Annotated in this window: 104 protein-coding genes and 1 tRNA gene (2 of these 105 cut by a window edge); 50 read left to right on the top strand and 55 right to left on the bottom strand. The window is 54.9% G+C overall.

Annotated features, from left to right (window positions below; translation table 11 throughout):
* Positions 1-116 carry the 5' portion of a hypothetical protein gene (locus ACQY4Z_RS18455; protein ID WP_428523709.1) on the bottom strand. Its footprint begins 454 nt before the window's first position, so the window shows 116 of its 570 coding nt (coding positions 1-116); the start codon lies at positions 114-116; the stop codon falls past the left edge of the window.
* Between the two features lie 365 nt (positions 117-481).
* Between ACQY4Z_RS18455 and ACQY4Z_RS18450 the strand changes: the two genes are divergently transcribed.
* From ACQY4Z_RS18450 to ACQY4Z_RS18430, 5 genes are all read left to right on the top strand, one after another.
* Complete coding sequence (locus ACQY4Z_RS18450; protein ID WP_428523707.1) at positions 482-1,105, top strand: 50S ribosomal protein L25/general stress protein Ctc; 624 nt, start codon at positions 482-484, stop codon at positions 1,103-1,105.
* A 117-nt stretch (positions 1,106-1,222) separates the two neighbouring features.
* Positions 1,223-1,969, top strand: a complete 747-nt coding sequence (gene pth, locus ACQY4Z_RS18445; RefSeq protein ID WP_428523705.1) for an aminoacyl-tRNA hydrolase — start codon at positions 1,223-1,225, stop codon at positions 1,967-1,969.
* Positions 1,970-2,063: 94 nt separating this feature from the next.
* Complete coding sequence (locus ACQY4Z_RS18440) at positions 2,064-3,080, top strand: ribonuclease T2 family protein (RefSeq protein WP_428523703.1); 1,017 nt, start codon at positions 2,064-2,066, stop codon at positions 3,078-3,080.
* 198 nt (positions 3,081-3,278) lie between these two features.
* Positions 3,279-4,379: a redox-regulated ATPase YchF gene (gene ychF, locus ACQY4Z_RS18435; protein ID WP_395172637.1), complete on the top strand. Its 1,101-nt coding sequence runs from the start codon at positions 3,279-3,281 to the stop codon at positions 4,377-4,379.
* Between the two features lie 106 nt (positions 4,380-4,485).
* The gene (locus ACQY4Z_RS18430) at positions 4,486-5,172 is read left to right on the top strand and encodes a fumarylacetoacetate hydrolase family protein (RefSeq protein WP_428523701.1); all 687 of its coding nucleotides are present in this window, start codon (positions 4,486-4,488) and stop codon (positions 5,170-5,172) included.
* A gap of 67 nt (positions 5,173-5,239) precedes the next feature.
* On the opposite strand, the gene ACQY4Z_RS18425 is transcribed toward ACQY4Z_RS18430, so the two are convergent.
* Positions 5,240-5,401, bottom strand: coding sequence for a hypothetical protein (locus ACQY4Z_RS18425; protein ID WP_428523699.1), 162 nt, complete (start codon positions 5,399-5,401; stop codon positions 5,240-5,242).
* Between the two features lie 223 nt (positions 5,402-5,624).
* Here ACQY4Z_RS18425 and ACQY4Z_RS18420 point away from each other — a divergent pair, with 223 nt between their 5' ends.
* The gene (locus tag ACQY4Z_RS18420; protein WP_428523697.1) at positions 5,625-7,400 is read left to right on the top strand and encodes an SLC13 family permease; all 1,776 of its coding nucleotides are present in this window, start codon (positions 5,625-5,627) and stop codon (positions 7,398-7,400) included.
* Between the two features lie 12 nt (positions 7,401-7,412).
* On the opposite strand, the gene ACQY4Z_RS18415 is transcribed toward ACQY4Z_RS18420, so the two are convergent.
* Positions 7,413-8,696 (bottom strand): MFS transporter, encoded by a 1,284-nt coding sequence (locus tag ACQY4Z_RS18415; protein WP_428523695.1) that lies wholly within the window; start codon positions 8,694-8,696, stop codon positions 7,413-7,415.
* Positions 8,697-8,953: 257 nt separating this feature from the next.
* On the opposite strand from ACQY4Z_RS18415, the gene ACQY4Z_RS18410 reads away from it, so the two are divergent.
* The 3 genes from ACQY4Z_RS18410 (at position 8,954) to ACQY4Z_RS18400 (ending at position 10,322) form a co-directional block, all read left to right on the top strand.
* Positions 8,954-9,316, top strand: a complete 363-nt coding sequence (locus tag ACQY4Z_RS18410) for a hypothetical protein (protein ID WP_428523693.1) — start codon at positions 8,954-8,956, stop codon at positions 9,314-9,316.
* A 71-nt stretch (positions 9,317-9,387) separates the two neighbouring features.
* Complete coding sequence (locus ACQY4Z_RS18405) at positions 9,388-9,843, top strand: MaoC family dehydratase (RefSeq protein WP_428523691.1); 456 nt, start codon at positions 9,388-9,390, stop codon at positions 9,841-9,843.
* Entirely contained in the window at positions 9,843-10,322 is a 480-nt protein-coding gene (locus ACQY4Z_RS18400) for a MaoC family dehydratase (RefSeq protein WP_428523689.1), read from the top strand. Before ACQY4Z_RS18405 ends, ACQY4Z_RS18400 begins: the two co-directional genes overlap by 1 nt.
* A 34-nt stretch (positions 10,323-10,356) precedes the next feature.
* Here ACQY4Z_RS18400 and ACQY4Z_RS18395 read toward each other — a convergent pair whose 3' ends face one another.
* The 12 genes from ACQY4Z_RS18395 to ACQY4Z_RS18340 form a co-directional block, all read right to left on the bottom strand.
* On the bottom strand, positions 10,357-10,836 hold the full coding sequence (locus ACQY4Z_RS18395; RefSeq protein ID WP_209174395.1) for a GNAT family N-acetyltransferase: 480 nt from the start codon (positions 10,834-10,836) through the stop codon (positions 10,357-10,359).
* A 60-nt stretch (positions 10,837-10,896) separates the two neighbouring features.
* On the bottom strand, positions 10,897-11,559 hold the full coding sequence (gene bluB, locus ACQY4Z_RS18390) for a 5,6-dimethylbenzimidazole synthase (protein WP_428523686.1): 663 nt from the start codon (positions 11,557-11,559) through the stop codon (positions 10,897-10,899).
* A 6-nt stretch (positions 11,560-11,565) separates the two neighbouring features.
* Positions 11,566-12,114, bottom strand: coding sequence for an adenine phosphoribosyltransferase (locus tag ACQY4Z_RS18385; RefSeq protein WP_133945963.1), 549 nt, complete (start codon positions 12,112-12,114; stop codon positions 11,566-11,568).
* A gap of 122 nt (positions 12,115-12,236) precedes the next feature.
* Complete coding sequence (locus ACQY4Z_RS18380) at positions 12,237-13,115, bottom strand: S-methyl-5'-thioadenosine phosphorylase (RefSeq protein WP_428523684.1); 879 nt, start codon at positions 13,113-13,115, stop codon at positions 12,237-12,239.
* Positions 13,116-13,246: 131 nt separating this feature from the next.
* Complete coding sequence (locus ACQY4Z_RS18375; protein WP_428523682.1) at positions 13,247-14,086, bottom strand: cytochrome c1; 840 nt, start codon at positions 14,084-14,086, stop codon at positions 13,247-13,249.
* 30 nt (positions 14,087-14,116) lie between these two features.
* Entirely contained in the window at positions 14,117-15,382 is a 1,266-nt protein-coding gene (locus ACQY4Z_RS18370; protein WP_420340146.1) for a cytochrome b, read from the bottom strand.
* Positions 15,383-15,408: 26 nt separating this feature from the next.
* Positions 15,409-15,969: a ubiquinol-cytochrome c reductase iron-sulfur subunit gene (gene petA / locus ACQY4Z_RS18365; protein WP_133945955.1), complete on the bottom strand. Its 561-nt coding sequence runs from the start codon at positions 15,967-15,969 to the stop codon at positions 15,409-15,411.
* A gap of 305 nt (positions 15,970-16,274) precedes the next feature.
* Complete coding sequence (locus ACQY4Z_RS18360) at positions 16,275-18,113, bottom strand: ABC transporter ATP-binding protein (protein ID WP_428523679.1); 1,839 nt, start codon at positions 18,111-18,113, stop codon at positions 16,275-16,277.
* Positions 18,106-18,576 carry a hypothetical protein gene (locus ACQY4Z_RS18355; RefSeq protein WP_428523677.1) on the bottom strand — a complete coding sequence of 157 codons (471 nt, stop codon included), beginning with the start codon at positions 18,574-18,576 and terminating at the stop codon, positions 18,106-18,108. The genes ACQY4Z_RS18360 and ACQY4Z_RS18355 overlap by 8 nt, the downstream gene beginning before the upstream one ends.
* 452 nt (positions 18,577-19,028) lie before the next feature.
* Positions 19,029-20,348: a methyl-accepting chemotaxis protein gene (locus ACQY4Z_RS18350; RefSeq protein ID WP_428523675.1), complete on the bottom strand. Its 1,320-nt coding sequence runs from the start codon at positions 20,346-20,348 to the stop codon at positions 19,029-19,031.
* A 180-nt stretch (positions 20,349-20,528) separates the two neighbouring features.
* On the bottom strand, positions 20,529-20,933 hold the full coding sequence (locus tag ACQY4Z_RS18345; protein WP_133945950.1) for a DUF2177 family protein: 405 nt from the start codon (positions 20,931-20,933) through the stop codon (positions 20,529-20,531).
* A 51-nt stretch (positions 20,934-20,984) separates the two neighbouring features.
* Positions 20,985-22,862, bottom strand: coding sequence for an ABC transporter ATP-binding protein (locus tag ACQY4Z_RS18340; RefSeq protein ID WP_428523672.1), 1,878 nt, complete (start codon positions 22,860-22,862; stop codon positions 20,985-20,987).
* Between the two features lie 132 nt (positions 22,863-22,994).
* Between ACQY4Z_RS18340 and ACQY4Z_RS18335 the strand changes: the two genes are divergently transcribed.
* Both ACQY4Z_RS18335 and hemF read left to right on the top strand, forming a co-directional pair.
* On the top strand, positions 22,995-23,465 hold the full coding sequence (locus ACQY4Z_RS18335; protein WP_428523670.1) for a tRNA (cytidine(34)-2'-O)-methyltransferase: 471 nt from the start codon (positions 22,995-22,997) through the stop codon (positions 23,463-23,465).
* Between the two features lie 51 nt (positions 23,466-23,516).
* Positions 23,517-24,443: an oxygen-dependent coproporphyrinogen oxidase gene (hemF, locus tag ACQY4Z_RS18330; RefSeq protein WP_428523668.1), complete on the top strand. Its 927-nt coding sequence runs from the start codon at positions 23,517-23,519 to the stop codon at positions 24,441-24,443.
* Positions 24,444-24,479: 36 nt separating this feature from the next.
* On the opposite strand, the gene ACQY4Z_RS18325 is transcribed toward hemF, so the two are convergent.
* The 5 genes from ACQY4Z_RS18325 to ACQY4Z_RS18305 all read right to left on the bottom strand — a co-directional run bounded on the left by ACQY4Z_RS18325 (position 24,480) and on the right by ACQY4Z_RS18305 (position 28,524).
* Complete coding sequence (locus tag ACQY4Z_RS18325) at positions 24,480-25,601, bottom strand: HD-GYP domain-containing protein (protein ID WP_428523666.1); 1,122 nt, start codon at positions 25,599-25,601, stop codon at positions 24,480-24,482.
* An 87-nt stretch (positions 25,602-25,688) separates the two neighbouring features.
* The gene (locus ACQY4Z_RS18320; protein WP_428523664.1) at positions 25,689-26,936 is read right to left on the bottom strand and encodes a CCA tRNA nucleotidyltransferase; all 1,248 of its coding nucleotides are present in this window, start codon (positions 26,934-26,936) and stop codon (positions 25,689-25,691) included.
* A 4-nt stretch (positions 26,937-26,940) separates the two neighbouring features.
* Positions 26,941-27,201: a DUF6111 family protein gene (locus ACQY4Z_RS18315; protein WP_133945935.1), complete on the bottom strand. Its 261-nt coding sequence runs from the start codon at positions 27,199-27,201 to the stop codon at positions 26,941-26,943.
* Positions 27,201-27,851, bottom strand: coding sequence for a CoA pyrophosphatase (locus ACQY4Z_RS18310; protein WP_428523662.1), 651 nt, complete (start codon positions 27,849-27,851; stop codon positions 27,201-27,203). Before ACQY4Z_RS18310 ends, ACQY4Z_RS18315 begins: the two co-directional genes overlap by 1 nt.
* Positions 27,852-27,906: 55 nt before the next feature.
* Positions 27,907-28,524 carry a DUF1285 domain-containing protein gene (locus tag ACQY4Z_RS18305; protein WP_428523660.1) on the bottom strand — a complete coding sequence of 206 codons (618 nt, stop codon included), beginning with the start codon at positions 28,522-28,524 and terminating at the stop codon, positions 27,907-27,909.
* A 253-nt stretch (positions 28,525-28,777) separates the two neighbouring features.
* On the opposite strand from ACQY4Z_RS18305, the gene ACQY4Z_RS18300 reads away from it, so the two are divergent.
* The 4 genes from ACQY4Z_RS18300 to ACQY4Z_RS18285 are packed head-to-tail and all read left to right on the top strand — an operon-like array spanning position 28,778 to position 35,663.
* Positions 28,778-29,797 (top strand): AAA family ATPase, encoded by a 1,020-nt coding sequence (locus ACQY4Z_RS18300; protein WP_428523658.1) that lies wholly within the window; start codon positions 28,778-28,780, stop codon positions 29,795-29,797.
* Between the two features lie 35 nt (positions 29,798-29,832).
* Positions 29,833-30,756 carry a DUF58 domain-containing protein gene (locus ACQY4Z_RS18295; RefSeq protein WP_428523656.1) on the top strand — a complete coding sequence of 308 codons (924 nt, stop codon included), beginning with the start codon at positions 29,833-29,835 and terminating at the stop codon, positions 30,754-30,756.
* 3 nt (positions 30,757-30,759) lie between these two features.
* Entirely contained in the window at positions 30,760-33,579 is a 2,820-nt protein-coding gene (locus ACQY4Z_RS18290; protein ID WP_428523654.1) for a DUF4159 domain-containing protein, read from the top strand.
* 8 nt (positions 33,580-33,587) lie between these two features.
* Positions 33,588-35,663: a hypothetical protein gene (locus tag ACQY4Z_RS18285; RefSeq protein WP_428523652.1), complete on the top strand. Its 2,076-nt coding sequence runs from the start codon at positions 33,588-33,590 to the stop codon at positions 35,661-35,663.
* Between the two features lie 99 nt (positions 35,664-35,762).
* On the opposite strand, the gene ACQY4Z_RS18280 is transcribed toward ACQY4Z_RS18285, so the two are convergent.
* Complete coding sequence (locus ACQY4Z_RS18280) at positions 35,763-36,260, bottom strand: GNAT family N-acetyltransferase (protein ID WP_428523650.1); 498 nt, start codon at positions 36,258-36,260, stop codon at positions 35,763-35,765.
* A 378-nt stretch (positions 36,261-36,638) separates the two neighbouring features.
* On the opposite strand from ACQY4Z_RS18280, the gene ACQY4Z_RS18275 reads away from it, so the two are divergent.
* The gene (locus ACQY4Z_RS18275; RefSeq protein ID WP_428523648.1) at positions 36,639-37,613 is read left to right on the top strand and encodes a glutathione S-transferase family protein; all 975 of its coding nucleotides are present in this window, start codon (positions 36,639-36,641) and stop codon (positions 37,611-37,613) included.
* A gap of 592 nt (positions 37,614-38,205) precedes the next feature.
* Positions 38,206-39,126, top strand: a complete 921-nt coding sequence (locus ACQY4Z_RS18270) for a metallophosphoesterase family protein (RefSeq protein WP_428523646.1) — start codon at positions 38,206-38,208, stop codon at positions 39,124-39,126.
* Positions 39,127-39,157: 31 nt separating this feature from the next.
* Here ACQY4Z_RS18270 and ACQY4Z_RS18265 read toward each other — a convergent pair whose 3' ends face one another.
* Positions 39,158-39,739, bottom strand: coding sequence for a hypothetical protein (locus tag ACQY4Z_RS18265; protein WP_428523644.1), 582 nt, complete (start codon positions 39,737-39,739; stop codon positions 39,158-39,160).
* A 227-nt stretch (positions 39,740-39,966) separates the two neighbouring features.
* Here ACQY4Z_RS18265 and mtnA point away from each other — a divergent pair, with 227 nt between their 5' ends.
* Positions 39,967-41,073, top strand: a complete 1,107-nt coding sequence (gene mtnA, locus ACQY4Z_RS18260; protein ID WP_428523642.1) for an S-methyl-5-thioribose-1-phosphate isomerase — start codon at positions 39,967-39,969, stop codon at positions 41,071-41,073.
* A 21-nt stretch (positions 41,074-41,094) separates the two neighbouring features.
* On the opposite strand, the gene ACQY4Z_RS18255 is transcribed toward mtnA, so the two are convergent.
* Positions 41,095-41,709 carry a GNAT family N-acetyltransferase gene (locus ACQY4Z_RS18255; protein ID WP_428523640.1) on the bottom strand — a complete coding sequence of 205 codons (615 nt, stop codon included), beginning with the start codon at positions 41,707-41,709 and terminating at the stop codon, positions 41,095-41,097.
* 243 nt (positions 41,710-41,952) lie between these two features.
* On the opposite strand from ACQY4Z_RS18255, the gene ACQY4Z_RS18250 reads away from it, so the two are divergent.
* Complete coding sequence (locus tag ACQY4Z_RS18250) at positions 41,953-42,234, top strand: flagellar biosynthesis protein (protein WP_428523638.1); 282 nt, start codon at positions 41,953-41,955, stop codon at positions 42,232-42,234.
* Between the two features lie 5 nt (positions 42,235-42,239).
* Here the strand turns inward: ACQY4Z_RS18250 and flhA are convergent, their stop codons facing one another.
* The 9 genes from flhA to ACQY4Z_RS18205 all read right to left on the bottom strand — a co-directional run bounded on the left by flhA (position 42,240) and on the right by ACQY4Z_RS18205 (position 53,338).
* A complete protein-coding gene (gene flhA / locus ACQY4Z_RS18245; RefSeq protein ID WP_428523636.1) occupies positions 42,240-44,417 on the bottom strand; it encodes a flagellar biosynthesis protein FlhA in 2,178 nt (725 codons plus the stop codon).
* A gap of 67 nt (positions 44,418-44,484) precedes the next feature.
* Positions 44,485-45,837, bottom strand: a complete 1,353-nt coding sequence (locus ACQY4Z_RS18240) for a sigma-54-dependent transcriptional regulator (RefSeq protein WP_428523634.1) — start codon at positions 45,835-45,837, stop codon at positions 44,485-44,487.
* Positions 45,838-45,849: 12 nt separating this feature from the next.
* Positions 45,850-46,185 carry a flagellar motor switch protein FliN gene (gene fliN, locus ACQY4Z_RS18235; RefSeq protein ID WP_428523632.1) on the bottom strand — a complete coding sequence of 112 codons (336 nt, stop codon included), beginning with the start codon at positions 46,183-46,185 and terminating at the stop codon, positions 45,850-45,852.
* Positions 46,182-46,874, bottom strand: coding sequence for a FliH/SctL family protein (locus tag ACQY4Z_RS18230; RefSeq protein WP_428523630.1), 693 nt, complete (start codon positions 46,872-46,874; stop codon positions 46,182-46,184). The genes fliN and ACQY4Z_RS18230 overlap by 4 nt, the downstream gene beginning before the upstream one ends.
* 38 nt (positions 46,875-46,912) lie before the next feature.
* Positions 46,913-47,962 (bottom strand): flagellar motor switch protein FliG, encoded by a 1,050-nt coding sequence (fliG, locus tag ACQY4Z_RS18225; RefSeq protein WP_428523628.1) that lies wholly within the window; start codon positions 47,960-47,962, stop codon positions 46,913-46,915.
* Positions 47,962-49,578, bottom strand: coding sequence for a flagellar basal-body MS-ring/collar protein FliF (fliF, locus tag ACQY4Z_RS18220; protein ID WP_428523626.1), 1,617 nt, complete (start codon positions 49,576-49,578; stop codon positions 47,962-47,964). The genes fliG and fliF overlap by 1 nt, the downstream gene beginning before the upstream one ends.
* A gap of 312 nt (positions 49,579-49,890) precedes the next feature.
* Positions 49,891-50,166, bottom strand: a complete 276-nt coding sequence (locus ACQY4Z_RS18215) for a DUF1153 domain-containing protein (protein ID WP_008194991.1) — start codon at positions 50,164-50,166, stop codon at positions 49,891-49,893.
* Positions 50,167-50,479: 313 nt separating this feature from the next.
* On the bottom strand, positions 50,480-51,157 hold the full coding sequence (locus ACQY4Z_RS18210) for a flagellar hook assembly protein FlgD (protein ID WP_428523624.1): 678 nt from the start codon (positions 51,155-51,157) through the stop codon (positions 50,480-50,482).
* Between the two features lie 30 nt (positions 51,158-51,187).
* The gene (locus tag ACQY4Z_RS18205; RefSeq protein ID WP_428523622.1) at positions 51,188-53,338 is read right to left on the bottom strand and encodes a flagellar hook-length control protein FliK; all 2,151 of its coding nucleotides are present in this window, start codon (positions 53,336-53,338) and stop codon (positions 51,188-51,190) included.
* 360 nt (positions 53,339-53,698) lie between these two features.
* On the opposite strand from ACQY4Z_RS18205, the gene mnmA reads away from it, so the two are divergent.
* Both mnmA and ACQY4Z_RS18195 read left to right on the top strand, forming a co-directional pair.
* Positions 53,699-54,877 carry a tRNA 2-thiouridine(34) synthase MnmA gene (mnmA, locus tag ACQY4Z_RS18200; protein WP_428523620.1) on the top strand — a complete coding sequence of 393 codons (1,179 nt, stop codon included), beginning with the start codon at positions 53,699-53,701 and terminating at the stop codon, positions 54,875-54,877.
* A gap of 115 nt (positions 54,878-54,992) precedes the next feature.
* A tRNA-Met gene (locus ACQY4Z_RS18195) sits at positions 54,993-55,069 on the top strand.
* A 302-nt stretch (positions 55,070-55,371) separates the two neighbouring features.
* Here the strand turns inward: ACQY4Z_RS18195 and ACQY4Z_RS18190 are convergent.
* From ACQY4Z_RS18190 to ACQY4Z_RS18180, 3 genes are all read right to left on the bottom strand, one after another.
* Positions 55,372-56,259: a bacteriophage abortive infection AbiH family protein gene (locus ACQY4Z_RS18190; protein WP_428523618.1), complete on the bottom strand. Its 888-nt coding sequence runs from the start codon at positions 56,257-56,259 to the stop codon at positions 55,372-55,374.
* 316 nt (positions 56,260-56,575) lie between these two features.
* Positions 56,576-57,373 carry a Mu transposase C-terminal domain-containing protein gene (locus tag ACQY4Z_RS18185; RefSeq protein ID WP_428523616.1) on the bottom strand — a complete coding sequence of 266 codons (798 nt, stop codon included), beginning with the start codon at positions 57,371-57,373 and terminating at the stop codon, positions 56,576-56,578.
* Between the two features lie 272 nt (positions 57,374-57,645).
* Positions 57,646-58,650 carry a hypothetical protein gene (locus ACQY4Z_RS18180; protein ID WP_428523614.1) on the bottom strand — a complete coding sequence of 335 codons (1,005 nt, stop codon included), beginning with the start codon at positions 58,648-58,650 and terminating at the stop codon, positions 57,646-57,648.
* Positions 58,651-59,096: 446 nt separating this feature from the next.
* Between ACQY4Z_RS18180 and ACQY4Z_RS18175 the strand changes: the two genes are divergently transcribed.
* The 3 genes from ACQY4Z_RS18175 to ACQY4Z_RS18165 all read left to right on the top strand — a co-directional run bounded on the left by ACQY4Z_RS18175 (position 59,097) and on the right by ACQY4Z_RS18165 (position 62,483).
* Positions 59,097-60,494 carry a trypsin-like serine protease gene (locus tag ACQY4Z_RS18175; protein WP_428523612.1) on the top strand — a complete coding sequence of 466 codons (1,398 nt, stop codon included), beginning with the start codon at positions 59,097-59,099 and terminating at the stop codon, positions 60,492-60,494.
* A 70-nt stretch (positions 60,495-60,564) separates the two neighbouring features.
* Positions 60,565-61,500: a serine protease gene (locus tag ACQY4Z_RS18170; RefSeq protein ID WP_428523610.1), complete on the top strand. Its 936-nt coding sequence runs from the start codon at positions 60,565-60,567 to the stop codon at positions 61,498-61,500.
* Positions 61,501-61,793: 293 nt separating this feature from the next.
* Positions 61,794-62,483, top strand: a complete 690-nt coding sequence (locus tag ACQY4Z_RS18165) for an N-acetylmuramoyl-L-alanine amidase (protein ID WP_428523608.1) — start codon at positions 61,794-61,796, stop codon at positions 62,481-62,483.
* Positions 62,484-62,712: 229 nt separating this feature from the next.
* Here the strand turns inward: ACQY4Z_RS18165 and ACQY4Z_RS18160 are convergent, their stop codons facing one another.
* Positions 62,713-63,351, bottom strand: coding sequence for a CHAP domain-containing protein (locus ACQY4Z_RS18160; protein WP_428523606.1), 639 nt, complete (start codon positions 63,349-63,351; stop codon positions 62,713-62,715).
* Positions 63,352-63,622: 271 nt separating this feature from the next.
* Here ACQY4Z_RS18160 and ACQY4Z_RS18155 point away from each other — a divergent pair, with 271 nt between their 5' ends.
* Complete coding sequence (locus tag ACQY4Z_RS18155; RefSeq protein WP_428523604.1) at positions 63,623-64,966, top strand: YcaO-like family protein; 1,344 nt, start codon at positions 63,623-63,625, stop codon at positions 64,964-64,966.
* A 66-nt stretch (positions 64,967-65,032) separates the two neighbouring features.
* On the top strand, positions 65,033-67,081 hold the full coding sequence (locus tag ACQY4Z_RS18150) for a BTAD domain-containing putative transcriptional regulator (protein ID WP_428523602.1): 2,049 nt from the start codon (positions 65,033-65,035) through the stop codon (positions 67,079-67,081).
* Between the two features lie 9 nt (positions 67,082-67,090).
* Here ACQY4Z_RS18150 and ACQY4Z_RS18145 read toward each other — a convergent pair whose 3' ends face one another.
* The 4 genes from ACQY4Z_RS18145 to ACQY4Z_RS18130 all read right to left on the bottom strand — a co-directional run bounded on the left by ACQY4Z_RS18145 (position 67,091) and on the right by ACQY4Z_RS18130 (position 72,344).
* On the bottom strand, positions 67,091-67,492 hold the full coding sequence (locus tag ACQY4Z_RS18145) for a hypothetical protein (RefSeq protein WP_428523600.1): 402 nt from the start codon (positions 67,490-67,492) through the stop codon (positions 67,091-67,093).
* A gap of 114 nt (positions 67,493-67,606) precedes the next feature.
* Entirely contained in the window at positions 67,607-69,439 is a 1,833-nt protein-coding gene (locus ACQY4Z_RS18140; RefSeq protein WP_428523598.1) for a hypothetical protein, read from the bottom strand.
* A gap of 902 nt (positions 69,440-70,341) precedes the next feature.
* A complete protein-coding gene (locus tag ACQY4Z_RS18135) occupies positions 70,342-71,622 on the bottom strand; it encodes an RES family NAD+ phosphorylase (protein ID WP_428523596.1) in 1,281 nt (426 codons plus the stop codon).
* 362 nt (positions 71,623-71,984) lie between these two features.
* Complete coding sequence (locus ACQY4Z_RS18130) at positions 71,985-72,344, bottom strand: hypothetical protein (RefSeq protein WP_428523594.1); 360 nt, start codon at positions 72,342-72,344, stop codon at positions 71,985-71,987.
* A 193-nt stretch (positions 72,345-72,537) separates the two neighbouring features.
* Between ACQY4Z_RS18130 and ACQY4Z_RS18125 the strand changes: the two genes are divergently transcribed.
* The 8 genes from ACQY4Z_RS18125 (at position 72,538) to ACQY4Z_RS18090 (ending at position 83,033) form a co-directional block, all read left to right on the top strand.
* Entirely contained in the window at positions 72,538-73,536 is a 999-nt protein-coding gene (locus tag ACQY4Z_RS18125; protein WP_428523593.1) for a hypothetical protein, read from the top strand.
* A 125-nt stretch (positions 73,537-73,661) separates the two neighbouring features.
* Positions 73,662-74,213 (top strand): hypothetical protein, encoded by a 552-nt coding sequence (locus ACQY4Z_RS18120; protein WP_428523591.1) that lies wholly within the window; start codon positions 73,662-73,664, stop codon positions 74,211-74,213.
* Between the two features lie 70 nt (positions 74,214-74,283).
* Positions 74,284-74,556: a hypothetical protein gene (locus ACQY4Z_RS18115; protein WP_428523589.1), complete on the top strand. Its 273-nt coding sequence runs from the start codon at positions 74,284-74,286 to the stop codon at positions 74,554-74,556.
* An 18-nt stretch (positions 74,557-74,574) separates the two neighbouring features.
* Positions 74,575-74,772 carry a hypothetical protein gene (locus ACQY4Z_RS18110; RefSeq protein WP_428523587.1) on the top strand — a complete coding sequence of 66 codons (198 nt, stop codon included), beginning with the start codon at positions 74,575-74,577 and terminating at the stop codon, positions 74,770-74,772.
* A complete protein-coding gene (locus ACQY4Z_RS18105) occupies positions 74,769-75,521 on the top strand; it encodes a hypothetical protein (RefSeq protein ID WP_428523585.1) in 753 nt (250 codons plus the stop codon). The genes ACQY4Z_RS18110 and ACQY4Z_RS18105 overlap by 4 nt, the downstream gene beginning before the upstream one ends.
* A 1,476-nt stretch (positions 75,522-76,997) precedes the next feature.
* The gene (locus ACQY4Z_RS18100; RefSeq protein WP_428523583.1) at positions 76,998-78,353 is read left to right on the top strand and encodes a CHASE2 domain-containing protein; all 1,356 of its coding nucleotides are present in this window, start codon (positions 76,998-77,000) and stop codon (positions 78,351-78,353) included.
* A complete protein-coding gene (locus ACQY4Z_RS18095) occupies positions 78,346-79,224 on the top strand; it encodes a hypothetical protein (protein ID WP_428523581.1) in 879 nt (292 codons plus the stop codon). The genes ACQY4Z_RS18100 and ACQY4Z_RS18095 overlap by 8 nt, the downstream gene beginning before the upstream one ends.
* Positions 79,221-83,033: a CHAT domain-containing protein gene (locus ACQY4Z_RS18090; protein ID WP_428523579.1), complete on the top strand. Its 3,813-nt coding sequence runs from the start codon at positions 79,221-79,223 to the stop codon at positions 83,031-83,033. The genes ACQY4Z_RS18095 and ACQY4Z_RS18090 overlap by 4 nt, the downstream gene beginning before the upstream one ends.
* Before the next feature lie 167 nt (positions 83,034-83,200).
* Here the strand turns inward: ACQY4Z_RS18090 and ACQY4Z_RS18085 are convergent, their stop codons facing one another.
* Positions 83,201-83,425, bottom strand: coding sequence for a hypothetical protein (locus ACQY4Z_RS18085; RefSeq protein WP_428529751.1), 225 nt, complete (start codon positions 83,423-83,425; stop codon positions 83,201-83,203).
* On the opposite strand from ACQY4Z_RS18085, the gene ACQY4Z_RS18080 reads away from it, so the two are divergent.
* The gene (locus ACQY4Z_RS18080) at positions 83,318-83,776 is read left to right on the top strand and encodes a thiol-disulfide oxidoreductase DCC family protein (protein WP_428523577.1); all 459 of its coding nucleotides are present in this window, start codon (positions 83,318-83,320) and stop codon (positions 83,774-83,776) included. The genes ACQY4Z_RS18085 and ACQY4Z_RS18080 overlap by 108 nt on opposite strands.
* On the opposite strand, the gene ACQY4Z_RS18075 is transcribed toward ACQY4Z_RS18080, so the two are convergent.
* The 5 genes from ACQY4Z_RS18075 to ACQY4Z_RS18055 form a co-directional block, all read right to left on the bottom strand.
* On the bottom strand, positions 83,768-84,985 hold the full coding sequence (locus ACQY4Z_RS18075; protein WP_428523575.1) for a cytochrome P450: 1,218 nt from the start codon (positions 84,983-84,985) through the stop codon (positions 83,768-83,770). The genes ACQY4Z_RS18080 and ACQY4Z_RS18075 overlap by 9 nt on opposite strands.
* A gap of 122 nt (positions 84,986-85,107) precedes the next feature.
* Positions 85,108-86,319, bottom strand: coding sequence for a methyltransferase family protein (locus ACQY4Z_RS18070; RefSeq protein ID WP_428523573.1), 1,212 nt, complete (start codon positions 86,317-86,319; stop codon positions 85,108-85,110).
* Between the two features lie 23 nt (positions 86,320-86,342).
* Positions 86,343-86,534, bottom strand: coding sequence for a hypothetical protein (locus ACQY4Z_RS18065; protein WP_428523571.1), 192 nt, complete (start codon positions 86,532-86,534; stop codon positions 86,343-86,345).
* Positions 86,535-87,271: 737 nt separating this feature from the next.
* On the bottom strand, positions 87,272-90,862 hold the full coding sequence (locus ACQY4Z_RS18060) for a DUF4132 domain-containing protein (RefSeq protein ID WP_428523569.1): 3,591 nt from the start codon (positions 90,860-90,862) through the stop codon (positions 87,272-87,274).
* 1 nt (position 90,863) lies between these two features.
* The gene (locus tag ACQY4Z_RS18055; protein ID WP_428523567.1) at positions 90,864-91,256 is read right to left on the bottom strand and encodes a hypothetical protein; all 393 of its coding nucleotides are present in this window, start codon (positions 91,254-91,256) and stop codon (positions 90,864-90,866) included.
* Between the two features lie 337 nt (positions 91,257-91,593).
* Here ACQY4Z_RS18055 and ACQY4Z_RS18050 point away from each other — a divergent pair, with 337 nt between their 5' ends.
* A complete protein-coding gene (locus tag ACQY4Z_RS18050; protein ID WP_428523565.1) occupies positions 91,594-92,532 on the top strand; it encodes a tyrosine-type recombinase/integrase in 939 nt (312 codons plus the stop codon).
* On the opposite strand, the gene ACQY4Z_RS18045 is transcribed toward ACQY4Z_RS18050, so the two are convergent.
* The 3 genes from ACQY4Z_RS18045 to ACQY4Z_RS18035 form a co-directional block, all read right to left on the bottom strand.
* Positions 92,529-93,302, bottom strand: coding sequence for a recombinase family protein (locus ACQY4Z_RS18045; RefSeq protein ID WP_428523563.1), 774 nt, complete (start codon positions 93,300-93,302; stop codon positions 92,529-92,531). The genes ACQY4Z_RS18050 and ACQY4Z_RS18045 overlap by 4 nt on opposite strands.
* Positions 93,303-93,594: 292 nt before the next feature.
* Positions 93,595-94,269 (bottom strand): GntR family transcriptional regulator, encoded by a 675-nt coding sequence (locus ACQY4Z_RS18040; protein WP_428523561.1) that lies wholly within the window; start codon positions 94,267-94,269, stop codon positions 93,595-93,597.
* Entirely contained in the window at positions 94,262-95,308 is a 1,047-nt protein-coding gene (locus tag ACQY4Z_RS18035) for a Gfo/Idh/MocA family protein (protein WP_428523559.1), read from the bottom strand. The genes ACQY4Z_RS18040 and ACQY4Z_RS18035 overlap by 8 nt, the downstream gene beginning before the upstream one ends.
* Positions 95,309-95,482: 174 nt before the next feature.
* Here ACQY4Z_RS18035 and ACQY4Z_RS18030 point away from each other — a divergent pair, with 174 nt between their 5' ends.
* The 8 genes from ACQY4Z_RS18030 to ACQY4Z_RS17995 all read left to right on the top strand — a co-directional run bounded on the left by ACQY4Z_RS18030 (position 95,483) and on the right by ACQY4Z_RS17995 (position 102,491).
* The gene (locus ACQY4Z_RS18030) at positions 95,483-96,496 is read left to right on the top strand and encodes a TRAP transporter substrate-binding protein (protein ID WP_422021751.1); all 1,014 of its coding nucleotides are present in this window, start codon (positions 95,483-95,485) and stop codon (positions 96,494-96,496) included.
* 64 nt (positions 96,497-96,560) lie between these two features.
* Positions 96,561-97,106 (top strand): TRAP transporter small permease, encoded by a 546-nt coding sequence (locus ACQY4Z_RS18025; protein WP_428523557.1) that lies wholly within the window; start codon positions 96,561-96,563, stop codon positions 97,104-97,106.
* Complete coding sequence (locus ACQY4Z_RS18020) at positions 97,103-98,386, top strand: TRAP transporter large permease (protein WP_133953245.1); 1,284 nt, start codon at positions 97,103-97,105, stop codon at positions 98,384-98,386. The genes ACQY4Z_RS18025 and ACQY4Z_RS18020 overlap by 4 nt, the downstream gene beginning before the upstream one ends.
* 16 nt (positions 98,387-98,402) lie before the next feature.
* Positions 98,403-98,693, top strand: coding sequence for a putative quinol monooxygenase (locus ACQY4Z_RS18015; RefSeq protein ID WP_428523555.1), 291 nt, complete (start codon positions 98,403-98,405; stop codon positions 98,691-98,693).
* Complete coding sequence (locus tag ACQY4Z_RS18010) at positions 98,690-99,487, top strand: N-acyl homoserine lactonase family protein (protein WP_428523553.1); 798 nt, start codon at positions 98,690-98,692, stop codon at positions 99,485-99,487. The genes ACQY4Z_RS18015 and ACQY4Z_RS18010 overlap by 4 nt, the downstream gene beginning before the upstream one ends.
* The gene (gene otnK, locus ACQY4Z_RS18005) at positions 99,484-100,728 is read left to right on the top strand and encodes a 3-oxo-tetronate kinase (RefSeq protein ID WP_428523551.1); all 1,245 of its coding nucleotides are present in this window, start codon (positions 99,484-99,486) and stop codon (positions 100,726-100,728) included. The genes ACQY4Z_RS18010 and otnK overlap by 4 nt, the downstream gene beginning before the upstream one ends.
* A complete protein-coding gene (gene otnC / locus ACQY4Z_RS18000) occupies positions 100,725-101,372 on the top strand; it encodes a 3-oxo-tetronate 4-phosphate decarboxylase (RefSeq protein ID WP_428523549.1) in 648 nt (215 codons plus the stop codon). The genes otnK and otnC overlap by 4 nt, the downstream gene beginning before the upstream one ends.
* Positions 101,373-101,384: 12 nt before the next feature.
* Positions 101,385-102,491, top strand: a complete 1,107-nt coding sequence (locus tag ACQY4Z_RS17995) for an isocitrate/isopropylmalate dehydrogenase family protein (RefSeq protein ID WP_428523547.1) — start codon at positions 101,385-101,387, stop codon at positions 102,489-102,491.
* A 262-nt stretch (positions 102,492-102,753) separates the two neighbouring features.
* Here the strand turns inward: ACQY4Z_RS17995 and ACQY4Z_RS17990 are convergent, their stop codons facing one another.
* Positions 102,754-103,008, bottom strand: a complete 255-nt coding sequence (locus ACQY4Z_RS17990) for a hypothetical protein (RefSeq protein WP_428523545.1) — start codon at positions 103,006-103,008, stop codon at positions 102,754-102,756.
* A gap of 201 nt (positions 103,009-103,209) precedes the next feature.
* Here ACQY4Z_RS17990 and ACQY4Z_RS17985 point away from each other — a divergent pair, with 201 nt between their 5' ends.
* The gene (locus tag ACQY4Z_RS17985; protein ID WP_428523543.1) at positions 103,210-103,332 is read left to right on the top strand and encodes a hypothetical protein; all 123 of its coding nucleotides are present in this window, start codon (positions 103,210-103,212) and stop codon (positions 103,330-103,332) included.
* Positions 103,333-103,425: 93 nt separating this feature from the next.
* Here ACQY4Z_RS17985 and ACQY4Z_RS17980 read toward each other — a convergent pair whose 3' ends face one another.
* The 4 genes from ACQY4Z_RS17980 to ACQY4Z_RS17965 all read right to left on the bottom strand — a co-directional run bounded on the left by ACQY4Z_RS17980 (position 103,426) and on the right by ACQY4Z_RS17965 (position 108,909).
* Positions 103,426-105,078 carry an ABC transporter ATP-binding protein gene (locus ACQY4Z_RS17980; protein ID WP_428523541.1) on the bottom strand — a complete coding sequence of 551 codons (1,653 nt, stop codon included), beginning with the start codon at positions 105,076-105,078 and terminating at the stop codon, positions 103,426-103,428.
* Between the two features lie 2 nt (positions 105,079-105,080).
* Complete coding sequence (locus ACQY4Z_RS17975) at positions 105,081-106,145, bottom strand: ABC transporter permease (RefSeq protein ID WP_428523539.1); 1,065 nt, start codon at positions 106,143-106,145, stop codon at positions 105,081-105,083.
* Positions 106,146-106,155: 10 nt separating this feature from the next.
* Positions 106,156-107,112 (bottom strand): ABC transporter permease, encoded by a 957-nt coding sequence (locus ACQY4Z_RS17970; RefSeq protein WP_306147334.1) that lies wholly within the window; start codon positions 107,110-107,112, stop codon positions 106,156-106,158.
* A 186-nt stretch (positions 107,113-107,298) separates the two neighbouring features.
* The gene (locus ACQY4Z_RS17965; protein ID WP_428523537.1) at positions 107,299-108,909 is read right to left on the bottom strand and encodes an ABC transporter substrate-binding protein; all 1,611 of its coding nucleotides are present in this window, start codon (positions 108,907-108,909) and stop codon (positions 107,299-107,301) included.
* A gap of 419 nt (positions 108,910-109,328) precedes the next feature.
* Here ACQY4Z_RS17965 and ACQY4Z_RS17960 point away from each other — a divergent pair, with 419 nt between their 5' ends.
* The 4 genes from ACQY4Z_RS17960 to ACQY4Z_RS17945 all read left to right on the top strand — a co-directional run bounded on the left by ACQY4Z_RS17960 (position 109,329) and on the right by ACQY4Z_RS17945 (position 113,569).
* Positions 109,329-110,876 carry a trimethylamine methyltransferase family protein gene (locus ACQY4Z_RS17960; RefSeq protein WP_428523535.1) on the top strand — a complete coding sequence of 516 codons (1,548 nt, stop codon included), beginning with the start codon at positions 109,329-109,331 and terminating at the stop codon, positions 110,874-110,876.
* A 111-nt stretch (positions 110,877-110,987) separates the two neighbouring features.
* Positions 110,988-112,091, top strand: a complete 1,104-nt coding sequence (locus ACQY4Z_RS17955) for a mandelate racemase/muconate lactonizing enzyme family protein (protein ID WP_428523533.1) — start codon at positions 110,988-110,990, stop codon at positions 112,089-112,091.
* Between the two features lie 15 nt (positions 112,092-112,106).
* Complete coding sequence (locus ACQY4Z_RS17950; protein ID WP_428523531.1) at positions 112,107-112,838, top strand: SDR family NAD(P)-dependent oxidoreductase; 732 nt, start codon at positions 112,107-112,109, stop codon at positions 112,836-112,838.
* Positions 112,835-113,569: an SDR family NAD(P)-dependent oxidoreductase gene (locus ACQY4Z_RS17945; RefSeq protein WP_428523529.1), complete on the top strand. Its 735-nt coding sequence runs from the start codon at positions 112,835-112,837 to the stop codon at positions 113,567-113,569. The genes ACQY4Z_RS17950 and ACQY4Z_RS17945 overlap by 4 nt, the downstream gene beginning before the upstream one ends.
* Before the next feature lie 19 nt (positions 113,570-113,588).
* Here ACQY4Z_RS17945 and ACQY4Z_RS17940 read toward each other — a convergent pair whose 3' ends face one another.
* Positions 113,589-114,440, bottom strand: coding sequence for a LysR substrate-binding domain-containing protein (locus ACQY4Z_RS17940; protein WP_428523527.1), 852 nt, complete (start codon positions 114,438-114,440; stop codon positions 113,589-113,591).
* Positions 114,441-114,531: 91 nt separating this feature from the next.
* Between ACQY4Z_RS17940 and ACQY4Z_RS17935 the strand changes: the two genes are divergently transcribed.
* On the top strand, positions 114,532-115,343 hold the 5' portion of the coding sequence (locus ACQY4Z_RS17935) for a permease (RefSeq protein WP_428523525.1). 211 nt of this gene lie beyond the right edge of the window; 812 of the gene's 1,023 nt are visible here — the first part of the coding sequence; it begins with the start codon at positions 114,532-114,534; its stop codon lies beyond the right edge, outside the window.

The raw sequence follows: 115,343 nt of genomic DNA, 5'->3' as shown, positions 1-115,343 counted from the left end.
GCGATTTCGGCAATTTGGCCGTTCGCCAGCTCTTCCAGCTCAGCCTTAAACTCATTCGCGTTGGCGGCACCGGTTGCAAGGAGTACAAATACCGCGGACTTCAAAAACGTTTTCATGGATCGCTCTCCGTTGAGTTCCGTTACGACATTCAACGCGGCAGACCTTAATCACATATGTATAGTCGCTTATATTTACTAATTGAATTATGATTACATTCAACCTTTGAATTGCATTGCAAAACTAAAAATCTAAACAACTCAAATGACACTCGATGGTTGATTATTTTTACTTTTGAGAACTAGCAGAATTGACGATAATCGCGTACCTATCGTGGCCGCTTGCTTTTCCAAAGGGTTTCAGCTATATCGCGCACGCGCCTGCACCCCTGGAGGAGGCGCTCGTAGGACCGATCCCGGACAACTGATCGAACACTCGGTGACCCTGTTCGCCGGTCCGTCACATATACCTATAGGAGTTTGCCATGGCTTCCAGCTATGAGCTGAAGGCGTCGGCACGGGACCGTGTGGGCAAGGGGGCCGCACGAGCACTGCGTCGCGAAGGCCTTCTACCTGCCGTGATCTACGGCGACAAGAAACCGGCTCTGCCGATCACCATTCCGGTGAAAGAAACCACCCTCACCCTGCACAAGGGCGGTTTCCTGATCAACATCGGAACCATCGATATCGACGGTGAAAAGCACCAGGTCATCGCCAAGGACTTCCAGCTGCACCCAGTGCGCGACGATGTTCTTCACGTTGATTTCCTGCGCGTATCCGGCAACACGACCCTGACGGTCGATATTCCGGTGACCTTCATCAACGAAGAGACCTGCCCGGGCCTGAAAAAAGGCGGCATGCTGAACGTGGTTCGTCACACTGTCGAGCTGATCGTTCCGGCGAATGCCATCCCGGAAACCCTGGTCTTCGACCTTGCGAAAGTCGAAATCGGCGACACGCTGCACATCTCGGCAACCACCCTGCCGGAAGGCGCGCAGCCGACCATTACCGACCGTGACTTCACCGTCGCAACGCTTGCTGCTCCTGGCGGCGGCGTACAGGACGACGAAGGAGAAGCCGAAGGTGGTGAAGAAGAGACAAGCGAATAAGCTTGATCCTTCGATAATTTTGCAGGAGGCGGCATCGCCTTCTGCATTCAGGGCAGCCGTTATGGCTGCCTTTTCGTTTCAGCACCCTGATTTTCAAAGAACTCATAGAGACAGGTCATGAAACTGATTGTCGGCCTCGGAAATCCCGGCGGCAAATACGCCCACAACCGCCACAACATCGGCTTCATGGCGCTTGATGAGATCCACCGCCGCAATTCCGGTTTCCAACCCTGGCGCGCGCGTTTTCAGGGTCAGGTCTCCGAAGGCCGGTTGGGCAGCGAAAAGGTGCTGTTGCTCAAGCCCTCCACTTACATGAATGAATCCGGACGCGCAGTCGGCGAAGCCATGCGCTTTTTCAAGATCGAGCCGGAAGACATGGTCGTCATCTACGATGAACTGGATCTCCCACCTGCCAAGTTCCGCATGAAAAAGGGCGGTGGCCATGGCGGTCACAACGGTCTGCGATCAATATCGGCGCATATTGGCCAGGAGTACCGGCGTTTGCGGCTTGGAATCGGTCATCCGGGCGACAAAAAACTCGTCTCCAACTATGTCCTGGGCGACTTCTCCAAGGCGGACCAAGACTGGCTGGACCCGCTGCTTGCAGAAATTGCTGATCAGGCTGGCCTTTTGGCAGAAGCAAAAGACAGCCAGTTTGCCAACAAGATGACTCTGGCGCTCGAACCGGAAAAAGCTCAGCGCGGCAGCAAGTCGGCCTCCCAGAAGCCGGACAAGCCCTCCAAGCCAAAACAGCAGAGCCACATTCGTCAGGCCCGCCAGAATAAACCCGCCGCGAACTTGCCCAAGTCAGGCCCGATGGCGGACATGCTGAAAAAGCTTCTGGGTGGTGGCGACAAGACATAGAATACAATTAGAAATTTCAGATCACGCGACCGCACGTCACATTGTGGTAACGTGAAACAGGATAATGACCCCGAGCTTGATAAAGGGGGAAATCATGCGCCGCGTTGTTCTTGCATGCGTTGTTTTGGGGCTCACACTAACGCCAGCGGCTGCCTTCAAGAAACTTGAAGGCTACTTTATCGCCGAACGAGCCTGCGAAGCCTACCAAAGCAAGAACAAACAGACCAATCCAGGCAACATCCTTACGTCGACGCGGATTGCCTACGAAATCAAGGGCATCAACAAACAAGGCGGCGATTATTTCCAGATCCTGGTTGATGACGCTCCGGTGACGCAGCTCCGTTGGGTCAGCACATCTTGCGGGGTGCATGTGGTGGACGCCGACACGGTAACCGTCGATCCAGTCATCGACCCTGGCCTCACGCCTGTTACAAGCGGACAGGAATCCACAGACAATCTGCTGACGCTCAGCTGGCAGCCTGCCTTTTGTGAGATCCGACCCGGCAAGCAAGAGTGCCAGGATCTGAATTCCGGAAATCTGCCGCACACAACACGTCAACTGTCCATTCATGGGCTCTGGCCGCAACCGAAAGGCAATGACTATTGCGGTGTACCGGCCTCTGTTCGAAACCTTGACAGACCGGGCAACTGGCACCTCCTCCCCGCCCCTGAGATTGACACCGAAACGGCCGACGCACTCGCCGCGGCCATGCCCGGTTTCGCAAGCTTCCTGCATTATCACGAGTGGATCAAACACGGCACCTGCTACCTCGGTGACGGCGGAGCGGATGAGTATTACGACGACACTCTCTATCTGACTGGGCTTGTAAACGATTCAGCCGTCGGCGACGTGTTCTTCAACAATGTCGGCCGCGAGGTTTCCGGTGCTCAAATTCGGGCGGCCTTTGATGATGCCTTCGGCGTTGGCACAGGCGCACGGGTCCTGATCAAGTGCACCAACGATGGCGGCCGAACTTTGATCAACGAGATTTGGCTCAGCCTGAAAGGCCAGATCACCCCAACTTCCGATCTGGGCGAACTTATGCTCGCCGCAAATGAAACTGGGATGGGCTGCACTGGCGGACTGATCGATCCAACCGGGCTGCAATAAGCAGACAAGGTTTCCGTCCGGCGGATTGAAAGCGCATCCGAGAGAACAAATTCAATCGGTGGCTCTCCAAGCTGGTCCTGTTTGGGCGCTTCCAAGATGTTCGTAAGCAGCTTGGAACCGCCAAACCCTTGACCTTGCCGGTCCCCTCGGGCATGAAGCGCGGCAACAGTTTCAGACACAAACCGAAAGCGAACTCCTATGGGTTTCCAGTGCGGCATTGTCGGACTGCCGAATGTCGGCAAGTCCACGCTTTTTAATGCGCTGACCAAGACAGCTGCGGCCCAGGCCGCAAACTATCCGTTCTGCACCATCGAGCCGAACACCGGCGAAGTTGCCGTGCCGGATCCGCGCCTTTACGCAATTCGCGATATCGCGCAATCCAAGGAAGTGATCCCGACGCGGATCACCTTCGTGGACATTGCAGGCCTTGTGCGCGGTGCCTCCAAAGGTGAGGGTCTCGGCAACCAGTTTCTGGCGAACATCCGCGAAGTCGATGCCATCGCGCACGTTTTGCGGTGTTTTGAAGATGATGACATCACCCATGTGGATGGTGCCATCGACCCGATCGCCGATGCCGATACGGTCGAGACCGAGCTCATGGTCTCCGACATGGAAAGCCTGGAAAAACGCATCGCACCGCTGAAGAAAAAGGCAACCGGTGGCGACAAGGAAGCCAAGGCAGTCCTGCCGATCATGGAAGGCGCTCTGGCACTGCTTCAGGACGGCAAGCCTGCCCGCATGCTGGAAACCGCTGATGCGGAAGAAGCCAAGATCCTAAAAGGTCTCAACCTTCTGACGTCCAAGCCGGTTCTTTATGTCTGCAACGTTGATGAGGCGTCGGCTGGCGAAGGCAACGAGCTATCGCGGAAAGTCGCAGAAAAGGCGGCGGCGGAAGGTGCAGTTGCCGTTGTGATTTCCGCTGCGATCGAAGCTGAGATTTCTCAACTGGACAAAGAGGAACAGGAAGAGTTCCTGGAGACCATCGGACTGGAAGAGCCCGGCCTCGACCGGATGATCCGGGCCGGCTACGAGCTCCTCGGCCTGATCACGTATTTCACGGCTGGGCCAAAGGAAACCCGCGCCTGGACCATCACCGACGGTACCAAGGCACCGGGTGCCGCCGGCGTCATTCATACGGACTTTGAACGCGGTTTCATTCGCGCGCAGACCATTGCCTATGATGATTACACATCGCTTGGCGGCGAGAGCGCCGCGAAGGAAGCCGGCAAGGCCCGCGACGAAGGCAAGGAGTACATCGTCAAGGACGGTGACGTTCTCCTCTTCAAGTTCAACACTTGATATGAAGTCACAGCCCGGGCCCCTGCCCGGGCATTTTTCTGGGCGGCTGTAAAACTTCCCCAAGCGCAATCACCCAAACTCGACACTCCAGGTAGAGCCTTCGACCATGCATACTTTTGTTTTTGCTCCTCCTGCCGTGACCGCAGTGCCCGTTGACGGCACGAGCGACTTCTTCCCGGTCCGCCGGGTCTATTGCATAGGCCGGAACTACGCCGCCCACGCCGTGGAGATGGGCCACGACCCGGATAAGGAACCACCGTTCTTTTTTCAGAAGAACCCGGACAATCTCAACACCTCAGGAACCTTTCCTTACCCGCCGAAATCCCAAGACGTTCACCACGAAGTCGAGCTGGCCGTTGCCTTGAAATCAGGCGGCTGCAACATTCCGGTGGGCGAAGCCCTGGATCATGTGTTCGGGTATGCCGTTTCGCTCGACATGACACGGCGCGATCTTCAGGGAGACGCAAAGAAAATGGGCCGTCCCTGGGAGATCGGAAAGGCGTTTGAGCAGTCCGCCCCAATCACGCCTATTGTCCCGGCGGCCGACTGCGGCGATCTCTCCGAAGGCAGGGTCCAGCTCACGGTAAACGGTGATCTGCGCCAAGAGGGGGATCTCAATCAAATGATCTGGAAGGTGCCGGAAATGATTTCCTATCTTTCTGAGTATTTTGAACTGGCGCCGGGAGATGTCATCCAAACCGGCACGCCTGCAGGCGTCGGGCCCGTTGTGCGCGGCGACAAGCTGGTTGGTTCAGTGAAGGGATTGCCTCCCCTGGAAGTCACTGTGATTTAAAGCAGATAGCGCTGGCTTAAGTCCTGACAAAAAGATCCCCCGGAACATCCTGAGCCCGGGGGATCTCTCAACTTACATTCAAGCCCTGCATTACCAAGGGGTTCGGACCGGCTTCATCGCGCCACTTCCGGGGCACCAAACGATGGTGCCGGGATTTTGCGTAATATTCAACGCGGTCGTAGTGGTCGTTGGCTTCGCAGCGGATGGTCGTTTTTGACAGTTTGCTCATTTCTGTTTTCCTTTCCAGTTGGTCTGTTCCTGCCTGGAAAAGCATGTGGTGTTTGAATGTGTCCGGTGGATGTTCAGAACATTACAGGTTCCTAAATTCCGCACCCAGCATATGGGTTTGCGTGCCATATGGAGCTTTCCTAGAAATCGCTCGACGCTGAACGCCAATCCGGCCTAAGTTTCAGCATCTTCCAGGCGACGCGAACGGATCGGAGAATTCCAAGGTGACGCTCGATCAGATACTGCTGTTTTCACTCTTCGCAGTCGTCTTCGCCCTGCTGATTTGGGGCAAAATCCGCTTCGACCTGGTCGCCTTTGCCGCTCTGATCCTTGCGGCCTTCCTGGACCTTGTCCCCTCGGATCAGATCTTTTCCGGCTTCGGCCACCCGGCGGTCATCATCATCGCCCTTGTGCTGATCGTATCCCGCGGACTGATGAATTCCGGGGCGGTCGAACTGGTTGCCAAATATCTGTTTTCCGTATCCCGTAGCTTGTCGGGCCATATCGGCATCATGGCCATCGTCGGCGCCGGACTGTCCGGCATCATCAACAACGTGGCAGCTCTCGCGCTTCTGATGCCGCTGGATCTGGAAGCCGCCAAGAAGGCAGCCCGGTCTCCCGGCCTGTCGTTGATGCCTCTTTCCTTCGCAACGATCCTCGGCGGCATGATCACCTTGATCGGAACACCGCCCAACATCGTGATTGCCGAGTACCGGTCAGACGCGCTCGGCTCGCCGTTTTCCATGTTCGATTTCGCTCCGGTCGGCCTTGTTGTCGCGATCAGCGGCATTGCCTTCGTGACATTGATCGGCTGGCGGCTGTTGCCGGCGCGGTTTAGGCAAGCGCCCGAAACCGACAGCATGGCCGAGGAGCTCTACAGCGGGGAATTGAAAGTCGGCAAACTGCCTGAAGACAAAGACCTCACGCTTGGCGATCTTTATCCGGTCGCGGACGAAAAAGATGTCGCGATCATCGGACTGGTACGCCATGGCAGCCGCATCAGAGGGTTTGCCCGCCGGGAACTGATCAAGGAGAACGACTTCATTCTCGTCGAAGGCGATCCGAAAGCCATCGAGGCGTTCATGGGAGCGGCAAAACTGGAGTTTGCCGGATCCGAACGCCACAAGGGTGGTTTGACGGGCGGCGCCTTGAGCCTCACCGAAGCTATTGTTCCTGATACAGCGCGCATAAACGGCACGTCCGCCTTTCAGCTGCGGCTTCTCTACGGTCACGGCGTAACGCTGCTGGGCATTTCCCGTGCCGGGCGCAGGATCCAGAACCGCGTCCGGCATGAAACCATCCGGCCGGGTGATGTCCTCCTCCTGCTTGGTTCATCCGATCGATTGGAGATGGCAGTTCAATGGCTCGGCGTGTTTCCGCTGAAAGGCAGAACCACCGGAATGATCCAGCGCAACAAGGCGCGGCTGGCCATCTTGGGCTTCGTTCTTGCAATTGCGGCAGCAGTCGCAGGGTTCGCATACCTTCCGGTCGCTCTTGCTGCCTGCGTTGTTCTTTATGCGGCAACCGGCCTCGTCAGCGGTTCGGATGTTTATACAGCCGTGGAATGGAAAGTGATCGTGCTACTCGGCTCGCTGATCCCACTTGGACAAGCTTTTGAGGCGGCTGGCAATGCTCAGATCATCGCTGATGGCATTCTGGCTCTGACAGCGGGAGCACCGGCCTGGGTGACGTTGGCGGTCTTGATGGCGGTCACAATGACCTTGTCCGATTTCCTGAACAACGTCGCGACGTGCCTGATCGCAGCCCCGATCTCGGTTCAGATCGCAAACAGTCTCGGTGTTAATCCCGACCCGTTCCTGATGGCGGTTGCCGTCGCCGGTTCCTGTGCCTTTCTGACCCCAATCGGGCACAAGAACAACACGATCATCATGGGCCCCGGCGGATACCGCTTCGGCGATTACTGGCGCATCGGCCTTCCACTGGAAGTGCTGGTTTTGGCTGTCGGAATTCCGGCGATCCTGGTGTTCTGGCCGCTCTAGAGCGGGGAGCCCTTACTCGGGTTCAACAGACATGGGCCCTGCCCGCGCAATAAGTTTCGGGATCCGCCAGATCACGATTGCAGACAGGATCGAAACAAGCACGATGTAATAGGCTGGTGCGAACGTATCGCCGGTTTCCTGCACAAGGTAGGTTGCCACAAAAGGCGTTGTGCCCCCGAAAACCGCCAGGCAGATATTGTAGCCGATGGCGACCGTACTGCATCGCAGGTGCTGCGGTGCCATTTGCGTTAATGCTGTTATCGACAGGGCCCAACCGGCCGTGCTGGCAAGCGTCAATCCCAGCTGACCGACAAAGACCAGTTCCAGCTTGTTTGACAGCATCAGCCACCAGCAGGGCAGTGCCAGCACGATCGCGCTGATGGCTGCGCCCATCAAAGCGGCTCTCAGGCCAACTTTGTCAGCGATGTACCCGCAGACCGGCACAAACAAGGCCATGATGACGAGATTTGCGGTGGTGATGTCCAGCGCTTCGGCGGATGTGAAGCCAGCTTCACTGCCGATGTAAGTCACAGCATAGACAAAGATCACAAAATAGATCACGGACACCGGGATCACGAGCACCATCATCTCGAAAATGAGACCTGGAAACCGCTTCAAGGTGTGCAGCACCGGTGAGCCCAATTCCCACTCTTGGACTTTGGGAGCGGTCTCGGTCAGATGCCGCCGGAGGACGGTGCTCAAGAAAGCAATCAAACCTCCAATAACGAACGGGATCCGCCAGCCCCAGCTGTGCATCTGTTCATCGGTCAATAGGTTGCTCATCAGGGTTGGCACTGCAGACCCCAGAACACAGCCCCACATCATCGCAAACGCAATCCAGGAACCGGTCAAAGCCCGTTTATTTGCAGGGGCTTGTTCAACGATGAGCACGCCAGATGTCGTGTATTCACCCGCAACGGATATTCCCTGGGCGATCCGGATCAGGACGAGGAGAACAGCAGCTGTAATGCCAATCTGGTCATAAGTCGGAAGAGCCGCAATAGCGACGGATCCCAAACCCATCGTCATCACCGAGGCAATCAGCACTGGTTTACGGCCGAAGCGGTCACCAATATGCCCAAACAGCAAACTGCCTACCGGCCTCGCTGCATATCCGACTGCCAACACCGCAAATGCTGACAAGAGCGAAGCGACTTTGTCCTCGGAAGGAAAGAAGAGAACAGCGATTGTGGAGGCCATGAAGCCGTAAACAGTGAAGTCGTACCACTCCAGAACATTTCCGCTGGCCGCGGCCAATATGGACCGGCCACGGCTTTGCTTTTTCTGTGTGGTCATATCGGTCTGAATAAACCTCTTGGCATGGGGACATGGGCCTGTGATCAGAATAGGGAAGCCCGATTATGTCCCACAGTGTGCAGGGCGATCCCTTTCGTCAAGCTGATGACTGCAAGGTAGCAATAGCCCGGTCATTGACGGCTCGGGAGGGGTGTCCTGTCTCTCAGCAAAAATCCCATTTTCTCTTGAGCCCCCGCCGAAAGTAACGTGTTATGCATCCGTCAGGCTAAAAAAGTCCGGCATATCAGGGGGACACCATGAATTATTTCTTATCTGCTGCGGCAGGGTTGAGCTTTTCATTGGCCGCGAGTTTTGCCGGTGCGCAAGGCACTGGTTCGGAAGGCTACTTCCAAGTCTACAACAACACAGAAGGCAACATTGCCGTCGGTTTCTACACCAACGGGGGCGATGGCTGGAGTGACAACTGGTTGGGCGACGCCTTGATGCCCGGTCAAAACGCCCAAGCAGCGTTCAATGCTGACACCGGCAATTGCGACCAGGTTTTCCAAATCGGATGGCTGGGCGCTGACGACAGCGAAGTGCTCGACGAGCCGATTGCAATCGACATTTGCGCAGCCAGCAATGTCTATCTCGACGACAATGAGATTTACTACGACTGAACAATCGGTAAGATTGAGCATCCTCATAGCGCGGCCCACCGCGCTATGCCTCTCACATCACATAGCTATTGATGCCAGACATATATCATTTTGAAGACTTCGAGCCCGGACAGGTTTTTGAACTGGGCACCGTGACCGCAAGCAAAGACGAGATTATCGAGTTCGCCGAAGAGTTCGACCCGCAACCGTTTCATCTCGATGAAGAAGCCGGTAAAGCCTCCATGCTCGGCGGGCTAGCAGCATCCGGCTGGCACACCGGGTCGATGGTGATGCGTTTGCTCGCCACCAACCTCTTGAACAACTCCACCGGGCAAGGCTCGCCCGGCATAGATGAACTGAAGTGGCAAAGCCCAGTCTATCCGGGAGACACACTCACGGCAAAAGCTGAGGTTCTGGCGAGCAAGGAACTACGATCCAAGCCCGACCTGGGGATCGTGACATTTCGCATCACGGCGACCAATCAAGATCAGAAACAGGTGATGTTTTGGGAAAATCCCATTCTGTTCCTGAAGCGGGGGGCCGCCTAATGACCAAGTATTTCGAGGAGATTGAAGTCGGCGAAAAGATCGAGTTGGGCACGCACACATTTAAAGCCGACGACATCATCCGCTTCGCTGAAAAATACGACCCCCAGCCGTTTCACCTCAGCGAGGAAGGGGCTGCTAAAACCTATTTCGGCCGATTGTGCGCCTCCGGCTGGCATACGGCGTCCGTCTTCATGAAGCTGCTGGTGGCAACCAACAAACGTTTGATCGAAGCGGCTCAAAGTGAAGGGCGAGTGCCTGCCCGCGTGGGTCCGTCTCCCGGTTTTGAAAACCTGAAGTGGATCAAACCGGTATTTGCAGGTGATACACTGACCTATCAGCGCGTCGTCACAGGCAAGACTGAAAGCCGTAGCCGGCCGGAGTGGGGCATTGTCCATTCCGACATGGTCGCACGCAATCAGAATGACGAACCGGTATTCTCTTTCAAAGCAAACGTCTTCGTGGAGCGGCGTAAGGACTGATCCGGCAACGCTACCAGTTGCCTAAGTCTGTATCTCATAGGCTTCGGGCAAAAAACACTTCATCGTGGATTTCGATGCCGTAATCCCCCGTGAGTGGAATACCGGGATTCTTTTCACGCTCGGCATCGATCACGCCGAACCCGATGCGCTCCAAACGGAACCCGCGGCGCTGGTAGAACCGAAACGCATCCAGATTGTCGTTCGACGTTCGAACCGTCAAACGGTGGATGTGGCTGGCTTTCGCCTCTTCCACCACGGCCTGAAGCAAACGGCTACCAACACCGTCCCAACGATTCAAAGAGTCGAGCGTCAAAATTTCCCACTCTTCCGGGCGCTTGATCAAGGTCACCAGGCCGACAAGCTCGCCGTCAGCGCGGGCTGTGTAACCGGGCAGCCGGGACGCATCGATCGTTTCATTTTCGATGATCATATCCGGCGATGTCCAACGGTCGTTCAACAGCTGCAGGACATCTGCATGATCTTCGGCTGTCGTTGCATGAATGGTCACAGACATGATGGTTCCTAACTACAAACAACACGCGTTCAGCGGCAGTCCCTCAAAGCGGCAGGTATGCTACCGGCGAAACAAGCGCTCGTCCAATGGACTTCGCGATTGCCAACGGGCCCGCTCAAGTTCTGGGTCGATATGTTCTTCTTCCGGGTATCCGACACAAAGATACGCAACAAACTGCCAATTCGGGTCAACGTCGAGGATTTCGCCGATCTTCATCGGATCCAGAATTGACACCCAACCAACTCCGATACCCTCGGTACGAGCTGCAAGCCAAAAGGTATGGATCATGCTGACGGTGGAATAGGCTAGTGTTTCGGGCATCGTCGCCCGCCCAAGCCCATGTCCCTGGTCCGGATTGGGCTCGCTGAAGATCGCCAGATGGATGGGCGCTTCTTTCAATCCAGCCAATTTAAGCTGGCGGTAAAGAGCAGCCTTCTCATCCTGATAGGCCTCGGCGGCTACAGCATTTTCCGCCTCGAAACTCGAAACGACACTCGCCCGCTTCGCCGCACTCTCCACAGTCACGGTACGCCAAGGTTGGCTGTTCCCAACTGAGGGTGCCAGATCTGCCAGCTCAAGAAGATGTTTCAGCGTTTTCGGATTGACTGAATCCGTCCGGAAACGGCGCACATCCCTCCGCCATCTGAGAAGGCTCTCGAACTCCGTTCGAAACTCGTCGGAAAATGCCGGTTTTTCTGTCTCTCCAGATCCGCGCGCCGCCATTCGCGATCAGTGCCCTGGGAACTCAACCAGTGTCCGGACGGGAACACTCAAATCTTCCAACTTTTTCCGGCCGCCAAGATCGGGAAGATCAACAATGAAACACGCAGCTTCGATGTTTGCCCCCATGGATCTCAAGAGTTTGCAGGCAGCTTCCGCAGTGCCACCGGTCGCAATCAGATCGTCGACCAGGATCACCCGGTCGCCTGGCTGGATCGCATCCTTGTGCATCTCCATTTCATCCAGGCCATATTCCAGCGAGTAGGCAATGCGCACGGTTTCGTGCGGCAGCTTTCCTTTCTTGCGGATCGGAACAAAGCCTGCAGACAGCTGGTGGGCAACCGCGCCACCGAGGATGAAACCCCGGGCTTCTATCCCGGCAATCTGATCGACCTTGGACCCGGCCCAAGGCTGGACCAGCGCATCGACCGCACGCCGGAACGCCCGGGCGTTGCCGAGCAGAGTGGTTATGTCGCGAAAAAGGATACCCTCTTTAGGATAATCCTTGATTGTTCTAATGGCACTGATCAGTTCGTCACGAATTGTCTGATCGGTCATTTTGCTCTCTTTCCTGCAAAAACAATGTCGCGCAACACAAGCCGCTGCACAGCCCCGACCGACGCTTATATCAAGATTACCGTGCCGGTCGAAGTCTTTTGATGGTTATGGAGTTGTTGGTATCAGCTGCGGTTCAAGACACGTCCTGCAACAGCCTCAAGTTTGGCAACCAATTCCGGATCGCGTTTCTCCGGCGCTGTCATCAGAGCAAATTCCAGAGCAGTGTCTGAACCGGCGGGACAGGATTGATGTTCCCTGGGAAGGTCCTTCGCGACACGCGCGACAAGTCTTTGAGCATTTTCCGCATTCTCATGCAGGACCTTCAATATCGCTTGAATGTCCACTTCACCATGGTCCGGATGCCAGCTGTCATAGTCGGTCACCATCGCAACCGTCGCATAGGAGATTTCAGCTTCCCGCGCGAGCTTGGCCTCCGGCATGTTCGTCATGCCGATAACATCGCAATTCCAGGTCCGGTAAAGTTCACTTTCCGCAAGCGACGAAAACTGCGGTCCTTCCATGGCGAGATACGTCCCACCTTTGCTGTATTTCAGGCCTTCCGCTTCCGCGGCCGCTGCAATGGCGTCGACCAGTTTTGGGCTGACTGGGTTTGCCATGGAGACATGGGCAACACAGCCGGTCCCGAAGAAGCTCTTTTCCCGTGCAATCGTACGATCGATAAACTGATCCACGAGCACAAACATCCCTGGCTCATGTTCTTCCTTCAATGAGCCGCAAGCAGAAACGGACAAGAGGTCCGTCACACCGCACCGCTTCATGACGTCGATATTGGCGCGATAGTTGATCGTCGTCGGCGAATAAACATGCCCCCGGCCATGGCGCGGCAGGAAGACGATCTTGAGCCCGTCAATGGTGCCGATCCGCACCTGATCCGACGGCGTGCCCCATGGGCTTTCGACGCTGATCCATTGCGCATCCTCAAGACCTGGAAGGTCATAGATCCCGGATCCGCCAATGATCCCCAGAACTGCGTCGCTCATTTTTCCCTCGTTGAATGAGTTCACGAATTACCGGTTTGCTTACCAAGCGCAGCCAACATTGAACAGCGCGCAAATGAAAAAAGGCGGGCTCGATGCCCGCCTTTTTCCGAGTGCTTCTCTACGCTTGGAGCTTAGTGCTCGACATCACGCCAGATCTTCTTCTTGGTGAAGTAGAGCATGCCAGCGAAGACGATGAGGAAGATCATCACGCGGAAACCGATCTTCTTGCGCTCTTCCAGATGAGGCTCGGCAGCCCACATCATGAACGCTGCGACATCGCGTGCGTAATTTTCAATCGTCATCGGTGTGCCGTCGGTGTACTCGACCGCTTCCTCGAAAAGAGGCGGCGCCATCGAGATGAACTCACCAGCCATGAAGGAGTGGTTGTAGTATTGACCAACCGGAACTTCCACACCCTCTGGCGGATCTACGTAACCGGTCAGCAGCGAGTAGATGTAGTCAGGGCCGTTTTCCTGGTACTGGGTGAAGATGTCAAAAACAAACCCAGGGAAACCGCGCTGAGGCGCACGGGCTTTCGCGAGAAGCGAGAAGTCCGGCGGGTAAGCGCCGTTGTTGGCCGCACGTGCCGCATTTTCGTTCGGGAACGGCGACGGGAAGCGATCGGCAAGGATGGCCGGACGGTCGTACATGTCGCCGAAATCATCCGGGCCATCCACGACAGTGTAGTCGGCAGCAATCGCTTTGGCCTGGTCTTCGGTGAAGCTCGGACCACCATCCTCAGCCAGGTTACGGAATGCAACGCGGCTCAAGGCGTGACAGGCTGCACAGTTTTCAACGTAGACTTTGAAGCCACGTTGCAACTGCGCACGGTCGTAGTAACCGAACGGTCCGGCAAAGGACCAATTCTGATAATCGATTTCAACCTTCGCTCCGGCAGCAAAAGCCGGAGTTGCGATGGCGAGAGCCGCCACCGCTGCGAGGGAACGAACCATTGTGATCATGGTTTTCATTGTCTCAAATAACTCCCGATCCGGTTCGCGTTATTTCGTTTCCGGTGCGGCTGCTGCGCCGACCGGTGTGCCGGATCCGCCCTTGAGCACCGACTCGGAGATTGATGCCGGAAGTGGCTTCGGTTTCTCCAGGAAGCCCAACAGCGGCAGGGCGATAAGGAAGTAGGCAAAGTAGATGGTAGTGCAGATCTGGGACAGGATCACGTAGATCCCTTCCGCCGGCATGGCGCCAAGGTAGCCCAGAACCACTGCGTTCGCTGCGAAGATCCAGAAGAACTGCTTGAACAGCGGACGGTACGCACCGGAGCGGACCTTGGAAGTGTCCAGCCACGGCAGGATGAACAGCACCGCAATCGCACCAAACATCAGAACCACACCGCCGAGCTTGTCCGGTACAGCGCGCAGGATCGCGTAGAACGGCAGGAAGTACCATTCAGGAACGATGTGCGCCGGCGTGACGAGCGGGTTCGCCTCGATGTAGTTGTCGGCGTGACCCAGGTAATTCGGCAGGTAGAACACGAAGTACGCGAAGAAGATCATGAACACGACAATCGCGAACAGGTCCTTGATCGTGTAGTACGGGTGGAACGGGATCGTGTCCTGTTTGGTCTTCGGCTGGACGCCTGTCGGGTTGTTGTTGCCGGTGGTGTGGAATGCCCACACGTGCAGCAGAACAACACCGAAGATCATGAACGGCAGCAGGTAGTGCAGCGAGAAGAAGCGTGTCAGCGTCGGGTTATCGACTGCAAAGCCGCCCCACAGCCAGATCACGACACTCTCACCAACAACCGGGATTGCCGAGAACAGGTTGGTGATAACCGTCGCGCCCCAGAAGGACATCTGACCCCATGGCAGAACGTAACCCATGAACGCTGTTGCCATCATCAGAAGGAAGATGATCACACCCAGGATCCAGGAGATCTCGCGGGGAGCCTTGTATGACCCGTAGTAGAGACCACGGAAAATGTGGATGTAGACGGCGATGAAGAACATCGATGCGCCGTTGGCGTGCAGGTAGCGCAGCATCCAGCCGAAGTTCACATCGCGCATGATGTGTTCAACGCTGTCGAACGCAGCAGTCGTGCTTGCCGTGTAGTGCATCACGAGCACGATCCCTGTCAGGATCTGCGCGATGAGAACAAAGAAAAGGATCCCGCCGAAGGTCCAGAAGTAGTTCAGGTTCTTCGGTGTCGGAAAGTCGACGAAAGATCCGCGAACGAGCGAAATGACCGGCAAACGGCTCTCAAGCCACTTTGCCGCAGCGCTCTGCGGTACATATTCAGAATGTCCAGCCATGGCTGCCTCCAGATTAACTCGTGCCGTTAGCCGATCTTGATGGTGGTCTCGCTGACCATCTCAAGCGGCGGAATGAGCAGGTTCTCAGGCGCCGGGCCCTTACGGATCCGGCCGGCGGTGTCGTAGTGCGAGCCGTGGCACGGGCAGAACCAACCGCCGTACTCACCGGCATCACCCACAGGGACGCAGCCAAGGTGTGTGCAGATACCAACCTGGACCAGCAGCTTCTCATTGCCTTCGATGCCGCGGTTCACATCCGTCGCTTCGGCGTCGGCAGGCAGGTTGGCGTTGCGTGCAAGCGGGTCCGGCAGATCAGATACTGCAACAGCGTTCGCCTCTTCCACTTCCGCATCCGTACGGTTGCGGATGAAGACGGGCTTACCACGCCATTTCACGCTGATAGACTGCCCCTCTTCCACGGCAGAGACGTCGACTTCAATAGAAGCCAGAGCCAAAGCGGAGGCATCCGGGTTCATCTGATCGATGAATGGCCATGCCAGCGCGCCAGCGCCGACGACACCCATGGCGCCGGTCGCAATGTAGAGGAAATCTCGGCGGGTCGGTTCCGCCTGATCCGTATTTGCCAAGGTCGCGTCCTCTCGAAACCAGTTTATTCTGTACCGAAAGCCCGTCGCACGTCCGGGCCCGTCCCTGAGAGCAAGGATAGGCGGACTCGTGCCGGGCTCAACGGTTGCCGGGTGCGGCAGATTTCCGCACCGGGCAAGGCGTGTGTCTTTTTGCACCGTTCAAAGCGCTTGTCCAGTTCAACAAACGCCTTAGAACGCATATGTCGCAGCCGAAACTGCGCTCGCGCCGTTTTTCTGCCGTTTTTCGGAAAATCGCAAGACCGGAAAATGCATTTCCCCGGCCTTGCTTGACGATGTGGCTGGAATCAAGCCGCCTGAACAGGCGCCAGGAACCCGCCAGACTGGTGCTGCCAGAGCTGAGCGTAAAGACCGTTCAGGTCCAACAACTCCTGATGCGTTCCTTCTTCGATGATTCGACCATGATCCATGACAATGAGCCGGTCCATCGCCGCAATCGTGGACAGCCTGTGAGCAATCGCGATAACGGTTTTACCTTCCATCAGATCGAACAGGCTTTCCTGAATGGCTATCTCGACTTCTGAATCCAGCGCCGATGTCGCCTCATCCAGGGCCAGGATCGGAGCATCTTTCAGAAGCACCCGCGCAATCGCGATCCTCTGGCGCTGACCACCGGAGAGTTTCACTCCGCGCTCGCCGACATGCGCATCTAAGCCGACACGCCCGTTTTGATCTTCAAGACTGCGGACGAACTCGATTGCATGCGCCTTTTCCAGAGCTGCCTCGACTTCCTCGCGGCTGACGTCCGGCTTGCCATAAGCAACGTTCTCGAAGATCGACCGGTGCAACAAGGACGTATCCTGCGTAACAACACCCACGTTGGCCCGGATGTCGTCCTGCATGACCTTGGCAACGTCCTGACCATCGATCAGCACCCTGCCGCCTTCCAGATCATAGAAGCGCAGAAGCAGGTTGACCAAGGTGGACTTGCCTGCCCCGGACCTGCCGATCAGGCCAATTTTTTCGCCAGCCTTGATCTTCAAGGACAGATCCTCGATAACACCGGTTTCCTTGCCATAGTGGAACCGGATCCGCTCGAACTCGATCTCGCCTTTGTCGACGACCAGCTGCTTGGCGTTTGGAACATCCACCACATCCCGCTCCCGGGAGATTGTGTTGATGCCGTCCTGAACCGTCCCGATGTTTTCAAACAGGCCGGACACTTCCCAAAGGATCCACTGCGACATGCCTTGAAACCGCAGGACAAGGGCGACCGCAACGGCAATCTCGCCAGTGCTCACCAACCCTTTCTGCCAAAGCGTGATGGACATCGCCGAGACTGCAAAGAGCAACGCCATGTTCAGCGTTGTCAGGGTGATGTTCATACCCGTGACGAGCCGCATCTGAAGAAAAACCGTCTTCAGGAAGTCAAGCATCGACCTCTTTGCATAGTCTTCTTCGCGCGCTGCGTGGGAGAAGAGTTTTACCGTCGAGATGTTGGTGTATGCATCGACGACGTGTCCCGTCATCACGGATCGCGCATCGGCTTGATCCCGGGACACGTTCTTCAAACGCGGGATGAAGACTCGCATCGTCAACAGATACCCGCCAAGCCAGGCCAGGAACGGAATGGCGAAATAGATGCTTGCCTCCGCAACGATGAACAGTGCGGCAACAAAGTAGACGATCACATAGACCAGAATGTCTGCGATCCGGGTCACCACTTCGCGAACCGCGAGCGCTGTTTGCATCAGCTTGTTCGCAATCCGCCCGGCAAAGTCGTTTTGATAAAACGCCACGCTCTGCCGGAGAAGATACCGATGAACTCGCCAACGCACAGACATTGGATATGTGCCCATCAAACCCTGATGGAACACCATCTCCCAAATGCCTGACACCACCGGCAGGAGGATCATGATGACAAAACCCATCCACAGAAGCTGCGGCCAGTTGTCTGTGAAAAATGTCTGCGCGTTCTCCGTTCCGAGCCAGTTCACCAGATCGCCGAGGAAGGTGAAGATGAACACTTCAAGAATGGCGATGGCTGCACCCAGAACCGATGCGACCGCAAGGATCGGCCACACCGGTTTCGTGTAGTACCAACAGAACGCCCAGAAGCCTTTCGGCGGGACATCGAGATCCGTGTTCTCGAACGGATCAATCAGGTTTTCAAACCACTTAAACATGACGAACCTTTGCATGAGTGGACTGGACAGTCTCATGACCATCCACGCACTCGAATTTGTAGGGTTCCCTTTCATGATCACGCACGCCGAGGCGCGGAGATGCAATCGCTGCCGAAGCAAAGAAACTTACCAGCGATAGGGCTACGATAAAGGAACCAATTAGAAGATTTTCAAGCCGGTCAGCGAACTGCGGCGCGCTTAGGACTTTTCCATGCACGCCGACAGTTTCGATCGCTGCGAATTCGGAAACGAAGACCGGCACTGCGAACAGCACTGTCAGAACGCCAGTCGCCGCGCCAAACATACCGAATATCTTCAAAAGGTTGCGTATACCCAGTCGAGCGGACGGGCGCGGTTTCAAATACGGCTCAATGAAAACGTCCGGTCGCCGGACAGATGGCTCCTGGACGATATCCGGGCCTATGCCGGGTCGGAATGGCCCAAAGGGATCACCGAAAGACATGATGTGTCTCCGAAACGAAGGAAATTGAGAGAAACGCCCGCAGACACGCGCAAGGACACGCATGCAGCCAGAACTTAAAGACGGCTTAAGCCGGACGTCGGAAAAGTGTTAGGAACTCAGTCGCGCTTATTTAGGCGAAACGCGCAGATGATCCCGTGCGAACCCGATGGAAGGCTGTCGCTGTGTGCGTAGAATCATTCAGCATGTAAGCCCTCCTGGTTGCTTGGCCGGGCGGCCAAAGGGATTGAAATAACAACCCGTCAAGGTTGAGGACTTCTTGTTACTTTGGAATCGCGGCTAAGGGAAGAGCCATTTCCGCCGAACTGCACCTAAACCTCAAGCTGTGACAAATCAGCCACACGTGTGACATTCGGGCAGGTTCGCTCAAGATCTTCCAAAACAAATCAGATGTGAGGCTGTCGACATAAGACACCACGCACCAATGCTGGAGATCAGGCAGCCCGGATGCTTTGCAGGAACTGTGCAACTTGCGCTTGAAGCGTATTCGACAAAGTTCCAAGTTCAGATGAGGCCTGGTGCATCCCATCTGTCGCAGTCCGGCTGGCTTCCATCGCATCGTTCAAAGTCCCGACGTTGCCGGTTACCCGCTCAGAGCTTTGCAGCGCGGTCTGCGCACTGCCGTTGATCTCGCCAGTTGCAGAAGTCTGGTCTTCCACAGCATCCCGGATCTTGGCTGAAATCGCACTCACGCGTTCAATCGTATCGGCAATCGAAGCGATGGCGACACCGGATTGCTGCGCGACGTCCTGCACTGCGGAAACCTGCGCAGAAATATCCTCAGTTGCCTTGGTTGTCTGCTCGGCCAGCGCCTTTACCTCGCTTGCAACAACGGCAAACCCGCGCCCGGCTTCTCCAGCCCTTGCTGCCTCGATCGTTGCGTTCAAAGCAAGGAGGTTGGTCTGGCTGGCAATCTGACTGATCAGCTCGACAATTTCGCCGATTGCACGGCCTGTCTCAGAAAGCCGCCCGACGATTTCATCGGTTTTGCGCGCTTCAGTGACCGCAGCATCCGCAATGTCAGTTGCCTGATCCACATCCTCACGGACACGGGACAGAGACTCTGACAAGCGATGGGAAGCCCCGGTCACAGTCTCAACAGACTGATTGGCTTCCGCAGACGCAGTACTGACTTCAGACACGGCGTGGAGCGAGGATTCCACAGCACGCGTCAAATCATTGGAGTTGCTCTCTACGCTGTCAGACTTTTCAAGCAGTGAAGAAACAACGCCGAGCACGGATTTCTCAAAATCGTCTGCAACATCCTGCATCAGCGCGACGCGTTCTGCGTTCAACGCATCCTGGTGGGCTTGTTCTTGCCGCGCCTGCTCGGCAGCTTTTTCGGCAAGGTTCACGCGAAAGTCTGTCACTGACCGCGCTATGGCGCCGATTTCATCGGACCGCTCGACACCGTCGATTTCGACTTCAAGATCACCGGCAGACAGTTTGTCAAGAGCGCCCTGCAAGCGGGCGAGCGGACGGGCAATGCCCAATGCCAAAACAACTGCCAAACCAAGAAACGCGAGGCCAACCGGCGACACGACAAGGCCAATGGTGATCATCTGATCCAGAATCAGACCATCGAGTTTCTCCGCCACATTACCCTGCAGGAATTGCTGAGCACTGTTTGCAGTTCCCAACTGAGCAATCATTGCTTGGCGGAACGTGTAGAACGCGAACGCTGTTCCACCCATCATGATGACAGCGGCGGTGACCACCATTGAAATAAATCGGCCGTTTATAGAAAGCGTCACGAATATCCGGGCTCCAACCCCAATCCTGCGGGTACACTCGGGAAGCCCGCGCAGTGATCTGTGTTGAACCTTGATATCTCAAGGCTGTAAAAAATCAGTAACTACAACAATTAAGAGTGGCCGCGCGCCACTCCGTGCGACGTTCGTGGAGTTCAGGTTTTTCGCAGATCTGCCGAGTTATCAGCCGAGAATCTGACGGCTAATCAGATAACCCGCGCCGGCAGAAACCGCTCCGAGAACCGTGCCCCAGGCAATGTCGACAACGGCAACGATGATCGGCCAGTCCTTCAAGGTCGCATAGTTGGTAACGTCGTACGTCGCGTAGGTGAAGAAGCCGAACATGGCGCCGTACATCACGGCGTATGCAAAGCTTTCATTTTTGAGTGCTGGACCAACGGCGAACAAAACGATGCCGACAACGTAAATCAGATAAAAGGCTGCAGCAGCGCCCATATTTGGGCGTTCCATCAGCAGATGACCAATGCGATCAAAATAAAACCGAGTGGCGACTTGGGTCAGCCAAACATAGTCAATTGCGAGAAACACGATCGCGGTGGTGATATACGCTGTGATGAAATGAACCATAAGATCCTCAGGCGGTTGGCGAGCCTTGTACGCCGCCCGAATTCATACAGATCAAGACGCGCCCGAATTAACCTGCTCATCGGCCAACGATCCTGCCTGAAGGAAGCCACCTGATTGCCGCCGCCAGAGCTGCGCATACAATCCATCTTCGTTCTTCAACAGACTGTCATGGGTCCCCTCTTGGACAATCTGTCCGCCGTCCATCACGATCAAACGGTCCAGCGCAGCGATTGTTGACAGGCGGTGCGCAATTGCAATCACGGTCTTGCCTGCCATCAATTGCTGCAGATTTTCCTGGATCGCAGCCTCCACCTCAGAATCGAGCGCAGATGTGGCTTCATCCAGCACAAGAATTGGGGCGTTTTTTAAAAGAACCCGGGCGATTGCAATCCTTTGGCGTTGACCACCCGACAGTTTGACACCGCGCTCTCCGGCGTAAGCGTTAAAACCTTTTCGTCCGGATTTGTCTTCGAGGTTTTCAATGAACTCAAGTGCGTGTGCGCGCTCCGCTGCATCGCACAGCTCGTCTTCACTCGCCTCAGGCCGCCCATAAAGAATGTTCTCGCGGATGGACCGATGCAGCAGGGAGGGATCCTGCGTCACCATTCCGATGGCCCGCCGGAGCGTCTCCTGTTTCACCGAGCGAATATTCTGACCATCAATCAGGATCTGCCCTGCCTCCACGTCATAAAAGCGCAGAAGCAAACTGGTCAGCGTTGTCTTTCCCGCACCCGAGGGTCCAACCACACCGACACGCTCTCCGGGCGCAATCATCAGGTTCAGATCCTCTATGACACCGCCGGATTTGCCGTAATGGAAGGTGATGTTTTTGAATGCGACCGCCCCCTGATCCACGGTCAGCGCTGGCGCATTGTCCTCATCCTGAACGTCAACCGGTTTAACGATGGCCTCCATGCTGTCCTGGACGGTTCCGAAATTCCGGAACAGGCCATTCAGCTGATTGAACAACCGGTTCAGCAAAATATTCAGGCGCAGGATCAGGCTGAGCGTAAAAGCCACATGCCCCGTGCTGATGCCGCCATCGCGCCAGATCACAAGCGCCATCCCGGCAATTGCGACGATCATCGCCCCATTCACAAGGCTCATCACGACGCGGATTGAGGTGAGCAGGCGGGTGAAGGTCTTGAGCTGACCGATAAATCGGATGAAGGCGGATCTGGAGCCCCGGTTTTCTTCTTTCAGGGAACCGAACAATTTGACGGACTGAATGTTGCTGTAGGTGTCGACCAGGCGTCCGGAGACGCCGGAATAAGCATTGGCTGTATCCTTTGCCGCCTTGCGCACTCGCGGAACGAAAACCCGTGCAGTGATGGCAAACAAAACGAGCCAGACAGCGACAATCACCCCAAGCCGCCAGTCAAGGTCAGCGACGAGCACCAACGTTGTCAGGGCGTAGACCACGATAAACCAGGCGACTTGAAGGAGGTTCACCATGAAGTCGCCGGCGGACATACCGGATTGGAGCACCTTCTGCGACAAACGGCCTGCAAGATCATCTTGAAAGAACGCAATGCTTTGGCGCATCACCTGCTGGTGCGCCTGCCAACGGACCAGATTAAAAAACCCAGGAACAATGGTCTGCTCTTCCAAAAGCGCCATGAGCGTATTGGTGGCGGCCCGTACCACCAGAACAAAGAACGCCATGCCGAACAGGGTCCAGCCGTGCTCGGCAAAAAACGTTTCCCGGTCGCTGCTGTCGAGCAAATCAACGATATGGCCCAGGAAGTTGAACAGCGTAACTTCCACAAAGGCTGTCAGGCTGCCGACAATCAGCATCAGGAAGAACGGCCAGCGCGCCTGTTTCAAAAAGAACAGAAGAAACGCAACACCGCCTTTGGGCATGGCTTCGGACGGCAAAGGCCGGAACGGATCAATCCAGGATTCAAAAAGCCGGAACAACGCAATCATTGAAGGGTCCAAATGGGTGGCGCACGATTCTTGCGATCATTCTACGCTTGGAACTGCCTGCTGGGCCACGGCCCATGACAGGACGGCCTTCTCCTGTTAGGAGGCAATGAACCGTCAAGACAAGAAGCAGACATGCCCGACATCGCCCTTTACCAGCCAGACATCCCGCAAAACACCGGAACCATGCTGAGGCTCGCGGCCTGCATGAGTGTGACGGTGCACTTGATCGAACCTGCGGGATTTCCGTTGTCCGACAGCGCATTGAAACGCGCTGGAATGGACTATTTGGAGCGGGCTGCCCTGAAACGGCACCTCAATTTCGAGGCGTTTGAGGACTGGCGCCAAACGCAGAGCCGACGCCTTGTGCTGCTGACGACCAAAACAGACCTCGCTTACACGGATTTCGAATTTGAAGCAGATGACATCCTGCTTCTGGGCCGCGAAAGCACCGGGGCACCGGATGCAATCCATCAGCTGGCAGATGCGCGGCTGACCATCCCGATGGCCGAGGGCATGCGATCCCTCAACGTAGCTGTGTCCTGCGGCATGGTTTTGGGAGAGGCCTTGCGGCAAACCCGGGCATTTCCTAAAACATCAAGCTAATCCAACGCTTGTGCATTTCCTGCGCGGGCTCTTCATGTCGAGGCAAATCAGATGACAGCACCCTCTCCAGAATCACGCGGCGGTCCGATTCCTGAGGGAATTGAAGACAAGAAGCTGACAGCATCCGCGTGGTTCAAGGATCTCAGGGATCAGATTTGTGCAGCGTTTGAAAAACTGGAAGACGACATTGGCGTGCTGAACGGACCGTTGAGTGATTTGCCGGCGGGCCGGTTTGAACGCACACCTTGGGAACGGACCGACAGTTCAGGCGCGAAAGGCGGCGGCGGCGTGATGTCGATGATGCATGGCCGTGTCTTTGAGAAGGTCGGCGTCCATATCTCCACCGTCCACGGCGAGTTTTCTCCAGAGTTTCGCGGCCAAATTCCAGGTGCCAGCGAGGACCCGCGGTTCTGGGCCTCTGGCATCAGCCTGATTGCGCATCCGCAAAACCCAAACGTGCCGGCGGTTCACATGAACACGCGCATGGTGGTCACGACCCGGCAATGGTTCGGCGGCGGCGCGGATCTTACCCCGGTTTTGGATGATCGGCGGACACAAGACGACCCGGACACTGTCACCTTCCATGACGCCATGAAAGCGGCATGCGAACCTCATGCCGTCGCCGATTATCCGGCCTACAAGGACTGGTGCGATGAGTATTTCTTCCTGAAGCACCGGAACGAAGCCCGCGGCATCGGCGGGATTTTCTACGACTATCTGCACAGTGGCGATTGGGATGCGGATCTCGCGTTCACCAAGGATGTCGGTCGGGCGTTCTTGAAGGTGTACCCCGAGCTCGTTCGACGAAACTATGAAAAGTCCTGGTCGGATGCCCAGCGCGAGGAGCAACTTATCCGCAGGGGACGGTATGTGGAGTACAACCTTCTCTATGACCGCGGCACAATCTTTGGATTGAAGACCGGCGGCAATGTCGCCTCGATCCTGTCTTCCATGCCACCGGTTGTGAAATGGCCCTAAGCAAAGGCCAGTTCGGGTAAGTGGTGCTTGCGCGGCTCAAGCAGCGGCACCACCACCTGCAGCAGGGACAGGTTTCGACAGTTCAGCGAAAACGCGGTCCAGGATCATGTCTGAAAACTGACTTAATAGATCCTGATCCAGCTTCGGCCCCATCTTTTTCATCATGGCAATCGCCTGTCGTGGAGAGACTGGCTCCTTATAGGCCCTCTCTTCCGTAAGGGCGGCGAAAATGTCACAAATTGTCATTATGCGGACTTTTTGCGAAATGCGATCCGCTTTGAGGTGGTTGGGATATCCGCTGCCGTCGAGATACTCATGATGCTGGATGGCCATGCGCTTGATCTCGTAAGGCACCTCAAGGCGCGGTTTCAGGATTTCCTGCCCATAGACCGGATGCTTGGCAATCAGAGAGCGTTCCTCATCGGTCAAGCGCCCCGGTTTGTCCAAAATGGTCAATGGGATCCGCATCTTGCCGATGTCGTGCACGAGCCCACCGGCAACCATCTCACGGCAATCAGCATCCGGCCATTTCAGATACCGGGCGAACGAACCAGCAAACCCTGCGACCTTTAGGGAATGGCAATATGTCGGACTATGGTGGCTTTCGACTGCCTGCATCCAGGACACCAGACCATCGAGGTCAATGGCCGCTAGAGCGTCCTTTGCGCTATCTTCCATTACTCTGATTTGGAGCGATGCATCACTGACTGCTGACATACACAGCGTTTCCAAAAAAGCATTTGCTTTTGAATATGCCTGAGCAGTCTTTTCCGGTGTATCGGACGGCAAGTCGGTCAGTATATCGGTCTTCAGGTACTTCTTGACCTGGTGAAGCAGCAAGGAAAGCGGCGCTTCCCTGTCGACGAGATCCATTTCTCCAAGAGCCGCTGCCTGCGTGGCTTCGCGCCGGTCTGACTTGTCGATGATGCCAATCACCGGGATCTCCGCGATGCTGTCCCAGGACGATTTCAAAGCCGACATGCCCGCCTTGCTGCAACCGAGCAGTTCGATAATCGCAACGGAGGCGTCACCTGCAGTCCTTGGAGAGACTTTGGCCATGTCGATCAGGCGCGCCCGGAAGAAGAACGGTATTTTCCGAACCGGAGAATCCAGAGGCAGGGGCCCATCAGAGATCAAGATGACTTCGCTATGCGGCATTTATGCTTTCCCAACAGAACCCACGGCAGGGTGGCAACCCCACGGAGCTCATCGGAAAAAGGGTATCCAACGACTGTTATCAATTCGCTAAGCGCGGTTTTCCAAACGCTCAAGCAGATCCTGTTTGCTCAGCGCAAAACCGTGTTCGCACCAGATCTTCTCCAGGGTCTTGAGAACCTTGCCAACTTGTGGGCCCGGACGATGTCCGAGCGCAATCATGTCCGCGCCTTTTAGAGGAAACACCGGCACCTCAAGGGATTTAAGCTTTAAAAGCGCATCTTCAAAAGCTGGCTGATCCCCCGACCGCTTTTGCGCCACAGAGGCCGCCCAATAGGCCAACAGCCCATCAATGGCTCCTTGGCGGCCATGGGTGTAGAGCAACGTCTTGAGATCCGGCATCTGGTCCCACTGCCGGAACGTTTTGTAAGCCTCCCAACAGATTTGCATTCTTCTACGCTCAGCATTGGACAGCCGCAGCCGATCAGCAACGCGATCGACATCTTCGCGGACAAAACCTGACAGCACGGTCAGGCCAACTTCCGGGTCCTGTGTTTCAGGCGCGAGTACATCCAGTTGGCGAAGCGCTTCAAAATCCTCGATTTTTGCAAGGCCGCCGGTCGCAATTTCCCAAAGGCCGCAATCATTCATCATGCGCACCGCGATTGCCGCCTTGGGAGCAGAGACGAGACGGCGCATTTCGTGACCAATGCGTTCAGCGGAAAGGTGGCGCAAGCCGTCGCGCTGGCGCAGGCAGGCACCGAGGCCTTCCGCATCCATGTCGCCATCGCCATAGGCCGCGTAGATCCTGAAGAAACGGAGAATGCGAAGATAATCCTCGCGCAACCGCATGTCAGGATCACCGATGAATCTGACACGCCTGGCAAGGCAATCCTCCAGACCACCGAGCGGGTCGTGCAACTTCCCGAGGCTGTCCACATAAAGCGCGTTCATTGTGAAGTCGCGCCGCAGGGCATCCTTTTTCCAGTCACGCCCAAACACCACTTTCGCCTGGCGGCCATATGTTTCGACATCCTCGCGCAGCGTGGTGACTTCGTAAGGAAATCCGTCGCTGATCACAGTGATGGTGCCGTGATCAATCCCCGTGCCGATGGGTTTCAAGCCTGCATCGGCTGCCCGCTGCATGACGTCCTGCGGTGTCGCGGTAGTCGCGATGTCGATATCGGGTACTGGATGTCCCAACAACGTGTTTCGAATGGCGCCGCCCACCACACGCGCGCTGTCATTGCCGCGATTGAGAGCCGAAAACACAGCCTGGATGCCTGGCGACCGCAGCCAATTGGCCGCAGCGAGAATGTCTTCAGCTCTATCTTTCATGAACTTATTCGAACCGCCCGGGAATGAGTACGCCGTCGCGGAATTCTGCCGGCCTGTACTGCGTGCCTTCTGGAGCCCTATTGAATTGCGCTACGGCAACAAATCCGGAGATCGTCAAAAAGAGGCCTGCGACGGTCAACCAGGCGACCGGCCCGCGTGACCAGCTCTCCGGATTGTCACCCTTTTTAGACAGCCAGAGATAGCACGCATAACAAGCAAACGGCAGCAAAAACAGGAAGAGTTGTGTCAGGATAATGCGAAGCATCAGCGGTACACCGTGTCATATAATGAGCGGATAATGCCTGCTGTAACGCCCCAGATGTGACGTCCGGCAAAAGGCATTGCATAGAAGTAGCGTCGTTTCCCCTGCCACTCGCGGCTCAGCTTTTGATGGTTGGCAGGGTTCATAAGAAACTCGAAGGGAACTTCGAAAACATCTTCAACTTCGTCCGGGTTCGGAACGAACTGAACAGGATCCCGGACCTCTGCAACAATTGGCGTGACCCGATATCCCGACCCGGTCAGATAAGGCGCCAAATGTCCAAGTGGCTGTGCCTGGGAGGGATCCAGGCCGATCTCTTCCTGAGCTTCTCTCAAAGCGGCCTCGACTGGTCCGTTGTCCTCCGGATCAATTTTGCCGCCCGGAAACGCCACCTGCCCGGCATGAGATTTGAGATGGGGTGTGCGCTGGGTCAAAACCACGCTCGGGCCGGAAGCGGTGTTGCGGATGCCGATCAAGACGGCAGCCTCCCGCGGCGGTCCCTTCCAAAAGGCGTAAGGCCCCACATCCGGGTTTAAAATGTGGTCACCTGTTTCCCGCTCGGAGGCAGCACTCGCTGCCAACGCCAGCCGTTCTTCCAGGTGCTGGGACCAGCCGGTAAGGTTGTCTGCAAATGTATCAGTTGAAGCGGTCATTGCGCTTGATATGGGGTGCTTTCGTCAAATCGGCAATCGAACGTTAAAAGGTCAATTACAGAAGCTCGGGATCAACGGCAAAAAACTGACCACCACTCCAAATACCTGTTTCCAAACCATTCTCTCCTTGGCGTTCGGCCATGTGCTCAACGAGCTGATACATGAGTGCGCGGGTAAACAGCGCTTCAATGCGTCCGCGGACAACAACATAGGGCTTTATCCCGCCGCTGTCCGGCTCCTTTTCAAAACGCAGTGGCCGATCCGGCCCGATGAGGACCAGATCACCGAGATTTGTGCGCACGGTGAGTTGCTGGTCCGTGCCTTCATTTTCCACAACCATTTCCACAGCCAGCAGCGGAGCATCGTCGACTGTGATACCGATTTTTTCGACTGGGGTTACAAGGTAGTGCTTGCCATCTTCATCCTTGCGCAGGACAGACGCAAACAGCTCGACCAATGGCTTCCGGCCAATTGGCGAGCCGAGATAGAACCAGGTTCCGTCACGTGCAATCCGGATATCCAAATCGCCGCAAAAAGGCGGGTTCCACTTGTCTACGGGCGGCGGCGCCTTGTCTTTCGAACCGGCGCGGCTCATCAGGGCTTTGAGGCCATCCGGTAAAGCAGCCTCTGGTTTGGCTTGCGATGTCATTTCACTCCCCGTCCCATCAGACATCCGAATCTGTGATCCGGAATCCTACCTAGTCCGCGTCTAAACCAACGCCAATCCCCACTGGAACAACAATCGCAATTTTTGCGTTTATGCCGCAGGGAAGAAAAGAATCTTGGACCTATCCACTGTATGGCGCACAATTGTGCCTTATCTACTGAATTATATGGTGTCAGACTGGGTTAACGGAAAAAATTTGGCCGCCCACCGAGCTACCCCCGGCAGGCATCAGCAAGATAAGCAACAGGACAGGTGATCAATGAGCGTCGTTTCTCCCGCAAATCCTTCTGAAGAAGATCTCGCTGCTGTTGCTGAAAGCGCCGAACGGGCCGTTGAACGCATTTCAGAAGTAAAGGCCGATATTGCAAAGATAATCTTCGGCCAGGAGAACGTTGTTGAACAAACACTTGTGACGATCCTCGCCGGCGGACATGGGCTGCTTGTCGGTGTGCCGGGTCTTGCGAAAACCAAACTGGTCGAAACGCTCGGAACAGTTCTGGGACTGGATGCCAGGCGGATCCAATTCACGCCAGACCTGATGCCCTCGGACATCCTTGGCGCAGAAGTCATGGAGCAAGATACCAGCGGAGGACGATCTTTCAGATTTATTCCTGGCCCGGTCTTCTCACAGTTGCTGATGGCCGACGAAATCAACCGCGCCAGCCCGCGAACCCAATCTGCCCTCCTTCAGGCGATGCAGGAGTATCACGTCACGGTTGCGGGTCATCCGCATGATCTCCCGCGCCCGTTCCATGTTCTTGCGACCCAAAACCCCTTGGAACAGGAAGGCACATATCCATTGCCGGAGGCCCAGCTCGACCGGTTCTTGATGCAGATTGATGTGCATTATCCGGATCTGGAAGCCGAGCGCCGCATTCTCCTTGAAACGACCGGAGCAGAACAGACCACCGCGCACAGTGCGATTACTGCTCAGGAGCTCATGGAATTCCAGCAACTCGTCCGCCGCATGCCAGTGGGTGAATCGGTGGTTGAAAGCATCCTGAAGCTTGTCCGCTCGGCCCGACCGGGCGATACGGACGAAAATTCCGATCTCACAAAGCTGATTGCTTGGGGACCGGGCCCCCGCGCCAGCCAGGCCCTGATGTTGACCGTCCGGGCCCGCGCGCTCGTTGATGGCCGGCTGGCACCGTCAGTTGATGATGTTCTGGCTCTGGCAGAGCCAATCCTGCAGCATCGGATGGCCCTCACCTTTGCTGCCCGGGCCGACGGGCATACCGTGAGGGACGTGATCCAGCGGGTGAAAGAAACAATCGCATAATTCGAAATTCCATCGCGAGGGAGCTGCCCAAAATCATGGCCTCATCAACGGAGAGTGTGAAACTGGACCAGGAAAACTGGCCGAACATTATCGGCGACGCCCGGTCAGTCGCCGACGCGCTCCCTGACCTTCTTGTTGAGGCAAGCCATGTTGCGAGTTCCATCATTGCAGGATGGCACGGCCGGCGGAGAGCCGGACCCGGCGAGAGCTTCTGGCAATTCCGTCCCTTCAATATGGGAGAGCCGGCCAAACGCATTGACTGGCGCCGGTCTGCCCGGGACGACCATCTTTATGTCCGTGAACGGGAATGGGAGGCAGCCCATACTGTCTGGCTTTGGGCCGATCTCTCCTCGTCCATGGAGTTTCAATCTCGGCTGTCTCAGGTGACCAAGCGGGATCGCTCTCTGGTCCTGATGCTGGCATTGGCGGATATGCTCGCAGAAACTGGTGAGCGCATTGGTTTGACCGGTGTGACACGTCCATTTTCAGATCGCAGAGCCGCTGAACGGCTTGCGGACGCCCTAACGCACTTGTCTAAGCCGGTTGCCTTGCCCGACCCGACTGGCGTCAAACGCTTTGCCGATGTTGTTCTGGTCTCCGATTTCCTGGATCCGCTTCAAGATATTGCTGCCTGGATCTCCCAAGTCGCCGGGACCGGCGCCCGTGGGCACATCGTTCAGGTTCTGGACCCGATAGAAGAAACCTTTCCGTTCGACGGCCGTGTTGAATTCAACGACCCGGAAGCCGGCATCCGATTAACTGCAGGCCGCGCCGAAACATGGCGGGAGGAATACCACAAACGGCTTGAAGCACATCGCGCTGAAATCCGCGACATGGCACGCCGCGCGGGGTGGACATACGTCCTGCATCACACAGACCATTCAGCCGCCGAGCCATTGCTGGTCCTCCATAGCGCGCTTTCTGGCAACCTCGATACAATGCCGCGGGGGGGCGCCTGATCCGTGTTTGCCGGTTTACCACTGACTTTTACCGCCCCGTGGGTTTTGACTGCACTGGCTCTGCTTCCCGTGATTTGGTGGCTGTTGCGCTTGACGCCCCCACGGCCGCTACAGATCGCGTTTCCTCCCACCCGGCTATTGCTGGACATTGATGAGCACGACGAAACGCCGCAGCGCAGCCCCTGGTGGCTGACCCTGCTGCGCTTGCTCTTGGCGGCAATCCTGATTTTTGCGCTTGCCGGGCCAGTCTGGCGCGCGCAGGAACCAGTTGCGAGCCGGGACGGCGTCATGTGGCTCCTGATCGACAACGGCTGGACCTCAGCAACCTCTTGGGAGGATCAGGTTCGAACCGCTGAAAACATTCTGACCGCGGCAGAGCAGAACGGGCAGCCGGTGATGTTTGCAGCCACGGCGGAAGGTCCGAACCAGGGCTTTGTTCCTGAAAGTCCGGCAGCTGCGCTTGAAACTCTGCGTGCACTCGACCCGCGCCCCTACCCGCCCCTGCGCAGCGAACTTGGCATCGGTCTCAGAAAGGCCGCTCAGGATACGCCTCCGGGTGCGGTCGTCTGGCTTTCAGATGGTACGGCCACCAATGATGCGTTTTTGGAAACTCTGGCGTCCCTGACAGAAGGCGTTCCGGTGACAGTGTTGACCGGCCTTCAAACACCGCTTGGGCTCAAAAGTCTGGCCAACGATACCGAAGCCTTGAGCGTCGATGTGGTCCGTCACCCTGAGAACACGACATCGGTCGTCAATGTGCGGGCCCTCGATCTTAAAGGTCTGGTGCTTGCGGAATCGACTGCGACGTTTGCCAGCGGTGATGTTGAGACCGAAGCCCGCTTCGAGCTCCCAAGCGAACTCCGCAATGACATTGCCCGCGTTGAAATTGCGGGAGAACAAGCGGCCGGGGCCGTGCAACTTGTTGACGACAGCTGGCGCCGCCGGACCGTCGGGCTGATCTCTGGACAATCCGGAGACCTTGATCAACCGCTTCTCTCACCTCTTTATTATCTTGAACGGGCACTCGCTCCGTTTTCTGACATCCGCCGACCACGGGACAGTGATATTGCAGCCGCAGTGCCATCACTGATTGACCAGGGAATTTCCGTGCTCATCCTTGCGGATGTCGGGAGGCTGCCAGACACTACGGCGATCGAACTTGGCGAGTGGGTCCAAAGCGGAGGCACTCTTGTCCGCTTCGCAGGTCCCAGAACAGCAGGCGGCACGGACGAGCTGATCCCTGTCCGCCTCAGATCTGGTGACCGGTCACTCGGCGGATCACTCTCTTGGAAGCAACCTCAGCATTTGGCGCCCTTTCCGGATGCCTCCCCGTTTTCTGGTTTGAAGGTCCCTGCTGAGGTGACGGTGAACCGACAGGTTCTCGCAGAACCAACATCAGATCTGCCGAAACGCACCTGGGCAATGCTGGAAGACGGCACACCGTTGGTCACCGCAGCGCAATCTGGCGACGGAAGTATTGTTTTGTTCCATGTAACTGCGGATTCCTCCTGGTCAAATCTTCCTCTCTCCGGCGTTTTCCTGAACATGTTGCGGCGCATATTGTCAGTCTCCAATGTGGCTCAAGCGTCAGAGACAGCCGAGGACGGCCAACCGGCCCGCAGCGTTCTGCCGCCTCTGCGGCTACTCGACGGCTATGGCCGCTTCGGCGCGCCCCCTGTCGATGTCACACCGGTGAGCGCCGCCAATTTCCGGGAAGCCTCTGCCAGCCGCCGCACCCCGCCGGGTCTTTATGGCAGCGAAGATGGCTTCCGGGCCCTCAATCTGATGCGCGCTGAGAATACGCTGCAACCCCTCAATATCGATGCGCTAGGACCAGACACAGAAACAGCGCCTTATCCCGCGACGGACCCACTGGACTTGAGAGCAATCTTCTTCACTTTGGCCTTTTTGCTGATCATTGCGGACGCCATTGCCGTGTTTGTGCTTGCGGGCGGTCTGAACCGTCTGCGGCTAAAAACCCGGATGCCAAGTGTCATCGGTGCGGCAGCGTTGGCAACAGCACTCCTCAGCACGGCTGGTGTTCCAGATGCATATGCGCAGTCTTCGTCTGATGACTTGAGAGCATTGGAATCCACCCTCGAAACCCGGCTGGCCTATGTTCTGACAGGTGTCCCAGAGGTTGATGATGCAAGCGCCGCCGGTCTTGCCGGCCTGACACAGTTTTTGTCAGAACGCACCGCGCTGGAACCCGGCGCTCCGGTCGCAATCGACATTGCCCGTGACGAACTGGCCTTCTACTCGCTGCTTTACTGGCCGATAGATCCGTCGGCCGACAAACCGAGCGACCAGACGATCGCACGAATCGACACGTTCATGAGGAACGGCGGTACGATCCTGTTCGACACACGGGATCATATCAACGCGTCGACAACCGGTTTCGGATCGACACCCGCAACTCTGAAACTGCGTGAGATCCTGGAGGATCTCGATGTTCCTCCACTGGAACCTGTCCCGCCGGATCACGTGCTCACGAAAGCTTTCTATCTGCTCGACACATTCCCGGGCCGGTATTCCACCAGCCCGTTGTGGGTGGAAAGTCTTGATGAAGCAACTGCCCGCGGTGATCGCCCGGTTCGGGCGGGAGATGGCGTTTCCCCGCTGATGATTACAGGGAATGATTTCGCATCGGCTTGGGCGATCACGCCAACGGGCGAGTTCATGTTCCCCACGGTGCCAAACAACCCGATCCAGCGCGACTATGCCTTCCGTTCGGGCGTTAACATCGTGATGTACAGCCTCACCGGAAACTACAAGGCTGACCAAGTCCATATTCCAGCTCTGCTGGAACGGCTCGGGCAATAGGAGGTTTGATGGACTGGTCTATTTCATTCGACCCGCTCGTGCCGCAATGGGTTCTGATATCCGCCGGCGCGATTGCTGTTGTGGTCGCGGTCCTTCTCGGCATCATCAACTTGCGCGGCTGGGTGCTGCGGGCCCTGGCGATGGCGTTGCTCGTGCTTGCGCTCGCCAACCCTGCCGTAGAACGCGAAGACAGAGAACCCTTGTCCAGCGTCGTGGCGCTTGTGGTCGATAAGAGCCAAAGCCAACGGCTGGCGGACCGAGAAGAAACAACAACTGCAGCAGCTGAGGAAATTCAGTCACGCATTGCAGAGCTAGAGGGGTTTGACCTCCGGCTGCTCGAAGCCAGGAACTCAGGATCCGGAGACGGGACGGAAGTCTTCCAGACCCTCGCAAACGGGCTTGCCGATGTTCCGCCTGAAAGGGTTGGTGGTGCAATCATCATCACCGACGGACAGATCCACGATATCCCGGAAAACGCAGAAGCACTCGGCTTCGATGCCCCTGTTCACGGCCTCATCACCGGGACAGCGGATGAACGCGACCGCCGGATCGTGCTAGACACGGCTCCGCGCTTTGGCCTTGTTGGTTCCGAACAGACCATCAGCCTCACCGTTGTCGATCAAGGATTGGGAACCGGCCCCGGAGATCAGGTAAACCTGACAATCAAACGGGACGGTGATGTCGTCACCCTGCGCACTGCGCGGACCGGGGAGAAGATCGATATTCCGGTTGAGATAGCTCATGGCGGAGACAACATCTTCGAAATCGAGGCAGAGGCCCTGCCCGGCGAACTTACGACGCTGAACAATCGGGCTGTCGTCACCGTGGACGGAATCCGCGAGAACCTGAGGGTGCTGCTGGTGTCCGGTTCTCCGCATGCCGGAGAACGTACCTGGCGGAACCTTCTGAAATCCGATGCATCTGTTGATCTCGTTCATTTCACCATTTTGCGCCCGCCTGAAAAGCAGGACGGCACACCGATCAACCAGCTGTCCCTGATCGCCTTTCCGACCCGGGAGCTGTTTTCGGTCAAGATCGATGAGTTCGATCTGATCATCTTCGACCGCTATGTCCGGCGCGGTGTGTTGCCGATGCTCTATTTCGACAACATCACGCGGTACGTGCGCGACGGCGGCGCCGTCCTGTTGGCTGGCGGGCCTGATTATGCGGAAGGCGGCAGTCTTTACAGAACGCCGCTTGCCCCCATTCTTCCGGCCCGTCCAACCGGAGCCATTTTGGAAGAGCCTTTTTACGCGACCCTTGCCAACCTCGGCGAGCGGCATCCTGTGACCCGGGGCTTGCCGGGCGCCGAACAAGATCCTCCAGGGTGGAGCCGCTGGTTTCGGGTGGTTGATACCGAGTTGGATGGCGGCCAGACATTGATGTCCGGTCCAAGCGAAACGCCGCTTCTGGTTCTGAACCGGGAAGGAGAAGGCCGCGTCGCCATGTTGCTTTCAGACCATGTCTGGCTGTGGGCGCGCGGCTTTGAGGGCGGCGGCCCGCATGTGCCACTGCTGCGGCGTCTTGCCCATTGGCTCATGCAGGAACCAGATCTTGAAGAAGAAGCACTCAATGTGTCCCTACGTGGTCCTGAACTGATTGTCGAAAGGCAAACACTCGGAGAAACGGTCAATGAGGTGACCGTCGTCTCCCCCACGGGGGACAGCTTGGACCTCACCATGACAGAGCAAGAGCCTGGTCTATGGCGCGGTTCGTCACCCGTAACGGAAACCGGCCTCTTTTCCGTTACAGATGGTGAGATGAATGCGCTTATCCACGTTGGCCCACAAAATCCGAGGGAGTACACCAACGTTCTCTCTGATACCGAAGTGCTGTCACCCGTGGCCGATGCGACTGGCGGAGCTGTCCAACGGCTAAGGGATGTCGGCGGTGATATAGATCTCCCGCGCGTCATCTCCATGCGCCAGTCGGCAAGTTACGAAGGCAACGGCTGGATCGGTCTCAAACAAACAGAAGCCAGCCTGTTGAATGGTGTCGACCGGTTCCCGCTCCTCATCGGACTGCTTGGTCTTGCCATCCTTCTGGGCGCCGTCTCAGCAACTTGGTACCGGGAAGGCCGTTAGAGCGTTTCTGGGCAAATCGAAACCGGTTTCCCGGCCGGAAATGCGGCAAAAACGACTGCTTTGAGCACGTTCAGCGATAGCGCTTATATACAACGTGCTCTATGCAGCCTTGCCCTGAACTGCGCCAGTTGGAAGCACTCCGTCCTGCAAGCGCGCAATCAACAGCCTTTGCGGGTCGACCGGGCCCGGCAAGGTGATGCTGCCGAAAGGAACCTGTTCAAAGCCGAATGGGCTGTAATAAGGCGCATCCCCAACCAGCAACACGTACTCGTCACCGGCTGCCTTTGCAGCCTCAAGGGCTGTCCACATCAGCGCCTTGCCCAAACCGCGGTTCTTGAAATCTGGAGACACCGTCAACGGCCCTAATAGCAGCGCGTCGGTCTCACCGATCGTGATGGGGCTCAAACGGACAGACCCTGCAATCCTGGATCCGGATAGGCCGACAAAGGCAAGATCTTGCCTGTGGGGGACGTTCTCACGGATCCTAAAAGCGGTCCGTGCAAACCGGCCAGGCCCGAAAGCTTCTGCTTGCAGGTCTTCAATTGCGGTGTCGTCGGTGGCGTCTTCGAGACGAATGACCCAAGAGGTCTGTTTCATGGGATTGGTTCCAGCTGGCAAAATGTGGCGATTGCGCGCCTGCCGGTATCCCTTTTTGTCGAAGTTATCGGGAATAGGTCAGCCGCGACGGTGCAGACGAGAGTTTCCTCGTCGGCTGGTTCGTCGTCGGAGCATGTGACCTGTGCTCATCAATCCCGAAGTTCCTTACGCGCTGCGCAGGTGGAAGCTGCGTGCGGTTTCAAACAGAGGCTAGCGCGTACCACGCATGGCTCCTGCCGGTCCAGAACTTTTTGACGGGAAAGACCACGTTTTTGCGAGGATCCAATTGTTCACCGGAGAGGGACAGTCCATTCAGTTGATTGAAATTTGCCATCACGGCACAACCTATATCGCAGAACAAACTCCAAGGAGACCGGTATGGGAACGCTCGTCGACGGCGTGTGGCACGATCAGTGGTATGACACCAAATCAACAGGCGGACGGTTCGTGCGCAAGGACGCCGCATTCCGGAATTTCATCACGAAAGACGGGAGCCCCGGCCCAACGGGCAACGGCGGTTTCAAGGCCGAAGCTGGCCGGTACCACCTTTTTGTCTCCTATGCCTGCCCGTGGGCGCACCGGACCTTGATCTTCCGGACCCTGAAAGGCTTGAACGACTACATTTCCGTTTCCGCTGTCCAGCCGCTCATGTTGGAAAACGGTTGGGAGTTTGGGGAAGCAGAGCCGCTCACTGGCGCGAACTACGCGTGGCAGGTCTATGTGAAGGCAGACCCGACCTATTCTGGCCGGGCCACGGTGCCGATCCTTTGGGACAAGCAGCAACAGACCATTGTCAGCAACGAGTCGGCGGAAATCATTCGGATGTTCAACACCGAGTTCGATCACCTGACCGGTTCAACGATCGACTATTATCCGCAAGCCCTGCGCGCTGAGATCGACGCGGTCAATGAGCGCATCTATCACACCGTCAACAACGGCGTTTACAAGTCCGGCTTTGCCACTACACAAGAGGCATACGAGGAAGCAGTTACAGCGCTTTTCGAAACGCTGGACGATCTAGAGGTCCGCCTGTCAAAACAGCGCTATCTCGCAGGTGAGGTCTTGACTGAAGCCGATTGGCGCCTGTTTACAACGCTCGTGCGCTTTGACCCGGTCTACGTGACGCATTTCAAGTGCAACATCCGCCGGATTGCCGATTACCCGAACCTCTTCAATTACTTGCGGGAACTCTATCAGCATCCGGGTGTTGCCGAGACGGTCGATATGGCGACCATCAAACAGCACTATTTCGGCTCGCACGAGACCATCAATCCGCACCGGATCGTGCCGGCTGGGCCGGAACTCGATTTCCTGGCGCCGCATGACCGGGACCGCTTCATGGCGGCAGCTTAACTGAAGATCGGCTCAACGAGCATTTAATGCAAATTAGGCAGGACGACGCGTAACAACCGTTGTCCTGCCTTTGTCCGCCTTTTGCAAACCTATGGGAACGCTTCGTTAACCCATGCAATCCGCGCAGGGCAGCCCCGAAGGAATAACGCTCCTCCTTTGTGCACCACACGCCTATATAAGAGGCAGATTGATGACGATTAGGGCAGCCGATTGCCCACCCCCCAACAACTCAAAGGACAGCGTTATGTTCAAGACACTTTTTCAGAAGCGTCGCCGGAACTACCAGTGGAAACCGGCTATCGACACCAGCAATCCGCGGATCGCTGCATCTCTGACCACGTTCCCGACCAACTGATCAAGCAGTTGTCGGCCAAGTTGGATTCTGTGCCATGTTTGGATTTGTGCATGTAGTCGGAGCCAGCCTCCGCGAAGGTACCCGGACCGGTCAGACCCAGGGTTCAGCCCCTCGGCAGACAAAAATACAAACAAAATCTGCGAAGTAATCTCCTCCCAACGACATTTCGCAGACTATCCGCTTGGCGCCGCTCATTTTTCCTTGACGCGGCGCTTTTTGCTTTGATGATGCGCCTCCATGTTCAGGCTTGCGCATCTCTCCGATCCCCATTTGGGTCCCCTTCCGGACCCCAAGCTCCTTCAATTGTTTTCCAAGCGTTTGCTCGGTTATCTGAACTGGCAGCGCAACCGTTCCAAAATCATGGGCGGCAATCACCTTGAACTATTGGTCGAGGACATGAAGGCGCAAGCGCCGGACCACATCGCGGTGACCGGTGACCTCGTCAACATCGCGCTGCCTCTTGAAATCACCGGTGCCCGTGCGTGGCTGGACGATTTGGGCGCTCCGGATCAGGTTTCCGTGGTTCCGGGCAACCACGACGCCTATGTGCGCGGTGCGGTCAAAAAAGCCCGAACCGCATGGTGGCCTTTTATGCGCGGCGATGGCGAAGACGATGTTCCTTCTGAAAAAGTCGGCTCAGAAGCAACATTTCCTTATGTGCGCAAGCGCGGCGATATCGCGATCATTGGCGTCACCACTGGCCGGGCAACGGCGCCTTGGTTTGCCTCCGGGCGCGTTGGAACAAAACAAAGCCGCCGCTTAAGGGCAATTTTGGAGGAACTTGCGGAAGAAAAATTGTTTCGTGTCGTTCTCATTCACCACCCGCCATTCAAGAACGCAACGAAATGGCACAAACGCCTCTCCGATGCCTCCCGACTGCGGACTGTGGTCAAGCGTGCCGGAGCCGAACTGATCCTGCACGGTCACACGCATATTGATAGTTTTGAAAGTATCGAGGGGCCGGACGGCCCCGTGCCGGTCATTGGCGTGCCGTCAGCAACCAGCGCACCGGGCGGTCACAAACCGGCTGCCCGCTACAATTTATTCTCGATTGCCAGGCAAAATGACGGCTGGACATGCCAGATGGAAGAGCATGGATTTGAAGAAACCGGCGGACCTGTAAAACCACTTTCGCAAAGAGATGTCAGGATCTCTTGATGAGTTAGACGTTGCCTTGCTTGCGCAACGGTCACAAAGGATTTGCGAACCAGGCAAAGCCGACCAGACCGACAATGCCAAGCGCGAGGCCAATACCAAATGCGCCGGCAACAGGCAGCCAAGGTGTGTGGCTCTCTTTGACCCGAACCACTTTTGATTCCATCGCCACCTGACGCAAACGGTTGTTCAGCCAGTCGCCTTCAAGAGCCTTCTCGCGCTCCAGAACACGCTCCGCGATATACTCGGTCAGGCAATCAGCCATATCGTCGATATTGGCTGTTTCCAGAATAACGACCCGGCCGAGCCGTGTGTCTTTCAGGAACCGGTAGGTCCGGCGATCCCCTGCGACGGCTACATGGCTGGTTGCATCAATCCAGAGCCGCGGTGTCGAGCCGGAAATGATCTGCAGGGAAAACTGATCATCATCTTCCGGGATTTCCCGAAAAACATCTTTCAGCTCATCGGCCAGCATGTCGAGCCGGGCACGTTCGGTGTCCTGCAGCTCAACAACCACATCCGAGCGTTCCACTTCGCCCAGCTGCACCTTGCGGATGGCATCGCGCAGGGATCGCATGCGCGTGTGCGGAACCACGTTGTCCTGCATTTCAGCCATTGAGTACCAGCTCCAGTTTTCTCATCGGTTCGACCAAGTCTTAATTGAGTCTTAACCGCGTATGGCTTTGACGCCATTCCTCTTTGCCGGGTATCCACTGCCAATCGCGCAAAGATGGTTAACAAAGGTTAAGCGATATTTACCCTAGAGACCAGCGATCACTGGCTGGTTTGCGCCAACATGTTGCGTTATTCAAAGGGAATTCCGGTTTTTTGGGAGACGCCGGCATGAATGTTGACGGAAAGAAGTACCGGACGATCTGGCTCGCAGAGGACGGTGTCACGGTTGAGATCATCGACCAAACGAAGTTTCCATTTGCCTTTGAGATCATTCAACTGCGCACGATGGCCCAAGCAGTGCATGCGATTCGGGTCATGCAAGTGCGCGGCGCGCCGCTCATTGGCGCAACGGCTGCATATGGCGTGGCACTTGCCATGCGCGAAGACCCGTCTGATATCTCTCTGCTAGCTGCTTGTACCGTGATTCTGGAAACACGTCCTACAGCGGTCAATCTCAACTGGGCACTGGATCGTTGCCGAAGATCCCTGATCAAGGTTCCGCCCGAAAAGAGGGAAGAAGCTGCTTACTCCCTCGCAAATGAGATTTGCGATGAGGATATCGCGATCAACCTTTCGATCGGTATGCACGGCATGGCGTTGATCGCCGCACTTGCCCAGACCAAACGGCCCGGCGAACCCGTCAACATCTTGACCCATTGCAATGCCGGATGGCTGGCAACGGTCGATTGGGGCACTGCGACCGCCCCAATCTACATGGCCCATGACGGCGGTATACCGGTGCATGTCTGGGTGGATGAAACCCGGCCGCGGAACCAGGGGGCCTTCTTGACGGCTTGGGAACTCGGACACCATGGCGTCCCCCATACGGTCATTGCCGACAATGCCGGCGGTCACCTGATGCAGCATGGAGAGGTCGACATTGTCATCACCGGTACAGACCGGACAACAGCCACCGGGGATGTCTGCAACAAGATCGGTACATACTTGAAGGCTTTGGCAGCCAAAGACAACAAAGTGCCGTTTTACGTAGCTCTCCCGTCCCCCACCATCGACTTTTCCCTGTCCGATGGCGTGCGCGATATTCCGATTGAGGAACGCAACGGAGCCGAAGTCAGCTGGATTACGGGCCGCACGGCCAGCGGCGCGCTGGAGACCGTTCAAATTGTCGCAGAGGGCTCGGAGGTCGGCAATCCAGCCTTCGACGTCACCCCCGCCCATCTTGTGACCGGCCTTATAACAGAACGTGGTGTGCTGGAAGCAAACCGGCAAGCCATTGCCGAAGCATTTCCAGAACGGATCAAAAAGAGTGCTTGATCGCAGTCTTGGCAGCCAGTCCTAACCCGTTAGGCAAGGAACATGCGGCGCGGTTTCAGTAGCATATAGTCCGAGCCCCCGCGGATCATCCGCCACCTCAATGGCCCGTTTATAGGGTTTGAAACCACAGGACTGATAAAACCGAAGTGCTTGGGGACTATCCGCCGTACAAGTATGCAACCACAGACGTTTTGTTTCAGGCCGCGACCAGGCCATCTCTACCGCTTGTGCCATCAGCCACCGGCCAACACCGCCACCAATAGCGCTTGGCACCAGGCCAAAATAGGCGAGTTCGACATTCTCCGGATCAGCGTAGTTCAGCTCCAGCGTGCCCACCGGCTTGCCATCAAGGACGGGCAGATAGTTTTCGCGCGCTGGCTCCGCCAGAAGCGTTTCCAGATCCGCGTCCGGCTTTACCAAACGCCCAAACCAGATCCACTCTTCTCCAACTTCCCGGAACAGTGCCTTGTACTCTGAAGCCATCGGAGACGGCCAGGCCTTCAAGGCCACATCAGAGCGCTGTGGAGCAAGCGCTTTTGAAGGCTTCTCGATCATTTCCAGGTAGGTGACAACAACGGCAATTTTTGTGTCGGGGATCTCCGTATAACCGTCGAGATCCAAAATCGGGTTGCTCATGAAAACTCCAAGGAGAAACAATACACACCGTGCGTGTATCAGCGGATGAATCTCTAGCCAAACAAAAGTTCACGGGAATGACGAGAAACCAATGCGTCGCCATTCTGCAACTCTTTAGGCAAGTGAAGGCAAGCTGTTCATAAAGGCTGCATAGCGCACTGATCCTTGTATCAAGACAGCAGAAGTTAACTCGCCATTAACCATGTTTTGTGAAGGTCGACGCGTATCCAGGAGAGATGCGCAATGCCCAAGGTCGGAAACTACATTCAACGCGATTACCACAGCCGCTTCAGTTCGAAGCGCAAATCCCGTTGGAAGAGTTACAACCAAGCTTGGTCGCAAAAACGCTCTAACTCGCTGCAGAAATCACAAGCTCTCAAATTGCAGCTCTCTTCTTCCATAACGAACATTACGGTTGCAAACGGCGTGCAACAAGCCCGGTTCTTCCTCCAGAACGCTGCGGCCCCACAGTCAACCTATGCAAGCCCAACCGCTGTGGCCGCGCGGATCAACGTTCTCGTATAAGATTTCTAGATCGAGCCGATGGTTTTTAGCTTGATGCGCGGATGAACTTCGCCTTGGCTCATGACCGTCGTATGCGCCCGGAACCGTTCCACAATCGACCGGACAAATGGACGTGTCTGCGGCGAAGTCAACAGCACCGGAACCTCACCCTGTTGGGCTGCCTCTTCAAAGGCATCGCGCACCACTCCGACGAACTCCTGAAGCTTGCTCGGCTGCATCGCCAGCTGACGGTCGTCTCCCTCACCGATGATGGCCTCCAGGAACGCCTGCTCCCATTGAGGGGACATAGCGATCAACGGGAGGTACCCGCCAGCAGCAAGGTTGGCTGCGCAAATCTGGCGGCCAAGCCGTGTGCGGACATGCTCAGCAATCGTATCCGTGTTGCGGGTCATTCCAGAGGCTTCCGAGACCCCCTCCAGGATCGTGCCGAGATCGCGTACCGAAATCCGCTCGTTCAACAGCGCCTGCAGCACACGCTGAATACCGGACACGGTGATCTGGGACGGAATAAGATCTTCAACCAGCTTGGCTTGCTCGCCCTTCAGTTCTTTCAGGAGTTTTTGAACATCACCATAGGTCAGCAGTTCACTGATGTTGTTCTTGATCGTCTCGGTCAGGTGGGTCGACAAGACGGTCGCCGGGTCCACAACAGTGTAACCACGCAAGGAAGCATCTTCGCGGTATTGTGCCTCGACCCAGGTCGCCGGCAACCCGAACGTCGGCTCAGTGGTGTGAGTGCCCGGAAGTTTCACCTGCCCGCCCGCCGGGTCCATGACCATGAAGTGGTTCGGGTAGAGCAGACCGCGGCCCGCCTCGACTTCCTTCACCTTGATCACATAGTCGTTTGCGCCAAGCTGGATATTGTCGAGGATGCGGACCGGCGGCATGATCACGCCCATGTCGCCAGCTATCTGACGCCGGAGAGCCTTGATTTGCTCGGTCAGGACATCCGAGTCACCGCTCGCCTTGCCGTTGATCAGTGGCAACAGCGCATAGCCAAGCTCGATACGCAGTTCATCCATCTTCAGCGCGTCGGTGATCGGCGGCTCGGGCGGCGGCGGCGGCGCTTCCTCGATTGCCTTGACCACGGCGGCCTTGGCCTCTTCCTTTTTCTTGTTTGCTCCGACCTGATAGGCGAGATACGCGGCACCCGCTGCAAGACCCAGGAACGGGATCATCGGCATGCCCGGCAAGAGCGCCAGCACCACCATCACGGCAGCCGACATGCCCAGCGCCTTGGGGTAGCCTGTAAACTGGCTTGTGAGCGCCTTGTCGGCGGCTCCATGAACCCCGGCTTTGGAAACAAGCAGGCCGGCAGCAGTGGACACGATCAATGCCGGAATTTGGGAAACGAGACCGTCACCAATGGTCAGAAGCGTGTAGTTGTTGGCTGCTTCCGAGAAGGTCAGCTCCATCTGCGCGACACCGATGAAAATGCCGCCCAGAATGTTGATAAATGTAATCAGAAGGCCCGCGATTGCATCCCCGCGGACGAACTTCGAAGCACCGTCCATCGCCCCGAAGAACGAACTTTCATCTTCCAGCGCCTTACGTCGAGCTTTGGCCTCCGATTCATCAATAAGCCCGGCAGACAAATCAGCGTCGATCGCCATCTGCTTGCCCGGCATCGCGTCCAATGTGAAGCGGGCTGCGACTTCCGCGATACGGCCCGAACCCTTGGTGATGACGACGAAGTTCACGATCACCAGGATCGCGAACACGATAATCCCGATGACGAAATTGCCACCCATCACCAGGTTGCCGAACGACTGGATGACATTTCCTGCAGCAGCCGTGCCTTCATGGCCGTTTGCCAGGATCAGCCTGGTGGACGCAATGTTCAGGCCGAGCCTCAACATTGTCGCGATCAAAAGAACCGTTGGGAAGGACGAGAACTCAAGCGGTTTTTGAATAAAGAGACCCGTCATCAAGACGAGCACGGAAAAAATGATCGAAACCGCTAGAAACATGTCCAGCATCACCGGCGGCATCGGCAGAATGAGGAGCGTCAGGATCACCAGAATACCGGTCGCAAGGCCGATATCGCCCTTGCGAAGGGTATCAATTATTTCATGAACGCTCGGGAAACCGGAAACGGCAGCACCGGATGGCGCTCCGGAAGCGCCCTCCTGCCCGGTATTTGGTCCGGTTGGACCGCCACCACCTGCTGCTGTGTCTGACATTTACGGCTTAGATCCCATTCCAAACTAACGCAATAAGCGGCTGCCTCCGTGCAGGCGCGCTTGTTGATTATCCCCGAGCCTCGCCCGGACTTGGCACTTGAACACCCTCATCCGTGTACTGATTCAACTTGTTGCGAAGCGTGCGGATGGAGATCCCGAGGATCTTGGCCGCGTGGGTCCGGTTCCCCAGACAGTGGTCCAGAGTATCCAGGATCAGATCCCGTTCCACATCCGCAACGGTGCGCCCAACAAAGTTGCGCGTGACAGCCTCGGCTGTCTGTGCGGCCCGCTCGGCCGGACCTCGCGAAATGCTCAACGGTGTGCCGTCCGGCATGCGAATGGCTTCCACACCGATCTCATTACCGCTCGCAAGCAGAATGGCGCGATGCATGGTGTTTTCCAGTTCACGAACATTGCCCTGCCATTGATTGGACATCAGGGCCTGCCGCGCTTCCAGAGAAAGCTGGCGGATCTGAACGCCATTCGCCTCCGAATAATGAGCAATGAAGAACTGTGCCAGCTCCATGATATCGGCTGGGCGCTCCCGCAGAGCCGGAAGTTTCAGATTAACAACGTTCAAGCGGAAGAGCAGGTCTTCCCGGAAACTTCCCGAGCGAACACTCTCTGCAAGATCACGGTTCGACGTCGCCAGAATGCGGATATTGACGGGAACCGGCCGTGTACCGCCAACACGATCAATTACGCGTTCCTGGATCGCCCGCAACAGCTTTGCCTGCAGACGGACATCCATTTCCGAGATTTCATCAAGAAGAAGCGTGCCGCCGTCCGCTTCCTCGAATTTGCCGATCCGGCGGGCAACTGCGCCGGTGAAAGCCCCCTTCTCGTGACCGAACAATTCGGATTCAAGAAGATGTTCTGGAATGGCTGCGCAGTTGATCGAGATGAACGGCTTTGACGCGCGGTTCGAGCATTTGTGCACGTGACGGGCGATCACTTCTTTACCCGTCCCCGATTCCCCCGTGATTAAAACTGATGCCTCGGATGGTGCCACTTGTTCAGCAAGCTTTACAACCGACGCCATGGCGTCATCACGGTAAATCAGATCACCACGATCCTGAGCGACGGCAGAAAGTACAGCTGCAATCAGCTCCGGATCCGGCGGCAGGGGAATGTATTCCTTGGCACCTGCGCGGATAGCGGAGACCGCCGCTTGCGCATCTGTCTCGACGCCACAAGCAACAACGGGTACATGGACCCGCTCCATCTGCAGCTTGGCGATCAGACCTTCTATATCGAGGTGAACTTCAACCATCAAAAGATCGGCGCCACGGCCGGACCGCAGGACTTTCAACGCGCCTTCGACATCATCGGCATGCGTGACCTGAGCACCGCGTTGCATGGCGATTTTTGACGCTGCAGTGAGCTGGCCGCCCAATGTTCCGACAATCAACAGACGCATACGATTCCTCTTTTATCGATCGGTCTTGATGATTTCCGTCATGGTCACGCCGAGTTTGTCCTCAACGAGAACAACCTCTCCGCGCGCCACTAGGCGATCATTCACATAAATATCGATGGCTTCCCCGACTTTGCGGTCGAGTTCCAACACCGTCCCGGACGCGAGCTTCAGCAAGTCCGACACATGCATTTTCGAGTGCCCCAAGACCGCTGAGATCCTGACAGGCACATCGAAAACGGCTTCAAGATCTGCCGCTGACTGAGGATTATGAACCTCCTCGGCCTCTCCGGCCCGATCCGGCGCTTCCAATTCATCCAGAGGGATGTTGGTGTCTTGTTCGTCACTCATGCCTCAGTGTCTTTCTCAGATGCTCCATCGGCCTTCGGAGCCGGTTTCGGAGAGCGCCCCGCTTTCAAATACGCGCGGATGCTGCCATCAATTTCAGCTTCAAGAGCTTTGCGGTCCCGCCGAATGCCGCCATCCGCCCATTCGATGTGGCAATCGCCTCTGGCAATCTCCGGCTCGCCAAGAATGACCAGACGCCCCTCAAAACCCTTTTCATGAATGATGGGGTCGACCTTGGCCTTCAGTGCTTCCACATCCCGCTCAGCTACGCGAATGACGAGATGGGGTGCCCGCCGCAAAGGACCCAAACATTCTGACACCAAAGCAACAGTTTCGGCCAGTGGTTGCCGGGCAATCAGATGGGCACAGAGGCGTCTAGCCACAAGAAATGCAAGGCTGATTGCATCCTGCTCCTGTTTGGTAACAGATTCATCGATGGTTTCCAGCACGCGGCCAACAGCCGCCACCAGATGTCCAACCTCTTCGGTCAACAACGTCTCTTGTTTGGTTTGCAGGTCTGTAAGTGCTTGAACCCGCCCTTCTTCAAATGCCTGCGCCTTTGCCTTTTCAAGTAGGGCCTTGTGATCAGCAACCGGCATCATCGGAATTTCCGGCTTCGGCGGCTCAACGACCTCGGGCTCTTCCGGCTCCGCGAAGTCAGTGTTGAACAGAAATTTCGACGGGTTCGTCATTGTGCCCAATCTCGTATATGTCCCTGTCTGTTGCCGCATTAGTAGATGATCTCTTCATCGCCCTTAGATTTCGAAATCATGATCTCACCCTTTGCGGCCAGATCCTTGGCCTGATTGACCATTCCCGTTTGGGCATCGTCCACATCACGCAAACGAACTGGCCCCAAGGCCTCCATGTCGTCCTGCAACAGTTTCGCAGCTCGCGAAGACATGTTGCCGAAGAAGAACTCGCGCGCTGTATCCGTTGACCCCTTGAGGGCGATCGCCAACTGATCTTTCTCAACATGCCGCAACAAGGTTTGAGCACTTGCCGCATCCAGCTTGAGCAGGTCGTCGAATGTGAACATCAAGGTCTTGATGCGATCTGCGGCCTCACGATTGTCTTCTTCCAGAGCTGCCAGAAAGCGGGCCTCGGTTTGGCGGTCGAAGTTGTTGAAGATGTCCGCCATCATTTCATGGCTATCACGCCGGGACGTATTCGTCAGGTTGGACATGAACTCCACGCGCAACGTCTGCTCGACCTTCTCCAGAACCTCTTTCTGAACCGCATCCATGCGCAGCATCCGACTGACGACCTCAAGCGCAAGTTCTTCCGGTAAAATGCCCAGGACACGTGCCGCGTGATCGGAGTTGATTTTCGAGAGCACCACCGCGACGGTCTGCGGGTACTCATTCTTCAAATAGTTCGCCAGGACGTTTTCCTGCACGTTGGAGAGCTTCTCCCACATATTCCGGCCTGCAGGACCCCGGATCTCCTCCATGATCACCGAGACCTTGTCGCCAGGCAGGAACGTTGCAAGCAGCCTCTCTGTGGCATCAACGTTTCCGGTGAGCGCACCTTTCGAGCTGATACGGCGAACGAAGTCCTTGAAGAGGTCTTCAAGCATGTTCGGCGTTACCGGTCCAAGGTTTGCCATGGCAGCAGACACTTGCCGAACTTCAATCTCATCGAGCTTATCCCAAATCGGAGCCCCATGAGATTCACCGAGAGCAAGCAGCAAAACTGCCGCCCGCTCTGCGCCTTTCAGCTCGCGCTCTTCCTCATCAACGCTAACAGTAAGATGTTGCTGTAGCTGATCGCTTGCCATTACGCTGCCTGCTCATCTAGCCAACCACGGACGATGTTCACGGCCTCGGTCGGATGATCCTGAATCATTTCACCAACCTTGGCGATGGAGCTGGCTTGCAATGCCCCTTCCTGTTTCGCCTGCTCCAGCCACTCGATCACAAATTCATCTTCTTCCTCTTCTTCCTGCGGCACTTCGCTGTCAGCGACCAATGTTCCATCCGGACCGATCACCAGCTCCTGCGGCTGCCGCTCTTCCGGTGTCACGATCCGGCGCAGAAGCGGACGAACGACGAAGAGGAGCAGCAGGATTGCGATCAGGAACAGCACTCCGAGCTCCGCGAACCGCATGATATCGGAGCGGGTAAACTCAAAGAGACCGTCTGCTTCTGCGATGTCGAGTTCCGGCGGCAGAGCAAACTGAAGGTTGATCACCTCAACAACATCGCCGCGGGCCTCATCATAGCCAACAGCCGACCGGACAAGAACGGCAATGCGATCGAGAGCTTCCTGCGCACGCGGCGTATAGACCGAATTGCCATCCTCATCAGTCTGGTAAGTACCATCAACCAGAACAGCGACCGAAAGGCGGGTGATACGCCCGGCTTCCACGACTTCGGTGCGTGTGGATCTGGAGATCTCGTAATTTACGATCTCTTCAGTCAGTGACGAGGTATCTTGTTCGCCTGCCTCGTTGTTCTGGTTGGCGTCCGCATTCGGGAGTTCGTTTCCGACCGTGACCTGACCATCCTGGCGTGTGCTGGATGTCGCTTCTTCCTTCGACTGGGTCGAGCGGACGACCTGGCCTTCCGGATCAAAGGTCTCTGTCGTCTCTGTCAGACGATTGAAGTCGATGTCAGCGTTCACACGAACCCGGGCGCGGCCAGGCCCGACAATAGAATTCAGAATCTCTTCAACCTGATTGCGCAGCCGGCTTTCGATAGCGGTCGATCGCTCCTGCAGCCGGGCGGACACCATGCCTTCATCATCGCTGCTTGCGCCAGACGCCAGCAAACGGCCGGACTCATCAACGATGGACACCTTGTCCGGGTCCAGCCCATCAACGGCAGTGGCCACAAGATGTTGGACCGCACGGATTTCGCCTGGCCCCAGGCCACCACGCACGTTCAAGACGATTGAAGCCGACGGCGGACGCCGGTCACGTTGGAACAGTTGGCGCTCAGGGATCACGAGATGAACACGCGCCGAGCGGATCCGGTCGAGTGAGCTGATCGTGCGGGACAACTCGCCTTCCATTGCCCGCAGGTGGTTGATGTTCTGGACGAAACTTGTGGCGCCGAGGGTGTCGGACCGATCGAAGATCTCGTACCCGATGGAACCACCCGTCGGGAGACCTTCAGCGGCGAGCTGCATGCGCAAACGGGCGACCTGCTCCTGAGGCACCATGATGGTCGCGCCTTCCCGGGCCAGCTGGAACTGCACGCCCTGGCTTTCCAGCTGCGAGACGATCGCCGCAGAATCTTCAAGCGTCAGCTCATTGTAGAGCGTTGTCATCTGCGGGGCAGTCACCCGGAAGATAATAAACGCAAAGACACCGACCAGAATGGCGGCGACGGCCCCCATCGCCGCAATCCGCGCTGGTCCCAGTGTTTTTATGAATTCAATAAGTCCGTTCACGAATGCCCGCCCGCATCTTTCGCCTGCCACTTGCCCTTATCGGCAGAGTCGGCAAATCACGCCATGCCTCTGATGGGCAAAATTTGCCGCTCAGAGGGTTAACAAGAAGTTAACAAAACATTATCAACGGACATGAGTTGGCGGTTTTCTGCGAATTTCGCTAAGGCATTTTGCAACTGAAGTGGGGAAAAACTGCCCACCCCATTAACCTTTGGATAAGTATAACGCGAAGCCGGGCAGCAAAAAAGGCCGGCGAGGCCGACCTTATCGAACCGCTCTTCGCGGTCGTTTGTATTTCTGGCCGTCAGACCATTAATTTCGGTACTGCTGTATCCGCGTTGCGCGGAGCCCTGCCAATCCATGCTTTTCAATCGAGCTCTGCCAGGACAGAAACTCTTCGACCGTCAGAGTGTACCTCTGACACGCCTCCTCGAGGGATAGAAGACCGCCCCGCACTGCAGCTACCACTTCCGCCTTTCGCCGGATGACCCAGCGCTTGGTGGAGGTAGGTGGAAGATCCGCAATCGTGAGCGGGCTCCCATCCGGGCCGATGACATATTTTACACGCGAACGAATTTGTTCGGTCATTGTACTCTCACACTAACCATGACCAATGTGAATTCGAGACTACACAATGACGCTTAACAAACGACTAAAGCAATATTTGACTTTTATTAACTATAATATTTGGATTCTGTGAATGATATTTAGGGAATGGTGAATTCATTACTTCAAAAACAAGTTAAATTCATTAGCCTTTGTTAACCATAAGCTCCCTGTCATGCAATTTGCAATGCAATGCGCCGAAACGCGCTCAAGATGCAAAAATGCCGGACATCAGTTTCCCCCGACACCCGGCAAACCATTAGTGAACTTCAAAAAAACTGCTTAGCCACCAAGATCAAATAGACCGTACGGACTTCACCGCGCTTACCGGAACTGAGAGCTCCCCAATCCTTAAGAACGGAACCGCTCCGCTAAAGTCTACCTCGTCAACGACACCCGAGACCTCGATGGAGGCGGGCTCGGCATTCCCCGCGCTGTCACTTACATCCAACTGGATCGTGTAGGCCCCCTTGGATGCCGTGCCGCCCAAATCAGTGGTCCCATCCCATGTGTACGTGCCACCGCCCGCCTTGAGCTCGATTTCCCCGGTGTAAACCGTCTGCCCGGCATCATTCAGAATTTCAACGGTCCCGGTCGCGTCCTCGAGGACATCATACTTCCAACTGGCCTGACCATTATCAAACATCGCCGTCCCGCCTGCGGCCGTCACTTCCGTGCCGATGTAATTCACGTAGGCCGATGACTGATTGCTGGAAAGCAAACTGATCATCTCTTCGAGGTTCTTGTTCGTTTGAATCGACTGCTCAACATTCGAATACTGAACGAGCTGATTGGTGTACTCCGCAGAGTCGAGTGGATCCAATGGATCCTGATTCTGAATCTGCGTGGTGAGCATACTCAGAAACAGCTCATAGTTTGCCGACAAACCAGCTTCGCTCGACTGGGTACTGGATTGGCTCGACGATTGTGTCGCCGCATTGGTGCTGCTTGTACTCGGTGAAAAAAAGGTCATAACACTCTCCTCAGGCACTCATGGTGCCCGTTAAATCCTTACATCCAGGCCGCCGCGCTGCTCTGCCAGCGTCATCCTGAGAAGTTGCACATCCATTGCCTCGTCCGTCGTGGCATTCCCGTCGCCATCCGCTCCAGTATTAGCAGAGCCGGATTGCCCATTTTGCTGCCCCCGGTCGTCTTGGGATGCAAATTGCTGCCCGGGCCCTTGCTTCAGCGAGAACTGCAAATCATTTGAATTGGCGTTCAATCCAGCGGCTTCGAGCGCCCGCTCCAAACCGCGCTGATCCCGCAGGAACATGTCGAGCGTTTCCGGACGCTCCACAATCAGATGCGCCTGAACACTGCCATCCGCCGCGACCTTCATGTTGACATCGACTCTCCCGAGCTCGGGAGGATCAAACCGCATCTGAAACCGTGTCTGCGCGTTTTTCAGGTTCCGTGCCATCTCGACGGCAACCTGAGAGGCCAGCTGAGAGCTTTGCGCCTGGTTTGGTGTCTGCAGGGCCTCGGTGCGGGCAGCTCCCTGCATATCGCCGCCGCGCAGTGTCGCGGTGAAATCAAGATCCGCGCCCAGCTCCGCTTCAAAAGCAGATGCAGGCAGAACTTCATCCACAACGATCTCATTTGAAAGAGCTGCTGCCGGGATAGCCGCCTGCTGGCCGGATCCGGTGCCGTTCTGTGTGGTGACCATCTGCGGTTGACCGCTGCCAAGCCCCGGCATTTGAGGCATCGCGGCATTCGCCAAAGGAGCTTTCGCACCCGCGAATGAAACGTCTCCGGCTGGCCGGCGCTCCAGACGCACTGGTTCACCGTCGACCTCAACAATCAGGTCATCAAGCCCCAAATCCACGCCACCGGCCTCCGCTATTGCTGGCTGCGAGACAGCGGGGTTCGTCGGCCGGTTTGAAACGGCAACCGGCGTCACAGGAGGCTGTGCGCTTGCTGCCGGAGCCGGTTGCGCTTGAGGCATCGACGGGGTCACCGGCGCAGGTCTTGCAACCTCCGGCGCAGCTGGTTGACGAAGACTTGCCTCATCCTGCGTCGCAGACACCTCTGCGGTCAGTGAAGCCAATACAGGCTGATTATTTGCTGCAGAAGAAATCCCTGGCTGTGCGTTGATTTGTGCGCTGCCCTGAGTGGACATGTTCAGAGGCTTTGCAACAGGCTCTTTGGACCCGGCGGCCTGCGCTGCAGCTTGAGCCCTCGCCGCTTGTTGAAGCGGATCGAGAACTTCGCCGGAAGCATCAGCCTGAGCAACCGGTACGTTTTGCGGTGCCGCTTGAACCATGACGGACTGCGAGCGCAACTCCGGCGGCAAACTCACCTGCCATCGCCGCTGCTTTGGCTCAATGATCGGCGCATCACTTTTCAGGCTGAGACCGTCCTCAGCGGCAGATGATGGTGATAGCGGCTTTACCGGATCGGCAGCCTTAACCACCGTTGCTGCCGCTTTTCCCTCCTGCCCAGCCACACCATCGACAGCACTCTCAACCTGCTGAGCGATGATCGGCTGACGGTGTACCGGAAGCGGGAGATCAGAGACATCCTGTGAAGAGCTTGCAGGGGTCGCATATGACACCCCGGCTGGAGATGGCGCACCAGCGCCCCCTATTCCAGCAGAACCCACTGCGGACGCAAAACCGGGCTTGCCGGCACCACCTGCGGTCGCAGCAACGGCCTCGCCCTGAACATCACCACCGTTGCTTCCAGCAGCAGCTGCATCGCTGCCAGCGGCGGAACGAACAAGTGGAAGGCCCGCCTCTTTAAGCAAGCCGCCATCTTCAGTCGCAGGGTCAAGTGCAGCACCATTTACGACAGGGGTTTCACCAGCAGCAGCCTGCCAAATCTCCCCCAAGCTCCCAGGAACGGCAGCACCGGGGTCATCTGCCAGGACGGCACCGGCCTCCAGCGCCTCGTCACCCGCTGCAGCTTCTGCGCTCACAACAGCGTCGCCAGCAAGCTCTGCCGCATCGGCCTTCAGCGCATCCAGGTTCGGTGCCGACTGACCGCTAGAGACAGCGCCGCCTTCTTGCGAAACACTGTCAGGCGCCAATGCCTGCAGGGTCTCCTGAAGATCATCCGAAAACTGCCGAAACCCGTTCTCGGCTTTCCCCATGGGCCCAGCAACACTCGCACCGCCACGATTGGCAGGCGAAGAAGCGGCAGTCGTATCGGTCATCAATCCAAAAGGCAGCACAAGAGCACCTCAATAAAATTTGCCCGCAATTGGGCAGACAGCGTCACGAAATGAGAAAGCAAACCTCGGGCCAGTTTCAAAAACCCAATCAAGGCATTGAATCTCATAGCATTTGAACCCTGCACACCTGGCACCGACCAGCCATAACGCGGCAAGCTTTGCCGCTCCGGCAATGCATGCCGGGTGCGCACGGCTCGCAATTGGCAAGCAACGTCCTTATCTGTATAGTGCGCCCAATTGGAATTGACCCGAGGAAACAAGCGTTTCCCGGCTGACCGGACGCGGCGCTTACTGAACGCCTGTGACCGGCAGGGCCCGAACTTTCTGAAAGTGCCTTTGAACATGTTGAACAGTCTGGATCTTCCCGGCCGCCCCGAAGACACGCGCGTGGTCGTTGCCATGTCCGGCGGCGTGGACAGTTCCGTCGTTGCCGCGCTGATGCACGCCGAAGGTTATGATGTTATTGGTGTGACCTTGCAGCTCTATGACCATGGCGCCGCCGTCGCCAAAGCAAAGTCATGCTGTGCCGGCGTCGACATCCATGACGCACGCCGCGCCGCCGAAAAGATCGGCATCCCGCACTACGTGCTCGACTATGAAAGCCGTTTCAAGGAACAGGTTATGGACCGGTTTGCCGACAGTTATATCGCCGGCGAAACCCCCATTCCCTGCGTCTCCTGCAACCAGACCGTCAAGTTCACCGACCTGCTGAAAACGGCAAAGGATCTTGGCGCGGACGCCTTGGCCACCGGCCACTATGTTCGCTCGGCAGCCAAGGGCAACAAGCGCGCACTCTTCCGCCCGACTGACCTTGACCGGGATCAGAGCTACTTCCTGTTTGCCACAACGCAGGAACAGTTGGATTTCGTCCGCTTTCCACTCGGCGGCATGCCGAAATCTCAAGTCCGTGCCCTTGCCGAAGAGTTCGGGTTGTCGGTTGCCAACAAGCCTGACAGTCAGGACATCTGCTTCGTGCCGAACGGCGACTATGCCGCGGTGATCCGAAAGCTGCGGCCAAACGCTGCCGAACCGGGCGAGATTGTCCATATGGACGGCCGGGTCCTGGGTGAACACAACGGCATCATCCACTTCACAATCGGCCAGCGCCGAGGCATTGGCGTGGCCACGGGAGAGCCGCTTTATGTGGTGCGCCTTGATGCGGACGAACGCCGCGTGATCGTGGGGCCGCGAGAGGCTTTGGCAACACACACGATCCTGCTGCGCGAAATGAACTGGATCGGCGATCAGCCGCTCGATGAAGGGGACGAGATCGAGGTCTTTGCCAAAGTCCGCTCCACCCGCCCGCCGGCCCCGGCGACCTTGCGGATATTGAACGGCAAGGCCTTTGTTGATCTTGCCAACGGCGAAACGGGTGTCGCACCCGGTCAGGCGTGCGTTTTCTTCGACAGCGACGACGAAATGGCCCGCGTCCTCGGTGGCGGCTGGATCCACAAGACCGAGCGCACCGGCACTTGGGCGGTGGATTTTCCACAAGCGCAAGCCCCGGTTTCTGCCGCCTGAACGGCGCTCAAAAAGAATGCGCGCGGGCAAGCATTCAACGCTTGACGCCTGCGCGCAGCCTCACTATAAGCTCCCCCACATCGCAGCGCTTTGAACAAGAAGCCGCTGACCGGATGGCGGGGTAGCTCAGGTGGTTAGAGCAGCGGAATCATAATCCGCGTGTCGGGGGTTCGAGTCCCTCTCCCGCTACCACTTCTCCCGATAAATTTCTGACAGTTAGATCTCACACGCTACAAGTCCATCTGCATGTAGAAAGCCCGGGGCGCCATCCTGAGCTGTAGCGCGCAAGTTCATTTGGCAAATCGCGCAACTTCATTTGGCACCCGTTTTTTTTTGCGAATGAAGATGATTTGATGTTTGAGTCCGCCATTTTTGTGTGCCGACTTCGGCGTTCAATGAGACGCTGTAGCCAGCCTAAAGCCGGCAATCGGCGATGCTTTTGCCCAAGACCAAAATCGGTATTGACTCTACGCATCGCAGGCACAGTTTGATACTCATAAGGTCGACAATGGTGCAAATCTAACTAGGTCTTCATTCACGCCATAGTCGGAAAATCGGTTTCGCTCTACCTCTGGCGTCTTGTAAAAGCTTATCGTCCACCTCGCTGTAACAGGAACCTTTTTTGCCATCTCAGCGAAATACAGGGCGTCAACATCGGCGAGAGAGTGACCCAAGATAAAGACATCGCTCACCCCCAAAAGACGGTCGAAGAATGCCTGATTTAGGGTAAGGATTTTCTCAGTTGGCTTGAATGTATCCGCGAAATATTCATCGATGAGGCGGTAGCCTCCCGCAAAACGGGTATCAGTGCCTTCATCAACCAGCCTTGATAGTACTTCGTCCCCCTGCTTTTCCCATCCATGCCCGAGAACTATCAAGGAATCGGAATTAGCGGCGCTTCCGTGAATATGCAGCACCTGGTCAGGAGAAACGCCATAAAGTGACTGCAAGGTGGACGTGTAGTTGAAGTTTAGGAACTTAGCGCTCCGGTCAATGCAATTGACTAGCGGAACGGTTCCTGGCGACGGAATTGGCAAGCCCCTTATCCAGCTTGCGAAATGCCTTCGCATGGTTCGTGAAAGGCCGTCCACGATCTGCTCGATCTCATACTCAAAATCGTGATGATAGGCTTCGCTCCAGTCTTCAGCACCGTAAGGAACGAGAAAGTTCTGTGCGTAGTCAATGACGTGGTCCGAGTCGAAGCTTGCCAAGCGTTCTTCGAAACAATTCCAGAAGTCCTTATCGACGAATAGGTAGTCACGGATCAGCTCAGAGACTCTTGGGTCGATACCCTCAACGTATCGGCCGAAGTCGCTGTACTGGGACGGTATCCCATGATGCAGATCGAAGCCGTTGCCTATCACGAAAAGCCGATCAGTCACGGAGTCCTCCAGTAAAATTGCTAAACTTGGTCCGGAGTGCAGCAGTCGATGATCGTCCAGCCGCGACCCACCAATATGTCGAGCTCCCCCTCTACGAATGCATCCTTGCGCATCGCGAGACAAAGGAGGTGGGTCGGGCGAGTCATTGCAATATAGTGGAGTTTCAGCCGCCCAAGAATACGAGGGCCTTCTGCGACTTGCCTACCCCTGCGATTTATCGAAGAGCCTCGGCTACAGTGCGCGGCATGATCAATCGCTTCTGTTTGCGGATGTCAGCGAGCGCGCCATCTTCAAGCGTCTTCTGTTTGGCGCGGACCTAGGCGATCGTTGCGGCCGGGTCGAGACCAGTGAGCATCGGATTGACCGCTTGCCCGAGATAGGTTTCTCCATCGGGCTCAAAGAGCCAGACCCGGCCGAGATCTTCAGGGTCGTGGCGGACAAGAACATCCCGGCCGGGCATGACATCGCCGGTGTAATAGAATTCACCGTCGATCCGGATGCCCTGATTGGTGGCACGGCGCTTGCCATCCTGGCCGGCGACCGGCGCTAAAAGAACGTCGAGAGCTGCCAGATCGCCGACAGCCCGGATTGGGCCAGACCACGCAGCTGCGACTTCAAACGGCGTCTTGCGTTTCAGGTCTTCGTGCGGTGTGTGGGCATATTGCTCCTCTGCCCATCGATCCGCCTCGCGTTGAAGTTCCATTGCGGACAGCATGACGTTGAAGAGCTTGGCATCGTCTGTGCCGAGCCGCGCTGAGAACGCCTTGCGGGCTTCGATGATCTTGCGATCGGCAACCGAGTGACCAACAAACCCGGGAAGGGTCGCGGCGCAATCGCGTTGGAAGGTACCGATCACACGCTCGACCGTTCCCTTTTGCTCAGGCGAATAGGGCGCAGAAAAATCCTGCTCGATGCCAAGTGCGTCCAGCAAGCGAACCGTTGCATGGGCGGCAAAATCAGAACCGTTGTCGGTCTTGATCAGTTCCGGCACGCACCAGGCAATGAGGCATTTGCGGATCAAGAGGCCAACGGCGGAAGCACGCGGTGTGCTGGTGACGAGGATGCAGTTATCGTTACTTCCAGGTTTGTAGTTTTGTCGAGTTGAGCTGCTCATTCTTTGGAACGCTCCGAAGAGCCTCAGTTGCTTCACCGGTTTCACGTTACAGATGAGGCATTCGCTGCATTCTGCTCCCTCTGATTGAAAACAGCTTTTGTCGTTCCGACATCGATAGGTAGACAAGAACGGTGCAAGCAACAATTTTGGTCTGTTATTATCGTGTGATGACGACGATAAACACCGCTGCCTTCCCGCCGCCGTCAACGGAGGCAGGAAGGAAAATCCGTAAGATACTAACTATTGATATGATTTACCAAACCACGCTCGTACTAGGTTCCGATTCGACTGGTAAGCTGCTTGGCGAACTCGTCTAGAGCAGGCTTGGCGACGGCGTCCAATGCATTGTTGGTGGCTTCCGCTATGTCTTTCGCATTGGCGGATGTACCAGTCTCCTGGACATTTACGGAGACCATGACGGCGGAGGCAGTTACAGGGGGCATCGGGATCAACGGCGTCGCACTCGCACACAATTGCGGCGCTCCTGCAGTAAATGTGCACCCATTGACCTTTTCCTGACCGAATTTCAGTGAACCGCTCGACACAGCAACCGCACCGACTTCGCGGACCGAGCGAAAGCCGGTTTTGCTGTCGGTCGTAACTGCGTGAACCGCAAGCGCGATATCGACCTGCACCGTGGCTGGCACATTTGCGGTTTCCTTGGCGGTCCATGCGATGGAATTGTCGAGCCAGTATACCTTTGGAACTAGTACGGACGCATTTCCGTGGTCATGCTTTTCGAGGATGGTGATGAGCCCCGGGGCTTTCGTATCCCGATCAATCCTTGTCACAACGACACATTTTACGCGAGCCCAGTTGACGCCGGTATTCCTGGATTGAACAAGACGAACGCTTCCGGATTTCTGCGACGCCCTAGCGATCTTTTCCGCTTTTGCCGCAATGCTTTCCTTGATCGCGTCGAAAGCAGCGCTAGCCGCATAAGAAACTATCGCCGAAACGATCGTGCTAGCGCCCGCCAGGCGTTCTCTACCTGCAGGGCTGCTGACACGATGTTGACCGGCGACCTCGCAGGCTCGCAGCTCTCGCTGGATCTCGGGCGAAACTGCGCTCAAACTCGGCTTGACCGCTTGGAACCTGCTAAGGGCGACGGGGGGCTGACGCCCGCCACCAGACAACAGGAACACTTCGAACGCCTGATTGCCGATACCGCTACGCGGGTCCGGCTGAAAAGATAGTAGTTGGTAACTCTCGCGGATGGACCCGCACCCCGCCAAGGTCAAAGCCACCAATGCGGTGCAAAGAATTTTGCCAATCATTTTCATAATGCCTCCTGCAAATTCACGGTTGTCGCGAACTTACGCAATGACGGTCCGCGTACCGGCGGCCCCGTGAACTTTTTCGCCTCGGTGCCGTGAGTCGAGCGTGATCGAAACAATTCGGGAAGCTGCTGCCCCAGTGTGTGTCAAGCGTCAGTGGTGCGAACGTTGGCGATCCAGTTTGCCAACGAAGCCCGGATCGTGTGCGCCTCGCGTTCACACTGGATTCACACCAGGACCACCAGCATTGCCACAAAGGGAACAGCAACCAGTCAATCTGGAGAATGGCAATGCGAAAAATACGTAAAACAAACGGGCTTCATTTTCCGCCGAGACACCTCAAGGCCGTCAAGACCGTTGCGCTCACCTTGTTGATCTCGTGTTTGTCGCTCTCTTTATTTGCGGACATAACACGTGCTGAACCGTCGACCCCTGAAAGCATGGCAATGAGTTGGTTCTCAGACACGAGCCTTCTGTCGAATCCGGAACTGTCGGACATCATCCAGTCCGAGGTGGGCGTCACAAACAGGCTGAATGTCAATGAAAATGGGCAGAACCTGATATCCGATCTGGACAAGCTTTACCTTCACGGCTCGCGCGACCTGGGTATGGGGACAACTGCATTCGAGTTCGCCAGAAACATCGCACTTTTTGAGGCTGTCAGAACCAGTGCGACTGTCCGCTATCTCTCACCGCAGGAGCAGGCCGTTTTCGACTATCATCTGCGAGCGGGCGCGGGCTCCAGGCTAGGACTGAAAGACTACGAACCTCTTGTTTCACCGGTCTCTGTCGACGGCAAGCCGATCGTTCAGTGGAAAGGAACTGAGAACTTTCAGGACGTACGCAAGTTCAGCATCGGTGCGGATCATGTCTCGGATTTACCTCCTGGCCTAATTTCGGCCGGCGGCGAGCTTGCTATTGTAAAGTTCAGCAGACCGGATGAAATCGTTTCCGGCGAAGATGTCGGAGAACTACCGTTTGAAATTGCACGAAAGCTTGGCAACGAAAGGCCCCGGCTGTCCCTGAACGGAAAGGACTGTTCCGCCGACACCCCCAAAGACAACTGCTATTTGCCCGCCGTGGTGCTTCACGACGCTGCGGGAGCAATCTGTTCGGGAACATTGATCAGCCCGAACTGGATCCTGACCGCGAGCCACTGTTTCTGCCGCCACGACCCGAGTTGGGCCACAATAGGCAACCGACTACCCGATCGGCGCAGCTGGTACAATCCGCCGTCAAAGCGGTTGCGGTTTAAAGGGCGTCTGATTCAATTCGATAGTGATTTCTGCAACCGCACGAAAAAGGTGCGGTATGGAACAAAACTCTCCTTCGAGACGCCGGATATCGCCCTAGTCGAACTCGCGGACCCGGTCACCGATCCAACCAGCAAATTCTTCGCGCGGATTGGCGACGACAAACTGCTCGATGGGGTGTCCTTTGCCGAGATCACCAGTTTCGGGAGGTCTGAGACAGATACTCGCGGCGGCCGCAAACTGACTGTCTCCGTCGCCATAGAATCCAGGCGCTGCGAACAGCCCGTCAACAGCAGAGAATTCGGCTGCTTGGCCAATCGGGAGATGGTTGCCCTAGACGCAAACCGTCGCAAGGACACTTGTCACGGCGACAGTGGAGGCGGCGTCTACGGGCGATTCGATGACGGCAGCATCGTCCTTCTGGCTGTCGTTTCCCGAGGGCTCGAAGGCACATGCGGTCCAGGCGGCATCTATGTACTGACAACAACCGCAGAAATCCGTTCCTGGCTGGAGCGCCATGTTCCAAATCTTACAATCGCGAAAGGAGAACTCGAACTCAGCAAACTTTTTCAAACCAAAGACAATCTTTAATTGGAGTTTCAAAATGAGGAATTTGTTTTCAGTTCCGCTTACCGCTGTCTTTTTCACAATTGGCGTCCAAATGAACGCTCTCGCTCACGACCCGGCGGAAACCGCCGCAGAACGGTCATCGCGCATGGCACAGCAAGAAGAACTTCGCATCATCGCAGAAGACCTTGCTCGTTCGGACGCGACGGCAGAAGAGCGGGCGCTCGGGCCGAGGATCATAAATGGCGAGAACGTGGTCCAAGAGGACGAAAACTGGCAATGGACCGTCTCGCTTCAGCGGGACAAACGCCATATCTGCGGCGGCACTTTCGTGTCCCCGAGCCTGTCGGCTGCAGGAACCCGAATCGTCTGGAATTCCAACGATCCGAAACCGCTCTGGGTGCTGACCGCCGCACATTGCCTGAAGGATCACACATCGCACAGCTACAGGATCGCGTCGGGAAACGTGAATATTACCGATCATGACAAGCAGGCGGTCGAAGAAATCTTCATTCACCCCAAATATGATTCGAACACGCTCGCCAACGACATCGCTCTTTTGAAACTGACGCCGATAACCTCTCCGAATCCGGATAACAAGCGTAGGTCCATTGCAATTGTCAGTGAAGCGGAAGCGGTCTGGATTCACGATGCCTATACCGCTCTGAACGTCATGGGGTGGGGCCGAACCACCGACAGCTTCGTCAGCCAAATGCTGCAACGGGTCCGAGTGCCCTATGTTGATCTAGGAACATGTTCGGACGCCTACAACGCTGCTGGCGAACATCTGCGGCCCGGAATGATCTGCGCCGGCTACAGCTCCGGCGGCTTCGATTCCTGCCAGGGAGACAGCGGCGGCAACATGACCTACATACCTGCACCCAGGGTCCCGGGTCCGGTCAACGAACCTGTTTTCACGGGGATTGTCAGCTGGGGTATCGGCTGTGCAAAGCCAAACCTCTATGGCGTCTATACCAGCGTCCTAGCTTTCCGTGATTGGATGGATAAGACCGTCAAACCGAAGCTCTGAGCGCGCCATTGCGGCAACGGAGCCTCCCACTGCTTGGTCTGCATATCCGCCTCCCGCATCAACTGCGGGGGGCTTTTCTACAGGCGTGAGGAGCAGACTATCTATAGGTGCCGACAACCACGATTCACGCGGGACTCACACACACCATTGTCTACTTGCGACAGATCACTAGCGACGCGGTGCTGCCAGACTTGGTCCTTGATAGCGACATCCGAATGCAACGCTCCTTTTGATTGAAGAGAGTTTGAAAGCGACCTCGATACATCGCCGACAGCAAATCGGGAGAGAGACAATTGGCCGATCCAAAGACATATCTGTTCGACCTTCCCAGCACCAAACGTCCGTCAAAGGCTACTATCAAAGAAGAATGGTATCCTGGCGTGAAGGACTATTGGGAGCGGTCGACGAGCAGCCGGATTTTCGACGCGATCCTCGGTGTAAAAGCCGTGATCATTCACGCCACAGCTGGGCACAGCTCCTCCGGCGCAATGTCAGTCATGCGCGACGGCAAGGCGAGCTGGCACTGGCTGGTGGCCGACGAAGACGAAGACGCACACGGCAACCACGTCTGGGCATGCGCGCCTGAAGCCCGAGCCGCGTGGCATGTACGCAACGCAGTCCACGACCCACGTGTCAATGATGACGCCAAAAGGGTCAACCACTGGAGCCTGGGTATCGAGATTGTCAATTCGCAGAAGAAGAGCCCAACGGATCCTTTTTCGAACTGGCAGGTTGAGGAGACAGCCCAGATTGTGCGTTATTGCTGGGCGAAGTATCCAAACCTGTCTCAGGTTGTTTCCCATGCCCTGCTAGACCCGTCACGACGGTCGGATCCCGGAACCCATTTTCCATGGGACCGTTTCAAGTCCCTAGTTCTCGGCGCACCTGCCGAAAAATCGGTTGAGGAGCTCTTTCCGAGCGTTGCGCCGATGAGTGAATTGCCTTCGAGCCAAGGCATTGAACTGTGCTGCTCGGTGACTTGACGCGATGATTTCGGGCGACCAGGGCTTTCACCAATCAATCCTCGTCGCTATGCGAGGACCGTCGTTGAGGCGGGGAATGGAATTCATTCAATCCAAAGAATTTTGGCTGGAAACAGCCACTCTGAAAGCAGGAAATAGACTATTCTAGACTTTTTACTTCCCCGCCTTGACCCCCGGCCTCGCGCCGGGGACTTTCTTTTACTAGGTCCAAAAATGTGCAGCAGAGTGGTCAGAAAACTTTCCGGACACTGAGCAGATGATAGGTCGAACCGTCCTTGGGAAAGCCACTGATGCCGATCGCGTTCAACTGGCTCGCGCCCAGCACACTGAAGAATGCGCCTTCATCATTCCAGAGAAAACCGACATGACCTTTCCAGGTGGCATCTTTGCGCGCGAACACTGCAATATCGCCGCGCATTGGAGACGTGGCCTCCTGCCCCCATCGGTGCCAGGAACGGGCCGCTCTGTTTCCGGTTCCAGTGAGACCTGCCATACCCAAACACCAATTGACGAGGGAAGAACACCAGGGAATGTCGTCAGGAGAAACGCCTGCGGCCGCCTTATGAAATTTTTCGACTTCGAAATTGGCACTGCAAGGTCCAGAATAGGCTTGGATACCTCTCTCAAATTCAGTCAAGGCCCAGTCAAGAGGCGTATCCGGTTTCGACTTCGGCGTTATGCAGGGTGGAGGCACATCGGGCGTGGAAATGTTCACGGGCATGCCGGGTTCGAAGAGGTCATATGCTTCAAGATGCGGATTGTCGGCGCTAAGTTCCTGGGCCGAAAGCCCGAACTTGCGTGCAAACTCGAACCGGCTAATGCTTTCCGAAATGATGTAAGGTTCCGTTTTCTCGACGGTATGCGTCATTCTCAGACCTCAGTGCTTTTCCAAGTGGTTCGGCGATTCAAAGCAAAAAATCTCATGAGCTGTCAGTTGTGCGGGTTCCTCAAGGAGTCGGAATCGATTTTCATGCGGACTATTATCGCCGGCTTCGCCAATCCTGATCTCCACCCGGGGAAGCAGGCATTTTTGCCGAATTGCCGGAAGTCCTCCATACCGTCATTGGCCATGGGTTGTGTGAAGCCTGCGTGAATCGCCGTTTTCAAAGGAAAAGATTTACAAGATTGGAGAGCTGACCATGTTGAAAGATCTGCTTCAGAAATCCGCCGCGCTTTTGGAAGGAGCGCCAGCCTATGCCGATACGGGTAGCGAAGAGGCGAGACGGTTTCTGGATGCGCTCGAATACCTGCCGGGTGCCGATACCCCCAAACCCTCTCCCGAGGTGGAGGCGAACCGGCGGGCGCTGATCACCCTGGCCGGCCGTTGCGACGACCTGTTCACCTTGAGCATGCCGCATGCTCCCAGGGCCACATTTTTCGGCGCCAAATTCCATCCATCCGCCTTTGGAATTTCCGGATTCGATTCAGCCCCAGCAAGTGCCGGTGGGCGCGGGGTGTCGCTGAAGGAGGCGTTTGAGAGCTGCCTTGGGGAGACCGCGGAGTATCTCTCCTTTATCGAAAGAGAAGACGACCCGCTCCTAGCCATGTCGTCTTCGCGGCCTCATTCTTTACCGTCAGGCATTTCCGAAAACTGGCTTCGCGGCGGTCTGGATGCCGGACCAGAGGAGGATCTGGCACTTTTGGATTTTGTCGACGCCCGCTCATTGAGAACCGGAGAGTTAATTAGTCTGCCTCTCGAGCTCGTTCTAAGGAGGCCCGAACACAGGAGGAACGGCAAGCGGGCGGCGCATAGCAACGGTGTCGCGTCCGGGATTACGATGCTGGACGCAGTTAACTCCGGACTTCTGGAGCTCATTGAGCGGGATGCGATGGTTCTATGGTGGTATGGCGGTCAGACACCCCGAACGATTACAAACGGCGCGGCCTGGGGCGAGACATTCTTGGGCTTCATGGCCAGCTGCCGTCCAGCGAGTAGCCGGGACTGCTGGTTTCTGGAATTGACCACGGACCTTCAGATTCCTGTCATTGCTGCACTCTCCAGCCTGGTCGACGGAAGTCAGGTCGTCGCGGGTTTTGCGGCCGATCGGGACAGCCGCCGTGCAGCGGAGCGAGCCTTTTTGGAAATGTGCCAGATGGAGCTTGCCCAGCAAATCTCGGCGGAAAAACCCAGCTACCTTCCCGACGACCGAATGTCACAACAGGACCGGATCTGGATCGAGCGCAAACGACTGTTGTCGCTCGACAATTTTCCACGGCTGAAACAGGCTGCGTCGGTCGAGGCCGTGTCAGATGTTACGCCAGACGGGAAAGCGGCCAGTCCTGTCGAGGCCATTGCCCGGGTCGGACTGGAGGCGTTTTGGGTCGACGTAACCCGGCCCGAGATCGGTATCGCCACTGCCAGGACGCTTGTGCCCGGACTCCAGTCAACGGATCCATGCTGGGTTTCGGCGCGCCTGACCGAGGCTGCACGTATCAACTGTGTTGAACTTGAGGCTGCAAAAAACGCCGTTACCCCGTTTTGATTGACTGCATCCGCAATTATATTAGGTTAACAGTTTACCAACCATAACGAGTGCGGATCGGGAGTTGTGCTTAATCCAGCTGTCGGGCTTAAAGGCTCGCATATTTCTATTAATATTATTGACGGATTTTCACTCGAAGGCCCGGAGAGCACCGCTCATTCTATCCGGAACCGGAAGTCATGCGGACTTCTTTCCTATCTGGCGCTCAGCAGAAACAACCGGGAAACGCGTGAACGATTGGTCGGCCTTCTGTGGAGCGACCGACCCGAAAAACAAGCCCGCGCCTCGCTCAGGCAGAGTCTCAAACAACTGCGCCAGTTCTTTGACGAATTGAATTACGAAGGTTTCGACACCGGTCATGTGAATGTCACGTTGGACCCGACCACCGTGTCCACGGATTTGGGCCGGGTTGTCGAACTGCTTGGCGCCAACGTAATCAGCGAGCCGCTTCTGCAATTTTCCAACCTGCCGGAACGCATTCTTTACGGTTTCGAGACGCTTGATCAATCTTTCGCCGCTTGGCTGCATGTCGTCCGACAGAACTGGAACACCGTTATCGTGACAGAATTGCGGCGTATAATCGGTGACGCGAACCTGCCTGGGGAGACGGTTCAAGCCGCTGCGGAGGCATTGCTACGCATAGACCCTACGCACGAAGAAGCCCACCGAAGCACGATCCGGTTTCATGCGAATAATGGCAACACCGCTGCGGCTCTCAAGCAGTATAACGAACTGTGGGACGTTCTCGACCACGACTACGACATGGAGCCCGAGCCGGAGACCCAGGCGCTGATCGCCGACATTAAGGCAGGCACCTTCTCTTTCGTGGCCAAGAACTCGCCCACCGTTGCAGCGACGGAGCAGAACGGCGGCGCACCGGCGCTCGAAGCGAACTCCGAAACATGGTACCCGACCATCCGGGTGTTTCCGTTCCTTGCAGGCGGGATCGACCCTCACGACGGCATGGCAAGTCTCGTAGAAGGGTTTCGGCAAGATCTGATTGCTAGCATGGTACGCTTTCGGGACTGGATTGTTCTGGATCATGTGCTCCAGGCTCCTGGCGAGAGTGGCAGTGACCCGGCGGCGCCCGACGGGAACAAGGGCTACACAATATCCGGAACCCACTACGAGGACGGCGACGATGTTCATCTGCTAATGACCCTGAAGAACTTGCAGACCAACCGCTATGTTTGGAGCGAGCGTCTGTGCCTGTCCCACGACAACTGGTTCGCTGCACAACGTGAGTTCATCAAGCGGATGTCGGCCAGTATGAGCATCTATCTGACCGCGCAACATCTGTCACAGCAGATCGCGAGCCACGATCTACCCAAGGACGCTTATCGACCCTGGCTTTCAGCCTACCGGATGATCTGGTCCTGGGACCCTCAGAAACGAGCGGAAGCGGAAGAAATCTTCAAAGGAATCATTGAACACTTCCCCGATTTCGCCCCGGCCTATAGTGGTCTTGCCTCGATCTGCAACACAGAACAGGTCATCTATCCGGGTTTCTCGGCTTCGCCGGAGCGTCTCAAGGCGGCAAACCATCTGTCTCGAACTGCCGTCGCCCTGGATCCTCTGGACGTGCGCAGCCACATTGCGCTGGCGTGGTCGAACGGCATGATTGGTCAACACGACCAGGCGGCGAACCACCATCGCCTGGTCTACGACCTCAATCCGAACAACCCGACGACGCTATTTTCTTGCGCCTGCGGTTTGGCGATGTGTGGAGATCTCGACGCTGCCCGGGACATTGCTGCTCAAGCAATGTCACTGATTTCGTCGATAAACCCAGTACAGTGGGCCTATTTGACATCCACCCGGTTCGTCTGTGCCGACTATCTCGGTTGCGTAAAAGCAGCCGACAATTGCGGAGAAGCCCTCCCGATGGTGCCGGGTTTCAAGGCTGCAGCTCTTGCGCTGATCGGCCATAAGAGCGAAGCTCTTAGCGCGGGTGAACGTTATTTCGATTTTATACGCGAGCGGTGGCAGGGCGAAGCCCCCTGTACGCGGGAGAGCGCCGCCAACTGGTTTGTTCAGCACTGCCCGGTAAAAAGCAACGCCACCCGTGCCAGAATGCGGGAAGGCCTCGCCGAGGCCGGCCTCCCCACCTCCTGAGTGCACGACCTACATGCAAAGCGAGATGCAGTAGTCGGCAAGTCTGGCCCTCTGAACTTTTTTTCGTTTTGGAGGAGTGATGTTCTCGTCAAGTGAGCCCGTGTAGGCAAGATCGTACTGCGAAGGAAAGATATATCGTTTCTTTTGCAGACCGACCGCTATGTTGGCCGCGTCGAGCATCGTTTTCGTCGGTAGCGAAATGTTCATTTTGCCATCAACGAGAAGATGAAAAGCAAGCTCTGGCTCGCCAAAGCCGTCTGGCACAACCGGACCAGCACCCCTCTCTTCCAACACCTGAATGAATTCGCTCCAATTTTCCGGCCACGTTTGGTGATCTCGTGCCCATTCCTCTAGAATTTCACCCAATATCTCGTAGTTGTTTACTCTGAAAAACGGTTGTTCTTTTGACATATTTTCTCTCCTGACTGCTTAAGTTGCGTGTCTCGATGGGGAACACGGGCTGGTGTTAAATAATGCCCAGCTTCTTCCGCATGCACTGTTTTCTCGGCAGAGCCATTTTCTGGATCAGTGACTGCGCCGATAGACGACGAATGCGCCGGGTGTGGACTGGAGATGCTGTCTCAAGCGCAAGACTTCTGGAAAGTAGTTTTCAAAATCAGAAAATCTCAAATTTGACCGCTCTGCTGCTGCAACAACATTGCGCTGGAACATGATCTTGTCCTCAAGTTCATTTTCCATTTTGCTCAAGCGCGCGCCTTGAGCCAGGTCTGCCGGATTTGCTGTAAGCAGTGTGTCCAGCACACAAGTTCGAAACTTCAGAAAGTGGTTTACCAATGCGGTGGACAAGCGAGAGCTATCGCTGCCTTCATTCTTGTTTGGTTCCCGGACATGAACAAACCTGTCGACCGGAGGCGGCCAGGAAAAGTAGTCTGGTTCTCCGTCTGCCGTTCGGCTTTCGCCTATTGTTTGGTCGGCAGTCGTTTGATGACATCCAGCGCATGAAAGCGCTTGAGCTCTCCGTAGCAAATGCTCCCCAGTCATCACGTGGCCTGAAGGTCCGTTTGATGTCGCGAAATGGTTCGCACGCTTTCGAGAGGCGTCGAATTCGCCGCCGCTAAGCTTGAAGAGATCACTCAATGGATCCGGTTCAGAGATATCTTGAAATCCAAGAAATTCTCGGTCAACTTCAACCGCTCCGAGCGCGTTTACGAGATATGTTTCACTCAACCGATCGGACACGTCCCTGCGAAAGTCTTTGCATTGGATAAGATCTTTTGACACCGATTGGATCTTTGGGCTGCGCAAGTTAAACGCCAACGCCCCAAATAGATGGGCCTTGAACCTACCACCAAACGTAGCTGGCCCACGGTCGTTTCTGTAGAGTGCGATAAGTGGGCTGTCTTTCGTCGGAGCGGGTTGGAAGCGTATCTTTCCAGCGGGACCTGGTTGTACGAGCCATTCCCGCAGTTGCCAGACTGCCTCCTTTGAACCGTCCTGGCTGACTTCTACAGTCCGGAAGTTACCGCGAACTTGCCCGAGCGGTGTACCAGAGTTTCCGGCAAGGTATTCTGCTCGCATCGCCCTGCTGAAGGTTCTGCCTTCGGCCTCATTCATGGTGTGATAGAAGAAATTATTAAGGGTTGTTGCGATCTCCGTCTTTTTCGCTTCCGTCCTCGGTGACGAGGGAGAGGTTCTGAACGCGGCCCATTTGCGTGCAAGCATCTGGCAAGTAACAACACGCTCTTTTGGCAAATCATTCATTTGAGCACCATAGGGAAAGCTTGGCCGAGTCTCGAAGATCAGGAAAAAACGCTCCACGATCCCTTCCGTAGTTTCGCTTCCGCCTGGATGCTCCGCTACAGGTTTGTCAAAAGAGTAGACAATCCGAAACTCACCGCAGTCATTGAAACTCTTTGGAGCGAGATCAGGGCGAAAAAACACAGCAGAGAGTTTGACCGAATAGGGGCTCCCGCCCTCCCCGGTGCTTCGCTCGTCTAGAAGATCTTTCGGCTGTAGCACGGCCAGCGGTAGGCTCGGTCGAAAATCCGCAGATGGTGGCATACCTGCGGAGCGATTCGAGGCAAAGCTGTCCAGAAGAGATTGCAGGAAGTCCTCGACGTTCTTATCCGTGACGTTCTCGACCGGCCGGTCGCCCCGCAGAATATGCTTGAGAGTATTCTTGAAAGTGAGACCGGACTGTTTGAGAATCGCCTTGTCGACGATCGCCAGGGCCATATCATGGGTCGCAGCCTTACCTTCTGCAATCACTGCGGAATACCCGATCCCGAGCGCCAATACCGCAGCCTTAAATACACTTTTGACAATGTTTCCTGAAATACGCCTCATATCCCCCCCGATGCGGAACAGCGCCATCGTTGCAACTGACGTGTGAATCATGCGTGATTTTGTGCTGGAGTGACGCAGTGAGACAGAGGTTCTTTTGCTTTCGCGTATTGGCAAAGCCAAGACCACGCTAGCCTCGTGTACAACCTCTTAATATTGAAAACCCATTTCAACTTCCAAGCCTAGAAACCTGGCAACTCATCAGAACAAGTCCACCTATGCTGAGATAGATACTGCAAGGTTGAATTTCCCACCTTAGCGAGCGGTTTAGAAAGCCTACACCTGAAAAATCGCGGAATTCAGCGGTTCTCGACAAGGTGGGAACTCGTTTCAAAAAACGCGTTTTAGTTCCCACCTTGAAGTTGCGCGGCAATTGACAATTCGCGGGAGAAAGTTGCCACCTTGAACGTAGGACTGATGAGTGTGAATTTGCTCAAAACGCCAGAATTCAGCCATATTTCATGAGGTGGCAACTTGTACAAACGAAGGCAAAAAATTGCTACCTTGAAGTTGCGCAGTAACTGAATTCATTGCGTTTTTTCAGATTGCGCGTATCGCGCACATGGCAATGCGGGCTTTTTGCGCCAAGTGAAGTTGCGCACTCGATTGAACTCGCCACTTACAGAAGTTGCAGAAAACCAACAAAAACCAGATGATCTCACCTAATCTCGGAAATACCCTTAGTGCCAAGTGTTCTTGCGCGTTACATGAGCTGCTGTAGCGCGCAATTTCGTTTAGCAAATCGCGCAACTTCATTTGGCACACAATTCCGTTGAAGAATTCGCAATACTGAGATCAGGCAATGGTTGGGGTGTGGAGATGGCTATAAATCAGCTGGCTGTGGCTCGGCGGCCTATTTGAGATTTTGAGGCGGTTTGTTTGATACAAATTTTTCGTCTGTTGTTCTCGGCCACCGTTACAATTTGGTGGCTACAAGCATCTACGCATCATCAAGCTTAGTCTGGGTCGACCGGTATCGACGCCACCACCTGTTTCGATGAGCCGTCACGGAAAAAGAGAGCGAATGGCGGCTTCCCTTCTGCCGCCGCTTGTGAAAAATCTTCTACTGAACGGCTTAATTCCTCATCTGAAACAATGCCTGATGAGACACCAAGCGAAACCCCATCCCACTCAGGTGTCTGCTCGGCAATTAGTTTAGACAAAATTTCGAAGGTCAAATCAGAGCTCGCAGCTGTGAGCGGCATATGTAAGACGTTGTACAATTTGCATACTTTTGGCTCTTGGGTCTCAACTCCCTGCCGCGCAGTGTCAAGCGCTGATTTGACGCCCTCGGCAACGTCAATCTCTGCCCACGAAAAAGGTTGGGCCAGCAGAAATTTCTTGTCCGGTTCACACAAGGCATACTGCAAGAACGACTCGAAACTCTCAAACTTCTGCGCAACGTGTTGTGATGGAAGCCAATCGATCGTCCCGTTCACTATTGCTCGGCTCCGGTGCTCAACATAATTCCCAAATATGCCATATCCTGGGGCATCGAATATCCGGTAAACCGTGCTGGATACGATCTTAAAATTCTCGTCAAATATGTTCTTTGGTACCGCAACGTTCCAGCCGCCTCGATGGCCCACACTGGGGTAGATAATCGCCCCAATATCCAATGCAAAAACAATATCGCTAAATGCTGAAGTCACCTTGTATTCAAATGGCCATTTCACTGGTCGGGCAAAATGCTCGGCCATAAAGGCGTCAACAAAGTTCAATCGCATTCTTGCCGTCTGACTTAGGCTATCCCAATGTTTCACTATCGCTTCTCGAAATCCGTCACCCAGTAAGGTTGACGGCTTTCCATACCTGCGCACATGGTCGATCTCGCCGATTGTGGTGTATGTGACAGCTGCTTTCGGTTTGCATCGAGTCTCAATGATCTGCACTCGACTGCCTACGTCGAGACCCAACTCGGAGAAGACAGTTTCGAGATTGTTAGATCCGTAGAAAACGGATTTTCCGGGGCTATGGCAACGACCGTAGGAAGTGATGTGGTTTGGTTCACGTGCGGTTAGCTGATCAGTTGTGTGAAATGGTTTCTTATCATCTAGTTTGCGGCCTCTAAAGAAAGTGAATTCACCGGGGATGGAACCACTTAAAAACAGGTGATCCTCAATGATTGTGTCGAGCCTCTCTCTAACATCGGGCGAATGCAATTTGCGTTCCGCATTCGATCTAAGGCCGTCTATGATGTCTTGGGTAATGCGGAGCTTTGTAAGTTGGGTGGGCACTTTATGATCCGCCGATTGTTAAAAGTCTTGCGAGCCTAAGAGCTGACGCTAACCGATATTACCACCTCTTTTACTTTTCTGCCCACACCACCCGAGATGACCTAATGGGATGAACTGCCTTCCCACCGAGACGCAGCTATTGTTGCGCGTATTGGTGGAGAAGAAGGAGCATTCTGGTGGAAACCGCAGCATGAAAATACCACCGCTCAAACACTAACTCGGGATTGGCATCAGTCTGGGTGAGGGCGGCGGATTGGATATTCTATCCGCTGTTCAAGCCGAAGCGGAGCGTTTTCTGACTTCATCATAGAGCCGCCCCAAGCATGCATCTCGGGACAGCTCAACTGCCAAAGCTCGCGGCTTTACGAACATATGCTCCCGTTTGCCATGGATGGGTCAAAGCGCATTGCGATCGTCGTAAAGGCGATCACAAGGTAGCGATTGTCGGTCTTCACATAACCCGCATAGAAGAACCGTTGCCCGGTGTACGCGCCATACCGGTTCTTCGCGTTGACCGAACCGCAGATCTTTCCAGCCATACCGCCCTCGAATTCATTGACCACGTCGAACGTGAACACGGCCGAGTAGGGGTCAACAAGCGTCTCAGCCGCTTTTGTCCGTACAGCCTGCTCAAGTGCGGGATCTACTTCGGCCGCATACGGGCTTGAAATAGCCAACATCGTGGCAGCTGTGAGAGCCATCGTCAGGGTTCCGATTTTCATCGTTCCAGATCACAACGCGATAGGACGCCAGTAGCGCGGCGCCAACTTTTTTTTGCTCAAAAGATGGCAGAATACAGCCATTTCAAACAAAAAAGTAAGTCATTGATGATTTATTATTTTACTTTTAACTCATTTTCAGATTGACGATCGATCAGCGCTGACTTACATTGCCTTCAACAAAAGGAGCTTGCCTGTGTCAGGACAACGAAACGCTGATATCCCAGCCTCTGAGCGTGCCGAGATTTTCCATGAGAATTTCGGGAACACCCTTGATGGGGCAAACACTTATGAAGACATTTTCATTGCGCTAGCGCGATACCTCGCGGTCATCGGTGGTGAAGCTGCCTCCGATAAGGCGCTGGCAACCTATCTGAATGAAGTTTTTAAGGCTGGACTCGACGAGTCGTCTCAATGGAAGGAATTCGTTGAGCGCAATGCCCATGACTTCTTTTCAGAAAATGAACTCGGCGAGATCATGCACAATCTCATGGCCTATGCTGAGTATGGAATTGTTCTGCACCCAAGTACCGATCGCGACACTCTGGCAGAGCATATCAAGGCGATGATCGAGCGCGTCGACGAGCTATGGTCTCTAACACCAGTGACCGCGTGGCAGCTTGATGACGCAGACCAAATTGGCCCTCTGCTCACTTGGGCAAAAGGACGTTGGGCACTCGATAACAATGAGCCCATCGAACCTGCAGCTCTCGCCTACCTCGCTGGTATGGCTGAACAGTCTGTCCGAAACCTGATGTCCAAAAAGAAAGGCGGTCTGTACTCAGAAAAGGGCAAGGTCCCGGCTCAAGATGCGCTGGAATGGCTTTCAACACGGCCAAACTTTTGGGATTCGATTTGGCAGACACAGGATATGCAGGGCCACTATAAGCCATTGGAAGAGCTCACTGTCGAAACGTTTGTCTTCGTTCCAGTTTCGCGCGATGGCAGCATTTTTCATCCGGGTCTGAAGCACGACGGAGGTTTTCGCGTTGGCCCACGAGACGCTGAACAAACGATGGGTCAGTTCGAAGAAGCGTTGTCTTATCTTCAGTCGCTCTCCAAGCCGTATTGGCGGCGGAAAAACGCAAACGGACAATGGGCACTCATTGCTGGTGTTCGCTGGGAACGCCTTAGCGAAACCGAGCTCAAAAAATTTGAAGATGACCCAGAGCGGCGTCTTCAAGCTGCTCTCTAGCTAGGACGATTAGCCTAACCAGAGAGTAATTCACCGCCGAAAGGCACATCCAAAAGGGCCTGTGTCAACTCGTGTGCACCCTCGCACGAGAACGGGCTCCCCTTATCTGAAGGAAACATCTGACTATGGACTCAACTTTGGCACGGATTGCATTGCATCAGTTCCTTAATACGATGATTAACACTCAGCAATCATCGTTTAAAATCTCCGGGATGGTTTTTACAAACTCGTTCAACAGCTTTCTTCTGTGCAACGCGTACCATTTGAAAGATCAGCCAAATCTTGTCGAAAAACTGCATGTAATGCTGGATCCAAATCATGCAGCATACATCGTGCAAAAACGGATCGACCCTCAACGCGATAACTGGGTCGAGATCGGCAAAAAAGGAGATGAACTCCATCGCGACGTGCTAGCCACTTTGAATGCATTGAATAGGACTTGGCGCACGGACGTTGTCCCGTTTTCTGTTTTGCGCAGTTTTTCCGCTACCTGGAAAAGCGCAGTGATCGAAGCAGTTATTTGGAACCGTGGCACTCCGCGTGTTCGGTCAACAGCGCAGGCCGGAATTTACCAGATGTCCCGTTGCGATCTGCACAATCGCAAAGCGCGTGCTTATAAATTGAAGCAAAACAAAAGGACCCTCTATGACATCTATAACGGCATGTCTGCAGCCTAAATTACCTCGAATGCCGCACCACTAGCGGCATACTCACCCCGAAAACTTATCAATCCCTCAGGAGGTTCGCATGAACAGCCAACGGACACGTGCGTCCAAATTCCCGCCAGAGATCCACGAGATCGTCGAAAACACCGCACGCATGCTCTCCATGCCGTCCAGCGACCTCACTGAGTGTTTGACCAACGAAACTGCTGATGAGGTCGCGCAATTCTCGCAGTGGCTCAGGCGCTCCAATTTCTCGGACGCTCTGCTGGCAGAGATCCGCAAAGACCTCATCCGCCGCCCAAATAAACGGCTTTGTGAGATCCAAGCCCGCTTCGGCGTCTTGCTCGCTGCCTAACCTTGAAAGAAAATCCAAATGTACCCTCTGGAACTGCTCCGGCTCCTCTACGCACCGGCTCTCGATCACGGCTCTTGGATCTTGAGCATTGCCGCACGCGCACTGCAGCGCCTCCGCACAGCCACCAAGAAGCACTTCTACACCACAGCGCAGTGTTCGGACAAAGACCCTCAACCCGCAAACGAAAACCTTCAGAAAAAGAAAGACGCAGCATGACCAAGAACCTGAAGCATTTCAGGAACTGTCAGTCTCTTGACATTCTTGAGCTGCTCCAAGAGCTGAAAGAGACCATCGAAGCTGAGCCAGACGCGGCTTCGTTTTCAGGGCGCTTGAAGAACGAGTTCACTGCTTGTCACTTGGTACTGAATGAGCGCTTTGCAGCCGCTGAGAAGGGAGTACCGGCACCGGCATTTCGTCCGCAACCTGCCCGCAGCAAGGCCCCGAAAGGCAATGCTGTGGAGCTAGCGAACATCGTTCGTCTCATCGATTTGCATTATTGCTGGTGCGCCGGTCATAGGCCACAGCAAAACGCAATCTCTGAGGCGATCTTTGGAGCAGAGTTTGACTTTGACGCCGCGCACAGGTTTACGCGTTCAAAAGGCAAAACCTTGAAGAAGCTGGAGTTGATCGAACTTCACGACACATTCGGACCTCAACATTGCCGTCTTGGTAACGTTACCTTGCTCCTCGACACTGATCGATCATCCCAAAGGGTATTTCATCGTGCCAGGGAGCGTCACAAAATCGACCTCCAAAACCGTTCTCTTAAAGCCGGGGTAGACAAGCGAGAATGGGCGGACCTTTTGGCGATCGGCACCATGCTCAAGCATTTGGACATTCCGATCGACGGGAACACACTCAAGCAGATGACCAGCCTCATCGGAAGGCATATCAGCGACCGGCCATTCCGGCACAAGGAGAAGTATGTGAGCGCATGCAAAAAGCTTGGTCTGGACGTTGAATGATTGCCCATTGCAAGCCGAACTAGCGCAGTTCAGAAACAGAGCACCGGCAGAACAGAAACAGGGCAAGAATGCCGGAACAGTTTGGATTTCCTTGGTTTTTGCCCCGACTTCCTGCCTTAGACAATAGAATGAAAGAACAATAAAAACATATTAGAGAGCGCCCTTCGGACGCGGCGCTGCGCACAGCCGTCGCCTTCGGCTCCGGCATTGTGCTCGCACCGGGCGTATAAAATCTTCCTCCCGGAAGAGATTGAAAAGAAGATCTCAATACCATCCCGGAATAAGACTTGGTCTGGCTTTAACAGGAAAATCAGAATGAAAGGCACCGGCTCGCGCCTGCGGCGCTCTCCGCTCCCTTCCTCCAGGTCAGCGAAGCGTCAGGTTTTCTCGTCCGGAAAGTAGAACAGAAAACTGTTCCAGCTCGATGGGCCGTTCCGGCCCGACGAGCGCTCTTTGACATCGTGAAACGTCGTCAGCTTTTTCCTTCCGGGGCTTGGCACCAAGTCTTGACACAAAACCAAGATGGCGGGTGTTTCCGCACTCCTCCCCCTGCCCGGCTAACAATCAACTCGACAAAACACACCAGGCATGCCCGAGGATCGATTTTAAGAGTCACTGGCGCGCGCTGCGCACTCTCAACGATAAATCACACACGCCAAACAAAAAGCGCGCCATGGAGCTTCCCTGTCGATCTGGCGTTTCAAGAACTATCGGTCCGGACGCACATCTATGTCGGGGCAAGGGCTACATAGGCGTTTCGCGATCGACCATGAGATGATGATCGCATGTCTCGAACGAATGAATGACAGCCGTTAAGACAGCCGGAAGACTATCCGTTTGATGGCTGGAACTATCCGGCCCGATCTCGCCACGAAGCAGATTCAACGGCGCGGCTTAAAAATGACGCTGAAGCGAACTTGGCGATCAGCAGTAAAGTGCGGGTTCACGTTTGCGGTTGAGCGAAAACGCGCAGATGCTGTTGACTTAATTTGCACTTAATACAACCGAACCGGCCGGTTGATGAACAGCGGATCCTGGAGTCGGACGGATTTGTTGTTCGGGATTTTGAAACAAGTTCACGCTGAAACGAGCGTTGTGAACTTTTGTGAACCAACTTTGAACCAAATGTTCCGGGAATTGGAGTGGATCTGCTGGTGAGCTCAAGAGGCATCACCCACGCATCATCGCGGTTCATTTAGGACTTCTCCTTATTCTGACCAGTCAGCGGGGCCTAAAATCGGCTTTTGATCGTCAAATGCTTCGGACCACCCAGATGTGTCTTAGTCAGCCAAGTCATAGCTGAGGCAGACGATCGCTTACTCTCCGATTTGCGAAAACCATTGAAAGAAGCGCTTCGATAACAGTTGCTCGGACCACGATATAAACCTGGCGTAAAGCAATTATGTTGAAATGCACAAACAGATCTGGTTGTAAATCTGTCAGTTAGCACCTTCAAAATTGATTGGAAATTTGGCTTTGAAACTCCTTGGATCAGCTAAGAACCTCATTTCCAATGTTTCACTGAAAGACTTATCGGAAGACACAAAGCGCAGGATTTTCGCCTGGTGTTTTGGAGTTGCACTCGTTTCAGCTTTTTTGATTTGGCCAACAACCTCCACCGACATTGTTGCGCCGTTGATCGATCCACCGGAACCTGATGTTGTCCACGCCTTTGCAGCCAGTTCAGGGATGATACCGAACCCTGAATTGGCGGTGACGATCCTCAAGGTCGACGACGAGACTTTTGAGGCACTAGGCAGTCCACTGCCGATGCGTCGGTCAGTGCTAGCGCAAACGCTCCTTCGCATTCGGTCTGAAGGAGCCACTGCGATCGTGCTGGACTATGAGATCGCTGCTCAGACCACGGACAAAGACCAAGCAGAGCTTCATAAGGCTCTTGAAAATTGGAATGAAGCAGATCCGCTCCTTCTCATTGCCGGATCATTCGTTACCAACGCTGATGAGACACATCGCATCAACACACCTTTCGACCACCATGTTGGAGCGAAAGACAACATCAGATGGTTTAACACGCTCTATCTTCTTGATGATCAGGGTGTGGTTCGCCAATGGAACCAATGGGAAGAGGAATGTGATGATGGCACCGCATATTTTTCTGCCCAATTGACCTTAGCCATCCATCATTTTGGTGCTTCAACAGAGCAAAATCTAAACTGGCGACAAATCGAGGATCAGCTGTGTGACGGAACATCAGAGAAAAAATTACTCAGTCTCTCCGAACCACAAACAATCGTCGCCAGAACAGCGCCAATATCCTACATCTTGCACAATCACGCGAGTGCTGTCCCATTGGACGTGAAAGTTGGAACAAGGGATGGGCAACAAGTGCCCGCCGTATTTCAATGGCCACTACGCGATTATTTGACGGACAAGGTTTCACGCTCAGCGATTGAAGACAGGGTTGTTCTGATTGGTGCGACACATAGGTCGAGCCGGGACATCCATCAGACCCCAGTGGGTCAGATGTTTGGTGTGCAAGTTTTGGCGAATTCTATACTACAAGCACCAAATGTCCTGACCTCTATCAAGCTATCTCAAACAGCTTTAAATGCACTCGCTGCCCTGATCGCCTTGATTGGCTTGGCGATGTTCAGGTTCCTCCGTGAATTCGTCTTTGCCGTCCTGTTTTTCTGTGTCTGTGTGATCGCATATGTATCAATCGCTTGGCTCATCACAGCTTCTACAGCTGCTGACATCATTCAATTAGCAATTGCACTTCTCGTTGCGCTAATTGCACTCTTATCATTGATTGATATTCTCTATGACAGCGTCATCGCTCGAAAAGGATGGCGCTCGTTTTTGAATGATTGATTGCTCGGGGGTTGATTTGAAGAACAGTGTCCTGCGCTTCTGCGCTAGCGTTTTTGCAATGCTCTGGACGAGCGTTTGTCTCGCTCAATCCGCCGGCTTCATTGTTGATTTCAATGGCCCAAAAACCGACCTATCAATTACGCGAAGTGGCAATCCTATCGATGTTTTCCTCGGCCAGGAGCTGAGTTCAGGAGATGTCATCACCGTTCAAAATGAAGCTTCGCTTGATCTTCATACCAACGGCGAGGTGATCAAACTAGACGTATCCAACACCCCGACCACGCTGGATGAGGACGAAGGCAGAAGTCTGGGAGATCGTTTTTCAGAGGCGCTTGCGGTCTTAGCCTGGTGGGACAGTGAATTACAAAAGAAGCCAATGGCCAGCCGTGATGGACGTGCCCCGTTCATAGCGACATTGGACGTTGCCGCAGCCCCGTTTGTTCTCGCAGGCGATAGGATACTCCGTGTCAAATGGGTCGACGGTGCCCCTCCATTTGCCATTCGGATTGAAACAGAAGCTGGTGAAACTGTGTCGGAGGCTCGAACCAAAGGCAACGACCGAGAGTATTTCCTAAACGTTAGATTGATTGAGGGGGCGCAGTATCGATTAAGCATTGTTGGGCTTGGCAAAGGCACAGAACAGACGACCACATACGAATTTACGGCTGCAACTCAAGACGCTTTTGATGACCTAGCCGCCCTCAGGAACATCTCTGACACGCACGAGTTCATTTTACAGGCTCTGGAAATCGCAGGCACTGAAAACGGCAAATATGCTTTCGAGACTTCTCAGCAACTCTTTGAACTCAAAACTTCGGGCAGGCTCAAAGACGTCGGACTAGCAGCACTCGATTTTGGAGATTGGCCGTGATTCTCCGTTCCGTATTTGCCAGAGTATTGTCGGCTTTCGCCCTCTTCCTTATCGGAACTGCATCTTCTTTCGCGGAAGGCCTCACCATTGGCGGGGCCCATCCGCAGTTGCAGGCCGTGGCTCAAAACGAAAATGCCACGATGCAACAGCTCGATGCAGCCGTGACACAGCTGACACGCCTAATCGATCTTGCAGAAGCGCAATACGGCAAGAACTCGGTTCAGGTGGGAGCGCTTCTCATAGACATCGGCGAGGCAGCTGTACGTCGAGGCTTGCTCTACTCCGGAAAAGAGTCGGAAGATCAATTGCGACGGGGAATAAGAGCACTTGAGGCTGGAGAGCCGCTGCTCAAGCCATTTGAACGGCAATATGTCGGGGCGACAATTCATAGAGCACGGGCGTACTTGATGATGGGCCGGGCTCATCTCAAAGCCAAGCGTTATGAAGACGCTGAGAAAGCTTTGCGTCAGGGCCTAGCGATCCACTGGAAGCGGTTCGATGACCATGCGTGGCAACTGCAATTTTTCCCGTATTTGTATGACGCTGTTCAGCATCCAGATGAAAAGCTGAAAGTTGCGGAAGGCGAACTCAAAATTGCTCGAGCCACTGGAAACAAACAATTTGTCGGAGCTGCACGCAAACGCCTTGCACGGGCAGAAAACTTAACAGCGTCCATATCTGCCGAACTAATGCGGATTCGGATGATGGGAGAAAAACTCGCAAAAAATGGTGATAGTCATCAAGTTCGCAAACTTTTAGAAGAAACTTGGGAGCAATACAGAACAAATCAAAGAGAAATAAACACATTCTCCCAATTACTAAGACCAAGCATATTCTATATTTATGACCCCACGTACCCTGGACGGGAATACAGCTTTAGTGATTTCCTCCAAGCAACAAACCCATACAAAGAGTACGATGGAATCGCAGCCAGATTTTTTTCTGAAAAACGCATTCCGATCATAATAAAAAATGAAAATATAAGGGTAAATAATAGAACCGCTTTATTGCACTACATCGTGAAAATATATGACGCAGGTCACCATGATGAGGCTTTCGCTTTTTGCAAGATCATTCCCTTAACGATCCAGCATGATGGCTCGTTAGGCGTCCGAGAGTACTGTGATGCAAGAGAGTTTTCCTATTTCCTTACACAGACCGGAGACTACTATAAGGCGATCGATATTCTGAATATATCCAAAAAATATTTCGAAAAAAAACAATCGACTCGAAGCAATTTTTCAGAAGAAATATATGAACGAAACTTAATTCGGCTGGCTGAAATTCACAAAAATTATGGAAAACCTGATGGGTTTTTTGAAGCGTATGAAAACGTCAGTGAAAAAATTGTAGATGAATATCCTGCACTTAAAAAATATGCCTGGATTATTTCGGAGAACAGTACGCTTCAAGGCGATCAACTTAAAATAGACTATGAGAGTATAGAAGAGCTTGAAGAGGGCTGGATCCAGAAGTGGAAATTGCTCCCAAACTATTTCCGTCTCACTTCAAGTAATCTGGCAAAGCACATTTGCAAACTACGTACAGATTTAGAATACAATTTTATTAGAGACTACCTCTGTGCTCTTTCCGATCAAAATACCGCTAATGATAGCAGTAGTAGCGTTAGCAGCCTGCCATTAGAAGCTCGATATGTAGAGCCCGACTTCGGCTTATTTAAATTGATCCACGAAGGAAAGTACAAAACACTAAGTGATAATTACAAAGCAAACCTCGGCGGGGATGACGGATGGAGTACCGGAGACCGTATCGATTTCGACATTTGGACGCCGAGCAAACAAGAGAAGAACATAATCAGTCAAAAACTTACTTTAAGTGAGTTTCAAAAATCTGATCAAGGAAACGCAGATCTCAATTATAGTGATGCTGTAAATCCAGTTCGAGTTGCGGCTTCTTTTCAAAGCAATGGCCAGATCAATCTGGCAAGAACTTGGGCGACACCCGCTGCAGAACGTTACAGAGCCGCCAGCCCACCCGGTTATGTCGACATAAGCTGGCTGTCACAGGAATTCGATCGTCAAACATATCTCGACGGGTGGCGTTGGTTAATTATCGGCTTGCCGGTGATTGCAGAAACACGTTTTTCTCCAACTCAGAGACTCACAGAAGATTGGGAAACCAACATTGGCGCATTTCACGGTCGAATGATTGCCAGGCGACAGATCGGAGACCAAAAGGCCGCAGCGGAGGATGCATTCGGGCTCATCGAATACGTGTCTGGGACACTGGCTGGCCAAAGCTTCAACCGCAATGAAACCCGAGAGGTGATTGCCCGTGTTGCACGGCACGCGTTGCGTGAAGCGGTAACTGCTCTACGGGCATATGAGCCGGAGAACCGGGAACACAAAGCCGCTCTGTTCGAGATTGCCCAGTTGCTCAATCTGACCTCCACGAGCCGGACCGTAACCCGCCTGGGCGCAAGGCTTGATTCAATCTCGCCGGAATTAGCGGAACTCGCCCGCGAGCGTGAGAACCTGCGGCGGAAATGGCAAGAGACAGACCGGGAAAACGAACCGGACGAGAAAAAACGGTTGCAGGATGCGGTCGATGCCTTGGATACGCGATTGAAAGCAGAGTTTCCTGAATATGTTGAATTGGCTGGGGCCATCTCGGTTTCAGATCGCGATTTGCGCCGGGAGTTAAACACCGATGAAGCCGTAATCAGCTTCATATCCGGTATGGAAACGACACTTGTCGTCGCTCAAACATTCAGGGACATTTTCGTTGTTGAGTCTCAACTAAGCAGATCTGATCTGGAGGGCCTTGTCAGCAATCTACGGCGCGGCCTCGAGATACGGGGTGGTCGCTTGCCTCGTTTTAGGCAAAGGGAAACGCAAACGCTCTATGAGAGCCTATTGGCGTCCGTAATAGACCAACTTCCATCACGCGTGAACAAGTTGATCATGATCCCTACAGGAGCGTTAGAGAGCATTCCTTTCAGCGCCCTCGTGGTCGAAGCCTCAGCAGACAATAATCTATCTGAAACAAAGTGGCTGAGTGACAGCTATGCAGTATCCCGGCTGCCATCTCCTGGTGCGTTTGTCATGCTCCGGAGCGCATCAAATCCTGCTCCCTCCCCAAAACCATTTCTCGGTATCGGCGATCCCGCGCTGGAGGGGGAACCAGAAACAAGCCGCGGACTGCTCGCAAGCGCGATCTATTCCACCCGCGGCGCGGTAAACGTTGAAACCTTGAGGCAGTTGCCGAGGTTGCCAGACACTCAGGACGAACTCAAAACACTTCAAACCGAATATAATGCAACGGACGAAGCTTTGCTTTTGGGAGAAGCCGCTAATGAGCCCAACCTTAGGGCTCAGGACTTGAGCGCCTATAAAACGGTTGCATTTGCGACACACGGACTGGTCGCTGGTGAATTAACAGGTCTTCAAGAACCCGGCCTGGTACTGACCCCGCCTAAAGAAAGCAATGAGGCAGACGATGGGTTCTTGGCGGCGAGTGAGATCGCCCAACTAAACCTGAATGCGGATATCGTGCTTCTGTCAGCCTGTAATACCGCCGCACCGGAAGGCGAAGGAGCTGAAGGTCTTTCCGGTCTGGCAAAATCGTTTTTCCTGGCCGGTGCCAGAAACTTGCTGGTATCGCATTGGGCAGTTGATTCAGCGTCAGCAACCTCCCTGACCACTGGCATGGTTCGCCACAAACAAAGCGAACCCGACCTGACCTATTCAGAAGCGCTTCAACGCTCAATGCGGGACTTGCGCACTCAACCAGACGGTAAATACGCACATCCGGCCCTTTGGGCACCATTTGAGATTGTGGGCGGATAGTTCGGCGCTGTTTGGCGATGTGGACCAACTGACATCAGCTACCCATTGCGGCTCCCCTGATACTCCGGGTTTTGGCACGGCAGAGCTGCCGACCCCAGAAAGCATCCCCAAAGCGTCATCGCGGTTTCTCTAGGACTTCGCACTTGGCGCGGCCCAGTTATCGTAGTTCACCAAAGACGGCTCCAGTATTTGAGTGATGGTCGGCTTTGGCCCCGATAATCGCGCGTGACCAATTTTTTTGTCTTGGCATGCTGAAATCGGGTTAAGACTGTGTAGTAGCCGCGATGAATGTAAGAGCGAACACCCTGCCGGAAGTAACCGAAAACGAAGTCAGCGATTTCGATGATAGTGTTGTCGTTGTATTCGACAGTGACTGCATTCTGTGCAGCCATTGGGTCAGGTTTATCCTGCGATACGAGGCATCCGAAAATGTACGCTTTGCATCGTCTCGAAAACCCCTTGGGAAATCAATTGCGGTGAAATTTGGTTTCGAACCAGAAGACCTCAATCTGACTTACTTGGTGGTCCGGCGAGGACAGGCTCTGACGAAATCAGACGCAACCTTGACCTTGTTGAGTGAACTTAAAAAGCCTTGGTCCTGGCTTCGTGTTTTACGTTTCATTCCCCGCGCACTACGAGACGCGACATATGATATCGTCGCAAGAAATCGGCTGCGTTGGTTCGGGATGAAGAAAGACTGCCTTATGCCAACTCCCGAACAACGGCAGCGCTTTCTAGACTAAACGCCAGTCCATCTCCAAGCCTCCGGCCGGACGCAATGAAAACTTGGCGGATGGTGTTGGCAGGCTTTTCATAGGAAGCGGCGACATCCGTTGCAAAATCGTTGCCGCAACGAGACAACTTTCCATAAGCCCAAAATTCTGCCCAATGCAAACGCGAGGCCCCGCACCAAACGGCAAATAAGCAAATTGCGGCCATGTCGGCTCTTTCAAAAACCGCTTTGGGTCGAACCTGTCTGCACCAATAAAAAAACGTGGATCACGATGCGTTGTGAACGGTACGATCTGAGCCAAGTCTCCTTTCGCCAGCTTCACACCGTTGATGTCAACTAGTTCAGCAGCTTCCCGAAGGAAAAGCGTATATGCAGGAGGGTAAAGACGGAGCGTTTCGTTGATCGTCGCACGGAGGATCGGCAAGTCTGAGAGCACTTCGGGTGTCGGTGACGCCCCACCCAGAACATGCCTCAATTCAGTCTGCACTGAAGTAAGACAATCAGGGAAAACCGCCAAGCATGCAAAAAGCCAACTGAGCAGAGCACCGGAAGTCTCATGCCCAGCGATAAGAAGGCTCATGACATCATCTCGTATGTCGGTGAAATTTCCTTGGTGGTGCTCGATAAGGGAGCCCAACAAGTCTGTTGAGTTTTCGCCCTCGGGCCTATCCATTCCGGCACGAACAAGGCCGGAGACCAGATCATCCATCACTTGCATTGCCCAACGCTTTTGGCGTTTTCGCTTAAGAGGCAACCAATCCGGCAGTGAGGCCGGCGAGGTCGACTCGGAAAAGGCTGTGTCCGACAGGATTTGGATCGCTCGTTCTATCTCAAATCCATTTTCGCGCGGAGACGCGCCAAATAGCGTTCGAGTGGCGATGTCTAATGTGAGCTTGGCCATTACAGCATCTGTATCGAAGCAGAGTGCGCCCTTTGCATATGCTCCGCGCAATGAGCGACACAACTGTTCCGCTTCGATAACGGCTGCCTTACCATATGCGGGCAACCTACGCGTCTGAAACGCAGGTAAAACTTTCCTGCGGCGGTTTCGCCAGCTTTCCCCTTCTTCCACAAGTAGGCTGTTACCATTCCACTGCCGCACCACTCTTGTAAGTTTTTTGAAACGTATGAAGGAGTGGGAGTTGCGGGCTAGCAGAGCCTCAATGTGATCAGGATGAAAAAACAGGTGAGATTTGAAAGGGCCAAGGCGAAGAGCCACGTGGTCCCCGTGTTTCTCCCGCATGCGTGCGTAAAAACTTAGCTGGTCACCACGAATTGCTGCCAAGCTATCAAGACCGAGCATGAAAGCCGAAGGGTTTGAGGGCAACAGTCTTGGCCCCGTCATAACCGCGCCTTTGCTGGTCGGACAACTTTAGACAAAACGTACTTTGTCGCCAAAACAATGATTAAAGCTGCATGCGCCGCGATCGCCCAGGCAAAATTAATATGGGTTAGGGCGAACAAACGTGCCTCGAGGCCGAAAAACTCGCGCGTTTCACCGGCTGGCTGGTAAGCTGATGTTCCCTTCTTGGTTTCGATGGTGAGGCCAGTTGCCCCGCGCAGCGCTCTCGGCCAAACGACTTCCGCAGCATCAATGCTAAAGCGTGCAGGTATTGGAACCCAAGGCTTCCAAAGCGGAGACCATTCAGGCACATTTTCTTTGTATTCAGGCCAACCTTCGGGAAAACGCTTTAGGAGATCATGCCGGTGATGCCAGCGCACCATGCCCTGAACAAACACCCACGCCATTCCCGCAGCAGCAATAACCCATTCATTTTGAAGGTATACGCCAAGGATGACCCAGCAGAGTGCCGCAGAAAGCTGCATAGGGTTTGAGACGTAAGCATAAATCCCGGACCGCACGAGACGTTTTGTCGGATCGAGTGGGATTGGAGTGCCGCCCCCTTGCAAGCATAGCATTTGGTTCGCAGATAGACCGATGACTGATGCAATACCCAAAAATACTGCTGCTAATACGCTGCTCCATACCGGACGCTCAAGCAGCCCCCATTCTCCACCCATCGCCTGCATGATGAGTGAAGGCAAAATGACAAAAATCATCCCGCCCGTCATAATTGCAAGCAACGCACAGCGCATCGGAAGATGACGGTCTTCTGCGGTCCATTTGGCAAGGTAGATCGCAGGGATGTGAGCGGTGGCAAAGACAAAGACCACACCCGGCAACCAATATGGGCCAGCATACACAAGTGGTTCCAAGGAGCTGAACAGAGTGGCGTGCAGAAAGATAATAATCGGCAAGCATATCACCAGAGGGCCGATATTCGGAAAGGCAAAGAATAGTCCAGGACCGAAAAGTATAGCGCCGCCAATGAGTATGTCTGCCGGAATCCCATCAAGCATCAAGGTATCCCAACCGTAGCGCCACCAACCGAAGTGAATGGCCAACGAATGTGTGACAAAGATCAATGGCACACCATAGAGAAAAGCGAACAAACCTCCGATTTTTGCGCGCTCAGATGTTGGGCGAAAAAACGCGCAAAACAGCACTAAACAAATCGGCCCGAGCAAGAGCAACCATCTCAGGGCCAGCATAAGAGGTTCCGGCAGATCTAAGTCTAACATGTAATGACTTGTTTTTTGACCCACGATCGGATCTTCACCGGAAATCGCGTTTCAAAAATCTCGATCACCAGAAAGACGACCGGAAAGCCCAACGCGAGATAAAGGGCAAACTTCGGCAACGCAATGATGAGTAGCAGCTGGAGCATTGTACCAAGCTGCATCAAAACACCCTCTTGTGAAGACATGCCTCGCCGCGTCGCCAAAAAAAGATAAGCCAAAGCGGGGATCATGACAGCAAGTGGAAAGGCGAGAAATGCGGAAACCTCTGACTTTTGTAGTTCTCGCACAACCTCAAACCCTCGAACCGCGACAGCTATTGTCACGACGCCCGACAAAGAAACAACCACCAGCGGTTTGATTTTGAATGTCATATAAAAGCCCGATGGGGAATACAGTTTTTAGACAAGTACACGTAAGCAAATTCTCACCACAGACCAAGGCGGCTTATAATGAAAGAAAGTTATAGTCTTGCATGCAGACGTTTGCTGGACATGGTCGCACCTTGTTCATCTTGCGATCTTAACTCCATGGTTTGCAGAACAGATGTCATAACTTTGCTAACTAGAAGGCTCTGGCGAACGGGTTTTCAACGCGAAGCTAGACATTTTTTGCTTAGGACTCGACCCTGATCTTCGCCTCACAGGAAATGTCTATGCATCGGGCATCGAACACCGCCCTTTGTTTGCACGCCTTGGGAGTTGACACGGTTCGACTTCAGTCTCAGAAGGCATATCTTCTGCATAACCGCTGTTTCTTGGGACCTCCGCTGACACAAACACAACCTATTCATTTACTTAAATTCAACGAAACGCACAGCACGCACCGTAGATATCATTAGAGCCAAATCACAAGTAAAACTAATTTTTTACTGCAAGATCCAGAAACTTACATTCTGGCTGGTTCAAAATAACTTGACGGCGCACTAGGCCAACTGGCTTTGGATTACAGGATCAGTAATCTTATCGTCTTGAGCCAGCATTAACGCTTTTGATAAGATCAGCGATAATATTTGGTCTCCTTCAAAAGGCAGGCGAATAGCTCGTTTTGCTGCCACTGGCGCTCTAACAATACAGATGTGACGGGCATCTGGCATGAGCTGAACAGCTCCAGAGCCTAGATGTATTGCATACTCATGACGGACACCTTTCACATGTAAAAAACGCTCTTGCAATGCAAAGGCGGCTGATTGTTTCAGGCGTGGCAGAATAGCTGCCAAGACATTCCTACGCATTTGCGCTGCAGTTCCCAAGTCGGCAATCTGCCCCTTCTGCCAATACGGGTCGGCCACCTCTCTGCGCCATTGATTGGGGTGCTCTGCATCTGACCCGAGATCCATCCACTCAGAATCAAGGCTGATGGAGGGCACTGACGTAAACAGATCACAGTGTCTCATAATCTCTGAGAAAACAATTGCAGGCACATGAGTAAGCTCGACGTCTTCCCCGCGTCCATATCGAGCAGCAGCATCAAGTCGACAGAACTTCAATCTGTCCGTTGTCAGATAGATGTAAGCGCAACTGTCAAGCACGGGAGGGTCTTCTCCACCTGCACCTTCGGTCCAAAACTCCGCGTATAGGTTAAAATCCGAAAGGTGGATATGACTTGGCTCGTCATTTGGAGCATCGACCCACATGCGATGGGTACATTTCCAACCATTCAGTTGCGCCAAAGTCATCATTTGATGTTGACGAATAATATGCCCGGCAAAACGGTTGGAGTAAGTGCCAGTATCCCTTTCAGCGTCAGTTAACTTATAAACCTCACGCCAAACCTGTTTAAATGGCTGCTGTATACCCAACTCCAGAAGACGCTCACGCCACGCATGAATCTCTTCTTCATTGGCATTTATCGGGTGCCAAAGACTTATTTTCGCTCTTGAGCAATCAACTGATTTTCCATCGACGTCAAAGCAGCCGAGATCTGATGGTAAAATGCTTATCGACCCGTCTGGCAAGTCAGCCTTCCAGATCAAGCGCCGGGCGAGCATCGCAACAGTACCATGATTGGCATAGCGCTCACGCCAGTCTTCAAAGGACCAACTCAATTTCTTGAGATACAATCCGTCGAGCCGCAACGCTTGAGTTGATAGATCCTGTTCGACCTCTTTGGCAAGAGCTTTAGCTGCGCGAATACCTTCTGGGTCAGCGTCTTTGATCGCCTTGGGAGGAGCTTTTCGGCCAACGCCTTTATTATCTTCCCATGAGAGTTGGATCTTGCTGCCTTCGCAAGTAAGGACGGCTGCACCTTCAGAGAAAGCTATACGCTTCAGCCCATCAGGCATTCGATGATCGGGAGCTGTCAATTCATTCAGCTCGGCTCTACTCATGCCAGCTTCGGCTGCTGCTGCATCGAGTACAGCATTAATCTTCTTGCGAACTTTAGGGTATTTGTTCCGCGCGAGAATATGAGCAAGATAAGGGACGCCCTTGCCATCTGGCATATTCTGCAAGGCCCACAAGGCAGCGTTCCCCAGCTTCTCAGCCTTGATACCGACACCCGGCAGGGTCACAAAGCACCGCTTGATGTAGTCTACCAGCAGCGGCCCAGCTTTGTCTGGATCGCAAAGGTGCGCGGCCCATATGACGCCTTTGTCAAAACGCGCTGTCTCAAACTCAAACCTAGCTCTTAGTCCACTGAGGTCGCTAGACAACGAATATGGAACCGAACCAGGAACTGGTTCTAAGCATTCCAAATAATCCATAACTGCATCTGGAATAATTGAGCGGTTTGCGTTTTTGATCCACGCGGAAGACGGTTTGGAACTCGTATCGCTAGGCGCTACCTCAGCCATCCAACGCACAAATGGAGCATTGTTCTGATACCATGATAGAATACCAATCCAACGGTCCAATTCGGCAAGCATTGCCTTTTCAAAGGCAATCAATTCGTCCCGACTAACAGTCGCGGGTGCTGATGCTCCAAAGCCTGATTTGCCTGGAAACCGTTCACGATTGACCCGGAACAGCATTTCATTTTCTATAAAAGATCGAATGGAGTTTCCTAGTTGCCCTTCTCCAGCCGCCAACCGATCCAAGTTGTGCGCAATAGACGTCCGGAACCGTTTTAACTCATCGGCTTCTTTCGTGAGCTGAATTCCCTGCAATGACGCTTTTGCAACGGCAAAAACATAATCATTTATCTCTGGAAAATAAGGAAAGGCCTGATGATCAATATCGGATAAATCCCGCCCCGTTAGGCCTGTCCCCACTGAAAAGATGTTCCCAAACTTAAAAAACAGATCAGGAAACTTCTGCAACGCATGGTCAAGCGCTTCTCGGCGGTTTTGAATATGCTCGTGAAAACGAACACCAGGATCTGAGGTATGGTTTCCGTCTCCTTTCAAAGCCAATAACAATCGCTCTTTGATGTCTTTGTCCATGCGCCGGTCTGCTTCGATTTGTTGAACTAGATCCGGTCGGACGCCAGGCTCCATGTATTTCACAAGTGTTTTCACTAACGGTGATGACAGCCTTGCCTGAAGTTTCGAACAGTAGCCATGAACTCCAAGTGCGTCTTCAAGTATTAGGTATGCCTGATCTGATGTAAGCTCCAATTTGCGGTTCAGGTTTTTTTGATGATCTTTGTACCCTCTATAGAATTTCTCAATATTGTTCGGGTTGAAACATGGAACTCGATACTTCCATCGGGAAATCTTTTTCCAAAATGGATCCAGGTGAATCTCTCTCCTGATTACTGCCATATCGGCTACAAATCGTCCGCGTTCCAAGGGCGTTCTTGCGTTCAAAGGCTTCCGGGATTCAGCCCGCAGTTTTGCAGTTAGGCTTGGGTCGTATTCTGGCTCTTGAGCGAGATAGTGATACGTAAATATCGGATCTATTTGCCCCAACAAATGTTCCTGCTTGCGACGACTTTCATCAATCACCGATTTAGCTTCTGCAATCAGTTGATTTTGTTCCGGATCGCAACCAGTAAAAACCACCAACCTCTCTAACTGACTGATGTAATCCCAAGTTTCGGTATTAGTCGTTTCGGAACAACGTTCTATTACTCCAATTAGCGTTTTTCGCAGGGCTTGGGATGGACCATCCAAGAAAGACCGCTCCAACATGTCAACAAAGTGTTGATTGATTATCCCGTCATCTAATTCTCTTATAATTTCTAACGCCAAGAATTCTGAAACGGGCGCCAAATCCGACTGGCGTAGACGGTCACTCAGTACTCTGAGAGCAGAAAACGCAAAATCTACTTTCCTGTTGGCACGCAAATACTGGAGGTCAGGACTCGGCAAGATCTGCTGCAAAACAAAAGACTGTGCTCGTATCTCAGCACTTGCATCTAAAATCTCACCAAAGAAACCATACCGACTTACTAGGACGTCGGTATCTAAGCGCGTCATCGTCCAATTATTAATGTGGTCTTTCTCGTCCACGTTCACCGCAGATGCTAAAAAACGGTCGAAAAAATCGAAACCCGTCGTGATCGGCAATTGCTCAGGATCAATTTCTCGGACGTGGGAAAACAATGGATTGTTTTTTGAGAACAACTTCAGCATTTTACCCTCCGGCCAACGGAAAAAGCTTCACAAACAACGCTTCGTTTACTTCTCGATTGATTAAAGATTCATCCAGGCTTTCCACCTGATTTTCATTCCAAAAAAACAAGAAGGCCCCATCGGTAAAAGATTCGAGGGCTAACTTCACAGCCTCGCTCTCATCCTTTGGAGAGATCTCGGTTTTGTCCAAAAAGCTGGATAGATCTGATTGAGGAACTGAAACAGGAACCTTGTCGGCAGACTTGTACACTTGGTAGTCTCGCCGTGTTTTCTCTGCGATAACGTCTCTCGCTAAGAGGTTGGAACTAATGAGCCGAAGCTGCGGCTCTAGTCTGCGCTGTCTACCTTCTGGAAGCCCCCAATTTTCGGAAACAACTCGAATCTGAACAGCCATGTAAGCCCAATCTATGAGACACTACGCTACAATCTATACCTGTGAAATACAGAACAGCACCTTAAAACTCACTTAATATGTCAGGCTGCATTCGATACTGTTTCAACTTAAGGCTCCACCAAGTCAAAACACCACCGTCGATCAGAATTTCCGGGGATTGGAGCGGCCGAGCTGCCGACCCCATGAGGCATCCCCCAAGCTGTGTTTTTGTTTTTCTAGGACTTCCATTCGGCACTGATAAGCGCCTTAATTTTTCCATCTTCCCGACTGGAAAAACACCCGACACCGTCTTCCGCCCGTCCTACACTTTTGTAAATCGAAGACTTGGACGAGCAGAATGACAAACAACAAGACAATCAGTGACGCATGCAAAGCCTGGATCAAGCGCTGTGAGCGCGATGAGCTGGAACGAGCAACCCTGCGCTCATATCGCAATCACGTTGATCACCACATTGAGCCAGCTATCGGTGATCGCGAGCTAAGCAGCCTCACCCGCTCAGAGGTGCGCGATTTCATGGATGACATGCTGGACAAGAACTCCAGGGCCATGACCGACAAGGTTCTACGCTCTTTGCGCTCAGCTCTCAATGAGGCTCTCGATCGCGAGTGGATCGACAACAACGTGGCGCTGTCCGTGAAGCTGCGCAGGGCATCAAGGAACGCTCCTGATCGCATCATCCCGACCAAGGCTGAGATTAAGGCCATGCTCGAGACTGTTCCCGATAAGCAGCGCCCGCTCATCACCACCGCGATCTACACGGGCATGTGCATGTCAGAGCTGCGTGGTCTGCGTTGGGAAGATGTTGATTTTCAGAAGTCGATCATTCGCGTCCGTCAACGCGCTGATCGCTTCAATCAAATCGGCAAGCCCAAGTCGAAGTCGGGCCGCAGGGATATTCCCATGGCACCAAGTGTCAAGAAGGTACTGATGTCCTGGAAAGCAAACTGCCCAACCGGCGAGCTCGATCTTGTCTTTCCAAACGGCATTGGCAATGTCGAGAGCCCGTCAAACATCTCAAACCGGGTTCTGTATCCCCTCTTGAAAGACGCTGGAATTGTCACTGCAGAGGGCAAACCGAAGTTCTCGTTCCATGCCCTACGTCATGCCGCTGCCTCGCTGTACATTGAACAAGGCTGGCCCGCGAAGAAGATCCAGACGCTTCTGGGACATGCCTCGATCACCATGACCTTTGACGTCTATGGGCACCTGTTCGACAACGCCGAAGATGATGTTGCCCTGTTTGCGAAGCTCGAAGCAGATTTGGAGGCGGCTTAGTCTCCGTTCTTCCCATCAGGCAATTGGATCCATTCGAATAGAAAGCTTTCAGGGTTTTCCTTGCGCTTGGTCCGCAAGATCTTTCTGAGGTTGGGCGATGTCCACGGTCTGCCGCGTTGGGTCTGAATGCCTTTTTCATTCAATCCGTCCACAATTGCCCTGACAGTGAACGGAGGTGAAAGGTCTTCTTTGATCCAATCGCTACAGAGCTTGTGTATTTGCATACTTAAGAAGGTGTCCTCATAGGACGCCAGTCTCTGTGTAGCTTGCGACGGAGTTTCCGCGGAAACCTTTGGCTTCGCTCGAACGCGCTGCTTCTGAAGCATCTTGCGAAATTGACTAATCTCCTGCCGCTCTCTGCTCTGATGCAGCCGATCAGAGATGATAATACGAAGCGTCGCTGGCTCGAGCCTTTCCAATGATGTAGTATGCAGCGTGCAATACACGCCGACGGTCGATGTCCGCATGGCCGTTTGGAAAGCCAAAGCGCTCTCCCAGTCATGATTGTCGAAGAGACGTGCCACATTGTCGATCACTATGCGCTGGCGCGTTCTGACAGACTGAACGAACGCTATTCTGAGCGCTGGATGGTTCGCTTCTATCCGCTCCTCAACACCCACGCCCAACGCGATCTGCGCAGTTATATCCTTATTCGCAGCGCTGACTGCGTCTTGCAAACACGTCAATTGAAACCGCGCAGATGGATCAAAGCTCAAATCTACGGGCTGGACCGAGCGTGGAAAGCCGCGAGCAACAAGAAGAGCAATCATCGTAGAACCGTAACCAAAAGATCAAAAACCACGATCTGGTTACAACCACAACGCCGCCTCACGCAAGCTCAATATCACCTCAAAACAATGAGATTCATAGCTTTTCCGTTGGAATCATAATCCGCGTGTCGGGGGTTCGAGTCCCTCTCCCGCTACCATTTTTTTCGAAAGAGATTAATCAGCCAGCCGCAAGTATGCAGCCCTTTTTTGTTGCGCGTCACGCGCCTAAATCGCACGGCCGATATACTCGTCAGATTGTCGTTTAAACAACAACTAGCTTTTGCATCGAACTTTAAAGCTGGAAAAGCCGGTGCTTCTTTAAAAGGTCAACCAAAACTTCTCGGGCGTGGCGCCTGTGGAGACGGTGCTGTTCACGGGCGTTAGCAGCGTCACCCGTCCGGATCGCATCATAGACAGCCCTGTGGTCCTGATTGGATTTGATCGGGAGCGGCCGGATGTAGAGCGTCATCGCCCGCGCACGGCGCACCTGGTTCGCCATCATTGAAACGATGTTCTGAACCCGGGAGTTCCCTCCCAAACGCACCAGTTCTGTATGGAAAGCGTCATCCGCTTCGGCCCAGGCATCACGATCCTCATCGCTCAAAGCCTTGTCCATAGCCTCAATCGACGCTTTCAGGTCAGCCAGATCCGCCTTGGAGTAGTGCTTCCTTGCAGCTTCTTCCGCCGCCAGGCTCTCCAGTTCCGTCAAAACCGCATAGATCTCTTCCATATCTGTCAGGGACAAGGTCGCAATCCGCACACCTTTTCTCGGGCGCACCTCCAACAGCCCCTGCTGCGCGAGCATCAAGGTGGCTTCCCGGACCGGCGTCCGTGACATCCCCAAACGGCCTGCCAATTCACTTTCCAGGTGATCGGATCCGGCAGCGAGTTCGCCGTCGAAGATCAATTGACGGATCTTCTCCATGGCCTGAGTGGTGATGGTTTTCGGTTTCGATGGGTCAAGCATATGCAACGTCTCGGATTTTTCGGCCCTGGCGATCAGCCTCGTAGATCATCTTTTCGAGTGCAATCACCTTTAGGTAGTCTCTCGCCTCGTTTTCAAGTGGTTTTCCGTCGAGCACCCCGTCAACGACATGGGTGATCAGATTCTTGACGCAATCCCCACCAAATCCTTGCCAAGGCTGCGGTTGAAGAAGAACCGTTTCCTTCAAATTGCCAAACGGGCGGAGTGTCACACTGCCATCTCCTGACAGGGTCAGTGTTCCGGCCGTGCCCTCAAGGCTGGATTCGCCGAGCGTTGTCCGGCAGTTTTCAGCCGCGTGATCCAGCAAGCGGTTGCCATCAAACAATGCCCGCACACCGCCCGGATAATCGAATACGAAAAATCCGGCATCTTCTCCCTTGATGACGGGATTGAGCCGCCGCAAGTCCGCATAAACCGCCTCCGGTTCGCCAAGCAGATACCGAAAAGTGTCGACCCAGTGGACGCCGGTCTCATGGATCAAAAGCTGAGGCATGTCCTGAAAATATGGCTGCCGGTCCAGATAGGCGCGCGGGCCTTGTCCATCTCCTGTCCGAAGGCGGAAGGTCAATTGCAAGACGTCTCCAAGCACCCCGCTTTCCAAAGCGTGTTTGAACGTCCTGTACCACGGCTGAAACCGAAAATTCTCGTGAATGACGAGAGTTACCCCGGCCTTTTCTGCAAGCCGGGTTGCCTCCTCAGCCTCTTCAAGTGACGTGCAAAACGGTTTTTGGCAGATAATTGCACGCACGCCCTGTGAAATTCCTGCCTTGATGGCTGCCATGTGGGTGGGAGGCGGTGTGATGATATCCAGAAGGTCCGGGCTCGTCATTTTCAACATCACAGCGAGATCCTTAAACGCTGCAAGCCCCGTTTCCTTGGCCTTCTCCAAGTCCTGATCACACGCACCGACAAGAGCCACGCGGCCTGTGCGGCGCCAGGCATCATAGTGGAACTGCGCGAAGTACCCAGCGCCCAGGCAAGCGACCCGTAGGGCCCGCGTCTCTTTTTTCTTCTGGTTCATTGTCAATCCACTCCGCCCTGCGCGACTGGAACGTTGACACCTGAATGCGTCACCTCCGCCACACCGTATTTTTGATAGTCGACACGAGTGAAGTTGACAAGGGATTGTATTATGTATACGCAAATGAATGTGCAAACCAATACGGCTTGAGGAGAGCCGCGGGAGGAGACCGAAATGTTGGAAAAGAAATTCTTGAGCCGGCTACTGGCTGGCGTTGCAGTTGCGGCTATCGGACTGAGCAGCGCACATGCGGCGGAAAAGCTGCGTTTCAGCCACACTGACAACCCTGGTGGATCTCGTCAGGCCGCTGCAGAACTGTTTGCCGAGAAGGTCGCGGAATACACCGATGGCCGTTACGAAGTGCAGATTTACCCGTCCGGGCAGCTCGCAAACGACCCGAAAGCAATCGAGCTCCTCCAGCTCGGCGGCATTGATTTTACGGTGTCAGCGACCGGCAGTTACGCAACCCATCTACCCAGCCTGAACCTTACGGCCATGCCGTTCCTTGTCGACACGTACGAACAAGGCTGGGAGCTCTATGACAACTCAGAGTGGCTTCAAGGCGAGTTCCAGAAACTCCCGGAAAAGGGTTTCCGCGTTTTGTCGACGTGGGAAGCCGGCTTCCGCAGCTTCACGACAAACGAACCCCTGACATCTCCGAAAGATGCCGAATCCATGAAAATGCGGGTCTTTCCGAACGACATGATCCGCTGGTCCATGGAAGCCATCGGTTTCCAGACCGTCGTGATGCCGATCACCGATGTTTACCTCGCGATCCAGCAGGGCATTGTGAACGGCCAGGAAAACCCGGTGGACACCATCAAATCGCTGCGGTTCTACGAAGTGGCGCCAAACATCACCTTGACCCGTCATGTTTACAGCCCGCTTCCGCTGACCGTTGCCGAAAAGACCTGGCAATCCTTCTCTGAAGAAGATCAGGCAGCAGTCCTTAAAGCTGCCACGGAATCTGCCGCCTTCAGCCGGCAACTCGTTCAAAGCTCGGTCGACAGCCAATTGACGGAAATGCAGGAAGCAGGTGCCACCGTGAGCGTACCGGAAATCGGCCCGTTCCGTGAGGCAGTACAATCGGTTTATGCCAAGGCCAAGGACGTCTACGGCGCAGAAGCCGTTGACAACATTCTTGGCGATGCAGCAGCCATCCGCGAAGCCCTTCCCGCCCAAAACTGATCAAGCCTTTGGGTGTCAACTGGCCGGAACTTGAAGCACACGTTGCTTCGGTTCCGGCGCTCTCTTGAAAGACTTTGCCTTGGACTACCGAGATCATTATCCGGCTGTGCTGCGCTGGCTCAGCCATATGGTGGACTTTTGCCTGGCGCTTGCCGGTTTTGCCATCGTCACCCTGGTCTTTTGCAACGCCTCTTTGCGCGGGTTTGCAGGCTTCGACCTTGCCTGGTCGTTGGAAGTAACAAGCTTTCTGCTGCTTTGGAGCACCTTTATCGGATGCGCCGCGGCGATTGCGCGCGGTGCGCACATGCGCGTTACAGAGATCGTTGAAAACCTGTTGCCTGTGCATTTGCAACGCGTTTTGTCGATCGGGATCGATGTGATCATCACCTGCCTCCTGATCAGCCTGATCTATACCGGCTACAACATCTCCATCCATACCTGGGCGCAAAAAACCACGGTACTCTACTGGCCCGTCGGTCTGCTTTACGCATCCATGCCGGTCGGCATGGCGCTGACGTTGATCTTCCACCTCTTCAACATGGTGTTCGACATCCGGAATCCGGTCGTGCCCCACTCCACCCATTCTGATGGCGGCGAGGCCTTGCTATGATCCTGTTGTTTGTCGTCGCGGTTTTTCTGAGCACCGTGTTTCTTGGAATTCCCCTTGTCTGGGCCATCCTGATTACGGCAGTCCTGCCGATAATCGTATTCGATCTCGGGTATCCGCTTCAGGCGCTGTTCCTGAACTTCATTGGCGGCGTGGAACCGAACCATTTCCTGGCAATCCCTCTCTTCATAGTTGCGGGCGAAATGATGAGCCGCGGCGGTGTTGGGCTCAGGATCATTGGATTTGCAAGAGCCGCCTTCGGCTTCATGGCGGGTGGCCTCGGCATGGTGGTTGTCGGTGCTTCAATGATCTTTGGCGGCATTTCGGGTTCTGCCATTGCGGATTCAGCCGCCATCGGTTCGGTAATGATCAAGAACATGTCCAGAGAGGGCTACGACAAAGCGTTCGCTGCTGGTCTCGTCGCGGCGGCTGGAACCATCGGGATCATCATTCCACCATCAATCCCGATGCTCATTTACGGCTTTGTCGGAAATGTCTCGGTCGCAGACCTTTTCATTGGGGGCATGGTGCCTGGCATTCTGTTCGGCGCCTTCTTTATGGGCGTGTGCTATTATGTCGGAAAATCAACCAATTGCGACCCCGGCGGCCGGACAACAACCTTCAAGGAACTAACATCCTCCTTCATAGGGACAGCCCCTGCCCTGTTCATGCCCGTGTTGATCCTGGGGGGCATTTTCACCGGTTGGGTTACGCCGACTGAGTCTGCAGCGCTCGCCGTGATCTACGGGCTTTTGGTGACAACAGTCGTCTATCGCGATTTCAACATCAAGGACCTGCCGCGCCTTCTGATCGACTCCTTTGTCACCAGCTCTGTGGTCATGGTTGTTATCGGAGCCACCACAGTACTCGGCTGGTTGATTACTTTGGAGCAGATGCCTCAGATCCTGGTTGGCTTCGTACAGGAGTTCTCAACCGGCCCATGGATGTTCCTGCTTCTTGTGAACATCGTTCTGCTTGTCCTTGGACTGGTCCTCGATCCTGTCCCGGCGATCTTGCTGACCGCCCCTCTGTTCCTGCCAACCGCCAAGATCTTTGGGGTTGATCCGGTGCATCTTGGGGTGATCATGACCTGTAACGTGGCAGTCGGGCTTTTCACTCCGCCGGTCGGGGCAACGCTCTATGTCGCATCCCGCATCTCCGGCGTGGGGGTCCTGTCCATCGCGCGCCGCATGCTTCACCTTTACCTGGCAGCGATTTTTGCGCTTCTGCTCGTCACCTATTTCCCGATCTTCACTATGGGTATGGTTGGGTTGTTCAGGTAATTGCAAGGACCAATCGATGTTTGTTGTGACAGTCACATTTCAGATCAAACCGGATCAGTTCGAGGCGTTCTTGCCGTTGATGGTCCAAAATGCGCAGGCCTCACTCACAACAGAGGATGGATGCCGGCAGTTTGATGTCTGCACCGATGAAAACCGGCCCGAAGAGGTTTTTCTTTACGAGGTCTACGATGATGAAGCGGCATTCAAGACACACCTAAAAACGCCGCACTTCCTGAAGTTTGACGCGGATGTGGCAGAGATGATTTCGGAGAAGACAGTCAAGACTTACAAGGGGGTCGTTCAATGACCCCGTGGGAAGTCTACGCCGTCAAATATGCCGAGCGAAACTCCAGGACACGCCGGGACAGTTTCCTGTTTGACGACAATCACGACCAACCGCATGACATGGACTATTTCGTCTGGGTTCTGCGCCGGGGTGATGAGTTCATTCTGGTTGATACCGGATATGACCATGAAGAAGCCGACCGGCGGGGACGGCCTGTTCAAAGAGATCCACAGGAAGCCCTACTACCCCTCGGCATTTCACCGGATAAAGTCACGACCATCATCGTAACGCACCTTCACTATGACCATGCTGGCGGCCTGAAACACTTTCCAAACGCGACCATCCATCTGCAAGCGGCAGAAATGGCATACGCAACCGGTCCCTGCATGTGCCATCCGGTTTTGAAGGCCCCCTTCACCGGCGAACATGTCTGTGAAGCTGTCCTCAGACTTTATTCAGGCCGGGTGACGTTTCACGAAGGCGATGGTGAAGTCGCTGAAGGGGTAACTGTTCACCGGATTGGCGGCCACAGCAAAGGCTTACAAGCGGTCCGGGTGCTAACCAGTGCCGGTTGGCTGTGTCTGGCATCGGATGCGGCGCACTATTATGAAAACTTTCTCAGTGAAAAGCCATTTCCGATCGTCGTAGACCTGCAGGAAATGCTCAACGGTTTCAGGCGTATCCGTACGCTGGCGAGCGATGACCGACTGGTTATCCCGGGCCACGATCCTTTGGTGCGAAAACGCTTCCCCGTTTTTGGCGCAGACCACATCTTGCGTCTCGACCAGGGACCATCTGAGGAGGCCGGAAAATGAAACTCGGCGTCATCGCAGATGATTTCACAGGGGCGTCTGATATCGCACTGATGCTGTCTGAGGCCGGCATGCAAACGGTGCAATTTGTCGGTGTGCCGGCTTCAAACAATCTATCCGGCTCTGGCATCAACTGTGATGCTGGCGTCATCAGCCTAAAATCCCGGACGGAGCCCGCCGAAGATGCAATCAGGCACTCGCTGGCCGCATCGGACTGGCTGATCTCGCAAGGATGCGAGCAGATCGTTTTCAAGGTTTGCTCGACGTTCGACTCAACGGATGAAGGCAACATTGGCCCTGTGACCCAGGCTCTCGCCGAGCGCCTTGGAGAACAAACTGTCCTTGTATGCCCGGCTTTTCCAGAAAATGGACGCACGGTCTATCAGGGGCATTTGTTCGTGGGAGACATGCTCCTGAGTGAAAGCGGAATGCAAAACCACCCGCTCACCCCCATGCGCGATCCGGACATTCGACGGGTTCTTTCCAGGCAAACGACTTGGCCCGTTTCGCATATTCCTCATAAGACCGTCCGGCTGGGAGCGGCATCTATTCTTGACGCAGCTAAGACCGAAACGGGCTCGATGGCAATCGTCGATGCAATCACCGATGAGGATCTCATTGCGATCGGAAAAGCCGTAGCGGGCCGCCGTCTTGTTACTGGAGGGTCCGGGATCGCAATCGGTCTGCCGGCGAATTTTGGCGTCACTCCACATCATCAGGCATGGACTGGAACAAACGGTAAAGCAGTGGTGTTGTCCGGATCCTGTTCGTCGGCAACACGTGGCCAAGTGAAACACTACAAGCGAAAGGCCCCCAGCCGTGAAATCATGGTTGAGGATGTGATCGGGGGTTGGTTATCGATGGAAGAGTTGGTTGAATGGACCATCAGCCAAGACGAGCCGCCACTTCTTTATTCTTCGACAGATCCTGAAACTGTCAGTCAGGTCCAGCAGCGGTTCGGTCGCGACAAGAGTGCATCTGCCATAGAAAACCTGTTTTCCGGTCTTGCTGCAGCTCTTGTGGACGCTGGTGTTGAACGCATCGTGGTCGCAGGTGGGGAAACGTCAGGCGCTGTCGTATCCGGGATCAAGGCATCCACTCTTGAAATCGGCCCTCGGATCGCCCCTGGTGTCCCGGCTTTGAGAGTCGCGGGCCAGCCGCTGACCCTCGCCCTCAAATCCGGCAACTTTGGCGGACCTGACTTTTTCGAAGACGCCCTCCATGTTCTGGGTGCAGGCTCATGAGCGCTCTCTCCAAAGCCCGTGAGCAGATCGCCGTAATGGCCAAATCACTTTATGACCGAGGCCTAACCCACGGATCGACCGGCAACATCTCTATGCGTCTGGATGACGGCACTTATCTGGTCACTCCAACAGGCTCATCCATGGGCTTTCTGGATCCAGCCTGCATCAGCCATCTGTCGGAGACTTGGGCGTTGCTGTCCGGAGATGCGCCGACAAAGGAATTGCCGTTGCATACGGCATTTTATGAAACCCGAGGGGCGACTGGTGCCGTTGTGCATCTGCATTCGTGCCATTCAGTGGCCTTGTCTTTGCTGCCGGAAATTGATCAGGACAATGTCCTGCCTCCCCTCACAGCTTACGGGATCATGCTGCTCGGCAAAGTGAAACTGTTGCCGTTTTTTGTCCCTGGCGACCCAGCCATGGGCAACGCCGTTCGCGGGCTGGCAGGCAAACGATCAGCCGTTATTCTTGCCAATCATGGCCCTTGCGTTGCGGCCAAGGAGCTTGAGGCTGCCGTCTACGCCATGGAAGAGTTGGAAGCGACAGCAAAGCTGGCTCTTTTGCTGCGAGGGGCATCTCCCACACTTCTGGACCCGGCACAAATATCGCAAATCGTCACCCGTTTTGATGTTGATTGGACGTAAGGAACCGTACTCATGAAAATTGCGCTTATCAAAGGGGACGGGATCGGCATCGACGTCGCGGACGCTGCAATGGCTGTGCTCGAAGCTGCACTTCAAAAAACCGGACAACCGAAACCTGAGTTGGACGAAATTCAAGCCGGCGCAGCGTATTTCCAGGAAACTGGCCAGGATATAGAGGCAGACGGAGAAGACAGGGTTGAAGCTGCAGATGCCATCTTCCTGGGTGCCATTGGACTGCCATCCATTCGGCACACGGATGGAACGGAAATCTCTCCGCATTTAAGGCTGCGTGACCGTTTTGGTCTATTTGCTGGTGTACGACCAGTCAAAGCCTATCCCAATGCCCCGCAACGGCTTTCCGATCCAAGGGCAGCTCAGATTGATCTCATCATCTTGCGCGAGTCCACCGAAGGTCTGTTTTATTCTGCAGCAGCACACAAACGCTCGCTCGTTGTGAACGACGACGAAGTTCAGGACATTCTGCGGATTACCAGGAAAACCACCACAAAACTGCACCGCTTTGCTTTCGATCTTGCCCGCAAACGCCAGAAGAAAGGCTTTCAAGGCCGCCTCACTTGCGTCGACAAGGCGAATGTTTTTACCTCGTTCGCCTTTTTTCGCCAGATCTTCGATGAGGTGAAAACAGACTATCCGGATGTTCCGGTCGGCTACAACTATGTGGACGCCCAGGCCTTGGATCTGGTGCGCAAGCCCTGGGACTTTGATGTGCTGGTGACCGAAAACATGTTTGGTGACATTCTTTCCGACCTCGCCGGCGGGCTTGTTGGCGGAATGGGAATGGCCGCCTGTGCGGAGATTGGCGACCATACGGGGCTGTTCCAGCCGGCCCATGGCAGCGCCCCGGACATCATGGGACAAGACAAGGCCAATCCGCTCGCAGCAATCCTGAGCGGGGCTCTGATGCTCGATTACCTCGCCGAAAAACTGGGCAATCCCCACCTTTCAGACGCAGCCGATCTCATAAACCACGCAGTTGACGATGGGTTCCGCAACAACCGTTTGCGTCCCATTGAGTTCGGCGGCGACATGGGAACCCGCGCGATCACACAGGTTGTTACCGATACCGTGTCCGAAAGCCGCCAGATCGCCGCGCAATAAACAAGGATCAAAAAGTTTGGAGCTTAAGTATGCGGCGATAAAAAATCCACATTCGAAAGTTGCAGGTAAATGCACTCTTCAGCTTCGGCATTACAAGTAACGTGATAGGTTAAACATATTGTCGATTTTCTTTCCTAAAACACTGTTTTTGCCTTTTTATGCAGCAACTAAAAATGAAATCGTAATTGAGCCCCACCCGTGAAAGGCCACCACCTTAAGTTCTCGATCTCATGCCACGGCGCGCCAATCAAAGCTTACAGCGTTACAAGCAAATGCTCCCATTCGCCATGGATGGGTCAAAACGCGTTGCGATCGTCGTGAAGGCGATCACCAGATAGCGATCACTGGTCTTCACATAGCTCGCATAAAAGAAGCGTTGTCCGGTGTAAGCACCGTAGCGGTTCTTCGCGTTGACCGAGCCGCAGATCTTTCCTGCCATACCGCGCTCGAATTCGTTGACCACGTCGAACGTGAAGACGACAGAATAAGGATCAACAAGCGTCTCAGCCGCTTTCATCTTTACAGCCTGCTCAGGTGCGGGATCAGACCTATAACGGGATCAAAGCCGCGCTACATGAATTGTCACGGATATCAGCTATGCAGAATTATGGGTGAAATTCGAAGACATCGGCATTGAATTCTTAACCTCTGTCGACTAAGTGACGCGACAGCAAACATAAAATTTCACCAAGTCGGCGGTTTGGACCAGGAGGTCGGCATGACCCGGGATGATCTCATTCGCGAATACAAGCAACACAGCGGCTCGTGGCAGGCCGTGGTCGGTGTTTACGCGCTGTTGGTCGGCGCGATGGTGCTGTCCGCCTATATGATGGTCGGCTGAACCAGCACAGATAGTAAGTGTTGAGAGATAGTAATACCCCAAGGCATTTCGCTCTGGGGTATTTCATTTCGTGCTTGTCAACCGTTGTACCAATCAGACGTTGGCCGCTTCGCCGATCCCCTCCGTTCCCCGTTCTTCCAGCAAGGTGGTCAACCAGTTCGGATCCATTTCCGGAACTGACGACAGCAGAAGATCCGTATACGGGTGATGTGGCGGGGTAAACATTTCGTCCTTCGGCCCCTGTTCCACCACCTTTCCCCTTTGCATCACCACAACCTCGTCTGCGATCGAACGCACCGTCGCCAAGTCATGGGTGATAAACATATAGGCCAGGTTGAACTCTTCCTGCAGACGGTCAAGCAACTTCAGGATGCCTTCAGCAACCAGCTGATCGAGTGCGCTCGTAACCTCATCGCAGATGATGAAAGACGGATCAGCCGCCAACGCACGGGCAATACCCACCCGCTGCTTCTGGCCGCCAGACAGTTCCGGTGGATAGCGGTTGTAGAATTTGGCAGGATCGAGTTCGATCAGATCCAGCAGTTCATCGACCCTGCTTTTCAGCTCTGCCCCATGCAAACCACCGTAAAACTGGGCAGGGCGGCCGATGATGTCGCAGATCCGGATTTTCGGGTTCAACGCCGTATCCGCCATCTGGTAGATCATTTGCGCCTGACGCAGTTGCTCCTTGTTCCGATCCTGGTACCGTGCTGGCAGCGGTTCTCCGTTGAACAGGATCTGACCCTTAGTGGGCGGCAGAAGTCCTGTGATACAACGTGCCGTGGTCGACTTTCCGGACCCGGATTCCCCGACAACAGCGACGGTCATGCCCGGATAGATGTCGAAAGAAACATCATCCAGAACCTTCGTTTGGCCATACGCTGCATCTATCCCTTGGACCGAAATAATGGGTACGGCTTCGGCACCGGCCGGGCGCTTTTTCTGCGGCCGTTTGAAACTCCGCACAGCCCATAGGCTCTTCGTGTAGTCCTCTTTGGGGGAATCGAGCATCTGCTCGGTCGGTGCTTCCTCGACTTCCTCGCCCTTTAAGAGCACCTTGATGGTGTCCGCCATCTGCGCCACCACAGCCAGATCATGTGTGATGTAGATGGCTGCGGTGTTAAACTGGTCAACGATGTCTCGGATCGCCGCCAGGACCTCAATCTGCGTGGTCACATCCAGCGCAGTGGTGGGCTCGTCGAAAATGATCAGGTCCGGCCGACACGCCATGGCCATGGCCGTCATGGCCCGCTGCAACTGTCCACCGGACACCTGATGAGGATAACGAAACCCGATTTCATCGGGATTTGGCAAACGCAGCCGCTCGTAAAGCTGCATTGCGTCTTCCTGCGCCTCGACGCGCTTTTGAATCCGGTACTGGATCGGGGCTTCGGTGTGCTGGTCAATGATTTTATGGGATGGGTTGAAGGACGCTGCTGCAGACTGGGCCACATAGGCAATCCGTGAACCGCGTAACGCACGCAAGGCAGATTCCGGTGTTGTGGTCAGCTCCATACCGTCGAATTCGATCGAGCCGCCAGAGATCCGGCAGCCATCCCGGGCAAAGCCCATTGAGGCGAGTCCAATGGTCGACTTGCCGGCGCCAGATTCACCGATAAGGCCAAGAACTTCGCCCTTGTGAAGAGTCAGATCCACGCCATGGACAATCTCGATCCATTGCTCTTCGGAATAGCCTTCTATGCGAAGGTCCTTGATTTCCAGAAGCACGTCTTTCTTGGGAACCATGATCAAACCTCCTTCAGGCCGGAGGACCGGAACAACATCCAGTCAACGACAAAGTTGACCGCAACCGTCAACAGCGCAATGGCCGCCGCAGGGATCAGCGGTGTCAATTCGCCGAAAGAAATCAGGGTCGCGTTTTCACGAACCATAGACCCCCAATCGGCAGTTGGTGGTTGAATGCCCAGACCAAGGAAGGAGAGACCCGCGATCAACAGGAACACGAAGCAGAACTCCAGGCCGAATTCGGCAATCAGCGGCGCTGTTGAATTGGGCAGGATCTCCTTGCGTATCAGATACCAAGTCCCCTCCCCCCTTAGCTTTGCGGCCTCGATGTAATCCATCACGACAACGTTGCCAGCAACCGCGCGGGTCAGGCGGAAAACGCGCGGCGAATAGATCACCGCAACGACGACGACAATCACCAAGAGGTTTGTGCCGAAGATACTCAGCATCAAAAGCGCAAAGATAAGTGACGGTACGGACATGATCACATCGGCAAAGCGGCCCATGAACTGGTCGAACCAGCCACCCTTTGTTGCTGCAAGCAAACCCGCAAACGCCCCCATGACGAAGGCAAGCGTTGTTGCCACCAGCGCCAGACCGACCGAGTTGCGCGCGCCGTAAATGATCCGGCTAAACATGTCCCGCCCGAGCTGGTCTGCACCCAGCAACATGTTTTCATCCGCTGGCGCGAACGCCGAAGAGATGACCTCGGCTTCGCCAAACGGTGCAATAACCGGGGCAAATATACCGGCAATCGCATAGGTGAAGATTACGAACATGCCAAAAGCGGCGGTTAGCGGGGCCGTTCTCAGCTCCTTGGCAACTCCTTCTGGTGCGATAATTATGAGAAACTCTCGGAAGGCATAGGATGTCCCGGCCGCCAATGCCAAAATCCCGGCAGCTATTGTGACAAATCTGAGAGCCCCTACTCCGCCGATGATCCCCATCACGAACGACACCAGGGTCAGAGAGAAAATCAGCAGAAATAGCTCGCGTTTCTTGAAATACGCCGCCAGGCAGGATCCGCCGATCAGCAGCGCATAGTAAGCAATAACAAATGTACTCATTTCGCTGCCCTCACTTCGGATGCCGCAAACGCGGATTGGTCAGGATTGCTCCCACATCAGCTGCCAAGTTGAGCAGGATGAAGGTTGCAGCGAAAATCAGACAGCATGCCTGAACAATGGGGAAGTCACGTTTGGCTACCGCATCCACCAGAAGCTGGCCAATGCCGGGATAGACAAAAACGACCTCGACCAGAACCACACCGGTAATGAGGTAGGCAAGGTTGAGTGCAACGACGTTGATGATCGGCGCCCAGGCATTCGGCAGGGCGTGTTTCACGATAATTTTCCAGGGCGGAACACCCTTTAGCCGTGCCATCTCGATGTAGGGCGATGCCAGCAGGTTGATAATTGCAGCCCGTGTCATCCGCATCATGTGCGCAGTGACCACCAACACAAGTGTCAATGCGGGCAAGAAAGTCCGATGCAACAATTCTCCGAAGGTCATGTCGGGGCTTATGCTCGCGATTGCAGGAAAATACTGTGTCTTTACCGCCAGATACAGGATCAGGATGTATCCGAGAAAGAATTCGGGAGAAGAAATCGAGGTCAGCGTCGCAACGTTCGCAACCCGATCGAATAGGGTATTGCGCAGCAAGGCAACAATCACTCCGAGAATTATGGAGATCGGCACAGCGATAACGGCAGCATATGTCGCCAAGAAGAGCGTGTTCACAAACCTTTCGCCGATTGCCTCCCCAACGCTGACGCCGGATACCAGCGAGACACCAAAGTCGCCCGTCAAGGCGCCGCCGAGCCATTGGAAATAGCGAAAGATGGCCGGTTGATCGAGGCCAAGCTTTTCGCGAAGAGCTGCAACGGTTTCAGGCGTTGCCCCCTGACCTAGAACGGCCTGTGCAATGTCGCCGGGCAGCAGCTCGACCGCGAAAAAGATCAGGATTGAAACCACGAGAAGCGTGACCAAACCTAAGCCAAGTCTCTTTAGGACCAGCTGTAGGATGTCCCCCATTTGTCCCTCCAGAACAGGAAGCCCGAACCTCACATCCAAGTCCGGACGGCAGTCAGGCGCCCCTTGTCAGCTTTGTTTTCTCTGCTTTGGCAGAAGGCCCCGACGCGACAGCAACATGAACCGAACCGATTTCGGGTCCATGTCATAAACGGAGCGGCGGATTCTCTCCGCCGCTCCGTATTAGGATCAGGACTCGAACCACCAGCGGCTTGCCGCCCGTGCGCCATCATTTTCCCAGCTGGCAGCCAGCTGGTCCGGCGTGCCCACCTTGGTGCTGTTGGCGTAAACGAAATTGTTGAAGAACGGGATGATCGTCCCGCCGTCGTCTTTCGCCAGGATTGCCATCTCGCGGTACATGTCCGCGCGCTTGGCATTGTCCAGTTCCGCTTTTGCCTGCAACAGCAGCTTGTTGAATTGCTCATTCTGCCAGAAGGATTCGTTCCACGCGGCGTCGTCCTTATACGCCAGCGTGTACATCACATCCGGTGTCGGACGAGCACCCCAGGAGACCAGACAGAACGGCTTTTTCAACCACACATCGGAGTAGTAGCCGTCGTTCGGTTCACGTACGACGTTGATGTTAATGCCTGCCGCCTTGGCCTGTTCGGCATAAAGAACTGCCATATCCACAGCACCAGCGTAAACACTATCCGCCGTCGACAGGTTGATGGTGAGCCCTTCTGCACCGGCTTTCTTCAGAAGAGATTTTGCCTGGTCCGGATCATATTCTCGTTGTGGAATGTCATCCGGCCAATAGGGCTGCGCTGGGGAGTGGTGGAAGTCGTTGCCCTTAGTGGCAGCCCCAAAGGCGATCTTCTCGATGATCTCATCACGGTTCATCGCCAGTTTCAACGCGTTGCGCACGTCGACATTGTCGAACGGCGCGGCGTTGCAATGCATCGGCATTGTGATGGCGCCCGCGGACGGGATGTTATGAATCTTGATATTGGGATTGCGCTGCAGCAGCCCCATCGTTTTCAGTTCGATCAGCGATACCGCGTCAACATCACCGGTCATCAGAGCGGTTTGGCGGGCATTCGGATCATTCAGAACGATCATCTCGACCTTATCGAAATAGGCCCCTTCGCGATGCCAGCCATCGTGCCGGCTCAGGTTAAACTGAACGCCAAATTCACCGTTATCGATCTTGTAGGGACCGGAACCGTCGCCGGACTCCCAATCGATCGTGCCGTCGTCATTCGCTGGGCAAATACAAAGATGGTAATCGGTCATCAGCCACGGGAAGTCGGCATTACCGCCGGACAGCGAGACCACAACAGTATAATCACCGTCTTTCTTGATGTCGGTCACACCTGCCAGAAGAGCTTTCGCCGCAGATGTCGAGGCATCACCACGGTGGTGATTGAGCGACGCGATCACGTCGTCTGCCGTCAACTTCTTGCCACTGTGGAAGCTGGCGTTTTCCGTCAGTTTGAATGTCCATTCGGAGGCGTCCGCACTGGCTTCCCAACTGTCGGCCAGGTCTGGTCCGAGAGAGCCGTCGCCCATGATCATTGTCAGGAAGCTACGGTACGTGTGCGCCATGAAGATCATCTGGCGGGTGAGATAAGTGCCTGGATCGTGGCTGTCCGATGTGTTTCCGTCATGCAAGCCCCAGCGGAAGGTGCCGCCAGCTTTCGGCTGCGCCTTCGCCTTGGCGGACCATAGGCCCGTTGCAGTGGAGGCCGTCAGACCCGCAAGCACCGAATAACGGATAAACTCACGCTTTGTGATGCCTCCGGTGCGGGCCGCGCTTTCGAGCCGATTAATCATTTCTTGGTCTTCGGTTTTGGTCATCTGTCTCCCCATCTGGATCATTAAAAGCTGTCGACAGTAGAATTCCCAAACATAGCATCCGAAAATTTTTTAGTATCTGCGATGCTCGTTTGCGACATGTACATAACAAAACACGAACTCCGCCGCCTCGGCCACCCCTCTGACAAAATCCATCATTTAAAATTTTTAATGTTGACCGGCCGCTCATCGATTGTGCAGAGCAGCATTATTTGCCGCATCCTTAAATTTTGACTGTTCGGCAAAAAATCACTCAGCCTATATTATCATCTGCTTTGGAAATTCTGCGGCAACTCTGATTGCAGACGAACGAATATTCGCTACCCATGTCGGAAAATGCTGTTCAAGTTCGGTTTACCGCGCGTTGCCGCACCTCATCTCGCGCATCCTGACGGGAAGTGAACCATCTTCGGAGCCCCCCTATGAGTGTCGCAACGCGCAGCCGAAGCGGAGGCCGTGCCGGCCGCCGAGCCCTTCGCACCGCCCCTGATCACGAAATGTTGCCGGGTCTCACCCGAAAGCTGCCTTTGTGCGAACCCTTGGATCAGGATCAGATTGAACGCCTCGACAACGCGTCCATGCAAATACTGGAAGAGGTCGGCATCATCTTCCGGGACGCCATCGCGCTGGATGACTGGCGCAACGCTGGTGCCAAGCTGGATGGAGAACGGGTTTATCTCGACCGTGGCCTGGTACGCGAGCTTATCCGTACGATCCCCTCCAGCTTCACGTATCACGCCCGCAACCCGGTAAAAAACGTTCCGCTTGGTGGCAACCGGTCGATGTTCGTGCCCATGACCGGTGCCCCCTTCATTCGGGATCTCAACGACGAGCGCCGCAACCCGACGCTGGAAGATCTCGCGATGTTCCACAAGCTCAGCCACATGCTGCCTGCGATGCATTCCAGCGCGCACCACATAGTCGAACCCTATGACCATCCAATCAGCCACCGCCACTTGCGCATCACCTATTCGTCAATGAAGCATTCAGACAAGACTTTCATGGGCATGACAACAAGCCCCAAGAATGCCCAAGACGTCATGGAGATGTGCGCCCTCCTCTTCGGAGAGGATTATTTGGAAGACCACCCGGTCACCACTGGCAACTGCAACGGCAACTCTCCCCTGGTCTGGGACGAGACCATGCTTGGCGCCATGCGCGCCTTTTCAAAGCGGAACCAGCCGGTACTGTGCTCCCCCTTCGTGCTCGGCGGAGCCAACACACCGGCCTCGGTGGTGCCGGCCGTTGCCCAGCTGAACGCGGAAGCCCTGAGTGCGCTCGCCTACACCCAGGTGATCCGCAAGGGCGCGCCAGCGATCTACGGCCACTATCTCTCGACAGTGTCCATGAAATCCGGCGCACCAATGGCCGGCACGCCGGAAATCAGCCTGATGAACTTCCTAATCGGTCAGCTGGCGCGCCATTATAATGTACCTTGGCGCACCTCCGGGTCGCTCGGCGGCGCCAAGACTTTCGATGCCCAAGCGGGTTATGAGAGCGCAGCAACTTTGAGCGCCGTGATCCATGCCGGCGCCAACTACATCTGGCACGCAGCCGGTTGGAACGAAGCCGGCATGCACTGTTCCGTTGCAAAGTTCATTGTCGATGCAGAGCAATGCGCCATGGCCTATCGCATGGCCGAAGGTCCGCGCTGGGACGACTTTGACGAAGCGCTGGCAGCGGTCCGTGATGTTGGTCCGGGCGGTCACTATCTTGGTCACCCCCACACCCAGGAAAACTTCCAGCGGGCCTTCTTCATGCCAGACATGTTCGACAACAATTCGATCGAACAATGGAAGGCGGAAGGCGAAGTCGAAATCACAGAGCGTGCCCTGACCCAGGCCCGCAAGCTCCTTTTGGAGTATCAGGAACCGAAGCTCGACGAAGCGAAGAACGAGGCTCTCTTGGACTATATTGCCCGTCGCGAACGGGAAATACCGGCCGAAGATGCCTTAAACCAAGAATTCTAATTCCTAACCAGCCAAGAGTATCCTGCGTCGAAGCGCGCAGACAGGATGTTGGACCAGCCCCAAAACGACCAGCTTTCAGCTGATCTTGCGATTTCCGTTTCAGGACGTTCCATGAAGATTTCCTCGATCGAGATTTACCGGCACGACCTGCCAGTGAAGAACGGCCCCTACAAGATGGCCAATGCCGAGGTTTGGTCGCTGCAGACAACCCTCGTCAGACTGACATCTGATACGGGTCTCAGCGGATGGGGCGAGACCTGTCCGGTCGGACCGACCTATGCCGAAGCACACGCGCGTGGCGCCCAAGCGGCGCTTCAGCAGATGGCACCGGCACTGATCGGAGTGGAGGTGCAGCCGTTGACTGTTGTCAGAGCCATGAACGGGGCTCTGAACGGCCACAATTATGCCAAGGCGGCTATCGACATCGCGATCCATGACCTGCTCGGCAAAGACCTCGGCGTGAGCGCCGCGACACTGCTCGGCGGTGCGATCACAGAAATGGTTCCCTCCTATTACGCGCTCGGTGTCGGTGACCCGGATGAAATTGCCCGTCTTGCGCTGGAAAAGCAGAAGGAGGGCTACCAACGTCTGCAGATCAAGCTCGGCGGACGGCCTGTTGACGTGGACATCGAGAGTATCCGCAAGGTCTGGCAGAAAATCGCGGGCACCGGTATGCGCCTTGCGGTTGACGGAAATCGAGGATGGACGACGCGGGATGCCCTTCGTGTGTGCCGGGAATGCCCCGATATACCTTTTGTTCTGGAACAACCCAGTAACCGGATCGAGGACCTGGAAAAAATTCGCCCGCAGATCCAGCACGCGCTTTACATGGATGAAAGCAGCGTCGATCTCGCCACCGTCATTCGTGCCGCTGGAACCGGACTCGTCGACGGGTTCGGCATGAAGGTCACACGCATAGGCGGACTGCAGCAGATGGCTGCGTTCCGGGATATCTGCGAGGCGGTCAATTTGCCCCATACCTGCGATGACGCCTGGGGTGGCGACATCATATCGGCGGCGTGCACGCTGATCGCAGCCACTGTCAAACCGTCCCTGCTGGAAGGTGTCTGGCTGGCCGCCCCAATGATCGAGGGGAGCTACGGCCCCAACGAGGGTGTTCGAATAAGGGATGGTCACATCCGCGTTCCCGATAGCCCCGGCCTCGGTGTTGAGATTGACGAAATCCGCTTCGGCGCCCCGATCGCTGCTTGGTAAAGGGAGAAGAAACTAATGCGATTTACCGGAAAGAAAGCGCTCGTGACCGGTGCTGCCGGCGGTATGGGGCAAGTGATCACCAAAATGTTGCGTAATGAAGGCGCTTTGGTCGCAGTTGCCGATTTCAATTGCCACGGCATCCCAGCTGAGGCGGAACTTACCGGCGACCTCTTGGATCAGGTCTATGCAGACAGTCTTCCTGGCGCTGCGGCCAAGGCGCTCGGCGGTCTTGATATCATCATCAACAACGCCGGGGTAATCACACGCGGTCCGGTTACTGAGACCAGCGACCGGGACTGGTCGCTCTCGGTCGGCGTCAATGTAGAAGCGCCCTTCCGAATCTGCCGGGCAGGCATTCCGATCCTCGCCAAGGCCGGCGGCGGCGCCATCGTCAATCTCGCCTCCTGCTGGGGCGTGCACCCGGGTCCCAATCACGCAGTCTATTGCATGACAAAGGCGGCCATTGCATCGCTAACCCAATGCATGGGCCGCGATCACGCCCATCAAGGCATAAGGATCAACGCGGTCTGCCCCAATGAAGTCGACACGCCGATGTTGCGCACCGGCTTCGAAAAACGGGGCTTCGATCCGGTAACGGCGATCAAGGACCTCGGCATGACCGTGCCGCTCGGCCGGATCGCCAAGCCTGACGACATTGCAGATGTGGTGCTGTTTCTGGCTTCCGATGCAGCCCGGTACATGTGCGGTTCCCTCATTGAGGTGAACGGCGGAAAGTCGGTCGCATGACGCGCTTTGAGGGAAAGACGGCACTGGTGACCGGCGGGCGCAGCGGCATCGGCAAGGCCGTAGCCGAAAGATTACGCGGGGAAGGCGCCCGGGTGTTCACAGCCCAGCGCGGCAAAGACCCGGAGTTCGAACATGTGTCTGCCGATTTTTCTGATAGCGCGGCCCTTGCACAAGTGATCCCGGCTGTCATTGCCGCATCGGGACGGCTGGACGTTCTTGTGAACAATGCCGGCCTGATGCAAGAGGCCACGATAGAGGACATGATGCTGGAGGACTGGCAGCGCAGCCTGGCCGTCAATCTCACGGCCCCATTCTTCCTGGTCAAACATGCCCTGCCGCATCTGCGCATGACCAGAGGCACGATCGTCAATGTCGGGTCAATCGAAGGCATAGGATGCAATCCTCATCATTCCGCCTATGCTGCCTCCAAGGCGGGACTGCACGGCTTGACCCGCGCCATCGCGGTTGACCATGGCCAGGACGGTATTCGCTGCAACGCCGTTGCCCCAGGCTGGATCGATACTGACCTGAATCTGGATTTCATCGCGGCCCAGACCAACCCCGAAGCCTTCAGGCGAGATATTGGCAAGATCCATCCCGTCGGCCGAACGGGCGCACCGGAAGAGGTGGCCGCGCTTGTTGCTTTCCTGGCCGCGGAAGAAAGCGGCTTCATCACCGGCCAGATCTATACCGTTGACGGCGGTCGCATGACCCGGCTCAGCCTACCTTAACGCCAAAAAAACTTCGTCCTCAGTTCTGAAACGCCGTGCGGATGGCGGATGACATGGTGACAACAAGATCCCTGTCTGCCTCTGCAGAGGTGCCGATCACCAATTGGGACGCGGGGGTCTCGCCAAAGCCGTCCTGTGTTCCAAGCGTCCGCAATTGTGGTCCGATCGAGGACTTCCCGAGCAAGCCGATGGCAATGCCAGCCTCTACGGCCGCCGTCACACCGGCAACACTCTGACTGGAAAAGACGATCCTGTACGGCCGCCCACTTTTCTCAAGTGCCGCAATCGCAGCATCCCTCCACCAGCAAGCGCGGTCGAACAGCGCAATCGGCACCACCGCCTGATTCTGCAATGACAAGTGTTTCGCGCAGACCCAGCAGGTCGGATCCACGTAAATCACCTCCTCAAAGGATTGCGATACCTCCACTTCATAGACGGCGAGATCAAGCTGTCCCCTGGCAATCATTTCCGGAAACTCCGTGCTGATCGAACAGGTCACCTCCAATTCCACCTGCGGATGAGATTGCACAAACGCTCCGAGGATGGCCGCAAGCCTGGTTTGGCCATGATCATCCGGGATGGCCAGCCGCAGCCTGCCGCGCAACCCGTCCGCGGTGATTTCTCGGAGCGCCACATCTAGACGACCGGTAACCTCCCGTGCGACTGGCAAAAGCTGTTCACCGGTTTGCGACAAGGATACCCCGCGCCCCGTCCGGTCAAAGACGGGACGTCCCACCACCTCTTCCAGACGCATGATCTGCAGACTGGTGGCGGATTGCGACCGGCCGATCACACGAGCCCCTTCAGTGATGCTGCCCGTTCCTGCCACCGCCAGGAAAGTTCTGAGCAACTCACTGTCCAGATTATTCATCGAATTTTCCGATATCCGATATTAATGATATTCGTTTTACTGATGAATTCAGCATATCTATCATGATCTCGTCAAGCTCAGGAGACCCGACATGACAGATCAGACAGCCGCATCATTCTCGCGTCCGACGCGCCTGCATCTTGCCGGGTTTGGTCTTTTGGCCTTTGCGATCATGATATGGCTGTGGCCGCATTTTACCTGGAACGGCCTGGTCTACACCCTAGAGGGTCTCCTCGCCGTGGCTCCACTCGTCGTGCCGGGCATCCTGCTCACGGCCTGGATCATGGCCAGCGGCGCCGACCAGATCATCAGCCGGGCCTTTGAAGGCCATATGGCACGTGCCGTCATGGCCGCTGCGGCCATCGGTGCGATCACGCCAGTCTGCGGCGTGACGGTTCTGCCCCTGATGGTCGGCCTTCTGGCAGCGGGAGTACCGCTGGCACCCGTCATGGCTTTCTGGTTATCGTCACCGGTCACCGACCCGGCCATGCTTGCAACAACGGCAGCAACCCTGGGGCTGATCTTTGCCATTGGCAAAACCGTCGCAGCTTTCGGCCTTGGCCTCTTCGGCGGCACCGTGACGGCATTTCTGACGGCCGGACAATCCGGTCAGTCGGCGCTCAGAAAAAACGGTCTGGCCTCGTCCCTCAAGACAACAACCTGCTGTGGAGCGGCCAGCTTCTCGCCAAGGGTTTGGCAGAACGCAGACCGGCGCGAAACCTTCTTCCGACAGGGATTCGCCACAACCCGGCTGATCCTGATCTGCTTGATCCCGGCTTTCTTTGCCGAATTTGCCTTGAACCAGGCGCTGACACCGGGCTCTCTCGCGCAGTATGTTGGCGCGGACAAGTGGTGGGCGATCCCCGCTGCCGTTTTTGTTGGGGCGCCAGCCTATATTGACGG

Origin of the sequence: Roseibium sp., assembly GCF_965276855.1 — a bacterium.
Classification (GTDB): domain Bacteria; phylum Pseudomonadota; class Alphaproteobacteria; order Rhizobiales; family Stappiaceae; genus Roseibium.
Note: the sequence above shows the minus strand (reverse complement) of the source record. Positions and strands in the feature narration are given on the sequence as shown.

Coding starts and splice junctions, on each gene's coding strand:
- ACQY4Z_RS18450 (WP_428523707.1), top strand. CDS start 482: ATGGCTTCCAGCTATGAGCTGAAGGCGTCGGCACGGGACCGTGTGGGC.
- pth (WP_428523705.1), top strand. CDS start 1,223: ATGAAACTGATTGTCGGCCTCGGAAATCCCGGCGGCAAATACGCCCAC.
- ACQY4Z_RS18440 (WP_428523703.1), top strand. CDS start 2,064: ATGCGCCGCGTTGTTCTTGCATGCGTTGTTTTGGGGCTCACACTAACG.
- ychF (WP_395172637.1), top strand. CDS start 3,279: ATGGGTTTCCAGTGCGGCATTGTCGGACTGCCGAATGTCGGCAAGTCC.
- ACQY4Z_RS18430 (WP_428523701.1), top strand. CDS start 4,486: ATGCATACTTTTGTTTTTGCTCCTCCTGCCGTGACCGCAGTGCCCGTT.
- ACQY4Z_RS18425 (WP_428523699.1), bottom strand. CDS start 5,401: ATGAGCAAACTGTCAAAAACGACCATCCGCTGCGAAGCCAACGACCAC.
- ACQY4Z_RS18415 (WP_428523695.1), bottom strand. CDS start 8,696: ATGACCACACAGAAAAAGCAAAGCCGTGGCCGGTCCATATTGGCCGCG.
- ACQY4Z_RS18410 (WP_428523693.1), top strand. CDS start 8,954: ATGAATTATTTCTTATCTGCTGCGGCAGGGTTGAGCTTTTCATTGGCC.
- ACQY4Z_RS18405 (WP_428523691.1), top strand. CDS start 9,388: ATGCCAGACATATATCATTTTGAAGACTTCGAGCCCGGACAGGTTTTT.
- ACQY4Z_RS18400 (WP_428523689.1), top strand. CDS start 9,843: ATGACCAAGTATTTCGAGGAGATTGAAGTCGGCGAAAAGATCGAGTTG.
- ACQY4Z_RS18395 (WP_209174395.1), bottom strand. CDS start 10,836: ATGTCTGTGACCATTCATGCAACGACAGCCGAAGATCATGCAGATGTC.
- bluB (WP_428523686.1), bottom strand. CDS start 11,559: ATGGCGGCGCGCGGATCTGGAGAGACAGAAAAACCGGCATTTTCCGAC.
- ACQY4Z_RS18385 (WP_133945963.1), bottom strand. CDS start 12,114: ATGACCGATCAGACAATTCGTGACGAACTGATCAGTGCCATTAGAACA.
- ACQY4Z_RS18380 (WP_428523684.1), bottom strand. CDS start 13,115: ATGAGCGACGCAGTTCTGGGGATCATTGGCGGATCCGGGATCTATGAC.
- ACQY4Z_RS18375 (WP_428523682.1), bottom strand. CDS start 14,086: ATGAAAACCATGATCACAATGGTTCGTTCCCTCGCAGCGGTGGCGGCT.
- ACQY4Z_RS18370 (WP_420340146.1), bottom strand. CDS start 15,382: ATGGCTGGACATTCTGAATATGTACCGCAGAGCGCTGCGGCAAAGTGG.
- ACQY4Z_RS18360 (WP_428523679.1), bottom strand. CDS start 18,113: ATGTTTAAGTGGTTTGAAAACCTGATTGATCCGTTCGAGAACACGGAT.
- ACQY4Z_RS18355 (WP_428523677.1), bottom strand. CDS start 18,576: ATGTCTTTCGGTGATCCCTTTGGGCCATTCCGACCCGGCATAGGCCCG.
- ACQY4Z_RS18345 (WP_133945950.1), bottom strand. CDS start 20,933: ATGGTTCATTTCATCACAGCGTATATCACCACCGCGATCGTGTTTCTC.
- ACQY4Z_RS18340 (WP_428523672.1), bottom strand. CDS start 22,862: ATGATTGCGTTGTTCCGGCTTTTTGAATCCTGGATTGATCCGTTCCGG.
- ACQY4Z_RS18335 (WP_428523670.1), top strand. CDS start 22,995: ATGCCCGACATCGCCCTTTACCAGCCAGACATCCCGCAAAACACCGGA.
- hemF (WP_428523668.1), top strand. CDS start 23,517: ATGACAGCACCCTCTCCAGAATCACGCGGCGGTCCGATTCCTGAGGGA.
- ACQY4Z_RS18325 (WP_428523666.1), bottom strand. CDS start 25,601: ATGCCGCATAGCGAAGTCATCTTGATCTCTGATGGGCCCCTGCCTCTG.
- ACQY4Z_RS18320 (WP_428523664.1), bottom strand. CDS start 26,936: ATGAAAGATAGAGCTGAAGACATTCTCGCTGCGGCCAATTGGCTGCGG.
- ACQY4Z_RS18315 (WP_133945935.1), bottom strand. CDS start 27,201: ATGCTTCGCATTATCCTGACACAACTCTTCCTGTTTTTGCTGCCGTTT.
- ACQY4Z_RS18310 (WP_428523662.1), bottom strand. CDS start 27,851: ATGACCGCTTCAACTGATACATTTGCAGACAACCTTACCGGCTGGTCC.
- ACQY4Z_RS18305 (WP_428523660.1), bottom strand. CDS start 28,524: ATGTCTGATGGGACGGGGAGTGAAATGACATCGCAAGCCAAACCAGAG.
- ACQY4Z_RS18300 (WP_428523658.1), top strand. CDS start 28,778: ATGAGCGTCGTTTCTCCCGCAAATCCTTCTGAAGAAGATCTCGCTGCT.
- ACQY4Z_RS18295 (WP_428523656.1), top strand. CDS start 29,833: ATGGCCTCATCAACGGAGAGTGTGAAACTGGACCAGGAAAACTGGCCG.
- ACQY4Z_RS18285 (WP_428523652.1), top strand. CDS start 33,588: ATGGACTGGTCTATTTCATTCGACCCGCTCGTGCCGCAATGGGTTCTG.
- ACQY4Z_RS18280 (WP_428523650.1), bottom strand. CDS start 36,260: ATGAAACAGACCTCTTGGGTCATTCGTCTCGAAGACGCCACCGACGAC.
- ACQY4Z_RS18275 (WP_428523648.1), top strand. CDS start 36,639: ATGGGAACGCTCGTCGACGGCGTGTGGCACGATCAGTGGTATGACACC.
- ACQY4Z_RS18270 (WP_428523646.1), top strand. CDS start 38,206: ATGTTCAGGCTTGCGCATCTCTCCGATCCCCATTTGGGTCCCCTTCCG.
- ACQY4Z_RS18265 (WP_428523644.1), bottom strand. CDS start 39,739: ATGGCTGAAATGCAGGACAACGTGGTTCCGCACACGCGCATGCGATCC.
- mtnA (WP_428523642.1), top strand. CDS start 39,967: ATGAATGTTGACGGAAAGAAGTACCGGACGATCTGGCTCGCAGAGGAC.
- ACQY4Z_RS18255 (WP_428523640.1), bottom strand. CDS start 41,709: ATGAGCAACCCGATTTTGGATCTCGACGGTTATACGGAGATCCCCGAC.
- ACQY4Z_RS18250 (WP_428523638.1), top strand. CDS start 41,953: ATGCCCAAGGTCGGAAACTACATTCAACGCGATTACCACAGCCGCTTC.
- flhA (WP_428523636.1), bottom strand. CDS start 44,417: ATGTCAGACACAGCAGCAGGTGGTGGCGGTCCAACCGGACCAAATACC.
- ACQY4Z_RS18240 (WP_428523634.1), bottom strand. CDS start 45,837: ATGCGTCTGTTGATTGTCGGAACATTGGGCGGCCAGCTCACTGCAGCG.
- fliN (WP_428523632.1), bottom strand. CDS start 46,185: ATGAGTGACGAACAAGACACCAACATCCCTCTGGATGAATTGGAAGCG.
- ACQY4Z_RS18230 (WP_428523630.1), bottom strand. CDS start 46,874: ATGACGAACCCGTCGAAATTTCTGTTCAACACTGACTTCGCGGAGCCG.
- fliG (WP_428523628.1), bottom strand. CDS start 47,962: ATGGCAAGCGATCAGCTACAGCAACATCTTACTGTTAGCGTTGATGAG.
- ACQY4Z_RS18215 (WP_008194991.1), bottom strand. CDS start 50,166: ATGACCGAACAAATTCGTTCGCGTGTAAAATATGTCATCGGCCCGGAT.
- ACQY4Z_RS18210 (WP_428523624.1), bottom strand. CDS start 51,157: ATGACCTTTTTTTCACCGAGTACAAGCAGCACCAATGCGGCGACACAA.
- ACQY4Z_RS18205 (WP_428523622.1), bottom strand. CDS start 53,338: ATGACCGATACGACTGCCGCTTCTTCGCCTGCCAATCGTGGCGGTGCG.
- mnmA (WP_428523620.1), top strand. CDS start 53,699: ATGTTGAACAGTCTGGATCTTCCCGGCCGCCCCGAAGACACGCGCGTG.
- ACQY4Z_RS18185 (WP_428523616.1), bottom strand. CDS start 57,373: ATGAGCAGCTCAACTCGACAAAACTACAAACCTGGAAGTAACGATAAC.
- ACQY4Z_RS18180 (WP_428523614.1), bottom strand. CDS start 58,650: ATGATTGGCAAAATTCTTTGCACCGCATTGGTGGCTTTGACCTTGGCG.
- ACQY4Z_RS18175 (WP_428523612.1), top strand. CDS start 59,097: ATGAGTTGGTTCTCAGACACGAGCCTTCTGTCGAATCCGGAACTGTCG.
- ACQY4Z_RS18170 (WP_428523610.1), top strand. CDS start 60,565: ATGAACGCTCTCGCTCACGACCCGGCGGAAACCGCCGCAGAACGGTCA.
- ACQY4Z_RS18160 (WP_428523606.1), bottom strand. CDS start 63,351: ATGACGCATACCGTCGAGAAAACGGAACCTTACATCATTTCGGAAAGC.
- ACQY4Z_RS18155 (WP_428523604.1), top strand. CDS start 63,623: ATGTTGAAAGATCTGCTTCAGAAATCCGCCGCGCTTTTGGAAGGAGCG.
- ACQY4Z_RS18145 (WP_428523600.1), bottom strand. CDS start 67,492: ATGTCAAAAGAACAACCGTTTTTCAGAGTAAACAACTACGAGATATTG.
- ACQY4Z_RS18140 (WP_428523598.1), bottom strand. CDS start 69,439: ATGATTCACACGTCAGTTGCAACGATGGCGCTGTTCCGCATCGGGGGG.
- ACQY4Z_RS18130 (WP_428523594.1), bottom strand. CDS start 72,344: ATGAAAATCGGAACCCTGACGATGGCTCTCACAGCTGCCACGATGTTG.
- ACQY4Z_RS18120 (WP_428523591.1), top strand. CDS start 73,662: ATGGACTCAACTTTGGCACGGATTGCATTGCATCAGTTCCTTAATACG.
- ACQY4Z_RS18115 (WP_428523589.1), top strand. CDS start 74,284: ATGAACAGCCAACGGACACGTGCGTCCAAATTCCCGCCAGAGATCCAC.
- ACQY4Z_RS18110 (WP_428523587.1), top strand. CDS start 74,575: ATGTACCCTCTGGAACTGCTCCGGCTCCTCTACGCACCGGCTCTCGAT.
- ACQY4Z_RS18105 (WP_428523585.1), top strand. CDS start 74,769: ATGACCAAGAACCTGAAGCATTTCAGGAACTGTCAGTCTCTTGACATT.
- ACQY4Z_RS18095 (WP_428523581.1), top strand. CDS start 78,346: ATGATTGATTGCTCGGGGGTTGATTTGAAGAACAGTGTCCTGCGCTTC.
- ACQY4Z_RS18080 (WP_428523577.1), top strand. CDS start 83,318: ATGAATGTAAGAGCGAACACCCTGCCGGAAGTAACCGAAAACGAAGTC.
- ACQY4Z_RS18085 (WP_428529751.1), bottom strand. CDS start 83,425: ATGGCTGCACAGAATGCAGTCACTGTCGAATACAACGACAACACTATC.
- ACQY4Z_RS18070 (WP_428523573.1), bottom strand. CDS start 86,319: ATGCTGGCCCTGAGATGGTTGCTCTTGCTCGGGCCGATTTGTTTAGTG.
- ACQY4Z_RS18065 (WP_428523571.1), bottom strand. CDS start 86,534: ATGTCTTCACAAGAGGGTGTTTTGATGCAGCTTGGTACAATGCTCCAG.
- ACQY4Z_RS18060 (WP_428523569.1), bottom strand. CDS start 90,862: ATGCTGAAGTTGTTCTCAAAAAACAATCCATTGTTTTCCCACGTCCGA.
- ACQY4Z_RS18055 (WP_428523567.1), bottom strand. CDS start 91,256: ATGGCTGTTCAGATTCGAGTTGTTTCCGAAAATTGGGGGCTTCCAGAA.
- ACQY4Z_RS18050 (WP_428523565.1), top strand. CDS start 91,594: ATGACAAACAACAAGACAATCAGTGACGCATGCAAAGCCTGGATCAAG.
- ACQY4Z_RS18045 (WP_428523563.1), bottom strand. CDS start 93,302: ATGATTGCTCTTCTTGTTGCTCGCGGCTTTCCACGCTCGGTCCAGCCC.
- ACQY4Z_RS18040 (WP_428523561.1), bottom strand. CDS start 94,269: ATGCTTGACCCATCGAAACCGAAAACCATCACCACTCAGGCCATGGAG.
- ACQY4Z_RS18035 (WP_428523559.1), bottom strand. CDS start 95,308: ATGAACCAGAAGAAAAAAGAGACGCGGGCCCTACGGGTCGCTTGCCTG.
- ACQY4Z_RS18030 (WP_422021751.1), top strand. CDS start 95,483: ATGTTGGAAAAGAAATTCTTGAGCCGGCTACTGGCTGGCGTTGCAGTT.
- ACQY4Z_RS18020 (WP_133953245.1), top strand. CDS start 97,103: ATGATCCTGTTGTTTGTCGTCGCGGTTTTTCTGAGCACCGTGTTTCTT.
- ACQY4Z_RS18015 (WP_428523555.1), top strand. CDS start 98,403: ATGTTTGTTGTGACAGTCACATTTCAGATCAAACCGGATCAGTTCGAG.
- ACQY4Z_RS18010 (WP_428523553.1), top strand. CDS start 98,690: ATGACCCCGTGGGAAGTCTACGCCGTCAAATATGCCGAGCGAAACTCC.
- otnK (WP_428523551.1), top strand. CDS start 99,484: ATGAAACTCGGCGTCATCGCAGATGATTTCACAGGGGCGTCTGATATC.
- otnC (WP_428523549.1), top strand. CDS start 100,725: ATGAGCGCTCTCTCCAAAGCCCGTGAGCAGATCGCCGTAATGGCCAAA.
- ACQY4Z_RS17995 (WP_428523547.1), top strand. CDS start 101,385: ATGAAAATTGCGCTTATCAAAGGGGACGGGATCGGCATCGACGTCGCG.
- ACQY4Z_RS17990 (WP_428523545.1), bottom strand. CDS start 103,008: ATGAAAGCGGCTGAGACGCTTGTTGATCCTTATTCTGTCGTCTTCACG.
- ACQY4Z_RS17985 (WP_428523543.1), top strand. CDS start 103,210: ATGACCCGGGATGATCTCATTCGCGAATACAAGCAACACAGCGGCTCG.
- ACQY4Z_RS17980 (WP_428523541.1), bottom strand. CDS start 105,078: ATGGTTCCCAAGAAAGACGTGCTTCTGGAAATCAAGGACCTTCGCATA.
- ACQY4Z_RS17975 (WP_428523539.1), bottom strand. CDS start 106,145: ATGAGTACATTTGTTATTGCTTACTATGCGCTGCTGATCGGCGGATCC.
- ACQY4Z_RS17970 (WP_306147334.1), bottom strand. CDS start 107,112: ATGGGGGACATCCTACAGCTGGTCCTAAAGAGACTTGGCTTAGGTTTG.
- ACQY4Z_RS17965 (WP_428523537.1), bottom strand. CDS start 108,909: ATGACCAAAACCGAAGACCAAGAAATGATTAATCGGCTCGAAAGCGCG.
- ACQY4Z_RS17960 (WP_428523535.1), top strand. CDS start 109,329: ATGAGTGTCGCAACGCGCAGCCGAAGCGGAGGCCGTGCCGGCCGCCGA.
- ACQY4Z_RS17955 (WP_428523533.1), top strand. CDS start 110,988: ATGAAGATTTCCTCGATCGAGATTTACCGGCACGACCTGCCAGTGAAG.
- ACQY4Z_RS17950 (WP_428523531.1), top strand. CDS start 112,107: ATGCGATTTACCGGAAAGAAAGCGCTCGTGACCGGTGCTGCCGGCGGT.
- ACQY4Z_RS17945 (WP_428523529.1), top strand. CDS start 112,835: ATGACGCGCTTTGAGGGAAAGACGGCACTGGTGACCGGCGGGCGCAGC.
- ACQY4Z_RS17940 (WP_428523527.1), bottom strand. CDS start 114,440: ATGAATAATCTGGACAGTGAGTTGCTCAGAACTTTCCTGGCGGTGGCA.